At 32.7% G+C, this 115343-nt stretch carries 72 protein-coding genes and 1 tRNA gene (1 of these 73 running past the window's edge); 26 read left to right on the forward strand and 47 right to left on the reverse strand.

The features are described from left to right. The 6 genes from ABD077_RS00005 to ABD077_RS00030 form a co-directional block, all read right to left on the reverse strand. The coding region (locus ABD077_RS00005) for a condensation domain-containing protein (protein ID WP_343909262.1) at nt 1-1592 on the reverse strand (1592 nt) is incomplete at its 3' end. After that, nucleotides 1589-8257, reverse strand: coding sequence for an amino acid adenylation domain-containing protein (locus ABD077_RS00010; RefSeq protein WP_343909264.1), 6669 nt, complete (start codon nt 8255-8257; stop codon nt 1589-1591). The genes ABD077_RS00005 and ABD077_RS00010, both read right to left, overlap by 4 nt. Before the next feature lie 2 nt (nt 8258-8259). Continuing rightward, nucleotides 8260-11658, reverse strand: coding sequence for a non-ribosomal peptide synthetase (locus ABD077_RS00015; RefSeq protein ID WP_343909266.1), 3399 nt, complete (start codon nt 11656-11658; stop codon nt 8260-8262). Between the two features lie 3 nt (nt 11659-11661). Next, nucleotides 11662-21213, reverse strand: a complete 9552-nt coding sequence (locus ABD077_RS00020; protein WP_343909268.1) for an amino acid adenylation domain-containing protein — start codon at nt 21211-21213, stop codon at nt 11662-11664. Nucleotides 21214-21323: 110 nt separating this feature from the next. After that, nucleotides 21324-30656: an amino acid adenylation domain-containing protein gene (locus ABD077_RS00025; protein ID WP_343909270.1), complete on the reverse strand. Its 9333-nt coding sequence runs from the start codon at nt 30654-30656 to the stop codon at nt 21324-21326. Next, nucleotides 30656-31183, reverse strand: coding sequence for a UpxY family transcription antiterminator (locus ABD077_RS00030; protein ID WP_343909272.1), 528 nt, complete (start codon nt 31181-31183; stop codon nt 30656-30658). The genes ABD077_RS00025 and ABD077_RS00030 overlap by 1 nt, the downstream gene beginning before the upstream one ends. 727 nt (nt 31184-31910) lie before the next feature. On the opposite strand from ABD077_RS00030, the gene ABD077_RS00035 reads away from it, so the two are divergent. The 6 genes from ABD077_RS00035 (at nt 31911) to ABD077_RS00060 (ending at nt 40181) form a co-directional block, all read left to right on the forward strand. Then, nucleotides 31911-33662: a helix-turn-helix domain-containing protein gene (locus tag ABD077_RS00035; protein WP_343909274.1), complete on the forward strand. Its 1752-nt coding sequence runs from the start codon at nt 31911-31913 to the stop codon at nt 33660-33662. A 142-nt stretch (nt 33663-33804) separates the two neighbouring features. Then, nucleotides 33805-33969, forward strand: coding sequence for a hypothetical protein (locus ABD077_RS00040; RefSeq protein ID WP_343909276.1), 165 nt, complete (start codon nt 33805-33807; stop codon nt 33967-33969). Between the two features lie 166 nt (nt 33970-34135). Next, nucleotides 34136-36235, forward strand: a complete 2100-nt coding sequence (locus tag ABD077_RS00045; RefSeq protein WP_343909278.1) for a prolyl oligopeptidase family serine peptidase — start codon at nt 34136-34138, stop codon at nt 36233-36235. An 855-nt stretch (nt 36236-37090) separates the two neighbouring features. After that, nucleotides 37091-37273 carry a hypothetical protein gene (locus ABD077_RS00050; RefSeq protein WP_140592049.1) on the forward strand — a complete coding sequence of 61 codons (183 nt, stop codon included), beginning with the start codon at nt 37091-37093 and terminating at the stop codon, nt 37271-37273. 41 nt (nt 37274-37314) lie between these two features. Next, nucleotides 37315-38406, forward strand: a complete 1092-nt coding sequence (locus tag ABD077_RS00055) for an N-acetyltransferase DgcN family protein (protein WP_343909282.1) — start codon at nt 37315-37317, stop codon at nt 38404-38406. Next, nucleotides 38388-40181 (forward strand): alanine racemase, encoded by a 1794-nt coding sequence (locus tag ABD077_RS00060; protein ID WP_343909284.1) that lies wholly within the window; start codon nt 38388-38390, stop codon nt 40179-40181. The genes ABD077_RS00055 and ABD077_RS00060 overlap by 19 nt, the downstream gene beginning before the upstream one ends. A gap of 76 nt (nt 40182-40257) precedes the next feature. On the opposite strand, the gene ABD077_RS00065 is transcribed toward ABD077_RS00060, so the two are convergent. From ABD077_RS00065 to ABD077_RS00100, 8 genes are all read right to left on the reverse strand, one after another. Then, a complete protein-coding gene (locus tag ABD077_RS00065; RefSeq protein WP_299605912.1) occupies nt 40258-40560 on the reverse strand; it encodes a co-chaperone GroES in 303 nt (100 codons plus the stop codon). A gap of 22 nt (nt 40561-40582) precedes the next feature. After that, nucleotides 40583-40768 (reverse strand): hypothetical protein, encoded by a 186-nt coding sequence (locus tag ABD077_RS00070; RefSeq protein ID WP_343909288.1) that lies wholly within the window; start codon nt 40766-40768, stop codon nt 40583-40585. A gap of 17 nt (nt 40769-40785) precedes the next feature. Beyond that, a complete protein-coding gene (locus ABD077_RS00075) occupies nt 40786-41823 on the reverse strand; it encodes a beta-1,6-N-acetylglucosaminyltransferase (RefSeq protein WP_343909290.1) in 1038 nt (345 codons plus the stop codon). 234 nt (nt 41824-42057) lie between these two features. Further along, complete coding sequence (locus ABD077_RS00080; RefSeq protein WP_343909292.1) at nt 42058-42408, reverse strand: cupin domain-containing protein; 351 nt, start codon at nt 42406-42408, stop codon at nt 42058-42060. A 366-nt stretch (nt 42409-42774) separates the two neighbouring features. Further along, a complete protein-coding gene (locus tag ABD077_RS00085) occupies nt 42775-43314 on the reverse strand; it encodes a helix-turn-helix domain-containing protein (protein WP_299606361.1) in 540 nt (179 codons plus the stop codon). An 85-nt stretch (nt 43315-43399) separates the two neighbouring features. Beyond that, entirely contained in the window at nt 43400-43747 is a 348-nt protein-coding gene (locus ABD077_RS00090) for a hypothetical protein (protein WP_343909294.1), read from the reverse strand. A 195-nt stretch (nt 43748-43942) separates the two neighbouring features. After that, nucleotides 43943-44191, reverse strand: coding sequence for a cold-shock protein (locus tag ABD077_RS00095; protein ID WP_343909296.1), 249 nt, complete (start codon nt 44189-44191; stop codon nt 43943-43945). A 1467-nt stretch (nt 44192-45658) separates the two neighbouring features. After that, nucleotides 45659-45731: transfer RNA gene (locus ABD077_RS00100), tRNA-Met, on the reverse strand. Between the two features lie 322 nt (nt 45732-46053). Here ABD077_RS00100 and leuC point away from each other — a divergent pair. The 4 genes from leuC (at nt 46054) to leuB (ending at nt 50947) form a co-directional block, all read left to right on the forward strand. Further along, complete coding sequence (leuC, locus tag ABD077_RS00105) at nt 46054-47466, forward strand: 3-isopropylmalate dehydratase large subunit (protein WP_343909298.1); 1413 nt, start codon at nt 46054-46056, stop codon at nt 47464-47466. Between the two features lie 41 nt (nt 47467-47507). Next, nucleotides 47508-48104 carry a 3-isopropylmalate dehydratase small subunit gene (gene leuD / locus ABD077_RS00110; protein WP_343909300.1) on the forward strand — a complete coding sequence of 199 codons (597 nt, stop codon included), beginning with the start codon at nt 47508-47510 and terminating at the stop codon, nt 48102-48104. 138 nt (nt 48105-48242) lie between these two features. Continuing rightward, nucleotides 48243-49766 (forward strand): alpha-isopropylmalate synthase regulatory domain-containing protein, encoded by a 1524-nt coding sequence (locus ABD077_RS00115; protein ID WP_343909302.1) that lies wholly within the window; start codon nt 48243-48245, stop codon nt 49764-49766. A gap of 122 nt (nt 49767-49888) precedes the next feature. Next, the gene (leuB, locus tag ABD077_RS00120) at nt 49889-50947 is read left to right on the forward strand and encodes a 3-isopropylmalate dehydrogenase (RefSeq protein ID WP_343909304.1); all 1059 of its coding nucleotides are present in this window, start codon (nt 49889-49891) and stop codon (nt 50945-50947) included. Nucleotides 50948-51166: 219 nt separating this feature from the next. Here leuB and ABD077_RS00125 read toward each other — a convergent pair whose 3' ends face one another. Continuing rightward, on the reverse strand, nt 51167-51985 hold the full coding sequence (locus ABD077_RS00125) for a dolichyl-phosphate beta-glucosyltransferase (protein ID WP_343909306.1): 819 nt from the start codon (nt 51983-51985) through the stop codon (nt 51167-51169). Nucleotides 51986-52188: 203 nt separating this feature from the next. Between ABD077_RS00125 and ABD077_RS00130 the strand changes: the two genes are divergently transcribed. The 3 genes from ABD077_RS00130 to ABD077_RS00140 are packed head-to-tail and all read left to right on the forward strand — an operon-like array spanning nt 52189 to nt 58048. Continuing rightward, entirely contained in the window at nt 52189-55275 is a 3087-nt protein-coding gene (locus tag ABD077_RS00130) for a hypothetical protein (RefSeq protein WP_343909308.1), read from the forward strand. Continuing rightward, nucleotides 55275-56507: an Ig-like domain-containing protein gene (locus ABD077_RS00135; RefSeq protein ID WP_343909310.1), complete on the forward strand. Its 1233-nt coding sequence runs from the start codon at nt 55275-55277 to the stop codon at nt 56505-56507. The genes ABD077_RS00130 and ABD077_RS00135 overlap by 1 nt, the downstream gene beginning before the upstream one ends. Before the next feature lie 14 nt (nt 56508-56521). Further along, entirely contained in the window at nt 56522-58048 is a 1527-nt protein-coding gene (locus tag ABD077_RS00140; RefSeq protein WP_343909312.1) for a glycoside hydrolase family 2 TIM barrel-domain containing protein, read from the forward strand. A 77-nt stretch (nt 58049-58125) separates the two neighbouring features. Here the strand turns inward: ABD077_RS00140 and ABD077_RS00145 are convergent, their stop codons facing one another. The 4 genes from ABD077_RS00145 to ABD077_RS00160 form a co-directional block, all read right to left on the reverse strand. After that, nucleotides 58126-59349, reverse strand: coding sequence for a glycosyltransferase (locus ABD077_RS00145; protein ID WP_343909314.1), 1224 nt, complete (start codon nt 59347-59349; stop codon nt 58126-58128). Between the two features lie 121 nt (nt 59350-59470). Continuing rightward, nucleotides 59471-60700 (reverse strand): MATE family efflux transporter, encoded by a 1230-nt coding sequence (locus ABD077_RS00150; RefSeq protein ID WP_343909316.1) that lies wholly within the window; start codon nt 60698-60700, stop codon nt 59471-59473. Then, the gene (locus ABD077_RS00155; RefSeq protein ID WP_299605881.1) at nt 60690-60989 is read right to left on the reverse strand and encodes an STAS domain-containing protein; all 300 of its coding nucleotides are present in this window, start codon (nt 60987-60989) and stop codon (nt 60690-60692) included. Before ABD077_RS00155 ends, ABD077_RS00150 begins: the two co-directional genes overlap by 11 nt. 28 nt (nt 60990-61017) lie before the next feature. Continuing rightward, nucleotides 61018-61314: an STAS domain-containing protein gene (locus tag ABD077_RS00160; protein WP_299898335.1), complete on the reverse strand. Its 297-nt coding sequence runs from the start codon at nt 61312-61314 to the stop codon at nt 61018-61020. A gap of 870 nt (nt 61315-62184) precedes the next feature. Between ABD077_RS00160 and ABD077_RS00165 the strand changes: the two genes are divergently transcribed. Then, nucleotides 62185-64257, forward strand: a complete 2073-nt coding sequence (locus ABD077_RS00165) for a tetratricopeptide repeat protein (protein ID WP_343909321.1) — start codon at nt 62185-62187, stop codon at nt 64255-64257. A gap of 127 nt (nt 64258-64384) precedes the next feature. Here the strand turns inward: ABD077_RS00165 and ABD077_RS00170 are convergent, their stop codons facing one another. The 18 genes from ABD077_RS00170 to abc-f all read right to left on the reverse strand — a co-directional run bounded on the left by ABD077_RS00170 (nt 64385) and on the right by abc-f (nt 87167). Next, nucleotides 64385-68344, reverse strand: a complete 3960-nt coding sequence (locus ABD077_RS00170) for a DUF6923 family protein (protein ID WP_343909323.1) — start codon at nt 68342-68344, stop codon at nt 64385-64387. Nucleotides 68345-68604: 260 nt separating this feature from the next. Beyond that, a complete protein-coding gene (locus ABD077_RS00175) occupies nt 68605-69210 on the reverse strand; it encodes a matrixin family metalloprotease (RefSeq protein WP_343909325.1) in 606 nt (201 codons plus the stop codon). Nucleotides 69211-69670: 460 nt separating this feature from the next. Next, nucleotides 69671-70393, reverse strand: coding sequence for a LytR/AlgR family response regulator transcription factor (locus tag ABD077_RS00180; protein WP_343909327.1), 723 nt, complete (start codon nt 70391-70393; stop codon nt 69671-69673). A gap of 5 nt (nt 70394-70398) precedes the next feature. Next, a complete protein-coding gene (locus tag ABD077_RS00185) occupies nt 70399-70719 on the reverse strand; it encodes an Hpt domain-containing protein (protein ID WP_299605864.1) in 321 nt (106 codons plus the stop codon). 3 nt (nt 70720-70722) lie between these two features. After that, nucleotides 70723-71892 (reverse strand): sensor histidine kinase, encoded by a 1170-nt coding sequence (locus ABD077_RS00190; RefSeq protein WP_343909330.1) that lies wholly within the window; start codon nt 71890-71892, stop codon nt 70723-70725. Beyond that, on the reverse strand, nt 71889-72989 hold the full coding sequence (locus ABD077_RS00195) for an FIST signal transduction protein (protein WP_343909332.1): 1101 nt from the start codon (nt 72987-72989) through the stop codon (nt 71889-71891). Before ABD077_RS00195 ends, ABD077_RS00190 begins: the two co-directional genes overlap by 4 nt. Before the next feature lie 7 nt (nt 72990-72996). After that, entirely contained in the window at nt 72997-74040 is a 1044-nt protein-coding gene (locus ABD077_RS00200; RefSeq protein WP_343909334.1) for a sensor histidine kinase, read from the reverse strand. Between the two features lie 2 nt (nt 74041-74042). Continuing rightward, nucleotides 74043-75176 (reverse strand): FIST signal transduction protein, encoded by a 1134-nt coding sequence (locus tag ABD077_RS00205; protein WP_343909336.1) that lies wholly within the window; start codon nt 75174-75176, stop codon nt 74043-74045. Continuing rightward, the gene (locus ABD077_RS00210; protein ID WP_343909338.1) at nt 75173-76396 is read right to left on the reverse strand and encodes a sensor histidine kinase; all 1224 of its coding nucleotides are present in this window, start codon (nt 76394-76396) and stop codon (nt 75173-75175) included. Before ABD077_RS00210 ends, ABD077_RS00205 begins: the two co-directional genes overlap by 4 nt. After that, nucleotides 76389-76934, reverse strand: a complete 546-nt coding sequence (locus ABD077_RS00215) for a heme NO-binding domain-containing protein (protein WP_299605846.1) — start codon at nt 76932-76934, stop codon at nt 76389-76391. Before ABD077_RS00215 ends, ABD077_RS00210 begins: the two co-directional genes overlap by 8 nt. A gap of 45 nt (nt 76935-76979) precedes the next feature. Further along, a complete protein-coding gene (locus tag ABD077_RS00220; protein ID WP_343909340.1) occupies nt 76980-77390 on the reverse strand; it encodes a response regulator in 411 nt (136 codons plus the stop codon). A gap of 318 nt (nt 77391-77708) precedes the next feature. Continuing rightward, nucleotides 77709-78215, reverse strand: a complete 507-nt coding sequence (locus tag ABD077_RS00225; RefSeq protein ID WP_343909342.1) for a DUF3124 domain-containing protein — start codon at nt 78213-78215, stop codon at nt 77709-77711. A 193-nt stretch (nt 78216-78408) separates the two neighbouring features. After that, entirely contained in the window at nt 78409-78591 is a 183-nt protein-coding gene (locus tag ABD077_RS00230; protein WP_299605840.1) for a CPXCG motif-containing cysteine-rich protein, read from the reverse strand. Between the two features lie 55 nt (nt 78592-78646). Further along, nucleotides 78647-80038 (reverse strand): TolC family protein, encoded by a 1392-nt coding sequence (locus ABD077_RS00235; RefSeq protein WP_343909344.1) that lies wholly within the window; start codon nt 80036-80038, stop codon nt 78647-78649. Next, a complete protein-coding gene (locus tag ABD077_RS00240; protein WP_343909346.1) occupies nt 80010-83234 on the reverse strand; it encodes an efflux RND transporter permease subunit in 3225 nt (1074 codons plus the stop codon). Before ABD077_RS00240 ends, ABD077_RS00235 begins: the two co-directional genes overlap by 29 nt. 2 nt (nt 83235-83236) lie before the next feature. After that, nucleotides 83237-84403: an efflux RND transporter periplasmic adaptor subunit gene (locus ABD077_RS00245; protein WP_343909348.1), complete on the reverse strand. Its 1167-nt coding sequence runs from the start codon at nt 84401-84403 to the stop codon at nt 83237-83239. Between the two features lie 167 nt (nt 84404-84570). Beyond that, nucleotides 84571-85026 (reverse strand): MarR family winged helix-turn-helix transcriptional regulator, encoded by a 456-nt coding sequence (locus tag ABD077_RS00250; RefSeq protein ID WP_343909350.1) that lies wholly within the window; start codon nt 85024-85026, stop codon nt 84571-84573. A 224-nt stretch (nt 85027-85250) separates the two neighbouring features. Then, entirely contained in the window at nt 85251-87167 is a 1917-nt protein-coding gene (gene abc-f / locus ABD077_RS00255) for a ribosomal protection-like ABC-F family protein (protein WP_343909352.1), read from the reverse strand. 56 nt (nt 87168-87223) lie between these two features. Between abc-f and ABD077_RS00260 the strand changes: the two genes are divergently transcribed. Then, the gene (locus ABD077_RS00260; protein WP_299605826.1) at nt 87224-87610 is read left to right on the forward strand and encodes a DUF983 domain-containing protein; all 387 of its coding nucleotides are present in this window, start codon (nt 87224-87226) and stop codon (nt 87608-87610) included. Here ABD077_RS00260 and ABD077_RS00265 read toward each other — a convergent pair. The 8 genes from ABD077_RS00265 to ABD077_RS00300 form a co-directional block, all read right to left on the reverse strand. Next, entirely contained in the window at nt 87607-88644 is a 1038-nt protein-coding gene (locus tag ABD077_RS00265) for an NAD(P)/FAD-dependent oxidoreductase (RefSeq protein ID WP_343909356.1), read from the reverse strand. The two genes, ABD077_RS00260 and ABD077_RS00265, sit on opposite strands and share 4 nt — an antisense overlap. Before the next feature lie 67 nt (nt 88645-88711). Further along, nucleotides 88712-89602, reverse strand: coding sequence for a type IX secretion system ring subunit PorN/GldN (gene porN / locus ABD077_RS00270; RefSeq protein ID WP_299605820.1), 891 nt, complete (start codon nt 89600-89602; stop codon nt 88712-88714). 16 nt (nt 89603-89618) lie between these two features. After that, the gene (gene porM, locus ABD077_RS00275; RefSeq protein ID WP_343909358.1) at nt 89619-91166 is read right to left on the reverse strand and encodes a type IX secretion system motor protein PorM/GldM; all 1548 of its coding nucleotides are present in this window, start codon (nt 91164-91166) and stop codon (nt 89619-89621) included. A 43-nt stretch (nt 91167-91209) separates the two neighbouring features. Continuing rightward, nucleotides 91210-91836, reverse strand: a complete 627-nt coding sequence (gene porL, locus ABD077_RS00280) for a type IX secretion system motor protein PorL/GldL (protein WP_343909360.1) — start codon at nt 91834-91836, stop codon at nt 91210-91212. A 93-nt stretch (nt 91837-91929) separates the two neighbouring features. After that, nucleotides 91930-93297 carry a T9SS ring complex lipoprotein PorK/GldK gene (porK, locus tag ABD077_RS00285; protein WP_343909362.1) on the reverse strand — a complete coding sequence of 456 codons (1368 nt, stop codon included), beginning with the start codon at nt 93295-93297 and terminating at the stop codon, nt 91930-91932. 110 nt (nt 93298-93407) lie between these two features. Then, on the reverse strand, nt 93408-94571 hold the full coding sequence (locus tag ABD077_RS00290) for a formimidoylglutamase (RefSeq protein ID WP_299898303.1): 1164 nt from the start codon (nt 94569-94571) through the stop codon (nt 93408-93410). An 8-nt stretch (nt 94572-94579) separates the two neighbouring features. Continuing rightward, entirely contained in the window at nt 94580-97078 is a 2499-nt protein-coding gene (gene topA / locus ABD077_RS00295; protein ID WP_343909365.1) for a type I DNA topoisomerase, read from the reverse strand. Nucleotides 97079-97274: 196 nt separating this feature from the next. After that, a complete protein-coding gene (locus ABD077_RS00300; RefSeq protein WP_299898300.1) occupies nt 97275-98057 on the reverse strand; it encodes a hypothetical protein in 783 nt (260 codons plus the stop codon). A gap of 139 nt (nt 98058-98196) precedes the next feature. Here ABD077_RS00300 and miaB point away from each other — a divergent pair, with 139 nt between their 5' ends. The 8 genes from miaB (at nt 98197) to ABD077_RS00340 (ending at nt 105890) form a co-directional block, all read left to right on the forward strand. Next, nucleotides 98197-99642, forward strand: coding sequence for a tRNA (N6-isopentenyl adenosine(37)-C2)-methylthiotransferase MiaB (gene miaB / locus ABD077_RS00305; RefSeq protein ID WP_343909367.1), 1446 nt, complete (start codon nt 98197-98199; stop codon nt 99640-99642). A gap of 32 nt (nt 99643-99674) precedes the next feature. Next, a complete protein-coding gene (locus ABD077_RS00310) occupies nt 99675-100943 on the forward strand; it encodes a sigma-54 interaction domain-containing protein (RefSeq protein WP_343909369.1) in 1269 nt (422 codons plus the stop codon). Nucleotides 100944-100992: 49 nt separating this feature from the next. After that, nucleotides 100993-101499, forward strand: coding sequence for an LptE family protein (locus tag ABD077_RS00315; RefSeq protein ID WP_425545856.1), 507 nt, complete (start codon nt 100993-100995; stop codon nt 101497-101499). An 18-nt stretch (nt 101500-101517) separates the two neighbouring features. Then, complete coding sequence (locus ABD077_RS00320; RefSeq protein ID WP_343909373.1) at nt 101518-102465, forward strand: hypothetical protein; 948 nt, start codon at nt 101518-101520, stop codon at nt 102463-102465. Nucleotides 102466-102474: 9 nt separating this feature from the next. Continuing rightward, nucleotides 102475-102807: a preprotein translocase subunit SecG gene (secG, locus tag ABD077_RS00325; protein ID WP_343909375.1), complete on the forward strand. Its 333-nt coding sequence runs from the start codon at nt 102475-102477 to the stop codon at nt 102805-102807. Between the two features lie 148 nt (nt 102808-102955). Next, complete coding sequence (locus ABD077_RS00330) at nt 102956-103231, forward strand: co-chaperone GroES (RefSeq protein ID WP_219007873.1); 276 nt, start codon at nt 102956-102958, stop codon at nt 103229-103231. An 81-nt stretch (nt 103232-103312) separates the two neighbouring features. Beyond that, complete coding sequence (groL, locus tag ABD077_RS00335) at nt 103313-104950, forward strand: chaperonin GroEL (RefSeq protein ID WP_299605790.1); 1638 nt, start codon at nt 103313-103315, stop codon at nt 104948-104950. A 166-nt stretch (nt 104951-105116) separates the two neighbouring features. Beyond that, entirely contained in the window at nt 105117-105890 is a 774-nt protein-coding gene (locus ABD077_RS00340) for a hypothetical protein (protein WP_343909378.1), read from the forward strand. A gap of 12 nt (nt 105891-105902) precedes the next feature. Here the strand turns inward: ABD077_RS00340 and ABD077_RS00345 are convergent, their stop codons facing one another. Beyond that, nucleotides 105903-106766, reverse strand: a complete 864-nt coding sequence (locus tag ABD077_RS00345; RefSeq protein WP_343909380.1) for an alpha/beta fold hydrolase — start codon at nt 106764-106766, stop codon at nt 105903-105905. A gap of 164 nt (nt 106767-106930) precedes the next feature. Between ABD077_RS00345 and ABD077_RS00350 the strand changes: the two genes are divergently transcribed. The 3 genes from ABD077_RS00350 to ABD077_RS00360 all read left to right on the forward strand — a co-directional run bounded on the left by ABD077_RS00350 (nt 106931) and on the right by ABD077_RS00360 (nt 114737). Next, complete coding sequence (locus tag ABD077_RS00350; protein ID WP_343909382.1) at nt 106931-109336, forward strand: hypothetical protein; 2406 nt, start codon at nt 106931-106933, stop codon at nt 109334-109336. Nucleotides 109337-109726: 390 nt separating this feature from the next. After that, nucleotides 109727-112111 (forward strand): hypothetical protein, encoded by a 2385-nt coding sequence (locus tag ABD077_RS00355; protein WP_343909384.1) that lies wholly within the window; start codon nt 109727-109729, stop codon nt 112109-112111. A 223-nt stretch (nt 112112-112334) separates the two neighbouring features. Beyond that, nucleotides 112335-114737, forward strand: coding sequence for a hypothetical protein (locus ABD077_RS00360; protein ID WP_343909386.1), 2403 nt, complete (start codon nt 112335-112337; stop codon nt 114735-114737). On the opposite strand, the gene ABD077_RS00365 is transcribed toward ABD077_RS00360, so the two are convergent. After that, nucleotides 114734-115343, reverse strand: partial view of a helix-turn-helix domain-containing protein gene (locus ABD077_RS00365; protein ID WP_343911956.1) — the 3' portion only. Its footprint extends 872 nt past the window's final position; only the last 610 of its 1482 coding nucleotides appear in the window; its start codon lies beyond the right edge, outside the window — the gene reads right to left on this strand; its stop codon occupies nt 114734-114736. The genes ABD077_RS00360 and ABD077_RS00365 overlap by 4 nt on opposite strands.

Genomic DNA, 115343 nt, shown 5'->3' on the forward strand with positions numbered 1-115343 from the left:
TAAGCAACATCGGTAGCATTAAATCCTGATAATAACTCTAATCGCTCTGCAGATGGAAGATATTCGACATCTTTTAATGGCTTCTCAAAGGAACTCATCAAAGAAACTAACAACTCTTTATAATGAACCATCAATCCCTCAACCATAACACTATCGTAAACATCTGTGTTATAGTTCACTTTTACATATAGATGATCATTTACTTCCTGAAAAAAAACTTCTAAATCAAACTTGGAAGTAACAGGACCCGATAAAGATATAGTATCAATTTCTTCTTCTGATATCTCGATACCATTGATCTTTTCTCCTGTATTTTGAAGAGCTAAAACAACATCAAAAATGGCACTTCTACTCCTATCATTCGTTACATCTAACTCCTCTACTAATCTATCAAAGGGATAATCCTGATGCTTGTATGAACGTAAGGTATTATCCTTTACTTGGCCGTAAAATGTATCGAAACTATCCTCGGGATTTATTTGGTTTCTTAATGCTAATGTATTGACATAAAAACCTATCTGATCTTCTAATGAGGAATGATTCCTCCCTGCAACTGGAGTCCCTATGATCATATCGCGCTGAGAGGTATACTTATAACATAGAATATTCCAAACTGCCAATAATCCCATAAACAAACTACCGCCACGCTCTTGACAATAGTTAGTAAGTCCCTCTGTAGCTTCTGATGAAATATAGGTCGATAAACTACGACCATTATAAGTCTTCATTTTTGGACGCGGCTGATAACTCGGAAAATTTAATACTGGTAAATCCCCTGATAAATTATCAAGCCAATACTCTCTATGCTCCTTATATGATGCTGTATCCAATTGACCAACCTGCCAAGAAGCATAATCCTTATACTGAATCTTTAAAGGTGGTAAATCAGGCATAGAACCCGATACATAAGCTTCGTAAGAAGAAAGAATGTCTTTGGATAATACATTTTTAGACCAACCATCACTTATAATATGATGCATATTATAATAAAAAACATAACTATTATCACCTGTCTGTAGTAAACTTGCTCGTAACAATGGACCCTTTTCTAAATCAAAAGGTATATTTGAATCTTCATTGATAAATGCTAAAACATCTTCTTTCGGATTTTCTTTCCCTCTGTAATCTTTATAGTTTACTTTAAAGTTTAGCTCTTCAATAGTAAGGATCTTCTGCTTTACTTCATCATTGTCATCTTTTACAAAGACTGTTCTTAAAATCTCATGTCGCTCAATTACATGGATAATTGCTTTTTCAAAACTAATTAAATCATAACTTCCATTTAGCTCAATGTTATTTGGCATATTATAAGCAACAGAACTTTCTTCAAATTGACTTAATATCCATAATCTTTTTTGAGCATCGGAAAGAGCATAATTATCATCTAATTTTACAGTTGGAATCTCTTCATTCTTACTTGAGTTAAATCCTCTGTTTTCTTTTAAAAATGAGGTAATCTCTACTTTCTTTTCTTTTATCTCTTGCAGAAGTTTTTTATCTATATTTTCATTTTCAGAAAATAATTTTAATTCCCCATCAATGATATCTAAATAAATATCGTTTTCTGATATTTTTTTCAAAAAATTGATCATAACTCTATCTCTTTTAGTTTTTTGCCTGTATTAATGATTGATTCTTGTTTCTTTGCTATATTTATCTGAATAGCTATATATTCTATTGTTGGATAATTAAATAAGCTTCCAATATTTATATTCGTTTTGAATTCTTGATTTACTCTATGAAGTATTTTAATAGCCTTTATGCTATTCCCACCTAAATCGAAGAAACTATCTCTAATGCTTATTTTATCCCTCCCTAAAACATCCTTCCATATTTTAAGGATAATTACTTCTTCTTTATTTGTCGGCAAAACATATTCCTCGATTCCAGACAACTTCATTCCAGTAAAAGAAGAAATTCTTTTTTTATCTACTTTCCCATTTGCAGTTAAGGGGATTTCATCTAATTGTATGTAATGATCTGGCATCATGAACCCAGGAAGTTTCTTAGATAAATACCTTCTTATGTCTGTAACATTTTGTTTTTGTTTTGAAACAATGTACGCTGTTAGTTCTTTATCATCATTTACAAGGACTACTGCGTTATTGATATCTTCCTTATTCTCTAACTGCCTCTCTATTTCTCCTAATTCAATTCTATAACCACGAATTTTTACTTGATCATCTTTTCTTCCAATAAATTCTATTGTGCCGTTTGGAAGTCTTCTTCCTAAATCTCCTGTTTTATAAACATAGGTTCCTTTCTTATATGGGTTTTCAATAAATTTCTCATTTGTTAAGTCTAAACGGTTTATATACCCCTTGGACAACCCAGCACCTGCTATACATATTTCCCCGATTACCCCTAAAGGCTGTAACAATTTATTATTGCTAAGTATGTATATTTCTGTATTAAATATTGGATACCCAATAACAGGATTTGACAAGTAGTCGTTCAAATTGTTTTTTGTGATTTGATAAGTACATACACCAATAGTACCTTCGGATGGACCATAGTGATTAACTATATTTATATCACTACCTGTCACGAGATTTTTTATATCTTCTAAATTTTGACGTTCTCCTCCAGTTAAAATTAGCCTTAATGATTTACTATTAACAATTGAATGCTTCTCTATGTTATCTAATAAAAGGTTTAAATAGGTAGGCGTTAGTTTTAAAAATGAGATATTTTTTTCTTCAATATATTCACTTACTTTAACAGGATTCTTTACATCTAAGCTATTTAAGAAGTGTATTTCACATCCATTTAACAGCCCTCCGTATAGACTAGTATAAATTAAATCAAATGCAATACTTGATGTGATAACAGTACTATCATTTGATGTGATCTGATGTTTTTCAGAAAACCAGTTAACATAATTAACTATTGATTGGTGTTTAATCTGAACTCCTTTTGGAACACCCGTAGTTCCTGAAGTATATATAATATATGCTAAACTCGATCCTTTTACATCTAATCTCGGGTTATTTAGAGCATAAGAATTTGGGGTTTCGATTAGCTCTTTTAAATTATCGTTTTTAAGAAAAGTTATACACTTGCTATCATCTAAAATGAAATCAATTCGACTTTGAGGAAGCGTAGAATCAACAAGGATATATGCTCTACCAGATTTAAGAACCCCTAAAATACCTATAAGCGTTATGTCGGGCCTATTACTCAACTCTATAGCTACGACTTCTTTTTCTATTACTCCATGTTCTTCTAATAGATAAGTAGCAATCACATTACTTAATTCATTAAGTCTTTGGTAACTGATTTCCCAATGATTATCAAAGACAAGGGCTATATTATCCGGATATTTTTCTGCTTGTTCTTCGAAAAGGTTAACTATTGTTTTTTCATTAGGGAAAGCAACTTGAGTTTGGTTATATTCATTTAATAATACATTCTCTTCTTCATTTTTTATATAGCTAACATCATCTATTAATACTGTTGGATTTAATAAAAGCTCTGATATCAATGTTTCAAAATGCTTCATTAAACCCTCAATCATCGAATAGCCATAAACATCCGTATTATAGATAAGTGTAAACTTGAGCTTATCTTCGATTTCTTGAAAATGAATATTAATATCTAATTTAGAAGTACATTTACCATTATCTTCTATCTTAACCTGATCATTGGATTTCGGCTTTTTATTCTTAGATGACTCATCTGTATTGTGTAATACCAACATTACATCAAAAAGTGTCCCTCGCCCGGCATCTTGCGATAACTCCAACTCCTCTACTAATCTGTCAAAGGGATAATCCTGATGCTTGTATGAACGTAAGGTATTATCCTTTACTTGGCCGTAAAATGTATCGAAACTATCCTCGGGATTTATCTGGTTTCTTAATGCTAATGTATTGACATAAAAACCTATCTGATCTTCTAACGAGGAATGATTCCTCCCCGCAACTGGAGTCCCTATGATCATATCGCGCTGAGAGGTATACTTATAACATAGAATATTCCAAACTGCCAATAATCCCATAAACAAACTACCGCCACGCTCTTGACAATAGTTAGTAAGTCCCTCTGTAGCTTCTGATGAAATATAGGTCGATAAACTACGACCATTATAAGTCTTCATTTTTGGACGCGGCTGATAACTCGGAAAATTTAATACTGGTAAATCCCCTGATAAATTATCAAGCCAATACTCTCGATGTTCTTTATATGATGCTGTATCCAATTGATCAACCTGCCAAGAGGCATAATCCTTATACTGAATCTTTAAAGGTGGTAAATCAGGCATAGAACCAGACACATAAGCTTCATAACAGATCGTAATCTCATTGATCAACACATCCATAGACCAACCATCACTTATGATATGATGCATGTTATAATAAAAAACATAACTATTATCACCTGTCTGTAGTAAACTTGCTCGTAACAATGGCCCTTTTTCTAAATCAAAAGATGTATGACTATCTTTTGTGATATAATCCTGTAATGCTTCTTCTCCTGATCTTCTAAAATCTATATAACCGATATCAAAATTGAGCTCCTCAACACCTAGAACCTTTTGATACGGCTCTCCTTCTTTATCTACAACAAAAACTGTTCTTAATGACTCGTGCCTAGCTATAACAGTCATAATGGACTTCTTAAACAACTCCACATCACATGCCCTATCTAACTCTGTATATCGAGGCATGTTATAAGCTATAGAAGCCTCCTCTAACTGACTCAACACCCATATACGATATTGAGATGGAGATAACACATAACTATCACTTTCAGGTACTACCGCTATCTCTTCATAAATCGATTCTCCTGAAGAACTTATCAATGAGGCCTGTAGCTCTAACACACTATGAACAAATAAATCCTCGATACTTAAGGAAACACCAAAAACCTTGTTGATCCTTGACTTCAAACGAATTAACTTGATGCTATTACCGCCAAGCAATAGAAAGTTATCTTTGATACCAACCTTATCTATGCCTAATACCTCTTCCCATAAATCGATTAACTGTTGTTCCGTATCATTGGTCGCTCCTTGATATTCAATCTCTTTTAGCATCAAATCTTTAATCATACCTTCTAATACTCGGGTATCGACTTTGCCATTTGCATTGACAGGAAAATGATCCAAATGAAAATAAAACGAAGGAACCTCATAACCTGATAAACATCGTAAACAATGTGCCTGTAATACATCATCAATACAAGTTGTAGCTGTATAAAAACAACATAATGTAGCCTCATGGCCTTCGATCTGATTAACTATACATTTTACTGAATCTATCCCTTCTAAAGATAAGATCGTACTCTCTATAGAATTCATATCGATCCGAACACCATTTAGCTTAACAACGCCATCTTCTCTTCCTAAAACGACAACATTGCGATCCGAATCATATTTACCATAATCACCCGTCTTATAAATAATATCTCGAGAACTACTTAATGGGTTTTGAACAAACTTTGCCTCGGTTAACGCTGGTGAATTATAATACCCTTTGGATAAAAAAGGAGTCTTTATATAAATATCTCCAACCTCGTTAATCTTACATAAATCACCCTCGGAATTTAAGAGGATCAAAGCTGTATTAGAAATTGGCTGACCAACACATAAAACATCAGATGGAGAACCCTGTAGATCAGCTCCTACTCGATAAAAGGTTTTTACCAACGTAGATTCTGTAGCTCCATAAAGATTGATCAACGTAGTACCATCACCATAACTAGAACGCCAGTTCAAAATATCCTTAACATAAAGCTTCTCTCCGGCTAATAGTAAATACCTAAGTGAACTAAATTTATCTGAAGGCTCTCCTTCTCCTAAGGAAATTAGCAATCTAAAAAGTGTAGGAACAGTATGTAAAATCGTAATCCTTTGATCACTCAACCAATCACTAAACAAGGAAATATCTTCCTTAATCTCCTTTGATGGCAAACAAATCGTACCCCCATTGATTAGAGGAACAAAAATATCTCGCAAGGATGCATCAAAAGAAAATGTAGTAAGTTGACCTAATCTATCTGTATCACAAATTCCTAACTCTTTTGACTCCCAATGAATAAAATGACTTAAACTCTTATGACGTCCTAAAACTGCCTTAGGCTTACCTGTTGAACCTGATGTGAAAAATATGTAACTCGATGATTCTCCATCTAATACAATATTTGGATTCGTATCAGCAAAAGTCTTATCTATTAAACTATACTCATATAAATCATTTATACTTTCATAAACACTAAATCCTAAAACTCCTGATGCATCAATATCTACAACCAAAACCGTAGGAACGGTATAATCATATAAATCATTATAATGAAAAATAGTATCTAAATTACCTCGGGTAGTTAGTAAAATTTTAGGCTGCAAATTCGTATACAACTCAGACCAGTGATTCTCCTTATACTTAGTATCTATCGGTACATAAACCCCTCCAGATTTAAAAGCGCCTATCAATGATATTATTTGTAATAAATCATCATCCATGAAAACTCCACAAATATCTTCTAAACCCAAACCGTAAGCTAACATAGCATGCGATAACTGATTTGAATAGCTATTCAAAGAAGTGTAACTTAAACTAAAATCACCATACTCAATACTAGTATGCGAACCGTAAGTATTTACAGATTCTTCAAAATATGTGATTATAGAATCATAAGCTATATCTTGAATGTTTTCAGAATTTTTTAATTCTTTCTCAAATTTATCATGTTCCTTTCTTTCCTTATCTCCTGTAAGATCATTACAAAATTCTTCTATGGTCTTATTGCTATTAGTAACCACATTTTCTAATAACAGAGTAAATTGTTTAGATAATTCTTGGATGACATGTTCTTCAAAAAGATCTCTATTATACGTGATATTATAATTTATTTCTTCTTTGTCTAGACTAAAAAAGAAAGTAATATCAAATTTACTTTTTATAGTATTACTAGTGTTATTTTGAGTTGAAACCGAAGTATTAAAATATTGATCTTCATCATTAATTCTATCATTGACTACTAAAGATACATCAAACAACGGGCTTCTAGATAAATCTTTTCCCAGAGCCAGTTCTTCAACTAAACTGTCAAAAGGGTAATTCTCATGCTCTTGTGCTTCAAGAACATTTTGTTTTACTTTATCTAAAAGGTCAATATAGCGTTCTTTATTCTGAATATCGATTTGAACTGCCAAAGTGTTGATATAGCATCCAATCTGATTTTTTAAATCCGGATGAACTCTTCCTGCTACCGGGCTTCCGATGACAAGATTTTTTTGATAAGAATAGCGATATAACAAAATACCTACTACACTTAACAAATTCATATAAATAGAGGTATTTGTATTTTGAACAATACCTGTTAGTTTTTTGGATACACTCGAATCTATTTGTCCAAATATTCGAGAACCGTTATATGTTTTTATTGCTGGGCGTTTGTTTGCTATCAATAAATCTAATTTTGGAACTTCCTTTTCAAATTTATTTGCCCAAAATGATTTATGAACATTTAGTTTATTGTCTAGCAGTTGATCTTTTTGCCAAACGCAATAATCTTTGTATTGTATTTCTAATTCAGGAAGTTTGGGTTCTGTACCAGACTTAAACCCATCATATAATGTAAATACTTCATTCGCTAATAGCTCAATTGACCATCCATCACTAATGATATGATGCATGTTGTAATAAAATACATATTTTTTTTCTGATAGGCGTAACACACTGACCCTTAAAAGAGGACCGTTCTCCAGATCAAATACTTCTTGTAAATCGTTATGAATATATTTTTCTAACTGTGCTTCTTTATTTTTTTCCTTTTGAAAGTCTATATAGGTAATTTCAAAATTAAATTCTTCGTTAGGTTGAATATATTGTCTTATTTCACCCGACTCATCTTCTTTAAAAACAGTTCTTAAAATTTCATGCCTATTAATTATAGCTTTAATTGCTTTTTTGAAGCTTTTTAAATCACAATCTTCGCTTAGCTCCAAAGTACAAGGCATATTATAAGCTATAGACGATTCTTTTATTTGACTAGAAAGCCATAATCTTTTTTGAGTATGAGATAATGGATATGAAGTTGAAAAAGGTGCTTTTTCAATTTTATTATAATTTTCATTAGATGAAAATGACATCAAATAATCCTTTATGTCACTCTTGTATTTTCTAAGGACCTCAACAATATCTTCATCAATATTATCATCATCGTATAAGAAAATTTCCAGATCATCTCCAGCTATACCTAACCCGATTCCTTTTTCCTTTAATTTTTTAACTAAAGAACCTATATTTTCCATAATTAGATAAGTATTTTTTTCTTTTCCGATTTGTTTTTATTTTGTTCTAGCCACATAAAATTTTCAATTTCCATTGATAAAAACTCAATCGTTGGATTTGAAAAGATTTTCTTCATGTTAATTTTCGCATTAAATTCTTCATGAATTATTGACAAGACTTTAATAGCTTTAATACTATGTCCTCCTAGTTCGAAGAAATTATCCGTTATTCCGATGGGAGCAACTCCTAGTACATCTTCCCATATTTCAACTAACTTTTCTTCTATACTTGTTTTAGGTTTTATATATTCCCTTTTCACCAAATCATCATTGGTTACTTTTGGTAACATTTTTTTGTTGATCTTTCCATTTGAAGTCAATGGAATATTATCCAGAATTATGTAATGAGTAGGCACCATATAATCTGGCAAATTTTTCCCTAGAATGGTACGCAGTGATTTTTTGTCGATCGGATTATTTGAAACAATATATGCAACAATGACCTTGTCTCCATGTATTTCATGAATATCAACAAACGATTCTGTAATTGTCTCTACGGATAATAGTACATTTTTAATTTCCCCTAATTCTACTCTATATCCTCTTATTTTTACTTGGTCATCATTTCTTCTAAGATAAATTATATTTCCATCCTCTTTCCAATACCCAATATCTCCTGTTTTGTAGAGAAGTTTATCATTACGTATAGGATCTGTAATAAATCGTTCTTTGGTTTGCTTTGGCAAATTCAAATAACCCTGCGCTAAATTATCTCCTCCAATGTAAATCTCTCCTTTAACATGTATTGGCACAGGCATTAAGGCTGCATCTAAGATGTAAATATTTGTATTTGAAATAGGCTTGCCAATTGGAGAATAACATTCTATATCTCCTTTTTCTTTGCACATTGTATGACTTGTAACCACATGGGTTTCTGAAGGGCCATAATGATTATGAAGCTTAATCTTTGGATTTGTATTTAAAAAGTCAAGTAATGATTGATTTACTGTTAATTGTTCTCCAGATGATATAATATGTTTCACCTGATGATTCTGCCTAAAATTCTCTTGACAATTACTGAAAAAATTCGTCAACGCCGAAAACGGGAAACATATTACTTCAATATTATTATCAACTATATAATTGGATAGTTCTAAAAAGTTTAATTTTAATTCTTTATTTGTAATAAAAAGAGTACCTCCACTACCTAGCACAAACCAGCAATCTTGTAAGGATACGTCAAAACTAAAGGAAGTATATTGTAAATGATTTAAACCTGTATCAATACCGGATTCATTAATATTCCAATGAATCAGATTGCTCAACATACGATGAGTTTGAACAACTCCTTTAGGATTTCCTGTTGATCCGGATGTATAAATGATAAAGGAGGCATCATCTAGAGTATTGACAATTTCTGGATTTTTATCTGACCATTCGGAAAAATTAAATTCATTTAAATCTATACTTTTTCTTTCTTCCAGAAAGTCATGATCTAACAAATCTCCTGTTGATATTACTAAATCTATCGATGCATCATTTAATATATATTTTATGCGGTCATCTTGATAATTACTATCCACCGGAACATAACACGCGCCAGATTTCATAACTGCAAACATTGCTAAAACACTTTTAAAAGAGCGTTCTAAAATCACTCCTACTTTTGTACCTGGAGAAACTTCATGTTTTTCTCTTAAACAATGTGCCAATTGGTTAGCATATATATTCAATTGATGATATGTGATAGCATTTTTTTCAAAAACTACTGCAGTTTTGTCAGGGGTTTTTTGGACTTGATTTTCAAATAACTCCAATACCGAAATATTACCATAATTAATTGTGGTTGTATTAAAAGTATTTGTTACCAGATGCAGATCCTCTTTGGATAGATAATCAATATTTTTTACAGCTTTTGTAGGCTGTTGAAGTAGTTGATCTAGCATATTCTTGTAATGCTTACAAAATTGCTTTATAACATTCTCTTCATATATATCGGTATTATATTCTGCACTAAATACTAGATAATCACCTTTCTCTTCAATGTTAAATAACAAATCAAACTTGCTTGTTCTATTTTCTTCACTGTAAAATTTATCTAAATCGCTGGTATCTATACCCTCAAGATTTTCTCCTTTACCGTTATTTTGCATAGCTACCATAACATCAAAAATTGGGTTACGGGATAAGTCTCTTTTTAAATTTAGATCCTCTACTAGGTTCTCAAAAGGGTATTGTTGATTCGCATATGCAGACAAAGTAGATTTCTTAATTCTTAAAAATACATCGTCGAAACTATCTCCGTCAACTATTTGGTTTCGTAATGCTAATGTATTTACATAAAACCCTATTTGATTGGTTAAATCAACGTGCTCTCTGGCAGCAATTGGACTTCCTACTATAATATCTTTTTGTCCTGTATAACGGCTTAGCATTATCTTTAAAGAAGATAAAATCCCCATAAACAAAGAGCCTCCTTTTTCATTTACATATTTTTTTAAGCCTAATGAAGTCTCTTTTGAAATATAAGTAGTAATCGTTTTTCCGTTATACGTTTTTATGGGAGGACGCTTTTTATTTGAAGGGAATTCTAATACAGGCAACTCTCCTTGTAATTGCTCTAACCAATAGTCTTTATTTTTTTGAAAAGATTTTTTCTTAGATTGACCCAAATGCCAAACAGCATAATCTTTATATTGAATCCTTAGTCTTGGTAATAATGGTTCTTCATCCTTTATATAAGCTTCGTAAGAAGTGAGAACATCTTTTGCCAATACTTGAACAGACCAACCATCACTAATGATATGATGCATGTTATAATAAAAAATATATTTATCATCCTGCAACTGTAATATTGATGCTCTAATGAGTGGGCCTTTTACCAAATCAAATTGTTTAAGAGCCTCTTGAAAGATGTATTTTTTAGCTAAAGACTCTGCGTCTTCATTATTTCGAAAATCAACATAATCCACATAAAAACCTAGTTCCTCTCTACACTTGATCCATTGCCTAGTTTCTCCATTATCTCCCTTATAAAAAACAGTACGTAAGATTTCATGTCTATCAATTACAAAATTGATTGCTCTTTTAAAATAATCAATATGATAAGTTCCATCCAAATGCACTTGAAATGGCATATTGTATGATATTGATGCTTCTTCTATTTGAGACTGTATCCATAATCTATTTTGAGCATTAGACATTGGATACGATTCTGAAATGGGAGCTTTGGGAATTTGTACAAATTTCTTTTTAGAAATAGAAACCAGATATTCCTTTATTTTTTCCTTATTCTTTTTTACCAGTTCTATGGTATCTGGTGCTATATCTTCCTTTAAGATAATCAATTCTAAATCATCTCCAGAAAGTTTTACACCAATTCCGTTTTCTCTTAAATCTTTTATAAATGAAACAATTTCCATAGCTTAAATGATAATTTTCTTAGTCTGTTGATTATACTCGGACTCCAGCATCCATTGAGAATTCTCAATATTCATTGCCAGATATTCAATCGTAGGGTTTGTAAAAATTTGCTGAATGTCTATCGATACGTCGTATTCATTATGAACTGTAGATAGTAATTTAGTAGCCTTTAGGCTGTGTCCGCCTAGCTCAAAAAAATTGTCTGTAACTCCGACTTTTTCCAAGTCCAACACCTCTTGCCAAATTTGAGTAAGTCTTTCTTCAATTTTTGTTCTTGGAGCTATATATTCTATTCCACTAGAAAGTTTTAATTCTTTAGTAGTAGCTAATACTTTTTTATCGACTTTTCCATTAGCTGTCAATGGTAGTTCTTCAATTTTTACGAAATATGAAGGAAGCATATATTCCGGTAATCGATTAGATAAATATTTCCTAAGAATTGAGGCATTTTGTTCTTCCTCAAAAACAATATAAGCGACTAATTCTTTATCCTCCTTAATTTCGTTATTATCTTTAACAAGCACTATAGCTTCTTTGATACATTCATTTGTTTGTAATTGATTTTCTATTTCACCTAATTCGATTCTGTGTCCTCTTATTTTTACTTGATTATCTGATCTCCCCAAGTATTCTAGCTCTCCATTGGGTAAATATCTCACCAGATCTCCTGTTCTATACATTTTTGTATTTTCTACGAAAGGATTTTCAATAAATCGTTCATTAGTTAATCCGGAACGATTTAAATATCCTCGAGCAAGACCACTTCCTGAAACATATAATTCCCCTGGCATACCGTATGGAACTAACCGTTGCTGGTTATCAAGAACATAGCACTTAGCAAATGATAAAGGTTGACCAATATTACTAGTTGCTTTATCAAGGGTATTGTTGGTGATTTTTTTAAAAGTTACGTGTACAGTAGTTTCCGTAATTCCATACATATTAATTAAATCCACATTAGGGTTTTCATCACTCCAACCTTTTATTTTATTCGGATTTAATGATTCTCCACCAAAAATTACATACTTAAGTGAAGGTATATTAAGTCCAGAATCAATAAGGTTATAAAATGACGATGGAGTTTGACTAAATACGGTAACATTATTATCCCGCATAAGTTTCGAAAGAGAAACGGGATTACGAGCATCATACTCTGTAGTAATCAATAAACGACCTCCACTTAGCAAACATCCAAAAATTTCCCAAACAGAAAAATCAAAACAATAAGAATGAAAAAGACTCCATGTATCCTTCTCAGAAAAACTATAATGTTCATTACAGGATCCTAATAAGCTCGTCACATTACCATGTTCGATCATTACCCCTTTGGGTTTACCCGTTGTTCCTGAGGTATAGATAATATAAGCTAAATTTGAAGATAAAATCTCTACTTCAGGAAGTGTTGCAGAATATTCTTTTTCTTTAAAAAGATCAATAGTCTTCTGATCTATTATCTTCTTGCATTTACTATCCTCTTCTATATAATCAATTCTTTCTTGAGGATAATTTGGATCTATTGGCACATAACCTACTCCTGTTTTTAATACAGCGAACAATGCTATGATGAGCCATTCGTTACGCTCTAAGCTTACACCAATCAGGTCTTCATTTTTTATATCATAATTTGCTATTAAAAAATGAGCAAACTTATTTGACAAATCATTAAGTTCTTTATATGTAAGGCTTTTATCCTTAAACAAGACTGCAGTTTCTTCTGGCATCTCCCTGACCCTATCCAAAAATAAGTCTACTAGAGTTTTTTCTTCAGAGTAAACCTTTTCCTGATTATTACTCTTGTTTAATAATTTATCAATTTCATTGGTTGGTAAATATTGTATTTCAGAAATTTTCTTGCTTGGATCTTCGATTACCTCTGATAAAAACAATTCTAAATGAACCGGGATTGAACTTATAAAATCTTCATCATAGATATCTGTGTTATACTCTAAATTCAATTCTAAACACTCATCAACTTCTAAAAACACAAAACTTAGGTCAAACTGACTTACATTCCTATAATTCTCTTCATATCGTGTCAATTCGATGCCATCTAACTCTAATTTTTCAGAATTAAACATTTCTTGTTGATTTTGAAATACTACCAATACATCAAATAATGCCGAACGACTTGTATCTCTCTTTAAATTAAGGTTATCTATTAATGAATCTAATGGATAATCTTGATTTGAATATGCTTCTAATAAAAGTTTTTTCTGATTTGAAAGTAATGTATTAAAATCATCCTCTATATTAAACTGTGTACGAATAGCAAGTGTATTGAGATATAATCCAACTTGATTTTCTAAATCGGTATGACTTCTACCTGCCACAGGTGTACCCAAGATTATATCATTACTTCCAGTATATCTAGAAAGCAGACCATTCAAACCTGCCATTAAACCCATAAATAAAGTAGCTTTACTGGACTCTTGAAATTTTCTTATCTTCTTATTAAAGCGTGACGAGAATTTGTAACTTATTTTGTTTCCGTTATAAGTTTTGATTCTTGGTCTACCTTTATAAGTAGGTAAATCTAATACGGGCAAATCTCCTTTAAATTTTGACAACCAATATTCTTCTTGTTTTTTAAATACGTTTTGTTCAAATGAATTAAACAACCATCCCACATAGTCTTTATATTGTATTGGCAGCTCTGGTAATTGAATATCATGACCTGAAATCAAACTATTATAAGAGGTAACAACTTCTTTATTTAAAACCTCCATGGACCATCCATCTCCGATAATATGGTGCATATTAAATAGTAAAAGGTTATGTAAAGGAGCCAATTTAATCACAGTGCACCTTAATAGTGGAGCTTGACTTAAATCAAAACTATATGATAAAGTTTCATCTATTACATCTTTTAAAAAGACATTGTTATTAATATTCTTTACCTCTAAATTAAAACTCACATTTTCTGTTGGAATAATTTGCTGTTTAACTTCTTCCGCTGATTCTTTTATGAATATTGTTCTTAAGATTTCATGCCTGTTTATTACAACTTTTATTGCTTTTGATAATATTTCTACATTTAAATCACCTTGTAATTCGAAGACTCCGGGAATGTTATATGCCTTACTACCTTCTTTAAACTGACTCAAAACCCAAATCCTACGCTGAGATGGGGTTAAAGGATAACTCGATTGTTCTAACACTTGCGGAATATCAACTGAATTAATTTGGTCTAAGCCCGAAATAACCGATATCAATCCTCGAATCGTTGGACAATTAAAAACATCCTGAACCTGAATCTCATAGCTTAGCTCTCGCTTGATCTTATTAACTAACAATGTAACCTTTAGACTATGTCCCCCTAACTCAAAAAAGTTATCCGTTACACCAATCTTATCTACTCCTAAAACTTCTTGCCAAATCTCAACTAGTTGTTTTTCTATCTGGGTGGTTGCCTCTACATACTCTCGATGAACTAAATCTTTAGAATCAACAACTGGTAAAGCTTTCTTATCAACCTTGCCATTGGGCGTTAATGGTATCGATTCCAACTCTACATAATAGCTAGGAATCATATAATTCGGTAACTCCTTCATCAAAGATGCACGTAGCGACTGCTTATCTAACTCTCCATCAACAACCAAATAACTTACCAAAACATCACTGCCTTCTATATGATCCATCAAAACAACACTCTGAACAATACCATCCTGAGATTGTAAGACATGCTCTATCTCGCCTAACTCTATTCGATACCCTCGAATCTTTACTTGATCGTCCTTGCGTCCTAGAAACTCAATGCTACCATCCGGTAACCACCTAGCTAAATCACCGGTCTTATACATACGCTCTCCTTCTATAAAAGGATGAGCTATAAACTTCTCATTTGTTAATGCTTCTCTATGTAAATATCCTCTAGACAATCCCGCTCCTGAAATACATAATTCTCCTACAACTCCTACTGGTTGTAGTAATGCATCTTCTGATATGATATAAATCTGAGTATTGGAAATAGGAAAACCGATAGGAAGCCTCTCTGATGTGCGATATCTTAGGTCAAAACTTGTAGTAACAACCGTATTCTCTGAAGGCCCATAATTATTGTAAATCGTTAATCCTTCATCATCTGTATGAGGTAAATTTAGAGCCTCTCCTCCTGTTAAAATCTTAACTCCTTCTAATCTATAGCCTTCGTGGTACAAACCTTCACAAACCTTTGTTGGTAAATAACAATGTGTAATCTTATGATCTCGAATAAAAGAAACTAGATTTGAAACATCATAGCGAACCTCTTGTCTTGAAATAGGATACAAACTACCTCCTGATAGTAAATATGGATACACCTCCCATACTGAAGCATCAAAACCTACTCCTGCATACAAGGTCCCACGACTAGTAGCATCCAAACCATAATAATCTATATGCCAAAAACATAAATTCACTAAACTTCTATGCTCAATCATCACTCCCTTAGGTTTACCTGTAGATCCAGAGGTATAAATCACATAAGCTAAATCGTTAGGTGATAGATCAATTATAGGAAGTGTAACAGGAAAATCCTGTCCTTCTCTAAAAGAAACAAATAAATCCGAGTCTATAGTAACTTTACAATTACTATCCTTTTCAATGTAAGCAATACGTTGATCTGGGTAACTCGGATCTATTGGCACATAAGCAGCTCCACTCTTTAAAGCTGCTAACAATGAAATCACAAAACAATCATTTCTCTCTAATTTTATTCCTACTAAATCTTCGCTGTCAATACTATACTCCTCTATTAAATAATGTGCTAATTGATTCGATAACTTATCTAATTCACGATATGTAAGCTCCTTGTCTTCATAAACCAAAGCCGTAGCCTCAGGAGTTTTCGCTACTTGTCTTCTAAATAAATCGATAATTGTATTATCTAATGGATAATCCTCTACGGTGGTATTGAAATCATGCAATAACTCCCGCTTTTCTTGATCATCTAGATAATCTATATCGGTAATTCTTTTTTGAGGGCTAACCAAACTACGCTCTAAAAAGTTTATCAAATGAAAAACTAGGCGTTCTATATCAGAAAAATTATATATATCCGTATTATATTCTAGAGTTAACTCCAACGTTTCTGAGTTATGCGAGAAAATAAAACTCATATCGAATTGACTTACTTTTCTGGACAATTCCTTGTATGGAGTTACCTCTAATCCCTCAAAATAAGTGGTGGAATCAGTGAATAAACCCTGTTGATTCTGTAACACTACCATAACATCAAACAAAGCCGATCGACTTGTTTCATGGTGTATATCAAGCTGTTCAATTAAATTATCAAAGGGATAGTCTTGATGAGAATAACCATCTAATAAGGTCTGCTTTTGTAATTCCAACAACTTCTCAAAACTCGCTGAAGGATCAAACTCTGTGCGAATTGCCAATGTATTTAAATACAATCCTACTTGATGTTCTAAATCAGAATGATTTCTACCTGCTATAGGAGTCCCCAAAATAATATCTCCGGTATTCGTGTATCTTGAAAACAAGCCATTAACTCCAGCCATCAATACCATAAACAAACTTGCTCCATATTGATCTGAAAAATGTTGCAAACCTTTACTTAAATCCTTTGAAAAAGTATACTTCAATGAATCTCCATGATAACTCTTAACCTTTGGTCGAGGTTTGCTAATGGGTAACTCCAATACTGGTACATTACTACTAAAACGATCCAACCAGTACTGCTGAGAGATCATTATTCCTTCTTTTGAAGCCTCTTTATGTTGCCAAACTGCATAATCTTTATATTGAATCGACAAACTAGGAAGATCTATTGATTTATCTTGTAATAACGCATTATACGTACTAAACAATTCCCTGATTAAAACCTCTATCGACCAGCCATCACTTATGATATGGTGTAAATTAAATACTAACAAATGATTATGATTGGCTACCTTAATCAACCCTAAACGCACTAATGGAGCTACTGCTAGATCAAAACAGTAATTGTATACGGATTCTACAAGATCAACAAGTTTACCTTTATCTGAATCTAAGTTGTTATCATCATAATAATCAATCTCAAAATCTAACGAAGTCGTATCAACTATATATTGCCCTACTTCTCCTTTATCATCCACTTTGAAAATTGTTCGTAAACTCTCATGGCGTTTTATTAAATAAGCAAAGGCTGATCTAAACTTTGCTATATCCAAAAAGCCTTTTAACTCAAAAGCTCCAGGAATGTTATAGGCCTTACTACCTTCTTCAAACTGACTCAAAACCCAAATCCTACGTTGCGATGAGGTTAAAGGATAACTCGCCTTTTCTAACGTTTTTGGGATGTCAATTGAATGAATTCGATTTACGCCAGAAATCACAGATACCAAACTTTGAATTGTTGGATTATTAAAAATATCCTGAACCTGAAGCTCATAACCCAACACTCGTTTGATCTTATTAACCAACAAAGTAACTTTTAAACTATGACCTCCTAATTCAAAAAAGTTGTCTGTTACTCCAATCCTATCTATACCTAAAACTTCTTTCCAAATGGATACCAAATCTTTTTCAAGAGATGTCTCTGCAGCTACATATTCCTGCTGAATCAAATCCTTTGACTCAACTCTTGGCAAAGCCTTCTTATCAACCTTACCATTGGGAGTTAATGGAATTTCTTTTAGTTCTACATAATAACTAGGAATCATATAATCCGGTAACTCCTCCAGTAAAGAAGCTCGTAACGACTGCTTATCCAATTGCCCCTCTACTACCAAATAACTCACCAAAACATCGCTACCTTCTATATGATCTACCAAAACAACATTTTGAACAATACCTTTCTGCGACTGCAAAACATATTCAATCTCGCCTAACTCAATGCGATAACCTCTCAATTTAACCTGATCGTCCTTACGCCCGAAAAACTCAATATTCCCATCTGGCAACCATCTCGCTAAATCCCCTGTCTTATACATGCGCTTTCCTTCTTTAAAAGGATGAGCTATAAACTTCTCATTTGTTAATTCTTTTTTGTGTAAATACCCTCTCGATAATCCAGATCCTGAAATACATAATTCCCCTACAACTCCTACTGGCTGTAACTCTAAACCTTCTGATAATATATAAATCTGAGTATTATCCAAAGGCTTACCTATAGGAACAGAACTCTTGTATGATCCTTCTACTTCTTGATATGTACTATACGTTGTGTCTTCAGAAGGACCATATAAATTACGTACCTCAATACCTGAATCTTTAAAATAATCTGCAATAAATAATGGAAATGGCTCTCCTGCTAAATTGATTCCTACAACATTTTTAAAAGACACTTTCTTATCAATTAAAGCTTGGGCAACAGAGGGCACAGTATTGAGTAATACCTTTTCATCCTTGACCAAGTGATCTCTAATAGATAGACCATTATTTAAAAGCCTTATCTTTCTCCCTACGCTTAATGGATAAAATATTTCGTAAACTGATAAATCAAAACAGTGTGAAGTGACTGCGTAAAGAACATCAAAATCAGTATTACCAAACTCTCGTATTGACCAAGACAACATGGCTACTGCATTTCTATGCTCAATCATCACTCCTTTCGGATTACCTGTCGAACCAGAGGTATAAATTATGTAAGCCAGATTAGAAGCTGAAATATGAATATTAGGAAGTGTACTAAAAAACTTCTCTTCCTTCTTAAAAGAAACCAATAAATCTGAGTCTATAATGACTTTGCAGTTACTGTCCTTTTCAATATACTCAATACGCTGTTTAGGGTAACTTGGATCTATGGGTACATAGGCAGCTCCACTTTTTAAAACTGCCAACAATGAAATCACCAACCATTCATTCCTCTCTAATTTTATTCCTATTAAATCTTCTGTACCAACATTATGTTTTTGTATTAAATAAAGTGCTAATTGATTAGATAACTCATCCAATTCCCGATAACTAAACTCGTTGTCTTCATAAATCAAAGCCGTAGCTTCCGGAGTTGTTTTTACCTGATCCACAAACAAATCAACAATTGTCTTTTCTACTGGATAATCCTTAGTAGTGGCATTAAAATCATGCAATAATTGTCGTTTTTCTTCTACATTTAGATAATCTATGGTAGTAATCCTTTTGTTAGGATTATTAAGACAACATCCTAAGAAGTTTGCTAAATGTAAAACCAGACGTTCTATAATTTCCTCATCATAAAGGTCTGTATTATATTCTAGTTCTAAATGAAGTTCATCATTCCTTTCTGTAAAAAGAAAACTAATATCAAACTTACTATGAGAATTTTGTATCCCCCTGAAAGGAAACAACTTAATATTGTTTAAAGTTATATCTTCTGAAGCATGCAACTGTTGTTGATTTTGCAACACTACCATTACATCAAACAATGCAGATCTACTCGTATCTCGCTGTAAGTTAAGTTTGTCTAATAACGAATCAAAGTGATAGCTTTGGTTAGAATATGCTTCTAATAAAGTTGCTTTTTGAATTTCTAATAACTCAAAAAAAGATGTTGATTCCTTAACCTCTGTACGAATTGCCAAAGTATTTAAATATAATCCGACCTGATTTTCTAAATCTTGATGTTCTCTCCCTGCTACAGGAGTTCCTAAAATAAAATCTTTATTATTTGTATATCTTGAAAATAACCCGTTAATACCAGCCATTAAAACCATAAACAAGGTAGCTTCATTCTTTTGAGCGTATGAATTAAGTTTTGAGGTAAGTTCTGATGAAAAAGTATATTCAAAACCTGAGCCGTTAAAAGTTTTAATTTTTGGTCTAACTCTACTAAAAGGTATTTCAAGAATAGGTAAATCTCCATTAAATTTATCTAGCCAGTAAGCCTCTGACTTTTCTACTTTTTCCTGTTGATTCTCTTGTAATAACCATTCTGTATAGTCCTTATATTGAATGGATAATTCTGGTAAAGAAAATGTTGGATTATCTTCAAGGCCATTATAGATAAGCATGAATTCTTTGCTTAACACCTCCATAGACCAACCATCACCAATAATATGATGCATGTTGAACATCAAAACATGTCGAGTCGAGGAAATTTTTAAGATTTCACCCACAAACAATGGTCCCTTTTCCAAATCAAAATTGTAATTCTTTTTCTTATTAATAAGATGAATTAGTTGATCCTGATCTGAATTAGACTTGATCTTAGAAAATTTTAAAACCTCAGAACATTTTTCAATAGGAACTATATATTGACCTAAATCTCCGTATTCATTTTCTTTAAATATAGTTCGTAAACTTTCATGTCTTTTTACAATGGAGTTAAAGGCAACGGATAATCTGTTTTCATCCAATATGCCATGAAGCTCGTAAGCACCAAAGATATTGTAAGCAGTGTTACCATTATCCATTTGACTTAGCACCCATAAACGTTGTTGAGAAGGAGTAAGTGGATAATACTCTTTCTTTTCGGCTTTTGGTATTCCTGCCGATGAAGACAATAATGTAATTAGTTGATCCTTGTTTACTTTAATATCATCAACAATATCTTTTGTTAACACTCCTTTTGGAGCATTAATTTTAAGATTTCCGTCTTCTACTTTTATCCCTATGTTTAAAGACTGAAGATTATTTAATAAATTCTCTATCACGGTATATTTTTTTCTAGTTAGATACTATAAACCTGCTCTTTAACGATGAAGCCAAGAGAATGATTTATAATTAAAATATTGAAGTGTTCTAGTGTCTAAAATGAAGAAAGTTAGAGGATAACTTCATCCAAATCATCAATTGTATTTGATTCTAGTTGATTTTGAAAAGTGATGAATTTTATCTTTGTAGCAACCCCTTGTATATTTTGAGTTTCGTACAGGTCCTGAATCGAAAAATTTGTCGAAAAAACCGCATTTATTTTGTTGATTAAAACGGTTGCTTTTAAACTATGTCCGCCTAATTCAAAAAAGTTATTTGTAACTCCAATCTTATCTACACCTAAAGTATCTTGCCAGATATTTACGAGTTGTTCTTCAATTGGATTATTAGGGGCAACGTATTCTCGTTTTATGACATCGTTCGCATTAACTCCTGGTAAATTATTCTTATCTACTTTACCGTTAGGAGTTAACGGAATCGCATCTAACTCAACATAATAGCTAGGAACCATATAATCTGGTAACCTATCCTTTAAACTAGCGCATAACTGTGAGGTATCTACAACTCCTTCGGTAACTATATAACTAACCAAAACATCCTCACCTTCTAAACGGTCAACGATAACAATACTATTTACTATACCTTCTTGAGATTGGATAACATGAGAAATCTCGCCTAACTCTATACGGTATCCGCGGATTTTTACTTGGTCATCTTTGCGACCTAAAAACTCAATACTACCATCCGATAACCATCTAGCCAAATCGCCCGTCTTATACATTCGCTCTTCTTGCTTAAATGGATTCGTTATAAACTTCTCATTTGTTAATGTTTCTTTATTCAAATACCCTCTGGATAATCCTGCTCCCGAAATACATAACTCCCCAACTACTCCTATAGGTTGTAACTCTAGACCATCGGATAATATATAGACCTGAGTATTTGCTAATGGTTTACCAATTGGAACTGAGCTCTTGTATGACCCTTCTACTTTTTGAATAGTACTATATGTTGTGTCTTCAGAAGGACCATATAAATTACGAACTACGATACCAGAATCCTTAAAATAATCTGCAATAACTAATGGAAAAGGTTCTCCCGCTAAATTGATCCCAACCACATTTTCAAAAGATACCTTCTTATCCATCAAAGTTTGGGCTACAGAAGGTACTGTATTAAGTAACACCTTATCATCATTAACCAAATGATCTCCTATAGATAAACCATTCTCTAATAGTCTAATTCTTTTCCCTATGCTCAAAGGATAAAATATCTCATAAACTGATAAATCAAAACAATGTGACGTAACCGCGTACAAAACATCAAAATCTGTGTCCATAAATTCATCAATAGACCAATTTAATAATGCTACTGCATTCCTATGTTCTATCATTACTCCCTTAGGTTTACCTGTAGATCCTGATGTATAGATCACATATGCTAAATTGGATGAGGACAACCCTACTTTCGGAGGTGTAACTGGAAGTTCTTTTTCTTCTTTGAATAATCCGATAATATCTTTATCAATTGTAACACTGCAATCACTATCCTTTTCTATATATGCTATACGTTGTTTAGGATATGTAGGATCTATAGGGACATAAGCTCCTCCAGTCTTTAAAACGGCAAGAAGTGAAATCACCAACCACTCATTTCTTTCTAACTTAACTCCTACTAAATCCTCGACACCAACATGATATTCTCGTATTAAATAATGTGCCAATTGATTCGACAACTGATCTAATTCGCTATAACTAAGCTTCTTTTCTCCATAAACCAAAGCCACAGCTTCTGGGGTTCTTTGTACTTGATCCCTAAATAGGTCTACTATTGTGTCATCTTTAATATAAGTATCAGAGGTCATATTAAAATCACATAACAACCGCTGTCTTTCCTTCTTATCTATGAAATCTATAGTGGTAATGTTCTGAGTAGGATGTTCCAAGCAACCTAAAAGGAAGTTTTCTAAATGTAACACAAAACGCTCTATTACTGAACGATCATACAAATCTGTGTTGTATTCTAAAGTTAAACCTAAGCCATCTGAGCCTTCAAAAAAAATAAAACTCATATCAAACTGACTTACCTTTCTGGTCGATCCTTTATAAGTAGTAACCTCTAATCCCCCTAAATGCGTTGTCGAATCATTGAATAACCCTTGTTGGTTCTGTAACACAACCATCACATCAAATAAAGCTGAGCGACTTGTATCATGATGTAATCCTAGTTCATCTACCAAAAGATCAAATGGATAATCCTGATGAGAATAGGCTGATAACAACGTTTGCTTTTGTATATCTAATAACTTATCAAAACTTACAGATGTATCAAAAAGTGTACGAATCGCCAACGTATTCAAATACAATCCTACTTGATGCTCTAAATCAGGGTGGCTTCTGCCCGCTATTGGAGTACCCAAAATAATATCCCCACTATCCGTGTATCTCGACAACAAGCCATTAACACCCGCCATCAATACCATAAACAAACTTGCTCCGTATTGCTCTGAAAAACGCTCTAGACCTAAACTCAAATCCTTTGAAAATCCATAACTATAAGAATCCCCCTGATATGTCTTAATATTAGGTCGAGATTTACTAATAGGTAACTCTAATACAGGTAGATTACCCTTAAAATTTTCTAACCAATACTTCTGTGAAGACAGCATACCCTCTTCTGAAGTTGCTCTATTTTGCCATACTGCATAATCCTTATATTGAATCGACAATTCTGGTAACTTAATTTCCTCTTCCAATAACAAATTATTGTAAACTGTGATGAGCTCTCTGTGCAAAACCTCCATAGACCAACCGTCACTAATGATATGGTGCATCGTAAGTGCCAACAGATGACGATCTGATGCTAATTTTATCAAACCTACGTGGATCAATGGACCAACTCCTAAATCAAAACGATAATTATAACTATCGGAAAGAATATTACAAACCTCAATAGATCCTAAATCATAAGCGCACATATCGTGATAATCAATCTCAAAAGATAATGAAGCGGTATCTACTATATATTGACCTACCTCTCCACAATCATCTACTCTAAAAACCGTACGTAAACTCTCATGACGATCCAGTAAATAAGTAAAAGCTTGACCAAACTTATCCTCATCCAAATCTCCATCTATCTCTAAAATGGTTGGTATATTATATGCCTTACTACCCTCTTCAAATTGACTCAATACCCAAATCCTACGCTGGGATGAAGTCAAAGGATAACTCGATCTTTCTAACGCTTTTGGAATATCAACCGAATGAATTTGATCTAAACCTGAAATCACGGATACCAAACCTCGAATCGTTGGACTATTAAAAACATCCTGAACCTGAATCTCATAACTTAGCTCTCGCTTTATCTTATTAACCAATAAAGTAACCTTTAAACTATGACCACCTAACTCAAAAAAGTTATCTGTTACTCCTAGATTATCTATTCCCAAAACTTCTTGCCAAATCGATACTAAATCTTTTTCAAGGGATGTCTCTGCAGCTACATATTTCTGCTGAATCAAATCCTTAGAATCAACCTTTGGTAAAGCCTTCTTATCAACCTTGCCATTTGCAGTTAATGGAATCTCATCTAATGTTACGTAGTAACTAGGAATCATGTAATCCGGTAAATCCTCCATTAAAGAAGCCCGTAGCGATTGCTTATCCAATTCGCCATCTAAAATCATATAACTGACTAAAACATCATCTCCTTCTATACTATCAACAATAACAATACTCTGAACAATACCATCCTGAGACTGTAAAACATGCTCGATTTCCCCTAACTCTATACGATAACCTCGGATCTTTACTTGATCATCCTTACGACCTAAAAACTCTATAGTACCATCTGGTAACCATCTGGCCAAATCTCCTGTCTTATACATACGCTCACCTTCAACAAAAGGATGAATTATAAACTTTTCGCTTGTTAACTCTTCATTATTCAAATAACCCCTAGACAATCCAGATCCAGAAATACATAACTCCCCAACTACTCCTACAGGCTGTAACTCTAAATCCTCTGATAATATATAAATCTGAGTGTTAGAAATTGGAGATCCAATAGGAAGGATATCCGAATTACGATGCTCTAAATTAAAACTCGCAGTAACAACCGTATTCTCTGAAGGACCATAATTATTGTAAATATCTAAACCTTTACGATCCGTATTCGGCAGCTGTAAAGCCTCTCCTCCCGTTAAAATCTTAACTCCTTCTAAACTATAGCCTTCACGGTACAAACCTTCGCAAACTTTGGTTGGCAAATAACAATGTGTAATATTATGTTCTTGTATAAAAGAAACTAGATTCGAAATGTTATAGCGAATCTCCTGTCTTGAAATAGGATACAAACTACCTCCGGATAGTAAATATGGATAAACCTCCCATACCGAAGCATCAAAACCTACTCCTGCATATAAGGTCCCACGACTGGTAGCATCCAAGCCATAATAACCTATATGCCAAGAACATAAATTCACCAAACTTTTATGCTCGATCATTACTCCTTTAGGTTTACCAGTAGATCCAGATGTGTAAATCACATAGGCCAAATTTGATGATGATAATCCTACATCCAAATCTGTAACTGGAAGTGTCTTTTCTTCCCTAAATGAATCTATAATGTCATTGTCTATAGTAACTCTACAATTACTATCCTTTTCTATGTAGGAAATACGTTGTTCTGGATAACTCGGATCTATAGGCACATAAGCAGCTCCACTCTTTAAGACTCCTAACAAGGAAACAACCAACCATTCTGTTCTCTCTAATTTTACTCCTACTAAATCCTCTAATCCAACGCCGTACTCCTCTATTAAATAATGTGCTAATTGATTCGATAACTCATCCAATTCACGATAACTAAACTCATTGCCTTCATAAACCAAAGCCGTAGCATTTGGACTAATCGCTACCTGATCCTTAAACAAGTCTACAATCGTCTTATCCATTGGATACGCTACTGTGGTTGCATTAAAATCATAAAGGAGAACATTTTTTTCAGCTTCTGACAAATAATTCAAAGATTTTAATGATTTTGTTGGATTGGTAACAAGTTCTGAAAGAACATTTAAGTACATCGACAGCATTCGCTGCATAGTTGTATGATCAAAAATATCAGAATTATAATCCCATTCGATCGAAATCCTTCTATCTATATTATTGGTAGTAACAAAATCCGCTTGTTCATATACCGTATTAACAACAACACTAATATCAAACTTGGAAAATTCATTATGCCCCTTTATTATCTCAATCTCAGCATCTAACAAAGACATATTCTTCACAGGAACGTTCACAAAACTAAACATATGTTGAAATAACGGCTGAAGATTTAGACTCCTTTTAGGTTTTAGTCTTTCTACTACTTTCCCAAAAGGTGTATTTTCATATGCATATGCGTCCAAACAAGTATCTTTAACTTGATTTAAAATTGATACCAAGTCTTGTTTATCATCAAAAATTGTTCTGAGAGCGATCGTATTTACGATCATCCCCAAGACTTCTTCAAATTCTTTATAGTGCCTGTTTGCTACAGCAGTACCTACGCATATATCATTTTGATTACTGTATTTGCTTAAAACAATTTTGAACGCTGTAATCATTGTTATAAATAGAGAAACACTTTGACTTTCTGAAAATTGTCGTAATTTTTCAGAAAACTCTAAGGTGAATATATGTTCTATAACTTGACCTTTTTGCGTCGCCTTTTTCGGTCTAGGACGGTCTAACAAAATTGGTAATTCACTAGAAACGCCTTGTAGCTTTTCTTCCCAATAATCCAACCGGTTATTAAGTACTTCATCATTTAAATTAGATTTTTCCCAATAAGCATAATCCTTAAAACTAAGTTCTGGTTTCTTAATATTGTAGTCTGGATTTTTTTTCAGTTCATTATAAATATCAACAAAATCTCTAAACAATATTCCTTGTGTCCATCCATCCAATATTAGATGATGTTCGCAAAAAATAAGCACGCTCTCCTTTGGTGAGAATTTAAGTAGCTCTACTCTAAAAAGAGGACCTTTCTCAATTTCAAAAGATACCTTTCCTACTTTTTCTAAACTTTTTTGTATTTCTTTGTCAATCTCTTTATTAGTTAAACCTTTATAATTCGTAACTGGAATAATGAAATCATACGGAGAGAGAATTTTTTGATAAGGTTCTCCTTCTATATTTACAAAAATGGTTCTTAATATTTCATGTTTTTCAATTAGCTTGGTAAACGTTTTTTCTAAGACATAGACATCGACCTCTCCTTTTAATTTTATTGCTCTAGATACATTATATGAAGTATTTGAATTATCTAGCTGATTTAAAAACCAAAGCCTATCTTGTGAGTAGGATAATGGATAAAACTCCTGATCTGGAGTAATTATTTTCTGGATTGTATTTTTCTTTAAAGAAGGAACCAGTAGACCTAATTCTTTAATTGTGGGAGATTTATAGAAATCATTTAAAGATAACTCTATCCCTCTTGTATTTCTAATATTACTAATAAATTGATTTGCTAACAACGAATGCCCTCCTAATTCAAAAAAACTTACGTTTACATCAACTTGATCAAGGTTTAAAAGTTCTTTCCAAATAGCAGCGATCTCTTTCTCTTCTTCTGTTGTCGGTAACTCTACAACATCTTTTATATCTGACACCTTTGGCTGTGGTAGATTTTTAATGTCAATTTTTCCATTTGGCAATAAAGGCATGGCATCGATTACTACAAAATGTGTAGGTATCATATAAGCAGGAAGATATTCCTTGAGTTTTATTGCGAGTGAAGAGATCTTTACAAATGATTCATTTGCTACCAAATAGGCAATTAAAATTGGCATTTTATCAACTTCATCGATACATACATAACTATCAATAATGTATATGTTAGCCTTTTGTATTGCACTTTCTATTTCCTCAACTTCTATCCGATATCCTTTATAACTTAATTGTTTATCTTTTCTTCCATAAAAGATCAAATTGTTATTATTATCCCATTTTCCAAGATCTCCCGTTTTATATATTCTATCTCCATCTATCTTGATAAATGCGTTTTCTGTTAAATCTTTTTGATTCAAATATTCAATGGCTAATCCCACTCCCGAAAGTCCTATTTCACCAATGGCTCCCTTAGGCAACATGTTCTGATTATCCAACACATACACCCCTCGATTTGGAATTGGTTTTCCTATGGGAATAACTCCATTTTTGTTTTCTACCTGATGGTATGTTGCACAGACTGTACTTTCTGTTGGACCATAGGTATTATATACTTCATATTTACTAATTAGGTTGTTTACATGCTGAAACTTTAAAGTATCTCCACCACTAATCAAAACTCTAAAATTATGGTCGTAGTTCGACACATTTTCATTTAAATACTGTAAAACAAAAGGATTTGTACTAAGTATTGAAATTTTGTACTGCTCACATTCTTGAAATAACTTATGAAAATCCTTAGTGTCATTTGCAATAACTAAATTACCTCCTACTGCCAGTATGGGAAATATTTCTTCAACAGAGGTATCAAATGAAGGAGAAGCTTGTTGTAATACTTTATCATTATTCGTGAGTTTGAAATAATTTTTAAATGTAATGATGTAATCGTATAGTGATTCGTGACTTATAACCACTCCTTTTGGATTTCCTGTAGACCCTGATGTATAAATAATATAGGCAACATCATCTTTTGTAATGGATAAATTTGTTATTTCATTGTCTTTTTGTCCTTCTAGAATTTCATCAATATTATATTCATTTTTTGCGTTCATCGATTGTGAAAAAGAATCCACTAAAACAAGTTTTATATTACTATCATTATAGATAAATTCTTTTCTCTCATCGGGATAATTATTATCTATCGGAACATACACTCCACCCGCTTTAAGTACCCCTAAAATTGATACGATACTTTTTTCTGATCGAGACAACATAACTCCTATTCTATCTCCTTTACAAACACCATTATTCTGAAGAAAACCTGCTATATTATTTGCTTGTTTGTCGAGATCAGTATATGTTAAATTTTTGTGAGCATGTGTAACGGCTATAAATTGATTATAGCTACTTAATTTTCTATTCCATAGATCTAGAAATGTTTCATTAGCTCTTTGAATATTAAGTCCATTAGAAATTTCTTGAACTTCTTTAAGTTGTTCCTCATTTGCGATATTAATTTTATCTATAGATTGAGATAATAGACTTTCTAAATGAGTTAAAACATATTTAAATGATTTTATGAGTTGTTCTACCTCTGACTTTGGAACATATTTTTCATTAATATCAAATCTGAATTTTAAATGACCTTTTTCATATTCAAAGACATGAATAGATATCGGATCATCCTCACTACTATTTGATAAAGGATGTACCGAAGCGCTATTTCCTGAAAATTCACTTTCATATTGCATCTTTTCATAAGATAATCTTACGTCATACAATTTGTTAATTTCTTTAGGTAAATCCTTTAAAATATCAGCTTGTTGGAAACTTTGGTGTCTATAACAAGCAAACAATTCTTTTTTGATATATGTTATAAAGTCAAAAAATGTCGTTTCTGGCAATACCTTTAGCTTAAGAGGCAATAAACTTATAAATGGTCCTAAAGTTCTTTTCTCCTGTCTATTTTTTCTGTTAAGAATCGGCATTCCTAAATTAATCTCATCCTTATAATAATATTTTGAAAGAATGATAGAAAAACACCCAAGAAACAAATGAAATACACTCAATTTATTTTCTTTAATAATATTCCAGAAATGAATACTTTCTTTCTCAGAAAGCGAAAACTCTATACTACAATGCCCTTGTTGGTCATTTTGTCCCGAATAAACAAATGATGGTGTTTCATTATATCTTTGATTCCAAAAATTTCTATCTTCAGAAAACCTTTTTGATTTTCTATACGATGATTCTGAAATTATAAAGTCATGATAAGAAGTTGTATTTGTTTCAATATCTTCTTGTAAATAACCTTCTTTAGAATCTAATTTTTCATAAATTCTATTTACTTCATTAAAAAGTAACTGAAAAGAAAATCCATCGGAAATGATGTGATGTAGTTTAGAGTACCATACGTATCTATCAGAAGAAACTTTAATCAACCACATTTTAAAAAGTTGCTCTTCGTTATTAAGATTAAATGGAATGGAAAAATCATATTGGATTTTATCTATTACCTCATCCATATTCTCAATTTCTAGATACTCTACCTTTTTAATGGTTTCCGAATTTAGGTTATAAAATATGGGCATACCATGATTCTCTTCAAAAACAAAAGAAAAAATATCATTTTCCTTTAATAAAATATCCATAGCATTAATAAATTGCTTAGGATTAACTTTACCATTAATGATAACATATCCTCCAATATTATGTTTTGGAGAATTTGGAGACAATACCTGATCTAACCAGATATATTTCTGAATATTTGATACATTATTCTTCATTATACTGCACTTGGTATTTTAGATAGATAATAAGATGGTAGCGTTGCGGTTATGCTCTGATTGATAGAACTCAGTCTTACGATAATCTTATTTTCGTTATTAATATTGATAATTTCGCACTCTAAACCTGATAATGACCCTTTTTCTATCATTCGCATTTCACCTACTAAAAGCCGTCTATTATCTGTTTGTATATTTTGGACATCTTTAGAATTGATCAAAAATTTTATTTGTTCTATTTCTTGATCTGTAGCTAAAGAATACTCTTTACCACAAGTAATAAATGAACAAGCACCCTCCACGGACATTGCATCATGAAGATCTCTGTTATTATTAATCCTCACGAACACATAAGAAGAAAAAAGAGGGACTGAAATTATTTTTTTTCTATCACTCCATTTTCTTAAGGTTTCAATCATAGGAACAAAAGACTCCAAACCTTTTTCTTTCAATCTTTTTCCTACTGTATTTTCTTGACGTGATCTAACATAGAGCACATACCATCCTGTTTTTAAAAGTGTTCTCATAGTTTTAATTGAAAAAACGTTTTTAGATTGATTGTCAACTAGATACAGCTTCGCTTCCCTGAGTCACATCAGGTTCATACTTAAAAAATTATTTATTAAAACGATCTTAGAGTTAGAATTTAAAATGAAACATTATATATGTTTCAATACTCTCAAAAAGAAAAGATCAACTCAATAGCTGTATCAACTATCGATTACAAACATAATGGATAAACATATGTACAAACAAACAATGTGATCCCGTTTTCAGGAATAAAGACCCGTGATTCATTGAATTCCTATTAGTATCTAAATAGTTAAAAAATGCCCATTCTCAGTCCAAAAGACGATAATAACAGGAAAAACCATTTTTAAACACAAAAAAACATAAATCCTTGAAAAACAAACACCTATATTAACTCATTACTTAATAACCCACCATTAATTCCGGAATACCGACTATCAAAAAAATAAAAATTTTGATTTCTAAAAAAAAAATCTATGTCCTATAAAATATTATCTTTGCGTTATAACCTTTTATAAATCTTAAAACTGAATGTATTGATAAATTGAATTCCGGGAAAAGCAGCAACTGTAATCATCTTTCTTGCCTCCAAAAGAGTTTCTAGTTGTGTTTATAATCACTTATAATTGATCAAGAAAGCAATATATTAAGGAATCTCGGTACAATTATTGCTTTTATGCTCAAACGTAAATTTCACAAATCGTCTAATCGAAGTTCTCCTAAATGTTTAAAATCAATACATTAATTTTTACATTATTTGCACTATTCTGCTGTAATCATATCTTATCACAAAACGTTATTTCCGATTATACTCAAAATTCTGATTACACGGAACTTAGTCAAGATTTTTTGATCAACAAAAAAGACCCTGAAAGGGCTAAAATAATTGCTAAAAACTTTCTTAATAAAGCAAAGGAAGAAAATGACATCATAAAAATTTCTGATGGCTTATATATGTTAGCAGAAATTTCAGATAAGGATATTGCGGTTAAATATCTTGATTCTATTATAAAACTGACGGTTAACGCTAATGACTTTACTTATCCAGGCAAGGCTTATCTTCTTAAGGCTACGATTTTAGGATCTCAAGGACGATTTAATGAATCCATGGATGAACTAATTAAGGTTAATTCCCTCGCAATTGCTAGTAACAATGTAGAACAGCAATTTAAAACCAAATATTATATTGCCCTGCTAAAAAATGAATTAGGAGATTTTGAAGAAAGTAGAAAAATTTTAGAAACAGTAGTCTCCTTTAATAAAATGAAATTTAATGAAGACAAGCATTATGAATATGATTATATTCTTTCACTTTATGCTTATGGCAACTCGTTAAACTTAAATGATGATTTCGACTTAGCCTATCAGGTCAACAAAGATGCAATTAAACTTAGTTTAAAATCAAAAGACAGTATATTATATGAAAGACTATTATTAACCTCTTCCATATCTGAGTATTACAGAGAAAAATATGATTCTAGTTTAGATAGTATTAATAAACTTTTAAAAATAAGTAATTATTCTAATCTAAGTACTGGAACAAAAATCCGGATAGATCTCCACCTAGGAAAAATTTTCAACAAGAAAAAGAATTACGATAAGTGCATAGGCTATCTTAAAAAATCTGATTCTTTGGCTTTTAAAGAAGACTACTTCTTTCCAGGAATAAGAGAGTCCTATGAATTATTGATTGATAATTTCAAAAAAAAGGGAAATAAAGATGAACAATTATTCTATATCAATAGGCTTTTGTATGTAGATAGCATACTTGATAAAAACTATAGATATTTATCAAAACAGATAAATAACGAATATTCCAAAAAGAATCTTATACTTGAAAAAGAAGAAATTATAGATTCTCTAAAGAAAAACAACAAATCACAATTTATTCTTCTTACCATACTTTTTGTTATATCCGCTACATTAATTGTCTTATTAATTTATAACAATAAGAAGAAGAAAATATACAAACAAAGGTTTTTAAATCTAATAGAAGAGAATCAAGAAGAGCAAATTCCATCTGAAAAAACTATTTCAGATAACAATGATGCAAGTAATTCTTCAAATTCAGTAGAATTAGGAATTTCAGAAATAATTATTAATGATATTTTGAAGAACCTTGAAAAGTTTGAAGAAGATAGAGACTTTTTGAAACCCAATATTACCGTTAGTAGTCTATCCAAAGATTTTAATACCAATTCTAAGTATTTGTCTAAGGTAATTAACAGTTATAAACACAAAACTTTTAGCAATTATGTTAATGAGCTAAGGATACGTTATATTATTGAAGAATTGAAAAAAAATAAAAGAATTAGACAATACACAATTAAAGCAATCGCAAACGAGATAGGTTTTAATACTAGCGAAGCTTTTTCTAAATCTTTCTATAAGACTTCAGGAATTCATCCTTCATTTTTCTTAAAAGAACTTAAAAAGCAAAATGAAAAATCAAATATGCCTGTTGAGAGTAATTAGCCAGTGTTTTTAGGCCTTTTTCCGGAAAACAGTGACCTGAATTCCTGAATACAGTCCATAAAGAGAGTTTTTGCAATGTTAAATTATCTTCTTTCAATTAGTTTTGCTGAGCATTTAATTTAATAATCACAATTCATCAAACATGAAAAACTTAAACAAAAAATTAGAACTTTCTTTAAAGAAAACAAGCATTGCAAAATTAAACAACCTTAACTCTATAAAAGGAGGAGCAGCACACTTTAATTTTGACGACGATGATGACCCATCAGGAACAGACACTTGGCCTGTATCAAGGCAGGTTTGTTAAGAATAGTTTCCTAAAAGAAGAATCAATAAAGGAAAGCTTTTGGGCTTTCCTTTATATCTATGTTATTTAAAACAAACAATACCTTAGCCTACCTCATATGAAATCCGTTTATTATTACCTTATTTTTATTGTAATGACATTTATATCATGTAATACTAATGAAAGCATGAAGCTAAAACCAAAGGTTGTTGTGGACACCATTCATGGACAACTTATTCAAGATCCATATAGATATTTAGAAAATTCAAATTCAGAAGAAGTAAAAAATTGGATTTTCGAGCAAAATGACATAGCAAATTCTTTTCTAAATAGTATTACTAAAAAGGATTATCTCATCAAAAAACAAATTGAGCTAGATAAGCTAGACCAATTCGAAATCTCAAGTATCAAACTTACTTCTAACAATCAATTATTTTACCTAAAAAGACTACCTGAAGAAAACACCTCAAAACTATTTTATAAAAAAGACATTAATGCAGAAGAACAGTTATTATTGGATCCTTCTGAACTTAATCTAAATGGGAAAAATATTATAAGCTATATACAACCTGATTGGATTGGAAGTAAAGTTGTAGTAGCGGTAACAGAAAAAGGAAGAGAAGTTTCTGATATTTTAATAATCAACGTTACCACCAAAAAAATTCATAACGAAATTATCAGTAATACATGGCCTTCAAATTCCGGAGGAGTTGAATGGCTGCCTGATAACTCCGGGTTTTTATATTTACATTATCCAACTATTGATATCAAATCAAAGGAGTTTTTAAAAAACACAAAATCCGTACTTTACAAAATTGGTGAAGGTGTAGAAAACAACAAAGAAGTTTTTTCTAAAAATGTAGCTACTTATTTAGATTTAGACGAAAATGACTTTCCAATAGTTTCTTTATTAAATAAAAATGACAAATATCTCATTGGAAAAACTCCTGGTGCAGGAAGTTATTATAATGCATACTACACCAATATGGAGGAAATAAATAATCCTAAATGGAAACCTTTATTCAATAAGGAGAACGAAATTAAAAGTTATCTAATTATTGGAGATTCTTTGATTTATAAAACTTCAAAAAATTCATCAAATTATAAAATTTGTAAAACCTCTATTGAAAATCCAAATTTTGAAAATCCGAAAGTTTTAATTCCAGAACATGAAGAATATATAATCAATGATTTTGAGGTAAATAAAGATGGTGTTTTTTTCGTACGAACTAAAAATGGAGTCTCTGCTAAACTCTTTAATTACAGCTTTCAAACTAAAAAAGAGACTGAAATAGAATTACCTAAAAAATACGGAAACTTATCATTAAAATCTTCAGGTTTAGAAAGTGATCGATTATGGATAGAGGCTTCGGGATGGACCACAAAAAATGATACTTATTTATTTCAAAAAAACACCTTAACAACACAAAATATAAACCAAAAAACAGGACCTAACACAAACGATTTACTCAAAGATATTGTAGTAGAAGAAATTGAAGTCGATGGACATGATGGATCAAAAATACCATTATCCATATTTTATAAAAAGGATATTTTTAAAAACAAACCGGCTCCATTGTTAATGGATGGTTATGGTGCTTATGGTATTTCTATGAAACCACAAATGTCAAGTCGTAGGACTTTATGGGTTTTAGAAGGTGGTATATATGCTGTGGCACACGTGAGAGGTGGTGGAGAAAAGGGAGTAAAATGGCATACTGGAGGAAATAAACGTAATAAAGCGAATACCTGGAAGGATTTTATTTCTTGCGCAGAATACCTAGTTGATCAGAAGTATACGAGTAAAGAACAGTTAGCTATTTTGAGCGGAAGCGCAGGAGGTATAATGATAGGAAGAGCTATAACAGAAAAACCAGAATTATTTAAAGCTGCTATCATTGAATTTGGTTCCTTAAATATGATGCGTTCAGAAATGAGACCTAATGGTGTAAATAATACAAAAGAATTTGGAACCATTAAGAATAAAGATGATTTTGAAGCTTTAAAAGAAATGGACGCATATCATCATATCAAAAAAAATACAAGCTACCCATCGTTGTTTCTTACTGCAGGTCTAAATGATCCTAGAGTACCTTCTTGGTTTACGTTAAAATTTATGGCTAAAATGAAATTATATGATATCTCTAAAAATCCAAAACTTGTATTAATAGATTCTACTACCGGACATGGTAAGGATGTTGGTAAAATGAAACAATATCAGAGATATGCCAACCTACTTTTGTTTGCATTTAATCAAACTGGTCATGAGAATTATATCCAAAAATAAGATGATAATAAATGATAGGACAAACTTTTAATACCGACAGCGAATACCATAACGTTCAATTATAAAGTTTTTTATTAAAAACTATCTAATAAATGATTTCGGTCAGATTTTTTAATAAAACATAACAATTCGTCTTGATTTCTTCTAGTCCTATGAAAACAGACTGAATTCCAGAAATAAAAAAAAGCTTTACACTAATGTAAAGCTTTCTTAGTAGCGGGAGCAGGACTCGAACCTGCGACCTTCGGGTTATGAGGACAGATCAAAAAAACCACAACACTTTGTATCAGAGTTTTTTATATTTTTTGGAGCATGCAAACCGATACATTTAACAACAATTCCGTACTAAAAAACCATGCTCCAAAACGGAGCATGGTTTATATTTCTTTCTAGAAGCAAAAAACGCAGTACTGAAATGCTTATAATTCTAAATATTATGTTAATAAATCAATAGTTTTTAAACATTTTAGACAAAAACGTAGTAAATAAAACATATAAGTGATTATAAACCATGTTCTGAAATCTTAAATTTTATTACTTTTCCTATAATAATATCAAATAGTACTAAAACTGTGATTTATGTAACATTCAACTCTTATTATACAACCTTTAATTAATTAATTATAAAGATATTTACATTTTGAATTATGATTCTTTTTTAAAGAAAGACTATTCTCTTACAACCATTTTTCTGTTTCTTTTTATTAGTAATTTACTAATAAAACTTTAGGTTCCGGCGATTATGATCCTCCAAGTATGATCTCCGGAATTTAAAGAAACTTAACAACTCCAAGAATAAGATTAGAAGGATCAAATTTTATTAAAGAGGTATTAAAAAATTATAATATAGTAGATATGAAACTTGATAATAAGGTAATTGGTAAATACAAAATAGGAGATACCGTATTCACTAAAATCAATCCCAATATTTCCCTTATCGTTCGAAGATATATTAATGGAGTTTATTACTGTGGATTTCAAAATGACCCCGATAGATGGGAATTAGGTTTGACCGCCAGAGCATTGGTGGGAAGTTAAACTATTCCAAGATCTATTTTTTATCTTAAATCGCACAAATTATGAAAACATCAGCAATTGTCTATTGCGAAAATGAATTTGGCAAATTAGATGGTAAAGTCGCAAATGGTCTTGTCAGGCATTCTGGAAAGTATAAAATCGTTGGGATTATAGATAGCACTAAATCAGGTCTTGATGCCGGAGAGTATTTGGATGGAATTAAAAATGAGATACCAATATTCCAAAATTTTAATAAAGCGATTGAGATATTAGATAGCGTTCCAAAATACTTTATCTATGGGATTGCTCCACTCGCACCATTACTTAATAATGAAGAGAAAAAAGTTATTTACACAGCCATTAAATCTGGAATGCATATTGTAAATGGACTACCAGAGTTTCTTTCGGATGATCCAGTTTGTATAGAGCTTGCAAATAAATACAATGTATCTATTTTTGATGTAAGAAAACCACCTTCAAAAGAAAACCTTCATAATTTTACAGGGCAAATCAGAGACGTTCAAACTCCTGTCATAACAGTATTTGGTACAGATTGTGCGGTTGGTAAGCGAACTACAGCACTTAAGCTAGTAGAAGCCCTAAAGAAAATAGGTTTAAATGCGATCTTCATAACTACAGGTCAGACAGGAATACTTCAAGGTTCCAAATATGGTATTGCCATAGATGTACTAAGCTCTGGTTTTGCAACCGGAGAAGTTGAAAATGCTGTTCTGGAAGCAATCAAGGAACAACCCGATATTATTGTAGTGGAAGGACAAGGAGCACTGAGCCATCCGGCATTTACCTCTTCAAGTGCAATCCTAAGAGGTGCTATGCCTAAGGCTATTATCCTTCAACATCCACCAAAAAGACGTACTAGATGTGATTTTCCCAAAATTCCAATGCCAACACTTGAGAGTGAAATAAAAATGTTAGAAACCTTCACTGGGTCTAAGGTAATTGCAATCACAATTAATCACGAAGATATGAATGACGAAGAAGTTGAAAATATAATAAAGGCTTATGAAGTAAAATATCAATTACCTGTTACTGATGTCCTAAAAAACGACTGTGGTAAGTTGGTAGAAAAACTTCAAGAAATATTTCCTGATTTAAATCGTGTCAATCCACTACTATGCCAACCCCAAGAATAGATATTAATCTTAACAAAATTGCTCATAACGCTAAGGGTTTAAGTTCCCTTTTTCGGTCAAAAGGTATAGATATCATTGCTGTTACTAAAGGAGTTTGTGCGGATCCTCATATTGCTAATATTTTGGTAAAGAGCGGGATTAAAATTCTTGCTGACTCCAGAATATCAAATATCAAAAAAATGCGTATTGCTGGAGTCAAAGCAAATTTCCTGTTGATTAGAACTCCAATGATCAGTCAAACAGAATCAGTAGTATTAGATACTGATATGAGTTTAAACTCGGAATTATCTGTAATAAAAAAACTTTCAGAATATGCTATCCTACACCGTAAGATCCATAAAATTATACTAATGGTAGAATTAGGAGATTTACGTGAAGGAATATTACCATCACAATTGGAAAACACTATCAAAAAGGTACTGACTCTAAAAGGTATTAAACTTGAAGGTATAGGTACAAATCTTGCCTGCTTTTCTGGAGTTAAACCCACCGCGGAAAAAATGGACATACTATCCTCTATTGCTAATAGTATTGAGAAGAAGTTCAACATAAAGCTATCTATAATCTCAGGAGGGAACTCAGCTAATTATAATTGGTTTAATACTACAAAAGATTTAGGCAAGATTAATAATTTGAGACTCGGAGAGTCTATATTTTTAGGTTATGAACCTTTAACCGGAAAGCCGATTCCAAAACTTTATCAAGACGCCTTTATGTTGACAGCCGAGGTTATCGAACTGAAAAACAAATCATCAGTACCAGATGGCGAAATTGGTCTTAACGCTTTTGGTAACAAACCAAATTTTAAAGACCAAGGTATGATAAGGCGAGCTATTTTAGCAATAGGTGTTCAGGATGTAATGGTGACTGGATTAACCCCAAAATTAAATATTGAAATCCTAGGAGCGGGTGGGGATCACATTATAATCAATGCCAAAAAAGAAGACTTAAAAGTTGGAGACGAGGTGTCATTTACATTAAAATATGGAGCATTAGTTACCGCTATGAATTCACCCTATATTTTTAAAAACATCAAGACTCCAATAAGCGCAAAAGATTATTGTCTTGTAGTCGAAGAGAAAAATAGGTCGCACAAAAAGAAAGCAGCCATTATGACTATCAAAGATGATCTAAGCCCATTGATAAGTCTTCAGGATTCTAATTTTAATTTAATATTCGAAAAGTCCATTCAAAAAAACTATCGTTATTTAGTTAGAAAAGAGGTCTACGAAAAAATAGGTCGAATAAGTAAGCTTCTGGATGATCAGGACAAAAGGTTAATTATTAGATCTGCATGGAGATCATTTGAGCATCAGCAGAAACTATGGGAGCAAAAAGCAAGTTTTATGAAAAAGAAATATCCAAAAAAAAACGCAGAAGAAATTAATGAGCTAGTATCAAGGTTTATCGCCCCAAGAAAACAATCTACCCATTCAACTGGAGGCGCGGTTGATGCTTTGATTTATGATTTGCGAAAGAAATGTGTCCTGGATTTCGGAACTAACGATGGCCTACATATAGATTTAAATGAAAAATGTTACCCCAAACATCCTAGCATTAGTGAGGAAGCAAGGAAAAACCGTAAGCTACTTATGAAACTTTTCGAGAATGAAGATTTTGTGTGTGATCATAAAGAATATTGGCATTTTGACTATGGCAATATTGGTTGGGCAGTAGAAAAAAATAAAAAATATGCTCACTATGCCATTTTAGAAGAGTCTTATGTGCAATCAACTGTTTTTAAATACCCTGACAAAACTCCCTTTTATCTTTAGGATATACTGATTTGTTAATCTTCATATCTATACATAACTCATCATCTTAGTTTCAACATATATTTGTTAAATCTTTTTATATGAGTTCTAATCTGACTGGCCGAATAATGCCAAAGATATCTGACTCTTTCATAATAAGTGCATCAATTCCTTCAACCGTAATTTCTGTGCCCGAATATTTATCATATAATACGGCATCACCAATTTTTACGGTCATGGGTTCATCTTTCTTTCCCTTTCCGACGGCTAGTACGATACCTTTTTGAGATTTCTCCTTAGCAGTATCAGGTATAATGATACCTCCTTTTGATTTTTCTTCTGCGATGTCTGCTTTTACAAGCACCCTATCAGAAAGAGGTTGTATTTTAAATTTATGCATGATTATTTTTGTTAAGTATAATTCAATAGGTTTGTAATTCAGCAAAAAGTACTTCTAGCTCTGTTCTTGTTTTTTTAAGTTTAACAGCAAGATTATCATGCATTGCTTCTTTTTGTCCATCTTTAAAATCAAAATCCCCGTCCGATAGAAAAGAAAACCTTCGTTTTAGTATCACCTTTTGCTCCCTCCAACTTCTCGTAATATTCATTTTAGCCATTTTACTATTTATTTATTGCCATTAAGTTTTCTTAATTGAGTAGGCGGATTTATAATTGTTTCTGGGCTTAATACGACACTTTTTTTTGTATCCATATTAAGAGTTGGAATAAGGTTAAAATCTATATTAATAGAATTATTTAGTATTGGATCTGTTTTTATAGATTCTTCCAAAAAATCCAATACCAACACATCAATATTCTCATCAAATTCTCGGGCGAATAAGTTGTCTCCTTGCATCAAAAAGTCAATATCTGATCCAGTCAAAGTTTTAGGTTTCAATTTCATCCCTTCGTCAGACATCCATATAATAGCTCTTTTATCATCATTTACGATTGTTTCTTTGAATGAAGTATTCATTAGTACTGTTTGAAAAAATGATTCATCTGCCAACCATATATTGTGATAGAAATCTTCAAATTTTTTTACTTCAGGGTTATAGCAGATAAATTCACAGCAAGTCCTAGTCAAGATCATCCATTGCCCTCCTATATATGGGGTTACATTTTTCATGAAGGATCTTTGATAAGGTATGCCCGAAAAACCAATATCAGTTTCGTGAAAATAGTTTTCAATTCGATTCATCGTATCTGGGCGATCTCTAATCTGATTAGCAATCTTCATGAAGTTTTTACCGATGTTCTTGCCCAAAAAATCAAATATAAAATTGTTAGATTTCAAAGGAAAATCCTGATCGCTTAGATTAATAAAAAAATCCCATTTGAGGCAACGTTTTAAGAGATACTTCATTCCATTAATTTCAGACTGTACTCGACTGTATCCTCCACACACTACATTCTCACTTCTTAAAATATAAGCATTAGAATAATCTTCTAAAAAAGCTTTAATACCCTTTTTAGTAGAAGCATCGGATTCTTGATCAATATGGATTAAGTAGTGATTTCCTGGGTGATAAATTGTCTTAAATAATCGTCTGAATTGTTTAGGGAAACGATGTGCCAATATGAAGTAAGCAATCTTCGGTTTACTTTTCGGGATATTGAAATGAAAACTTTGCTTTTTTGCTATGTGTAATTTTTTTGTCATTTATATGTATGTCATTTAATTCTTAATTTTTATTATTTTTAACATTCATTGAACAAGCTCTCTTTCAAAAAATACTACTTCCTTTTTCTTAGGATCTTCAGCAAACGTACAATAGTATATTCGCCGGTAATATAACCGTACGACCAATTTGACTTCAGGGTTTACTTTGGCATAAACGGTATCGCCCGGTTTGAATTTACTTTCTTGCCTTTCCATATACCTTATTTTCAAATTTTAGATACTTACATCTTCATAACCACTTTTAATGATAATCGATATCATTTTAAATCGTTTATTTGCCATCACTATATTTATTGCATGAGCAGGGATAATAATTGCGTGACCTGTTTCAACAATTTTTGATTCTTCATTAATAATAATCTCAGCTTCCCCATCAATAATTTGAATAAAATTGTCAAAAGGAGAAGTTTTAAAAGTCAAGGCTTCTCCCTTATCAAATGATGATATGGCTACTATTCCCGTGTTTTTCTTTAGAATTGTTTTCATCACCACAGATCCAGGCACATAATCAATGGTATCAACCAATTTATACTTATAGGATTTTTCTAATTCTTTATTCTTCATAAAAGATATTATGGATGATTAATGTTAAATTAGAATACGTCAGCAACGATTTGTATTTACTAATTATTCCTCGCTCCGTTTCTCCTTTCTTTTTGCAGCTTTTGCAGCTCTCTTTTCTTTCAAACTTTTTACAGGTGCTTTTTTACCTAACTTAGATTTACCTTCTTTTCCTTTTGCCATGGTTTTTGTTTTTAGATAATGAATACCTCTTCATCTATAAAAAAGAGTTCGTTATGGATACGAAATTCAGTTAATTAATACTTTAATGTGTTACACTAGTTTAAGCCTACATTACATATATCACACTTTTCTGCAGTATCAAACATTTTGAACATCGAACAAGCTATATGAATTTATGTTTATTTATCATAAATCCTCTAGACTTTGTTTACGTTTTTCCTTCAGTTTTTTATAAAAAGTGGGTGTTAAACCTGTGATTTTTTTAAATTGATTAGATAAGTGAGCAACACTGCTATAATGAAGTTTATAAGCTATTTCTGTAAGATTTAGTTCATCATAAATAAGTAATTCTTTAACTTTTTCTATTTTGTGGATAATGATGAATTGCTGAATAGTAATTCCCTTCACTTCTGAAAATATATTTGCTAGATATGTGTAATTATAACCAACTTTTTCACTTATATAATCAGAATAATTAACTTTGGGAATTTCATTTGTATAATGAATCATTTCAACAATAACATTTCTTATCTTTTCAATTAGAATGCTTTTTTTATTTTCCATCAGTTCTAAGCCAGATTTACTTAGATTTTTCTTCAGTTCAAGGCGTTGGTCTTTAGTTATATCTTCCAAGAGCTCAACAACACCTAATTCTAAAACCAAATAATGCAATCCAAGTTTTTTTAACTCTTCTTTGACCATCAGTTTGCATCGTAAACTAACCATGTATTTTATGAATAGTTTTGTACTCATATTTGTAATCGTTTATATGTAAGGTATTTATTTATACGTTAGGAATTAGGATTTTATATCATTCTCGAAGATATTGTCCAGGTACAAGCTTTTGTAAGCGTAATATGGTTGACACTTCTCTACTCTTTTTTTTCTCAATAATTATATCCTTAGTAAACGAGATGATAAAATTTTCTCCAATATTTTTATCCGTATGCAATGGATATTTTTCAAGTATAACAGACAAAATTTCATTAAAAACCAATATCTCATCAAATCCAGATACGGTTTTATAACAAAACGAATAACCTCCTTTAATACGTCCTTGATACACTCCCTCTAGTTGTTCTATTCGATTTATTTCTTGGGAATAGCCAATGGTAAAAAAAATCAGTGCTATTAAGGAAAGTTTTATCTGTATTGTCATTTTTTTGTTTTTTGTACGGAGTTTTACTTTAGGAACATATTTTTAAGCATTCTCATACGATCACAACACCTCTATTATATTTGAGATTAGATATTAGATACTCAACATTTAAGTGTATTGTCAGTATAGGATATAAGACATAAAAAGCCATCTTCAATAGATGGCTTTTCAACATTTTTAGAGAGGTAGGACTTGTTATTTAATCAATTCAACATTGACTGCGTTCATTCCCTTTTGACCTCTTTCCATCGTAAATTTTACGTTATCGTTCTCACGAATTTCATCTATAATACCGCTTTGGTGTACAAAAATATCTTCATCAGAATCTTTGAGTTTAATAAAGCCAAATCCTTTGGCAGTATTGAAAAATTTTACTGTTCCTTCTTTCATTACTTTGTAATTATTATTTATTATTCTATTTAATGTTTGTTTTATAATATTCATTGTTCTTTAATTTATTATCTTAAAATTGTATCTGGATTCTATGTATGACTTGCATTTTTCCCAACTTTCGCAAAATTCTAATATGTCCATAATGGCTGAAAAAAATGTTCTTTTTGTATGATAGGGTATTTCATATTCATTAGCTGTATCGGAAGCAATACCAATATTAATGCTAAAAAAACCGCAAGTATTACGATATTTTTAAAGATCATGCTGTTATTTGTATGCTTGTCGATTTAATCTGTTTTGAAATAATTGTTCACCTTGTTTCTCAATGTTTTTGAAAACTCAGAGTTTGTTCTTTTTGAAAATTTTAGATTTTTGATACTATCAACTTTTTGTTTTGAGCCTATCCCCTTATAATTCGGAGATAACATATTAACGTAATATGGATGGAGAAACAAACAGGAATATTCAATTATGAAAACTTGTTCTACGTTGGAAACAATGCTAAAATCTACGTTGTTATCCTCAAAATTGTTTTTTGCACTATTGCCGAGAAAAAAAGAGAGCAATAAAAAAATAGTGAATCTGAAAAAACAAGATTAATTTGAAGCTTTACGAATTTTATCACCCTAAAGATACTTTTAATTTAGGTATTATCTACAAATCATATGTTAAATATTGATACTTTAAAAAGTGGTATCATATTGTAAGACATTATAAATGCATCCCAATATATCTGTTGACTTATCAAATTTCAGTTATATAATTTGATCATTTAAACTCAAAACCTTACTTCATATAAAGTTAAAAAAAATAATCTAAGTTTATCTGTAGAAGAAGAATTCCAAAAATAAGAATAGTGAAATATTAAACATGTAAAGTTCAAACACTCTTGAGACACCTATTAATTTACACTGCTTATTTTCCTGTACAATATTCAAATTACTCCTTTTCCAAATTGAAAAAACAGACATCAATCGGTTTTAACCATTTTTCAGAAACATCATCTTAGATTTTTATTCCAATATTATTTAAGCAAACCGAATACTAAATTATTAGAGTAAAAACTAATCTTTGCAAAATTTTATATCTCATAAAAAGTATAAAGTTCTCACATTTCGATTAACAAGAATATTTATGCTGTATTCAACTTTTGACCTTGATCCTTCTTGACCTTACAAACCATAATTTCAAACAATTTACATATTCTCAAGCAGTACTCTAATGAATACCTCCCCGAAGTTCGCAAAAAAACCATGTCCTATTCAAAAACAAAAATCTTAATCAGGAATAAAGAAACAGAACAACAAAACAAACTGATAAACAACAACTTAAATCATCAACTGAAAAAGCACATAAAATAAATCAACAGTACCCCACTTTAAAATGAGATCAATTTTAGATCTAAAAAGTAACACAAACCATGCTCCAAAACCATGCTCTATTGTTAAAAAATAGTTTTTACAACTCAAAAAAAGTCTAAAAATAAAAATAACCACTTCAAAATGAAGTGGTTACTAGTAGCGGGAGCAGGACTCGAACCTGCGACCTTCGGGTTATGAGCCCGACGAGCTGCCTACTGCTCTATCCCGCGCTATTGGACGGCAAATATACAACCTTTTTTAGCTTTACAAAGGATAATTAACAAAAAGTAACATTTTTTTTATCCTATCATTTCTTATAACCTGATTTTAAATCAAATACCAAAACAAAAAATATTGGTTTTTCCCAAAATCTCTATGTTTTTTATCAAATCATCTAAAATTTAAGCGAATTTTGAGATATGCTTAAAACTACTCCTTACTTTACCATTTTATTAGCTGATATCTTCCATAACTCGTAAATTTACCTCCTTTTTAACATTTTAATAACAAGATGCTAAATGCATCAATTGTATTGCAGAAAAGATCGTAAAAATGAGTAAGACATTATTTGATAAGGTATGGGATTCCCATGTAGTTCGTAAAATAGAAAATGGCCCCGATGTATTTTTTATTGATCGTCATTTCATTCATGAAGTAACTAGCCCAGTAGCATTTTTAGGATTAAAAAGTAGAGGAAACACAGTTTTATATCCAGAACGCACATTTGCAACCGCAGATCATAACACTCCAACTATTAATCAACATTTACCCGTAGAAGATCCGCTTTCTGCTAATCAACTAAAAGCTTTAGAAGAAAATGCTGCCGAATGGGGTATTTCACATTGGGGATTAGGACATAAAAAAAACGGAATTGTTCATGTAGTAGGTCCTGAAAACGGAATTACACTCCCAGGTGCTACTATTGTATGTGGAGATTCACACACCTCAACACACGGAGCTTTCGGAGCTATTGCCTTTGGAATAGGAACATCAGAGGTTGAAATGGTGCTATCTACACAATGTATCATGCAACCTAAACCTAAAAAAATGAGGATCAATATAAATGGTGATCTTGGTTTTGGGGTAACACCAAAAGATGTTGCTTTATATATAATTTCTCAGCTAACCACTTCTGGTGCCACAGGTTATTTTGTAGAATATGCGGGAGATGTTTTTAGAAATATGACCATGGAAGGTCGTATGACGGTTTGTAATCTTAGTATAGAAATGGGAGCAAGAGGTGGAATGGTAGCTCCTGATGACAAAACATTTGAATATATAAAGGACAAGCCACTAACTCCTAAAGGTGAAGCTTGGGATACTGCTATGGAATATTGGAAAACACTTCATACAGATGAGGATGCAGTCTTTGATAAAGAACTAACTTTTAATGGTGCGGATATAGAACCTATGATTACCTATGGTACTAATCCAGGAATGGGAATCGGAATTACCAATCATATTCCGGATGCATCTGCTGTAGAAGGAGGTGTTGCCACCTATAAAAAATCTTTAGGATATATGGATTTTAACGAGGGTGACGCTATGATTGGCAAACCTGTAGACTATGTATTCTTAGGAAGTTGTACCAACGGTAGAATCGAAGATTTTAGAGCCTTTGCTTCTATTGTAAAAGGAAAAAAGAAAGCAGAAAACATTACAGCCTGGTTAGTTCCAGGATCCCACGAAGTAGAAGACCTAATTAAAGAAGAAGGTTTACTAGATATTATAACAGAAGCTGGATTTACACTTAGAGAACCTGGATGTTCAGCTTGTTTAGCAATGAATGCGGATAAAATCCCTGCAGGAAAACTTGCTGTTAGCACCTCCAACAGAAATTTTGAAGGAAGACAAGGACCAGGATCCAGAACGTTATTAGCAAGTCCATTAGTGGCTGCTGCCACTGCAGTAACCGGAGTAGTAACAGATCCAAGAACACTTTTAAAAGAACAAGCATTAGCATAAACCGAATTCGAAATTCTTAATCGATATAATTCGCAATTAAAATGGCATACGATAAATTCAACATACTAACATCTACAGCGGTTCCATTACCAATAGAAAATGTAGATACAGATCAGATCATACCAGCTCGTTTCCTAAAAGCTACCGAACGTAAAGGTTTTGGAGATAACTTATTTAGAGACTGGAGATACCATAATGATGATACCCCTAAAGAAGATTTTGTATTAAATAATCCTACCTATAGTGGTAAAATACTAGTGGGTGGTAAAAACTTCGGTTCAGGGTCTTCCAGAGAACATGCTGCTTGGGCAGTTTATGACTATGGTTTTAGATGTGTAGTCTCTAGTTTCTTTGCAGATATTTTTAGAGGTAATTGTTTAAATATCGGAGTGTTACCCGTTCAGGTAAGTCCAGATTTTTTAGAACAAATCTTCAGTGCCATCGAAGCAGATCCTAAAACTGAAATAGAAGTAAGTTTACCAGAACAAACCATTACTATCAAAGCTACTGGAGCGTCAGAATCCTTTGAGATTAATAGTTACAAGAAAGAGAATATGCTTAATGGATATGATGATATTGACTATCTCACAAAAATGAAATCAGAGATTCAAGAATTTGCTGCTGCACGTCCTTTTTAATTAGAGTTTGGGCGTTCGAGCGGGCTATACGCTATATCTTTTTTTCTTATTGTGGAAACGTCTGAATACAAAATTAGATTTTTAGACCAGATGTAAAAAAGGATGCCGCTACTATCCCTAACGCAAAAGATGCTGAATATGAGTACACGATCGATCGAAATTATGGATACTACCCTCAGGGATGGAGAACAAACCTCTGGGATATCCTTTTCTGCTTCAGAAAAACTAACTATTGCGCGACTTTTGATAGAAGAATTAGGAGTGGATCGTATCGAAGTCGCTTCTGCTCGGGTATCAAAAGGCGAATTTGATGCGGTAAAAAATATCATCGATTGGGCAACTAACAACGGATACATTGATCAGGTAGAGATACTAACTTTTGTGGATGGTGGTAAATCTATCCAATGGATGAAAGATACTGGAGCTAAAGTTCAAAACCTATTGACCAAAGGATCTTTAAATCACCTTACGTATCAGTTAAAAAAAACTCCTGATGAACATTTTAAAGATATCGCAGAAGTTTTCAAAAAATCCAAAGAAGAAGGGATTACTACTAATGTATATCTAGAAGATTGGAGTAATGGAATGCGCAACTCTCCAGAATATGTATACAAATTTTTAGACTTTTTAGCTACACAACCTATAAAAAGAGTTTTATTACCGGATACATTGGGAGTCTTGATTCCTTCTGAAACAAACACTTATTTGTCGGCCTTAAGAAATAAATATCCTGATTTGCACTTTGATTTTCATGCCCACAATGATTATGATTTAGGGGTAGCCAATGCAATAGAAGGTGTAAAAGCTGGTGTTAATGGATTACACCTTACTATGAATGGTATGGGTGAACGAGCAGGAAATGCTCCATTAGCAAGTGTCGTTGCAGTGATTAACGATTATCTTCCTGAAGTGCATATTAACGTAAACGAATTAGCTTTATATAAGGTAAGTAAATTGGTAGAAACCTTTTCAGGATTTAAAATTCCAGCCAATAAACCTGTAGTTGGAGATAACGTGTTTACCCAAACAGCTGGAATCCATGCTGATGGCGATAATAAACATAATCTCTATTTTAATGATCTCATGCCAGAGCGTTTTGGACGAAAACGAAAATACGCCCTTGGTAAGACTTCTGGAAAAGCGAATATTGAAAAAAACCTTCAGGAACTTGGACTAAAACTAAGTCCAGAGGACATCAAGAAAGTAACACAGAGAATCATTAAACTAGGAGATAAAAAAGAGGTAGTGACTCAAGAGGATTTACCTTATATTATTTCCGATGTACTAGATAGTAACCTATACACGAAAAAGGTAAAAATCAAATCTTATGTTCTCAATCATGCAAAAGGCTTAAACCCTTCTGCTACATTAGCTATTAAATTGGAGGATGAGGTAATCGAAGAACATGCTCAGGGTGATGGTCAGTACGATGCTTTCATGAATGCTTTAGCTAAAGTATATCAACGAAAAAATAAAAAGCTTCCTAAATTGATTGATTATGCAGTAAGAATACCACCAGGAAGTAATTCTGATGCCTTATGTGAAACAGTAATTACCTGGAAAACCGAAAGCAAAGAATTTGCCACCAGAGGATTAGATTCAGATCAAACGGTTTCCGCAATAAAAGCAACAGAAAAAATGCTGAACATTATTGAATTATAATAATATATAAAACCAAATTGTCAGTCTGAGCTTGTCGAAGACGATTTGGAATCAGAATATAATACTTCGACAAGCTCAGTATGACATAGCTAGTAAATCACTATAAATTAGAATTAACAAAAATGGAATTAAATATCGCGCTACTTGCCGGAGATGGTATTGGACCCGAAGTAATCGATCAAGCTGTAAAAGTATGTGATGCCGTTGCAAAGAAATACGACCACAAAATTAACTGGACATCCGCATTAACGGGTGCAGCTGCTATTGATGCCGTAGGAGAACCTTATCCTAATGAAACCCATGAAATATGTACCAACGCAGATGCTGTACTGTTTGGAGCTATTGGTCATCCTAGATTTGATAATGATCCTTCAGCAAAAGTCCGCCCAGAACAAGGATTACTAAAAATGCGTCAAAAACTTGGATTATTCGCTAATGTACGTCCTACATTTACATTTCCGTCATTAATAGATAAATCTCCCTTAAAACAAGAACGTATAGAAGGAACTGATTTAGTTTTCTTACGTGAATTAACTAGCGGTATCTATTTTGGAAAAAGAGGAAGAGAAGACAATGGCGAGACAGCTTATGATACTTGTACGTATACCCGTGAAGAAGTAAAGCGATTAGCCAAAAAAGGGTTTGAAATGGCAATGGCTCGTAACAAAAAATTATGTTGTGTGGACAAGGCTAATGTATTAGAATCCTCTCGTTTGTGGAGAGAAACGGTACAAGCCATGGAAAAAGACTATCCAGAAGTGGAGGTTAGCTACGAGTTTGTAGATGCTGTAGCTATGAGATTAGTTCAATGGCCGAATTCTTATGATGTATTAATTACTGAAAATCTATTTGGAGATATTCTTACCGATGAAGCTTCTGTAATATCTGGATCTATGGGGTTAATGCCCTCTGCATCCCTTGGAGAAAAAACATCTTTATTCGAACCAATTCACGGATCTTATCCACAGGCCGCAGGAAAAGATATCGCCAATCCATTGGCTACCGTATTATCTGCTGCTATGATGTTTGAAACTGCTTTTGGGCTTCAGGAAGAAGCACAAGCTATTAAAAATGTTGTAGATAAGTCTCTAGAGGAAGGGATTGTTACCGAAGATTTAGCTGGTGATGCTAAAGCCTACAAAACTAGTGAAGTTGGAGATTGGTTGGTGAAACACATATAAATTACAAAACCAGCTAACCCGTTCCAAAAGTTAGCTGGTTTTCACTTTAACTATGCTTGCGGTAAAACTCTATTTCTTATTTACTTAACCCATTATTTACTAATATTCTACAAACAGTACCTTACCGCAACCTCAACTTATGTAATTTTCTATTTCATATATTGTAATTTTGTATTAGATAATTATTTCTCTTTTTTTATTCTTGATTATTGAAGAATACTATGCTGCAATTCGCTGCGTTGTATTTCCATATATTTCCAACAAAGGCTCATAAGTAATAGAAGGATTAATGGTAAATGTTGATATCACATTATAATTAAACCAAATCAAGATTAACCGATATGGAATTTCTAAAGAATCCTTCAACCCTAATTTAGAATCTTCCATATGCACCCATCTTTTTAGAGGCTGTTCATATATCGCTTTGGTTATTTTGGATTTTCCAAAATACCGTTTCATTCTAATAAACATTTCTACATCAAAAAGCCATTTACTCAAAAAGCTCTCGGTAAATAGAATAGGTACCAATTCTGCCTTGTAAACTTTTGCTCCACATTGTGTGTCGCTAATGGACAAACCCACGATCAAAACAATTAATATATTTATTACTTTAGAGATCAGCGCTCGTATCTTATCTTTTTCTATGGCTTTAGATGCATTTTTAGCTCTAGAACCAAATACAAAATTTAATTCATTATTTATTTCCAAAGTTTTTACTAAGTCACCAAAATCCTCAAAATCAGTAGAGAGATCAGCATCAATAAATCCTATATAATCTATATGATGATTGCTGTAAAAATATCTAGATCCTGATCTTACAGCGGCGGCTTTACCTCCGTTTTTTTTCATATCTATAATACTCACCTTAGATGGATTTGCTTCTTGTATTTCCTTTAACACATGGATGGTGTTGTCCTTACTTCCATCATTCACAAAACATAAATAATATTCATTCTCCTGTTGTACAAATTTGATAAACGCATTTTTATTTAATCTTTTTTCCTCGTTATAACATGGTATAATAATTCCAGTTTTCATGATACATTCTTTTGGGTTTTGATTCAAAAGTATGTTGAAGCGGCACCGAATATTGCACTATTTCGATCACTGAAAAAAAGCTATCGACGAATGGTTTTTGTCTAAAGACATACCACTCGTCGAATCCAAAAGCTTTATTGTATATTTAGTTTTAGCAAACTTTAGTTTATATTTAAAGGGAAGTTTCCGCTTACGGTTATTGGATGGATAAAAAAAACACAAACAAATATTTAATTAGTGCAATACTTATTGGAATCTTATTCCATGGATCTAGTATCTTCTTTACCATAGAAACTACTTATGATGCCTTAATCCATCTTTTCTTTGCCGATCACTATGCCAATAGCTGGTTCGATCCATGGAGTTATAGTTGGTATACAGGGTTTACAGTTCAGGGATATCCTCCGCTTGTACATCAAAGCATTGGACTGTTTTCATTAATCGGCGGACTTAAGTTTGGTCTATTTTCTGTGGCTTTCATTGCTATTTTACTTTTTATAACCGGAATATATCGATATTCTCTTCTAATAACTGGTAAAAGAAATGTGGCGGGTTATGCTGCCCTTGTTGCAGTATTTTCATCTTCTTTTGTAGAAACGCTTCATATCTTCGGACAACTGCCAAGTATTGTAGGTGTTTCCGTTTTAATGCATGCATTACCAGAAATATATTTATGGATCAAAACCGGTAAGTATACCTATTTAATTAGAGCATTTAGTTTATTAGCAGTTACTGTTACCTCGCATCATGTTACTCCTATTTTTGGAATGGTATTTTTTATCTTTCCGTTAATCGGTATGGTAATCATGGATAGTGCAAAAGACAAGGTTGATTCCTATCGAGCAGTACGATTTAAACATTTTCTACAAACTTTCTTTAAGCTGTTTTGGAGAATTGTAAGTTTTGGTTTCGGTTCTTTATTCCTTATTATTTTTTGTATCCTACCCTACTGGATTAATACCAAGAATAACCCTATCACTCAGGTCCCTATTCCTCATGGTTCAAGAGATAATTTCTTAGAAGTTACTTCTTCTGGATTGGTGTTTTTCACAATTCCTTGGGGTATTATTTTATTTATTTTCCCCTATTTATTTTATAGATATTATAGTAAACGATACTTGTTTTTTGGCCTTTCACTTACCTTATTAAGTATTCTAGGAACTGGTGGCACCACTCCCATCCCGAAAATGATGTTGGGGGATAATGCCTTTAATATTCTTACGTTGGATAGATTTACCCTTTGGGGTTCTATTATGGCACTTCCTATATTCGGTGAATTTTGTTATCGATTTATCGAAGGTGATATAAAAAATAAAATTCAGCAAAAATTTGGAAGTGTGTATCACCGAATCCTTGGAGGAGCTTTTGCTGGAGCTTATATTTTTGTCTGCATTTTTACGATGAGTTTAGGTTATTTTAGGCCTTCGCAGCCACAGAAGATTAAAATGCTTCCGATCTTAAATTTCCTAAAACAAGATCAACACGATCACTGGCGGTATCTTCCGTTGGGATTTGGTGATCAAATGGCATGGTTATCTGCTCAAACGAATGCTATGACTGTAGATGGTAACTACCACTCTGCAAGAAGACTTCCCGAACTAACATCAAGAGCCGTAGAACGCTTAGAGAATTCTAAATTTAGAGGTGTAGAAGGTATCGGTTCTTTACAACAATTCTTAACTGTACCAGAGAAATACAATCTCAAATACGTATTCTCTAATGATAAGTTCTATGATCCAGTCCTCTTTTTTTGTGGTTGGCAGCGTCTGAGACAACTAGAAAATGGAATTATGGTATGGGAAAAACTAAATGTTCCACCCATTCCTAATATCATCCCTAAAGACGATGTGGCATTACCTCTAAAATTAATGTGGGGACTTATTCCGGTAACTACTGTACTTATTGCCTTTATCATCAACATACAATTCATTTGGATAAGAGCTTTAAAAACAAAAGAACGAAGTCTCCTTGACTTTTATAATTATCGTATTCAATATGGTGATTTCAAAAATTATATGATCCGTCTACAACATATTTGGGTTGTTTTTCTTTTAGGTGTGATAGCTTTTGGATTTTATATTTTCTATCTCAAAAATGCCACACAAATTAGTCCAGAAAACATAGTCAAATCCTATTATGACGCGCTGGATTTTAAAGAATTTAAACGAGCTTACAGTTATATAGATCCCGAAAGTGATAAAAAGGAAGAACAATATATGCTAGAAATAGCAGTAACGGATGGTTTATTAAGTTCTTATGCCAAAATGGATGAGATTACTGTTGATATTTTGGAACAAACAGATAGTACGGCAAAAGCCAAAGCTACTACCTACTGGATTACTCCATTGGAACGTATTGATAAAGTATTTTATCATGAATTAGTGAAGCATAAAGGAAAGTGGTTTGTAAAACCTCCTAATTATGATCTGGATATTCCACCGGATCAATTGTTTTCGCAAAACAAAACACAATTCTATAACCACGGAAGAAGACGAATCTCTTCTGAACAGACTTTCCATGAAGATGTATTGAAACAACCAGTGCTGGAGGTTCTGAAAGCCAATCTAATTCAGAATGACACTACCTATACAATTGTAGGTGAGATACAAAATGTTGACAATGTGCCTGCAGACGTAGTTATAAAAGCAACTTTATACAATAAGGAAAATGAAGAATTAGCTATTTATAATGCTAAAGATCAAATAAAACACAAACTTGTACCCAAAGAGATTACGAGTTTTAGAGTTAATTTTGAGGGAATTGCCTGGATGAATTCTGATAAACCCAAAACTTTTAATCCAGATGAATTTACAGCTATAGAACTCGCTGATATACCGACCACTTTTAATTTGCAATGCGCAGGAAATGTTGCTACCACTGATTTGTACAAAGGATTATCGATCTCTGAAATTAAAATAAGTGACAAGAAAGTTAGAGGTATTTTATTCAATTCTGGTTTACAAGAAGTTACTATACCTCAATTAATTATTTCTTATTACAATAGCAATAAAGAACTCATTTGGGTTGATCATTCTTATGTAAGAGAAGGTATCCGACCTCAACGTAAAAAAGTGTTCGAATTTGAATTAAAAGAGTTAGAATGTATCAATTCCTTAAGTCAGGATATGGAAAATATTTATATAAATGGATTACCTAATAAAGCAATCAGTCATAAAGTAACACCTAATAGACGAATTGAACAAGATGATTATATCCTCATCCCTATCGAAGGCAAAGGATATGATTATATAAAAGTAGAAATAAACAATTATATCGGAGCTCCTTATTAATGAAATTAAATATTTATCCATATCTGTTAGTTGCAATTGTATTGGTTTTTGGATTTACTATCCACACAACCCATACGCATACTGTTATGGATAAGGAAATTGTTCTATTCGATGCAAAAGATGAATATACCGCCGGAGAAGAAATCGTTTTAAAATTTAAATACGATACCATAGAAAATTTGGTATTAGCAATCCAAAGTTCTTATGGCACTACATTACTTACACCAGAAAAACAACATGATTTTGTAGTTTTTAAAATCCCAGAATTTGTATCTAAAAAGAGAGGAATACTTAATTATGATCTCGTTAAAAACAAAAAAAACATATATACTGGAGAATGCTACATTACTGCGATGACTGATATAAAAGAACCATTAGAATCCTACTTAGGTCCTCCAAGCATTACTGCAGGAGGTACTGATTACAGTATGCTTTCCATCATTGCTTCAGATCGCTATGATAATCCTGTGAAGGATAGCACTCTAATCGTCGTCAAACATCAATTCTTAGACAAAGAAATTGACGATGATATTTACAGTAAAGATTTTATCGTTTGGAAAAACATATTTTCCTATGAAAAATCTGGAAGAATACTAGTAAGTGCAAATTTGGATAGCATCCCTTCTAAAGAGTTTTCATTAGATGTATTTCCTTCTCAAGGACAGGATTTTGAATTATTTGTGAACACAAAACATAATTATGCTGATGGCAATCAAATTGCAGAATTTTTTACCTCAACAATAAAAGATGAATTTGGGAACATTATTAGTGATGGTCGTATTGTAGAATTTAGTATTCTAAAGGACAATAAAGAAAGGTTACGCACCTCAGGAACTACCATAGATGGTGTAGCAAGAGGCTTTATGGTGCATCCTGATCAAAAATCCATCTGGAATGCTCAGGCTTTTATTCCTGAAATGGCAGAAAGCAATAGTATCGAACTAGATTTTGAAGCTGCCGTTTCTGATTATAAGGTCATTTTTAAAGAACAAAATAGAACTATAGAAATTGGTCCTATTGTAAGTTTCATGGATCAAATCATACCAGATGGAGCTCTAATCACTTTGGATATCTATCAGAATGATCAATTAATTGAAAAGTTAACTGAATTTTCATCCAAAGGATTTGTGAATTTTCACCTATCTGAGGATTTCTTTCCAAAGGGAATTTATACCTTAGAGATCAAGGGAATGGGAGTACATAAAAAATATGATCGCATCGAATTAGAATGAAGAAAAAGAATAAAATGATATACAGGTCTTTCATCATCGCATCATTTATTGCTATAAATGCCTTAATCCTTTTTGGAATAAGTCAAACGTTATCATTTCTTAGTACTGGTGCAGATCGTTCTATGATGCTACATATCGGTGTGAAAAATAAGCAAGCGTATATTCCCAAAGTCGAATGGAAAGACACTATAAATCCTGCACGACCGATCGAAAAACAAACCATGTATGATATCCAAAAAGATTATGTGAATTCGTGGTACGTTAGAAACGTAGGATATGCTACTTATGACTCCTTAGGTATTTTTGATTTTTATACCGAAAGTGCCCGAAAGAACTTAGTTGATGGAATTCATTTTAATAAGACAAATGACGTGCAAATTTTGAGTACTACATTAGATCATCATCTTGCTCTGGACTTTTATAGCGCAGATGGGCAGCTAGTAGTATTTGAAGATCAAAACGTAAGATCTTACACCCAAAGTTTTAAAGAAAACAACTTGCAATATGAAACTACTTCTATATCGAGTTACAAAATTGCAATGCTTCTTGAGGATGGGTTTTGGAGAGTACGACATATTGTAAAACAACCTAATATCACTGTTATTGACACCAATACACAAAAAGAATCTCCATATATTCGAGGAAACCAAATCATTGTAGACAATACGCCTTATCAAATAAAAGGTATCAATTATTATCCGCAAGATACTCCATGGAATATGTTTGGTGAAGAATTTGATATTGATATTATCCAAAAGGATTTTAAAATTATCAACGATGCTGGATTAAATACCATCAGAATATTTGTTCCCTACGAAGATTTTGGAAAAGAATATGTACTAGCGGACAAACTCATAAAGCTAAAAGAAGTGATGGATCTGGCAGAAAAGAATAGTCTAAAAGTCGTACTTACGCTCTTCGATTTCTATGGTAATTATGATATAAACGATTGGACCTTTACGCATAGACATGCTGAGCAAATCGTAAGTAGTATCAAAGAGCACCCAGCGCTTCTTATGTGGGATATAAAAAACGAACCTAATCTTGATTTTGAAAGCAGAACAAAAGAAACCGTTCTTGCCTGGTTAAAAGAAATGATTCATCAAATACGCACTATAGATACAGAACATCCCATAACTATTGGTTGGTCTTCTATAGAAACTGCAGATATTCTGAGTGAAGATGTGGATATTGTATCTTTTCATTATTATAAAGATTTGACTCGGTTTCAGGATATCTTTAAAACTATATCTTCTTTAAAAAAACCTTTAGTATTACAAGAATTTGGGTTGTCTTCTGACAAAGGGTTGTGGGCTCCTTTCGGGAATAATGAAGAAGATCAGGCAGCGTACCATGAAGCATTTTTAAAAATCATCCAACAACATGAATTACACTATTTATCTTGGACATTGTATGATTTTAATAAAATCCCAACAGATGTAGTTGGAAGATTGCCTTGGAGAAAAAATGCACAAAAGCATTTTGGATTTATTGATGCAGATGGAAATAAAAAAGATGCTTTCCAATTTATAAGTTATTGAAAAACATCTTTTTGAAAAAAACATCAAAACACTTAATTATTATGGCTTAAGTCATTCTATTAAGACAATGACAGTACTTAAACCGATATTCCTTGTAATTCTTTTTCCTCTTTCTTTTTCTTACTTTTTCCGTTTTTAATACTTTTAAATGAGTCGATATACATTTTAGTTATCCTACTCATTGGAAATGCGGTAGCTGCTTGATAATTAGCTTTTGCCAATTGATTTCTATATGCTTTGTCTACCACGATCTTTTGTATTGCTGTAGCCAAACTATCCGTACTTTGAGGATCAAAAAACTCACCTCTATATCCTTCTTCTTTTACTAATATGCTCAGATCTCCTAAATCCGGCATTACCACTGCTTTTCCATAGCTTCCTGCCTGATGTAATACTCCAGAACTTCCAGTAGTCGATGTATATGGAAAGACTACCATAGCACTTTCTCCAAAAATTACCGGCACATCTTCTTCTTCTACATAGCCTGTAAACGTTAGCTGTGGTGTATCCTGATATTGTTTTTGTACATTTTCTAAATATCCCGGTGTATTCGGGTTATCGGTTCCCGCGATGACCACTTCCAGATCCGCTCCGGTTTCTTTTCTCACTTTTTTAACAGCATCGATTAAGATTTCTACTTTTTTATAAGTCCCAAACTTTCCGAAAGTCATAATTTTCAATGGTCCTTCTGGTAATTCGTACGAAGGTTCTCTGGGAATTTCGAAAGTTCCATGAGGAATCAAAACCACATTCTTCGCGTTATATTTTTTCTCTAATATTTCCACATATTTACTAATCGTTACTGCAACACGATCGGAAGCTAAAACAAACCTTGTTAAGACTGTTCCAATAAAATTGAAAATTGCTTTTAAGAAAACATTGTTTGTAAAACCAGCTTTCCCTAGATCTACCTGTTCCATGATATTATGTAATAAGACAATCGTTGGTATCTTTTTCATTTTGCATAAGAACGGTAATAGCAGTCCTAGTGCCGCAACTATCTTTTTATCTCCGAACTTCATAAACTGAAGATTGAATAAAATAGCTTCAGGTTTTGTCTCTTTAACTGCTTTCATGACAGTTCTAATACTCTTATAACTATTAAATTTCCAACATTGTTTTACAGTAACGCTGCAACCTTCTGTTTCAAAATCTAAATTTGCTTCTTCTTCGGTAATATCAGTTAATAAAACCAATTCTGTAATTTCTGCTTGCTGTCTAAAATGTTTTACTAAATGAAATGCATATTCATTTAGAGTCACCTTACTTGGTGGATATGCTGTTACGATTGCTAATTTCATGTGTTTTGATTGTATGTTGATGTAAATTTCTTTTTTATTTATCTATTTGTCTTTTAATATTCGTTGGGTTACCGTTTTACTTCGATCAATAACATTTTTACTTCTTTCATCTATTTCATTACTACTTCTTAAAAAAGAAGTATATCAACTGAATTACTAATAAAACAGCCATCGCAATTATCTGCACAACCACCACTTCTAATAAAGAACTATGAAAAAATACGATGAGTAAAATCTGTGAAATTCCTAATAAACCAGAAACGACTACAGGCATATATTGATCCAATGACAAAAAATAGTACGCGAATATATTAGACACCGCAAATAATGCTGTTGCTACGGCGTATTTCCATAATAAAGGAGCCATAGATAGGTATGCATCACCAAATAATAAATGAATCGCTAATTCTGGAAATAGATAACATCCTAAAACAACGACAGATGCCAGACCCACTACATAACCAACATATTTAACCAAAATTGGTGCAGTAGCTTCTCCTAGTTTTTTCTTTTCTATAACCGCTGGTAGTAATAGCATTACAAACATCCAGGTAACAAAGTAGACCACACGTCCGATTAATGCTAAAGAGGCGTATAATCCTGCATCATATTCAGGAAAATAATGCTTCACTAATAGGATATCACTATTATTGATAATGATCTGAGTCAACTCGTAAAATGCAGTAAGCACAAAAAATTTACTGATCTGACTAGACTGCTCTTTACTTAGTACATTCTTTACCTTAAGCACAAAGTGTTCTTTCTTAAATGGTAATAACCCAAAAAAGAAGGATGCAAAGATTCCTATGACTACTAAAATTGATGAGCTTACGGTAGTGATGGTAAAAATCAATAAAAGTGTAATAGCTAATCTACTAAACATCTCTCCCTGATAGGTCCAGGCAAGTTTTTCGAATCGTTTGGTACCTTGATAAAAACCACGATTTACACTCATGATAAAATACACAGGCACTCCCAATCCAAAAATGGTAAACATCAAAGAAGATTTAGTATTAAATAATTGCTGTAACTCTCCAGAAAATACAACCATGGCAGCTCCAATGACAGTACCAGTAATACCTGCATATTTATAAATAAGAGCAATGAAACTTTTAAAAGTAGCATTCTCAAATAGTACTGAAAATTTAGCTGTAGCTAATTGAAAAGTCATAGCAACAAAGGATAACACTAACAAAAAAGTGATCAACAACGCTGCATCTGCAAACATTTCTGGACCAAGAATTCTTCCTAACAATAGGTTATACAGATAATTCCCAGCATTCACTACGATAACACTAAGCATAAATTTTTGCTCTGATGTTAGTTTTGGAACCAATGTGCTAATAGTCATTTCTAAAAATATGGTTGAGTTTATTTGATTTTAAGGTCATAAACACCTTCTTATTTTTCTTTCCTAATACAAATAATACTTTCTTTCTGCGCTGCGCTTTGGCATAAATGCCTTGTAACACCTGTAAAGCTTTTTTATCTATCTTCTTTACTTTTTTTAGACACATCACTACTTCTTCATAGTGATCTAATAAGTAATTAAAATGATCTTTTACCTTATGGACATTCTCGGAAGTAAAATCTCCTACTACTTCCATGCGTCCTCTTACATTATTTATTTCTAATTCCATTTGGGGCTAATTTTGGGATTAGTAATAATTACAGAGACTCCTTTCTTATAACATAATTTACTTTACCAAAGGCCTTTTTTATAATGGCATTCTCTGCTCCAATCAAATAAAATATCTTATTGTTTTTAACTGCTCTTCTGTATAAATTGCTAAGAACTTGGATTCCTTGCGTATCAATTCTCTTTACCTTATCCAAGGATAATACAATTTGCTCTGACGAAAGCATTAATTGTTCGAAATGATTCTTTACAGATAAAGCGTTTTTACCTACTACATTTCCTTCTAGTTCAAAAATTCCGTATCGGTGTGTTATTTTTAGGGCCATAATAATTTAGTTTTTGATTACTCTAAATATCTTTATTCTTTTCTACAATATTCTCTTGTTTTAGACCAGATACTTTTTATGATCGACGAATGACAAGTATCGTTAGATGAAGCATTTACCATCAGCGCCATTTTAAAACAAACATCTATGGTATTGTGCAATAGAACTATACACTATCATAGATTGGTCTAAAAGTTTTTTAAAGAATACATAACATATATTTTTAAATCAGATAAGTTCTTCAAAAGCACTTTAGTAAAGGATTTCTTCATTCCAAAACTTTTGCTAGATCCTATAAAACTATGTGTCGCGAAAAGGAATAATGATGTGGATTGTATTCATTGTTGTTTAAGATTTTGGGGCCTTGCTTTTATTTGTTGTAAAAAACAAGGTAAAAGTGTTGTTGTTGTTATAAATTAATCATTTTAATTTCTACTTTCTTCGAAGGGCAACCGAAGATTTATTCTTTTAATTTATGACGACTAAGTTGGATATAAATAACTATGAATCAACTTACTGTAAAGTTAAATGTATTATCTTTTAAACAAATACTGTAAAACCGTAATTTTAGTAAGGTCTTGACAAGAAATCATGTATTACAACGGTTTTAAATGCCTTTAATCGATAAAATTAACATTTAATTAACTTTTTAAAGCATAAAAAACCTCTTTTTACCTCTTTTTTTAACATTTAAAACTGAATCTTTTTTTACTAAAAGGGAGAATTCCGTCTTATAAAGTTGAATATTCCCTCAAAAAAAGTACGTTTATATTTTTAATATTAACTCAAAAACCTAACTTACAAGTATTATATTCTATGGAGAATTTATCTTCAAAAAATATTAGTAACTTGTTATTCCAAATACGGTATATGAACAAAAAAATACTTTTGGTTTTCCTTCTTTTTGTAATAACCTTGACCAATGGTCAAGACATGAAAGAAGGGTTTGGTTATCTAGAAAATGGTCGCTACCAAGAAGCCAAGTCCTTTTTTGAAGGTATCCTTAAAAATTATCCCGATAACAGAACTGCAAAATTATGCTATGGGCGTGCAATAGGACTATTAGGAGAATCGGAAAAAGCAGTTGCTCTTTTTACAGAACTAAAAAGTATATATCCAAATGACTATGAAATAAAACTAAACTATGCAGAGTCTTTATTATGGAATAAGAATTATGAAAAAGCGGAAACCTACTATCAAACTATAGTGGAAGAAAACAGTACTAGTTTTGCAGCGGTACTAGGATATGCAAATACCCTTTCTAACCTAAAAAAATATCCCCAAGCGCTGGAGACTGTTAATAAAGCATTATCGATACAAGCAGGAAATCCAAATGCTCTGATTTCTAGAAAATACATTAGACTAGGATATGCTTTCACACTATCCCAGAATAAAGAATACGAAGAAGCATTAAATCTATTAGAGCAAAATCTAAATGATTTCCCTGAAGATAAAGACACCTTGCTAAATCAAGCTAATATCTATATCATTCTAGAACAGTATGATAATGCAGAAAAAGCTTACCGTACGATTGCTACAAACCCTAAAGATAGTATTACCTCTTTACAAGGACTATCGTTAGTATCTCACAAAAGATTTAAAGAAAAGAAAGCATTAGAACAGGCAAGTGAAGCACTTCGTAAAGCGAAAAAATTATCTCCGTCAGACGAGAATCTTCTGATATCATCCTACGAACGCTATATCCAGGCCTTATTCTGGAATAAAAAGTTTAAAGAAGCTAAAAGCACATTATTAGAATTTGAAAAACAATATCCAGAAAGTACTAACCTTTTAAGTTTACGAGCTACTTTAGGAATGTATACTAGTGATTTTGGACTGAGTCTGGATCAATATCAAAAAATTCTTGCTAAAAGTGAAAGCTCATTCGATGGTAATTTGGGAATCGCTAATGCATATAGAGCATCTGGTTTAGACATGAAGTCTTATGAATTTGCCTTTAAAACTTTATTCTTTTATCCAAAACAACCCGATGCAGAAAAACTAATCGCTACCTTAAAAAAATCTCATACTCCTTTTATAGAAAATAGGACGGCATATACTTTTGATAATGGCAATAATGAAGCCATAAGTACCAATTTTAATACTGAAATACCACTATCTCCAAAACTAAAAATAAGAGGCAGTTATTCTTTTAGAACCACAGAAAATACTGAAACAGGTAGTAAAGCCGAGTCCCAAGAAGCTCTAATTGGGTTGGATTATAAATTTGGAGGTAGAATAGGACTAAAAGGAAATCTTGGATTTAATGCATCTGATGCAAATACAACCAGTTATACAGGTGTCATTGGCGAAGTGATTATTAGCACCAAACCTTTCAGACTTCAGAGTTTAGATTTTGGTTACAAAAGAGAATTACAAAATTTTAATGCAGATCTTATTGATAGAGAAATTATCATGAATAATTACTCCATAAATTATAACCTTGGCACCAATATTAATTTAGGATGGTATACCCAAGCTATATACACAACTCAATCCGATGACAATACCAGAAATTTATTGTTCACTTCATTATACTATAATATTTTAAACAGACCTGTTCTAAAAACCGGTATTAATTATCAGTATATTTCTTTTAAAGATCAAGTACCAACCATTTATTTCAGTCCATCATCATTTCATTTAGTAGAAGTTTTTGCTGAATTGTTGAATGACCAGAATAATGATTGGATTTATAGTTTAAGTGCAGCTGCAGGACGCCAGTTTGTAGAAGAAGATCCTGCTTCTACTACCTTTAGAGCAGAAGGGAAAATTGGTCATCATTTTTCTGAAAGATTTATGGCTCACATTTATGGAAAGTATAGTAATATAGCTTCTGCAACTGCTGCAGGATTTGAGTTTACTGAAATTGGTTTTAAACTAAAATGGTACTTCTTAGAAAAACCGCTTTTTAATAAAAAGATTGAAAAATTAAGATTGTAATTTGATTACCATTACGAATAAAAAATTAAAGGTTTCTATAGAGAATAAAGCATAAAAAAATAGCGAGGAAACAACACCATCCTCGCTATTCTTAGTAGACCCCAAAAACCCAACCGAAATCAATACTCTATTTTTTCATAAAACTTCCTTGGTAACTTTTCTTATAATCATCTGATACGATATACTTATATACTCCTGCTGTTAACTCTTTTCCGTCGAATCTAGCTACATTAGGAGTTACCATTTCTAGTTGTTCATTTCGTACTACTCTTCCTAGCATATCAACCACTGTAATTTGAATACTTCCTTGCATTGTTTCAGGCACTCTAATAGAAGTAGTCATCTGAAATGGATTTGGATAATTCATTACTTTGGTAAGCTTATCCTCAATCTCATACTCATCTACACTCAGTACAGAGCTGTTCGTAAATGCTACTTCTGTAATAGCGACATCAAACAGTTCGAAGTTTTGATAGTCTCCTTGTACAGAGAATACGATACTTCTTACATCTATAACTTCTGTACTTGCTCCTTGTCCATTCACAAAATCAGAGAAAGCTATTGTATGCATTTTACTTTTAGCACCTGCTTTTACAGTATATCTTAATCTGTTATTCCAATCTACAAGATCTTTTGTTACTAAGATTACTTCAATGTCTCTGTCTGTATTCATTTGGAATTGTAATGCATCATAAGCTTCTACATTCAATGTACCTTCTCCTGCTACAATATTTCTGAAGATATTCATTGTTTCTTTTACTTCTCCGCTTACTGTAATGCCTCTTTCTATCGTTTGGTTCTCTTCTGTAGCTCCTTCTATTTGCTCTAACACTTCGAATGTTTCTATAATCACTCCTTCTTCTGTATAATCAATTCCCCAAGGACCATCTGCAAGGTATAATGCATCTAGTTGTGTAGATTCTGCTCCGTTTACTGAGAATCCGATATCGAATAAGAATCCAGTTGCTACTTTGATTTCTTCTCTATACTCGCCAGACAATGCTATTGCTTGGTTCAATTGTACTTCTGCTGATAATTCAGTTCTTCTAATATTTCCATTAAAGTCCATCGAAGAAGCTCCTGTTGTATTTACTATACTTAATGTAAGTTCTCCATTTGTATAGTTTCCTTTTTCTACATACACTGTCGGAATTCTATCAGCTACTTCGTGACTTCTCATTGGCTTTTCTGCTATAAAAGTATTTAAGATATGATTCGCAATATTAGCTACTTGTGCTACAGAACCGCCCCACACCTGGAAATTGGTATAATCTCCTTCTGGATAGCTATCTATATTCCAAAGGCTATAAATTTCATTTTCTGATTCTCCTTCTTTGATAGAGAATGTAAGTGCGTACTCAATCTCACCAGAAGCTCTCTCAATTCGCGTACTAATGATCGTATGGTTTCTGATAGCTACAGTTCTTAAATCTAACAATTTAGATCCGTTAAGACGATCACAGATTGTTTTAGAATGATCATATATCTTACCTGTAGTAGAAGTTGCTAAAGCAGCTGCCACTCTTTTTTCGTTATTATAATAATCAACTGAAAATACTGTATTTGCATTTGTAATTTCTAATAAATCTTCTGGACTAGACACATATGCTGACTCAGATCCTAACACTCCTGTTGCAGGGAAATATGTACTTAAGTTTCCATTATTTTTTGAATTATAAGAAACAAGTCCTGGCTGAAAGCTTCTCTGCGATTTTTTAGTATTAAAAATCGAATTAGATTTTGTTCTATTAAAGTTACGCTTAGCAATTAAGCTAGCTAAATCTCCGTTACTTTCTAATCCTCCATCATTTGCCGATGTAACATCTGTAGCACTATTAATATCTGCATAATTATCTGTTTTTATTGCTGTAATAGGACTTGCAGTAATATAGAATAATGCATCATTAAAATCCTGATCGCAAGACGCATAATCTCTTCTAATATCTTCGAATCCAAGGATTATTCTTTCAGAATCCGGATCGTTTAGCAATACGTTATGGTATCGTAAAGTTTCATCACTTTCTGGGTTGTAATCAGGATTAGAGTATAATTGCCAGTTTCCTGTATCTACACATCCACCTTTCCATGCATCTGCTAATAATACCCATCCTATACCTGTATTAGGAGGAAAACTTCCAATTTTTACTCTATCACCCACTTCTAACTCACCTCCACTACCTACTGCAGATACATTCGGAAAAATTACTGTAATATCTTCTGGCTGCGGAACCGTAGCATATGGATTATCTGCATCGTAGGTATAAAATCCAAGTGTATTTTTATATCCAGCTCCTTCTCCTACGAAAGTTACCCAAATCTCAGCGTTCTCTTGTACTACCACGTCCGTATCATACCCTGATGAGATATAATGTGGATTAAAATCAGGAACTGGATATCCTTCTGGCAATGCATTATTTATCATATCTACTGTTTCCTGAGAAACCACATCTTGTCCATCTAAATACAATGGTTTTCCATTGGAATTAAATTCACCTAAGTAGTTATATCTATCGCAAATTGCTGGTATTGGAAAATTGGCTGGTGTTTGACCTCCATTTTCAGAATCAAAACCTGTTTTTCTTTGATCATAGTGATCATCTAATCCATCATTATCAGAATCTACTCCAGAAGCTTCTGTTTCTGCTACACCATCACCGTCACTATCATAAGCTTCTATATGATCAGAAATACCATCGTTATCAGAATCCGTATCTAAGTGATCATACGCATCGGTATTATCTGTATTTACCGTTCCATTTGTAGTTCCACCAAAATCAGGATCGAAGTTATCATCCATTCCGTCAGCATCTTCATCGTTACCCGAAAGTCCTAAAAAGGAGTTCTCTTCCTGACCTTCTATTAGATCTATAATTCCATCGTTATCAGAATCGATATCATAACAATCATATACCTGATCATTATCTGTATCTAAAGGAATAAATTCTGTACCTAACTGATCTACATCATACGTATCAGCGATTCCATCATTATCTGTATCCTGATAGTTTGTATCTTGATTATTAAACACACCATCATTATTAGTATCATTAGCTCCTCCACCTGCTTCTACGATATCATAGATACCATCATTATCAGAATCGATATCTAAGAAATCTGGATTTCCATCACTATCTCTATCAAATGCATCTTGTACTACATTATCTCCATTACCGCTGATATCATTATCTAGATAGTTAAACATTCCATCATCATCTATATCCCCGTATGGATCTGTACCATTACACTCAAATATGTTGGATAAACCATCTCCATCTACATCCGCATCCATAGAATCCAAAATACCATCTGCATCTTTATCTAAAGGAGAAATACCGCTTGCACATTTAAAACCATCGTTGGAATTGGTAGTTTCTGTTAAGTTTAAAAGGGTTGCCGAAGGATTAGCTCCTTCATAATCATTGATTAAATATAAACCTCCGTTGTTGTCTGAAAAATATAATCTATTATCCGTGTCTGCATAAGCAGCTCCAAACGTACTGAATGGTAAATTGGCTACTGATTTACTCGAAAATACAGGAGTTCCTGAAGATAGATCCCACTTAAAAATCTTACCTCTGCTACCTCCGTAAAAAGCTCCATTTACATAAACGATGTCTGCACATGTACTAGGCGCAGTAACATCTGCCTCTACAATCTCGAATTGTGGCGAATAACTACCATCGTAATCTTTAAGATTTGTTATTTTATGAAAAGTTCTTTTTGTATTATTTTGGAACACCCACAAGTTACCATCTGGATCTACATCAGCTGCATATCCACCTCCAAAAACCGTAGTACCATTTGGAGCAACTGCTCCTAAATCTATCACCATATCTTTTGCAATACGCAATAAATGTTTATCACTTTTCTTGATTGCATATAAATAGTTATCCACCGGATTGTAACCACCAGCGTTATAAGTATCATAAGAATGTAAAGCTTCAGAATAAGATCCTGTAATAGGATCGTAGGCTTTCATCGATCCAGAGATTACCTGGTAAAAAGTTCCATCGTTACATTCGAACGTTTGTTGGGCATTTGCTGCGAAGCAAATTAAGACTAATAAAAGGGTAATAGTATTTTTCACGGCTTTAAATATTTGGTTTCTATATTTCAAAAGTATTGAAGATGAAGCCTCTAAAAAGAATTACTCGATGAATGGTATTGTTGATTAGGTGAGTGGTTTTCTGACCTCGATAAAGGTAAAATGTGCTTAAAAACGATTTAAAAAACGGTAGGAAGAGATCAAAATCCTACCGTTTTAGGTAAACATAAAAATCGAAACACATTATTTTATTATACTCTTTATATTAATTACTAGGTTTATTAGTAATAATATCTATTTGCTTAGTTGATACTTAAGATCTTATTATACATCGTATCTACTTGATCACTATCAAATTCTTTACGTAAGTAAGGTTTTACTCTGCACATGATGTTTCCTTCTACCTCTCTGTGAGAAAGTCCTAATGCGTGCCCTATTTCATGTGGAGTAGTCGTAGTGAATAAAAATTCATCTGTTATCAATGCTCTTTGCTTTAGTCCAATTCCTGCAATAGCAACCGTATTTGTTCTTGGAATGATATATATGTTCATTCTATCTTGTCTGTAAGAATCCTGAGTTTCTGTATTGAATACTGATGACTCTTGATCCCTGTTATCCTTAAGATCGTATAATTCGCTATTGATAAGAACTCTAGATTCTCCCATCTCGAAACCAATGTTATGTCTGTTAAAAAAACAACCGTTGATAAAATCCATAAATCTAGTTTCATCCATTGCGTACTTGGATTGATTATAGTTTTTTGAAGGTACTACATAGATAATATCAACGAGTAATTTTGCTGATGGATTATCCATAAATATTGGTTCTATAGATGTTGGAACATAATCATCTTCGACAGCACATGAAGGTAATAAGAACAGTAGGAATATAAATAGTAAATATCTCATAGCAAATGTCTTTTTAGGGTTATTAGTAAATAAGAAATAGAACGTGGAATCATAAAGTGCGCATACTTTGTTTTTCCTACAATGAAATTACTTAGATAACCGATTAACGGTAATAATTTTCGACGAATAGCAAATATCTATCGACGAAAGGTAAGTTTTTGTGTACGAAAATTTTCGTCGAAACTCGATTTTTGGTAGTAATCGACTGTTTAACAGTAGTTAACTTTCGGTAAATGGTATTCGTCTTGTTTAACCATCGATTTTATAAATTCGACAAACTGTTTTTATATACAAGTAATTCTAGTAAACGATCTTCGAATAGCAGAATAATTTCGACGATTTAGAAGGGTATATTTTTAAACAAATTAAACCTACATCTCTTAAATAAGGTTAGTATTAGGCATAAAAAAAAGATCGTATAAAACACGATCTAAATAAAAAAATATATTTTTTGATACTGTTATAGAAGATTTAATCGTCTCATTAATTCAGGACGCTTAGATCTGCTCACAGGAATCACATCTTTGGCAATTAATACACTGTTGTCCTCTATATCAATAATTTTCTTGAAATTAATTACATAAGATCGATGTACTTTTAAAAAAACATCTTCAGGAAGTTTTTCTTCGATCTTTTTTAAAGTAGAATGCACCGTATAATTTTGCTTTTCTGTTTTGATAAGAATATAGTCCCCTTTTGCTTCTATCACATTAATAGTAGGGATATCTATTTTAATTAATCTACGATCAATATTAATATATAGATCATTTTCTTCAGAACTTGTGCCTTTAACTTCTCCTGTACTCGATGGAGATGCAGAAACATCTAAAGCAGGAGTACTTTCTGCTTTTTGAATGGCTTTTAAGAATCTGGGTAAGGTTACAGGCTTGATTAGATAATCTACAATACACTCATATTCAAAAGCTTCTAAAGCAAAGTTCTTGTCTGAAGTAGTAAGAATGATCTTAGGCGGATTCTTAAGGGTTTGAATAAAATCAAACCCTGTAAAATCAGGCATATGAATATCCAAAAATATAAGATCTATAGACTCTTTATTCAAGAATTTGATAGCTTGAATGGCGTTGGGAAACTCTTCAATTACATCCAGATCATCTACCTGAGTGCATAATTGACCAATAATTAACCTCGCTGCTTCTTCATCGTCTATAATAATACAATTCATTCTCCTTATAAATTTTTAAGAAATTCATCAATGGAGTCTAAAATAAGCATAAATTTTGAAAATAAGGAATATTCTCCCTTAAGTAAGCCTTCTTCAAAGGCGATCGTAGTCTGGTATCCGTCTTCAAAACCAAGCATTCCGATCTTATGCTTTAGTTTGTGAACATTTTCTGCTGCTGCTTTAAATACACTACTGTTATAATTATTCAGAAACTCATTTTTTTCCTCAGGAAATTCTCTTTTGAGCAATCCGATTATTTTTTCTTCAAATTCTTCTGATCCGGCTGATAATTCTTTAATGTACGACAAATTTGGGGCTTCGTTCATAGTTCATTCTTTTTTTAAAGAGAAACTAAATGTGGTTCCTTTACCTTCTTCTGATTCTAATAGCAGATCACCATCGTAATAATCGATAATTTTTTTAATGATTGGTAATCCAATTCCAACGCATTCCTTTTTAGAATCTATGCTTTCGAATAGCTCAAAAACCCGTTCTTGATATTTTTCTGGTATTCCCTTTCCATTATCCTGAACGCTACATTTTAGTTGTGTTTCTTCTCCTTTTATGTTAATACTAATTTTTCCTTTTTTATTTTCCTCGTCAATGCTATTGACCGCATTACTTATTAAATGTTGAAACAGGTTTTGAAAGAGTGTTGGGTGTATCGATAAGGTAGAGATATTACTATCTACCATGATTTCTATATTCTCGGGAACCTCTAAAGATTCTATAATTCCGTCCAAAAATGGTGCAACCTCAATCTCTTTATCATTTTCTTCGAACTTATCGATCGTAGAATATGCATGTAATCCCTTTATAAGGTTATCCATTTTTTCGATGTTATCCTCAATACTTTCTAAGTTTTGCATAACATCATCCTGAAGGTTTTCTCCATCTTCTTTGGTCCAGGCAATTAAGGTAACAATATTTCTTAGCGGAGATTTTAAATCATGCGAAATCACCTGTGTATATTCTCTTAACTCTTTATTTTGTTTTGTTAATCTCTTTAGTAAATTATCTCTTCTCATAAAAGACTCACAGGCTTTTAGAGAAATCGAGAACTTCTCCATAATCGGCGTTAGCTGATTAATCTCTACCTGATTAAATGGGGTTCCTTTATGATTCATGAGCATCAATCCTTTGTCATTTTGTAAATTAAAAAACAACCAAGAACCTTGTGTTCTACAAGAAGAAACCATTTCTTTTTTATCATCTTCAAACATACCGGTTTTTATAGTATCATCCTTGAAACAATCTGTAAGGAATCCACTATGCTCTATCATGCTATCATCTACCAATCCCTCGGGATATGCATAAGATCTAGTAAAATCATCTCCTTCTTTGGAGATTACACAGCATCCGCTTAGGTTTTTTCTGGCTAACAATAGTTTTAGAAAGTTATCACAATTCTTCTGAAAATCTAACGTCTTTCCTATGGCCATAGAAAACTCATAGAGCTGAAGAATGTCTGCAATATGTTTGTTGATATTTACACTCATTTTTTACCAAATAATCCGACTACGATTGTCTTATTAAAAAGTTCTAAATACCCATTAAAAGAAGATATTTCTCCTAATGTTAATGCTCCACCAATGAACATTTGATCATTTTCCTTTTTCAACAAATCTACTACGGTATCTAATTCGTTTTGAAACTCGTCTTCCAAAAACAAAGCACGAGATATACAATCGATGATCACTCCAGACTTGGGATTCGAAAAGTTCTCAATGGCCATTTTTGCTGCCTTTTCGGCTGACTTTACTAGGCTACATCGATTTCCTTTTAATACATCCACAACGGTGTTATTAAATACCTCTCCTACACATATTAACTCTCCTTTTTCATTTGTAGCAATAGGGTCTCTTACGATACATTCCGAGTTATCTTTTACAACACCAAAGGGATATGATTTTGCAATATCAAAGAAATTTTCTTCACCTATTTCTTTATTGCTATCTGCTTCTACGATTTCTTTATATACCTCGAAAGCATTTCTCCAATTCAGTTCTTGTATTACATTTTTATCGGTTTTTGTAGCGATAATAGGACCTTCAATTTTTTCCCATCCGTGTTGCACACCTAGACTACCGGAACCTTCATAAACTACGGTTATGGCTGCATTCATAAAAAAACCTTCATTACTAAAAACACAAGGTTTTTGTTCCAAAGTAAGGCTTCCGGCACCTCCGCCTAGATAGAGGCAATTATTACCAAGCACTCGATATACTTCTGATAAATAATGAGATATATTACCAGTTAAACCATCTAGCATGGTAAAAGCGCAATAATCTTTTTCTTTTTCAAATGGAATGTGAGGAACAGTAAAATCTTTCTCTCTAATGTTTTCTATCACAAACTGAGTTACTACGTGGTCTAAAAAATTAGCAACCACACCTTCATCCAATACCATATTTTGATAAATGATTTTGGGAACAATTCCTCCCATGAACTGCACATCGAGCTTATTTAATTCTTCGATAAGCATTTCGACATCTACCGGATAATTATCTGGTATTGATAGTACAACGTTTCGACCTTTTGATTTTTCTTTAATTGTTTTTGCTACATTATGGGGGTCTGTAGAATTTATTAACATACTTTTTTCATTTTTTTATCGTAAAGTAGAAGGTAGTTCCTTCACCGACGACAGATTCCAACCAAATTTTTCCTTCATAGTAATCTATGATCTTTTTAACAATAGATAATCCAATTCCAGTAGACTCTTTTGTGGAGTCGATACTCTGAAACATTTTAAAAATCTTTGTGTGATACTTTTCCGGAATCCCCTTTCCGTTGTCTTTTATGTAAAATTCCCAATACTCTTCTTCTTCCTTTGATCCAATATAGATATACCCTTCTTCCTTATCCATTCCCTTAATCGCATTGCTTATCAAGTTTTGAAAAAGCTGCTTTATTCGATAAGGATCCTTTTTCATTGTTGGAAGCCTATTATCTATACTAAATTCTATAAAATCTGGAGCGTGTAGTGACTCAATTGTTTGATATATCAATACATTTAAATCTACCAGATTTACAATTTTATCCTTTTTGTCGACCAGCGAATATTCCAAAATTCCTCCGATCATATTATCCATCTTACTTATATTCTTTTCGATATGAGCAAGATGACTTAATGCAGTTCCTCCCATTTGCTCTGCATCTTCCTTTATCCAAGAAATCAGGGCACTTACATTGCGCAAAGGCGATTTTAAATCATGCGATACTACTTGTGCATAGCTTGTAAGCTCTTCATTACTTTTTTCTAAATCCCTGAGCATCTTTGCTCTTTGCTTTTCAAAGGCAGAAATCTTAGCCGCTTGTTCTTCGATTAATGTGGCTAACTCAATTCCTGTAAGATCTTTGATTTCTTTGGTTACTTCTTTGTTACCTATAGATTGAAGTGTTTTTATAACATCATTCAATCTTTTTATCACCATTCGCTGTTGTTTGGCTTCTTCTGTTAGTCTTTTATTAGCGTCAAACAACTCTTGTGAACTTATCGACATCGCCCTTTGCAGCATCGAAAATTGCTCTTCGTAGGTGTTATATGAACCTTCGATTGCGGCTAAAAAGCTTTGTATCTCAGGATTATTTTTTAATTCTTCAGATAAGTGTTTTCTTATCTGTCGCTTCAATAATGAATTCATTGTTATTCACTCAATAAGGTTAAGGTCATTGTTTGATTATGGAGTTCGCATCTTGTACTATTACTAAAAGGTGCTAACTCTCCATAAGAATAAAAACCTGTAATCGCTGCATTTTTACCTACTTCTTCAATGACTTCCTCAATCTCTTCTTCTACTCGTTGATCCATTACCAATTTTCTTCCGATACAACTTACCAACAGCGCTAATTGTGGATCTTTATCACGAGACTCCATAGCAATTTCTGCTGCTTTCGAAGCTCCTTCTGCAATTTTATCGATATTAGCCATCATCAACTGCACCACAGATCCTTCTGGTACATCACCCGCTAAAATCATGGCATTTTTTTCTTCGTCGATAGTTAGTATCGTTCTTACGATTGCTTCTTTACGTCCTTCCGTTTTCACACTTAGTGGATATAAAAGAGCGGACTGTGGCAATTCTGATGCTTTATCTCCTAAGTATTTTTTGTACAAATCCAGCGCTGGTTGATTGTCTAACTCGTATAAAATATTATCTACTGATTTTGTAATAATTCTTTCTGGACCAAATGGATTCCATCCTCCATATTGAGCACTCGTAATCTGTAAGGTATCTCCATAAAATCCAACTGCAACAATTTCTCCTTCTTTGGGTTTTTCGTTATATCCGACTAGTGTTTTTTCGAACCTTGCATCATCACCACACAGTCCTCCTGTGCATGGAATGTCTTTATATACTTCTTCGATACCATCAATTAGGGCAGAACCATTTACAAAACTTCCTTCACTAACAATAAAAATATGTTTCAGGTTATCGGCTGGTAATCCAGCTGCTAATTTTTTTCCTGTTTCAAAGGTATTCTTATCATTATCCAGAATATTTTGACGACTTAATTTTATGGCACTTCTTTCGAATTCTATAGCTGTTAGCGAAATTGTATTGTCAGAAACATTGCCTCCTAAAATTTCTCCAGCAGAAGAACCAATAATTATTTCACTAGTTCCAAAAAGTTCCGATACCTCTTCTAAAATCGGTTCTTTTTCTAAAATGAATCGATTTCCAAATACTAAAACCAACGGGTTCTGTAACTTTTCGGTATAGGATTGGGTAGCTACCCATTCACCTTGTCCGTTTCTTTCGTATTGTTGAATTTTCATTTAGAGGTTTTTTTAAGAGTGAATAAAAATGTTGTGCCTTTATTTTCTTCGGATGAAACTTGTACTTCTCCGCCATACATATTAACGATCTTTTTTACGATCGATAATCCAATACCGGTAGACTTAGTTTTATCCTGTGCTGTTTGAAAAATCTCAAAAATTTTGCGGTGGTATGCCTTTGGAATTCCTGGTCCATTATCTGCAAGCGTAAACTCCCAAAAACCACCAATCTCTCTACATTTGATATCTAAAACACCTTTTTCTTTATCATTATATTTTATTGCATTACTAATAATATTCTGAAACAATTGTTGAAATCTAAACTTATCTCCCATTACAACTGGTAACATATCATGGATATTTACGCTAAATGTTTCTGGGATGAAAATCATTTCTAATATATCGGATACAATTTTATTAAGATTGACTTTCTGCTTCTCCTTCTCGTTTTTATCAATACTCGAATAGCTTAAAATCCCGTCGATCATATGATCCATTTTTTCAATTTTATTGAGTAATGAATCGAATGATTTCATAGCTCCTTCGTCTAGTTTATCTTCATAGTCTTCTTTAAGCCACGTAATCAGAGCATTCATACTACGAAGTGGTGATTTTAAATCATGTGACACCACGTGTGCAAAATCATTTAGCTCTTTATTACTTTGTTCGAGATTTCTAAGTAATTCTTCTTTTAGTTGCTGTGCTTCTATCTGGCTTGTAATATCTCTTACAATACCTTGAGCCGCAATTACTTCATTATTTTTATCTTTGATTACACTACCATTAATATGCACGATACGCACACCATTGTCTTTTGTTACTGCTCTAGCCACATAATCTGTAAAAAATCCTTCGGTAACAAGCTCCTGAAAAGAATTCATCGCATAATTGATGTCCTCTTTATGAATCAGAGAAATCACATTTAGTTTTTCATTCTTAGGATCATATCCGAATAGTTCTTTAGCTGCATCGTTCATTTCCAAAATATCTCCATTTACCTTCATGAGCACGTAGGCATCAACAAGATTATGAAACATTCCTTGAAGCTCTGAACTTTTCTTTGCTAAGACCGATTCTAATTGCTCATTAACTGTTTTTAACTCTTGAGCAACATTGTATAACTCTCTGGACTTATCCTCTAAAATTCCTTCTGCTTGTTTCCGAGCTGCTTTTTCTCTTTGTAGCGCTCGCTGTAATATGTCTGGTTTAATTTCACCCATTAGTCATTTGAATCATAAATTTAACTTCTGTTCCATCATCTTTTAATTTATCGCAAGTAATGACAGCCTTTTTGTTAAAATGTTCAAATGTTTTGTGCATGAGTCCTAGTCCAAAACTATACATAGCTCTACTAGATTTATAAATCATCGCTAATGAGTCTGGAGTTCTTTCCAATACCTCAAAAGTAGGGAGCTCTGCACTAGGGTATATTTTTCTTACCTCTACATGAATGTGATTTTCAATGGATTCTAATAAATCTAGAGGGTCTGTATATCTTTCTATAAGTTGAGGATAACCACCAGCCAGTACTCCAAAAAAATGTTCGGCATAGGTAAGTAGCAAATCATCTGTTTTTATGTTTGTGTTCTTACTAAGGTTGGTAATCAGACTAAGCATTTCTGAAAACTCATAAGTTCCTATGGCAGTATACACTCCATTAGATGGTAAGTTGGATTCCTCAATAATTTGGTCTACCATTTCCAGACCAAATTTATCTTCGACTAATTGTAAAAACTCTGTAAATACGATTCCTTTCATAATATGTTGTTTAGAGATTAGTTAATTTACGAGTTTTCTGGTACTTTAAACAGAAATTAACTCATTTTTTCCCCAATATTCTATCAAAGCTTTTATCTTTTCTACGTAATCTTCGTACTTTAATGGTTTTACTAAATATCCTGCGATCCCTTCTTCGTAGCACCTTTTCAGATCCTGATGATTATTTGATGTACTTAAAATGATTACTGGAACGTATTTTAATTGACTGTTAGATTTTAGACTTTTTAGGAACTCGATACCATTCATTTTTGGCATGTTCAGATCTAGTAAAATTAGGTCTGGAGTTTTGGTTTCGTCTTCTAAAATTTCTACAGCTTCTTCGCCGTTTGTAGCTTCTTCCAATTTACAAGCGTAGTTATTTTTTTGTAATACTCTTGTAAATTTCATTCTTTCGATCTCGTCGTCTTCTATTAATAAAATTTTTAAATTTCTCATCAGGTTTTAATTTTACACTTACGGGAATTCGCTCCTGTTTAGTAAAATTCAATAATTTTAACGAGGTAATCCCTTACATGTCGTTAGAATCATTTTAACTGTAGACGAATGGTAATTTACTGTCGACGAATGGAAATTCGGTGGATTATTGCTCAATTTTCAATGTTTCGAAGGGAATTTATACCTGTTCTTCGAAACCTGGATACATCTCAAAATGGTTGCAACATTCTTCTCAGTCTTCTACATATTTTTAGTGAAGATCAATAAATAGAAATATTTAGGCTATTATAAAAAAAAGATGTTCTAGATAAGTGTGTGTTATTTTATTCTTTTAGCCTGCGTGGTAAAAGACAATCCTTGCTGTCCTAATGTAGAAGTCATCACCCCTTCAAAAAGTGGTTCTGGGCAGTCTTCGGGTATTTTCCATTCAAAAATAAAATTAGAGCCTGTTCCTCCGGATATATCGATTTCATCGATTACGATTTCCGTGGTTTCCATTGGAACCAAATAGATTGGATGATCAAAATATTTCCTCACGGATTTACCATTTGTATCATAATATTCTGCTCTTAAAATATAAATTGTATCCAAATCACTGGTATTTCTTAAACTAACCATTGAGGTAAGATTATGGATCTTATGTTCGTTAATACTGTAAATCTGAGAATAGATTGACAAATATGATTTTCCATAGTTTAAAGAATCACTTAATTGTGATGTTACATTTCTTTTAGCCCAGTTTTCGGGATTTAAAGATCTATTTTCTTTATTCTCATCACAACTTAAAAAAGCAAAAACTATGATTAATGTGTATAAAATTCTCATTTTATTATTTACTATTTTTTTGATTAGAAGAACACATAAAAAATTTGAAAAACTGTTTTTATGTTACTCTTCAGAATGATATTACCGTAGTTCTTAAAGATAAACTTTTGTTGTGATTTTAATATCATAAATTAAAGGAATGTGTAATGAAATAACAAGAGCTAATTTTCACTGTTTGGTAAACAAAAGGCATTTATTGCTCAATATTCAACGCTTCGAAGGCTATTAATACCTGTTCTTCGAAACGCGGATGTATCTCTATAGGATTACAGCATACTTCGCAATCTTCTACATATACCTGATATGTAATAGAAGGATCTAATAACATTGATATTTCTTCCCAGCAGTAGGGACATTGAAAAAAATGTTCGAACATACTATTATATATTGTTATTTTTTGATCTTTTACTATCCAAAAGACTTCGTATTCCTTAAAATTCAATATTTAGCAATTGACCTGTAAGTTGCAATAATTGTAATTCTGCTAACTTAGCATCATATTTAGCCAAGTTTTTATTTGTTTTTGCATTTATGAGATTAATCTGTGCTTGTCGAAACTCTATAGAGGTAATCTGCCCCAGCTTGAAACGTTCTTTCGAACGCTCAAAATTATTCTGATTCGTAACTACGTTTTGCTGTTGTATTTCATACACTTTCAGTCGGTTTTCGTAGTTCCCTAAAGCGTTGGCAATATCCCTTTTAACTTGCTGTTCTACTTGTAACTTGGCTAATTCCTGATTATCTAGTGCTATTTTAGCATTTTTTACTCTTGTAATCGTTCCTCCTCCATCAAATAGATTCCAACTTAAACTTACTCCAGCAGCTAAGGTATATGTATCTCCTATGTTCCCTGGGAAAAATGCAGATGGTGGATTCCTATTTTCATTCCAGCCATAAGATCCATTAAGGCCAATTGTTGGTAAATACCCAGATTTACTTACCTTAATATCGTAATCACTGATACGAATATTACTTTCATTCTGTAATAAGGTAACGTTGTTTTCTATAGACTTTTCTATGTAACTATCCATTTCTAATCTAGAGATAAACTTCACTATCGTATCTACAGAGAATTGTTTTTCTAACTCATTATCTACAATTACATTTAGGTCTCTCTTGGTATTGACCAACTGTTGTCTGGTAGTTATCAAATTAATACTATCATTAGCGACATCTACTTCGGCATTTAATACATTAAGTTTTGTATTTTGTCCATACTCGAACTGATAATTCGATCGGGTTACTCGCTCTTTTGAAATACGTAGTGTTTCTTCCAAAATCTGCTCATTCTCTGTAAGTCTAGCCACTTCATAGTACACCGTAAATAATTGTAATAAAGTATTTTCTATGGTTTCTCTTGCTTGTAGCTCTGTAAGATTGTATTGCTCTTTTAATCTCTTATAATTATAATATCTTCCTAAACCATCAAACAATGTATAGTTGAGGTTTAAAGATGCGTTATAACGTTGCGTCTCTGCGCCAAGAATTTCAATGTCTGGTCTTGGTCTTGTAATTGAGTCCATAGTTCCCTCTACAGGAACTCTTATGGTTGCTCCTGGAAATGAGGTCGTTGTTGATGTTTCTTGATAATTTGCACCAGCATTGGCTGTTAATGTTGGGAGGTATCCCGAATTTAGAATCCCTTTATTATTTTTAGCAGTTTCAATAGTGTTGGTTGCTATTAGAATTCCATAATTGTTTTCTAATGTTAACCGAATTGCTTCTTGTTTCGTTAGTTTTTGGGCAGCAACACTACCAGCAACTACCACCAACAAGATAAATGTAATCAGTGATTTATGGTTGTAATTCATATTGCTCTTCATGTTCCTCTTTTTGTTCTTTGATAGCTCTTTCTACTTCTTCTTTCGTTATTTTATTACCAGTAGCTAACCACTTCGTTCCTACTTTAATAGTATTACTAAACGACAGGAATAATGGTAAAACTAATAAAGTAAGTACAGTGGCAAATCCAATCCCGTACGCTATTGAAATTGCCATTGGTATCAAGAATTTAGCTTGTCTACTTTCTTCAAAAATTAATGGTGCTAATCCTGCTATGGTAGTTAAGGATGTTAGAAAAATTGCTCTAAATCTTGATTTACCAGCTTCATAGATGGCATTATCAAAAGTCATTCCTGCTCTTAAATTACTATTAAACTTACCTATAAGTACCAACCCGTCATTAACCATAATACCTATAAGAGCAATGATCCCTAATAGGGATAATATATTAATTGGAAATCCGTGTATCCAATGTCCAAATGCTACAGCTGGTAGGCTTAATGGAATCAACAGAAGTAATAATAAAGGTTGACTATAACTTCTAAAAGTAAAAGCGATGGTGATATAAATTAAGGCTAATGCTGTTAAACCAACTGGACCTAGAGATCCTAAAAACTTACCTGCCTCTCGATTTTGTCCTTCATACGATGGAGTAACTGTAGGGTATTTTGCAATAATATCTGGCATGATTTCGGATCTTATTTCTTCTAATACATCCGTAGAACTTGTTGTTTCTGGATCTTTTAAATCTGCCGAAATTTGTACTTCTCTTCTCCCATCTAAATGATTAACTGCAACATCGCCTCTTTCTATAGAATAATTTACAATTTCGTTTAATGGAATTCTTGCTCCAGTTGGTGTCGAAATTCGCATATTATCAAGATCTAAAATAGAAGATCGATTTTCTCTATCATATCGCACCCAAACTCGTATTTCGTCCTGACCTCTTTGGAATCGTTGTGCTTGTATTCCAAAAAAACCACCTCTTACCTGAGCCATCACATCTCTAAGATTAAGTCCTAAAGCATATGCATTCTCTTTAAGTTCTATTTTTATTTCTTTAATACCGGCTGGGTCATTATCTGCTACATCTTTTAATCGAGAATCATTTTCTAATATCGTCTTAAACTCCTGCTTTGCTGCTTTTAATTCTTTGATATTACTTCCTAAAAGAGAAACAGAAACTGGACTTCCTCCAAAATTTCCACCCGATCCAAAAATTAATCGTTCGGTTCCAAAAACCGGACCCACTTTTTCACGAATACGATTAGCTACTAATCCAGAATTTAGCTCATTAGGCCGCTCTTCTCCTGGTAGCATATTAATTCTTAATGATGCATTCGAAGATGACGAAATACTTCTAATGATATTTTCGAAAAGTTGTTTCCCTTCATAATCTTCTCCTCCCAAATATTCTTCGCTAAGTTCTTTATTTACGATCCAAGCTTTCTCTTCGATCATAGAGATGATAGAATCTGTAATTTTCTCATTGGTTCCGTTAGGCATTCCTAAATCCACTGAGATTACATCACTAGCAATACGTGGAAAAAATGCTGTTCTTACAATTCCTCCTCCAATACTTCCTCCTGTAAGGATTAGAATCACTAGAAAGATAGAAAAGGTAAAAATCTTATTCTTTAAAGAAAAACTGAGCATTGGGCTATAAATATTATCTCTAAGCCATCTCATAATTCTATCTCCAAACTTATTAATATCTCTTAGCTTAGAGAAAAGTTTAGCGATCCCCTTCTTTGGTTTATTATCTTCTGCTTTTAGTGCTTTTGAATGCGCTAAATGCGCAGGTAAAATTATCAGTGCTTCTACCAAAGAAACAGTAAGAGTAAGTACTACAATTACGGAAACTTCGCCAAAGAAATCTCCAATACGACCATCGAGAAACAAAAAGATTCCAAACGCTAATATTGTAGTAATAATGGCAGAAACGATCGGTGGTATCACTTCCATAGTTCCATCTATCGCGGCCTGAATAGGACTTTTGCCTTTTTCATAATGTTGATAGATATTTTCTGCTATAACGATACCATCATCAACCAAAATACCAATTACAATAATCATCCCAAAAAGAGATAATACATTGATTGTTACATCAAAATAACCTGCAAACACAAACATTCCTAAGAATGCTATTGGCAGTCCAAAAGCGACCCAAAATGCCAATCGTGTATTTAGGAACAATGATAAAAATATTAATACCAATATCATTCCGATAATGGCGTTTTCGGTAAGCAATTTAGTTCTTTGTACCAATGTGATCGAACGGTCGCTAATTACGTTTAACTGAACATTGGTATACTTCTCATTAAATTCGGTAATGTACTCTTTTGTTTTTTCTGCAGAAGAAATTAGGTCTTCGGTATTGGTACTTGTGATTTGAATATTAACCGCTAAATCTCCATTAAAATAAGATGCGTTCGGTGATTCTGAAAAACGATCTCTTATCTCAGCAACGTCTTTTAGTCTAATAGTTCTACCAGATGCTTCTGCTCTGATCACCAAATTAGAAAGTTCACTAGCATAATAAGACCTGTTATTCGCTCTTATCAGATACTCTTCTGCATTCGTTTTAATGGTACCACCAGTAGTTAAAATATTAGCTTGACTTACTGCCTGAGCTACTTCGTTAAAACTCAACTGATATGCCAGAAGACTTGTTTCATTAACTGCTATCTCTATTTCTTCATCAGGATATCCAGTAATACCGATTTGAGAAATTCCTTCAATTCCTCTTAGATCGTTCTCAATCTGTCTGGCAATTTGTTTTAGTGTGCTTAAAGGTATTTCATCTCCACTTACCGCAAAATTAATGGTTTGTCTAATGGCTTCTTGCTTCGACACCACGATCGGTTCCATTCCTGTCGGAAATGTAGGTACTCTATCTACAGCATTTTTAACTTCGAGTAGCATAAAATCGATATCCTTTCCTTTCTCAATTTCTACGTTAATACTACCACTATTTTCTCGAGATGTAGAAGTTACCCTTTCCACTCCTGCTAATCCTTTAAGATTATCTTCGATCTTAAGAATAATTCCTTCTTCAACTTCTAATGGCGAAGCTCCTGGATATACCACACTAATACTGACATTCTTGGAATCCGTTAGCGGAAAGAAAGAAGACTTAAGAGAAAGCGCTCCAAAAATCCCAAATACTATAAACGCAATTACGATGACATCTACAGCAACATGGTATCTAATAAAATAAGAAATAATCTTACGCATAGTTACTGTTTTGAATTTGTACTAATGATATTGTTACCTTTTGCCCCTTGCTTGTTTTTCTTTGATTGATATATCTTAACTAACATTCCAGCGTAAGCTCCTGGAACAGGTTTATTTAATATCACATCACCATTTGGAACTCCTGTAAGGATCACTTTTTTATCCGAAAAATATACAGGCTGAACATCTATTACATCTAAAATGCTATCTCTAACTACAAAGATTTTACTATTTTGTTGTAACAAATTCCTATCAATCTCTATTGCATTTTCAGCTTTTCTTGCATTTAAATTTGCTTCTAAATACATTCCTTCTTTTAATGAAGGATCTTTTACTTCTATAAAGGTGGTTATGGTTTGAGTAGCCTGATTTACACTTCCATTAATTCTAGTGACAACACCTTGATATTCTTTGGATTTATCTAAGTTAGAAAGCTCAACAGTTTCTCCAATTTTTAATAAATCTGAATATTCTTTACTAATTGCCACTTCTATTTCATAAGCACTTGTATCTATAAACTCTCCAAGTTTCTGCCCCTGTCTGATTAATGTTCCTTCTGTAACCAATGCCTCTGTTAAAATACCGGAGAATGGCGCAGAAATGGTATATTTAGATAACCGCTGCTCTAGGTTTTTTACATTGTAATAAGTACTGTAAATATTACGCCCAGTGATAAAATATTTTTCCTTTTCTGAAGTGGTTTCCGGAAGTTCTGGAGTTACTTTATTAATATCAAAATTTGTTAAATACGCTTGCCATTTATCATAGATATCTGGGTAGTCTAAACGCAAATCTGGCATTATTGACGTAATTAAGTTGTATAAATTACTCTTGGCAGATTGTACTGAAGCGTAATATTCTGAAGCATCAATTCTTATTAATTTTTGTCCTTTTTGATAAGGCTGTCCGGTTTTAAAAAGCTTCGTACCTCCTCTAAAAACACCTTGTACTTCCGAAAAAAGCTCTAATCTTCTTTTTGCGGTAAGATTACCATTTGCAGATATCTTTATAGGCACAGTTCCATTTTGTACGGTATCTACAAAAACTGTTTTTATCACTTTTGCAGCTTTTGGTTTTATTTTGGTCTTATTATCGACTATCTTCTTTGCTGCAAATACTGCAACAACTATCAATAATATACCAAGAATAGAAAGTATTATATTTCTCATACACACTTAATTGTTTAAACTTTCAATATGACAAGCTGCACAAAACTATATACTACTAACTTGGGTTCCAGTTAAAGAACTCATAAAATAAATTTCCTAGATAAAAACAAAAAAGACATCTAGATTTTAGATGCCTTTTTTAATTTATTTTTAAGATTACCTATATGCTAATCTGCTATTTCTGCTATTTTAGCTTTCACTTTTTTCAAAGTGTTGATTAGATTTTCAATCTCCTCTTCTGTCAAGCTTTCTTGTACTGCAGGAATAAGATCATACATAATAGGCGTCACTTTTTCAATAACTTCTTTACCATAATCGGTAAGAAAAATTCGGTTAACTCGTCTATCATTTTCATCACTTTTTCTAACTACAAGATCCTTACTCTCCATCGTATTTACCAATCTGGTCATAGATGTTTTATCTCGATGTGTAATAAAAGCTAAATCATTTTGTGATTGACCATCATTTACATTAAGGCGTTTCAGGACACTCCATTGTTCCTTTGATAAATCCAATCCGTTTTCACCAAACGCTTTTTGAACTAAAAATCCAAAGTCGTAGTGAATCTTTCCAATCCAGGACAAAGCGTGCGCATTTAAATCAATTGCTAAGGTATCATTCATACACTGTATAATTTAATTTACGGTACAAAAATATCCATAAATATCCATTTGTACCCGATACTAACGATAAAAATTACACCGCAGTATATCGGTTATTTAGCCTTAACATTAAGGTAACATACTCAAATTCAAGGATGTTTAATAAAACCTTAATTACGATATAAGAATGACAAATTAGGATTCTATTTTTTAACTTTTTTTGAAATTTATACAGAAAGTTAATTCTATGCTAAAGCATCAATTTCTTCTTGTATTAACTCCCAGCTATCCATTAAAGAAGCTAATTCTTCTTTTTTTGCTTGATATTTATCAAAAAAATCAGGTTCTGCTATTGTTTGATCATAGTTAATAGCTAATTCTACATCTATTTCCTTGATTTCTTTTTCTATCTTATTGATCTTAGATTCAATATTACTCAATCGATTATTGAGTGATTTTAGTTTTTTCTGATTTTCATAAGATTGTTTCGCACTTTCTTTGGTGTCAGAAACGGTTTTAGACTCTTTATCCTTCTTTTCGATATCTCTGAGATCGTCCACTCTTCTTTGCTCTAAGTAGTAATCGATATCCCCCAAATACTCCTTAATCTGTTTGTTTTTGAACTCATATACCGTATTAGTCAATCCTTGTAAAAAATCTCTATCGTGAGATACCAGAATTAAAGTTCCCTCGAAATTTTTTAATGCTTCTTTTAATATGTTTTTAGATTTAATATCCAAGTGATTTGTTGGCTCATCCATTACCAACACATTAAAAGGTTCTAGTAGCATTTTACACAATGCTAATCTATTTCGCTCTCCACCAGAAAGTACCTTTACCTTTTTTTCTACGTCATCACCTCTGAACAAAAACGCCCCTAGCATATCTCGTACCTTACTACGAGTTTTTTCATTGGCAGCATTGATCATCGTATCGTGAATGGTTATCTCTCCATCCAAATACTCTGATTGGTTTTGGGCAAAATATCCAATTTGCACATTATGCCCAAGCTTCAGATGACCTGTATGAGATATTTCATCAATAATAATTTTGGCTAAAGTGGATTTTCCTTGACCATTCTGACCTACAAAAGCCGTTTTGGAACCACGTTCTACTAGTAAATCTATATCTTTTAAAATTTCTTTCTCTCCATAGTTTTTACCTACACTTTCAGCTTCAATAACCACCTTACCAGGTTGCACGCTTACAGGAAAACTAATGTTCATAACGGCATTATCATCTTCGTCTACCTCTATTCTCTCTACTTTATCTAATTTTTTGATTAAAGACTGCGCCATAGAGGCTTTGGTAGCTTTTGCCCTAAACTTTTCGATTAATTTTTCAGTTTGTTCGATCTGTTTAGATTGGTTTTTTTGTGCAGCAAGTTGTTGCTCCCTGATTTCTTTTCTTAACACTAAATATTTAGAGTAAGGCTTATTATAATCATAAATTCGTCCAAGAGAAATCTCAATAGTTCTATTGGTCACATTATCAAGGAACATTTTATCATGAGAAACGATTACCACAACTCCCGCATAATTTTTTAAAAAATTCTCTAACCAAATAATTGATTCTATATCTAAATGGTTAGTAGGCTCATCGAGCAACAGGATATCATTGTTTTGCAATAGTAATTTCGCTAACTCTATTCGCATACGCCAACCTCCAGAAAAGGTGTCGGTAAGCTTATCAAAATCTTCTCGAAGAAATCCTAAACCTTGTAAAACTCTTTCTGTCTCTCCCTGATAGTTATAACCTCCTAAAATCTCATATTGCTGTGTAAAATCACTAAGATCTGTAATTAATTGGTTATAACTTTCACTTTCATAATCTGTACGTTCTGCTAGCTGAGCATTGATCTTATCAATGTCTCTTTCTATTTTCTTTATTTCTGTAAAAGCCTCATACGATTCCTCTAGAACCGTTCTACCTAAAACAAAATCTATATCTTGTTTTAAAAACCCTATTTTCACGTCTTTATCCATAGCAATTTGCCCTGAATCTGGCTCCTGCTCTTTGGATAAGATTTTAAGCATTGTGGATTTTCCCGCGCCATTTTTTCCAACAAGTCCTACTCGGTCTCCTGCATTTAATCTAAATGCTATTTCTTCGAAAAGGTATTCTCCTCCAAATGAAATAGAAAGGTTGTGTATGTTTAACATCTGCTTTAGAATATTTTGTGCAAAGATGATTAATTTTGTAATAGAATAAAAGTACTATGAGCTTCTTAAAAGGAACTAAAATATATAGCATCTTCACTGGCACTTGTCCTGTTTGCCAAAATGAAAGTATGTATAAAGAACAAAATCCTTATAAATTAGGAAGGATTTTTCAGATGCATGAACGTTGTAGCCACTGTAATACAAAGTATAAAATAGAGCCTTCTTTTTTTTATGGAGCCATGTATGTTAGTTATGGAGTAGGAATTGCATTTGCGGTAGCCGCTTTTGTTATAGGAAATCTTATTCTAAAATTTAATTTACTACAAAGCTTTTTTATCATCGTCGGTACGTTAATCGTATTTTTTCCTGTTATCCTTAGATTATCCCGTAATATCTGGATTAATCTATTTATGCACTACGGAAAAAAGAAAACAGCATCTTAGTCAAACCTTTTGATGTCTATTTCAGTATGCAATGGAGTACTCTTCGTAATATAATCGTATAACCCTTTTGCGGCATACGGACCAATTAATATACCTCTACTTCCTAATCCATTAATTATATGCAAGTTTAGGTGTTCTCTATGAGTCCCCACAAACGGCCTTCTATCTTTTGTTGTTGGTCTAATACCAGCTACTTGATCAACTATTTCGTAATCCACATTTAGAAAACGATCTAATTTCATACGTAATTCTTCTTTAGCCAACTCAGTAACAACAGAGGTTTTATCATCTCGATTATATGTAGCTCCCACCTTATAAAGATCACCTCCCAAAGGAATAATAAATATAGAAGACTTTACTGCTTCCTGTAATTGCAAATCTTTGGACTTAATAATAATATATTCTCCTTTATTTCCTTGCAGTGGCAAGTAATTAAAAAATGGATTGTTTCGTAATCCATAACCTTCACAAAAAATGATATTCTTAGCTCTTATCCCTTTATAACTAACATAGTCTTCTTGAACATCTAAGGCAGTATGCTCAAAAGATTCTTTAAACAATAGTTGTCTAGTCTCTATATAACTTAGATAAGAACACAACATTTTTTTTACCTCAATTCTTCCTGTATGTTTTACTTGACCAAATTGGAAAGGGATATCTAAAGCTACATTTTCATTTTTAACTAAATCCGAAGAAAGAAATTCATTCAATATGGGCTTGTCGCAAGCTGTAAACCATAAATTCTGTTCTTCTACAGTATTAAATCTTCTCAATACCGGTAGTTCTGTGATAAAAGATTCATTAAGTTGTTTTTCTACATTTTTATATACAGATAATGCCAAAGCCAATTGCTCCGAAGCCATCCATGCAGGTGTAAATCTCTTCAAAATTACTGGATTATATAATCCTCCAGCTACTCTTGAAGATAGCTCTGAATTATTCTCAAAAACCACATAAGACTTTTGATTTCTATCCAGTATTTCTGCAAAAGACAATCCTGCTAATCCAAAACCTACGATTATAAAATCCTTCATATATTAAAAATAACAAAACGCCCAACAAGAGTTGGGCGTTTCAATATTATATTAGAAACATTAGAGTTTAATAACTCCACATATCCATTTCGAAATTTCTGATACTTTCTTTAATTCGTTCACTTTCTAACAACTGCATTAAAGCATTGTCTATAATATATTCATTCACCTCTCGGTCACCCTGAATATTATCTTCTTTATATATGACCGAACTAAATCGTCTTGCATTTAAAATATGATCATAAGTAAAAGGCATAGAAGTATTTTTCCTATTAAATGCTTTCGCTTTATGTAAAATCTCTCTTACATCAGGATACCACACCCAAAATAATGGAACCATATCTGGCTCATCATCATTAAGGAAGTTAACATCCGGAGCTACTGGGGCGATACCTAATAGTCGATATCTTAATTCTCCTTGACGCTTGTCAAAATACCAATATCCTCTAATTTTATACTCTGATATATCCGCAGCACCAATTGTAGTTGTCTCAATATACTGAGGATCTACCGGCTCACCTGCATTATACTGCTCATATCCTAAATCTAACGTATCTATTTTAGATAATGTACCATCTAAATCACTTAGCGTACGTGTTTCTGTAAAATATGAATCTGCGTAAATCTTTTTAATTTTCCCGTTTTTAACATTAGCTAATAAGATATCGTATAATGCTCTTCTATCAGAACCAATGTTAACGGTATCAATTGGGTAATACAAAGGGAAATTAATACGCTCATCTAAGTCTATAGTTTCCCAAGTAGTCTTTGCCCACAATACATCACGCTCATCAACATAACCATACTCTAACGGAAGGTCATTATCTAACTGAATTTGTTCGATTGTCTTCTTCCCAATATCTTCTGGGCTTCCAGCATTCAAAATGTTAGCCTGACCAAACGAGAACATTGTCACGAATAGGCTAAAAACGGTTAATAATAAATTTTTCAAATTCATAATTATTAGTTTACTTTTAGTTCGTTAGCTCAACGATCACCGGAGATATTTTCTTTAACTTATATCCTTTATTCGTTTTAAGCTGAGCTTTGATATCCATTACCTGAACTGTAGATCCTCTTTTCGCTTTTTTCAATGCTGATTTTGCTCTAGAATCTAATCTACGACCTCTTACATTAATCGTTGGTTGTCCACTTACTTTAAACTTAAAGCTTGTAACATCTAACTTAATGTCGAAATCAAAGTCTGGAAGAATCGCACCAATAGATGCTTTATCTAAACCACTTTTAGACATTTTGATACTTCCGTCTTCTCCTCTAACAGTTCCAACAGGTCTTGGAATATCTTTAATTCTAAATTTCTTACTATCACTTACAGAGCTACCATTAGGTAATTTTCCACTTACTTTAATAGCAACTTCTCTAGCTTTTATAGCTGTAACGTTCATTACATACTTACCAGCTCCACCCACTTTCTTAAGTCCTGGTGCAGTAGCATTTACTGAAGGAACTCCTGGGATAGAGATTGTCATTGGGTTTTGCACTCCTCTATATACCACATTCATTTTATCTGCAGAAATTACAGCTGAATTTGGCTTAGGAATTACAGCATAAGAACTTTTAATAGGAATAGTTACTGTTGAATCTCCTTCTTTAAATTGTAATTCACCTTTTACTTCTCTTTCTCCTACGTTTCCAGCTGGAAAATCAAGCATAATCTGTCCATTTTGAACTTCTGATTGCTCTTTTCCGTTAACCATTACTTTAGTAGGCTTTAATGTAGCATCAAAACGCCCTAAAACGATACGTCCTTTAAATTTCTCACCACTAAAAAAAGCAGTCTTATCTGGAACAACTATTGCTTCGTAGTTACTAAAAGAAAGTTCTGAAGCTTGCTGACCTGCTAATAACGCAGAAAGCACTTTACTCTCTGTAGTCTTAACATCAGCCTGCATTTGAGTAAGTTTGGTAATTGAAGCTACTAATGGAAATCCTTCAAAATTGTAATTTAACCAATCTTTAGAAACTCCAGCTCTATCTTTTACTTTTTCAGTATTAAAAGTATTTTCTACATCTGTAGCTACCTGACCATCAACCTCCTTTACAGAGCGGATAGCAGTAACAACTCCTTCTCTATAAGTTTTAATCTTTTCTAAGAACTCTGTTGCAGCTGCAGTAGTCTTACCTCCTTCAAAGAATTTAGTATCTAATGCATCTGGCTTATCCATTGTTTCATAATCTGTTGGATCATCAGCTGTCTCTAATAACTCAGACTTTAATTGTTCTACATAAGTATTAAAGTCATTAGAAAAGCTACTAATTTGATCTGCTTTTTCTTTTAATGGAGTGTACTTCTCTGGTTGTTCCGAAACTTTTTCAGCTAGACCAGTCATAAATGCCGAATTACGCTCAGTAGCAATAGTATTAGCCGTAGTTAGTTTCTCATTCATTAAACCGAATGCAGACAATACTTCTTTTGACATATTTAATGCCATCATCGCTATAAATACCAAGTACATAAGATTAATCATCTTCTGCCTTGGTGATAATTTTCCTCCTGCCATATTTCTATATTTTGGTAGTTATAATTTTAATTAATGTTAAATACTAGCTTCTGTTCATAGCACTTAACATACCACCATATACTCCATTAAGAGAAGAAAGGTTACTTGACAAGCTCTTCATTTGCTCTTCTAAAGCTTTTGCGTTGTCTGCGATAGCCTGATTAGCTTCAGCTTGTTTAGCAGAAGATTCTAACTGTACTTTATATAAGCTATTTAATGACTCTAAGTGAGTAGCTGCAGCAGCCATTTCTTCACTATATTTTTTAGTTCCTTGAATAGCATCTACACTAGGAGCGATTCCTTTTGCAGCACCTTCGAAATTACGAATACTTTCACCAAGACTGTTCATTAAACTAGTATCTAATCTAGCTTCTTTCAACATTTCATCTAATTTCTTAGATAATAATCCTTCTGGAGTTTCTTTTTCTTTCTTGTCTCTTTTAGATCCACCAGCTAATTCTGGATAAACCAAAGACCAATCTAGCTCGTCATCTACAGGTTCAAATGCAGAAACTGTAAATACTAATGCTTCTGTAATAAGACCGATGATTAACATCTCGTTACCAAAAGGCCAGTGCATAATTTTAAATAAAGCTCCAAGGATTACTACAGCCGCTCCGAGACCGTATACCATGTTCATTAACTTCTTGCTTGATTTTGAATTTGCCATAATAAATGTGTTTAGTTTTTTTAAATTTTTTAAATATTAAATTAAAAAAAAGGGTTAGTAATTAGGGTTGATAGATAAATTTTGGGACTTATTCTAATTTCGGGTATTATCTTCTCCAGTAACGTCAGTACCCATATAATCCTGTACCGTTCTGAAACCGATATAACTTCTAGCTGAATCCGCGTATTCATAATCTCGAGTACTTACCTGTAGGAAATAAGCAACATCTTTCCAAGATCCACCACGTACAACTTTTCGTTTGTTCTGATCATCATTAACATTTGGGTTCATTGATGATACATATTCGTAGGCTGCAGGATCATAAGATGACTGCACCCACTCAGAAACATTTCCTGCCATATTATATAAATTATAATCATTTGGCTCAAATGTTTTTGCTTCTACTGTATAAAGGAAATTATCTGCAGCGTAATTACCTCTAAGAGGTTTAAAGTTCGCTAAGAAACATCCTCTATCATTTAGGGCGTAAGGACCACCCCAAGGATATGTACCTGACTCTAGACCACCTCTAGCCGCATATTCCCATTCAGCCTCGGTAGGTAATCTAAAATAATTTACAAACTCCTTATTACGTTTTTTCTGATATGAATTCTTTTCTATAGTTCTCCAAGTACAAAAAGCTTTTGCCTGCTCCCAAGAAACTCCTACTACTGGATAATCATCATAAGAACTATGCCAAAAATAATCATTGTGCATTGGCTCATTATAGGAATAATTAAAGTCTTTTATCCAAACTGTTGTATCAGGATACACTTCTATTACAGTTTCTTTTACGAAATCTTTTCTTCTACCTTTTTTCGCACGAGCGGCTGCTTGGATGTCCATCCAGGTAAATCTGAATTTGAAGTTTTGAACATCGAAAGTACGTCTTCCATTATAAGATTCTTCTAATGGTATATATAATGAATCCATAACCTCAGTATAGAATTCATCTGGATAATCTTCTGTATCCCATTCGATGTCTATATCTTTATTAAGTTTACGGCCTTCGTATCCTGTTTCTCCAGTACCACTATAGTTATCATAAACATACTTTTCGTACACAGACATATCTTCAGTATTTGCATCTAGAAACGCATATTCTCCAATCCCATCGTCTCCTGGAGTTTTACCCATGTCGTCTGCCATGATAGCTAATTTCATTCTTACGGTAGAGTCACGAACCCAGCGAACGAATTGTCTATACTCACTGTTGGTAACTTCAGTTTCGTCCATGTAGAAAGATCGAACGGTAACTGTCTTTGTTGGCGCATTAGCAAGTGCCGCCTTATCATCGTCTGATTTACCCATAATAAATGATCCTCCGGGGATGAGGGCCATTCCATAAGGTTTCTCTGGATGCCATTTTTTACCCTTTACTCCAACTAGTTCTCCGCGGTTTCCGCCACCACAACTATATAGCATTGCTACAATAGCAAAGAGTGATACAAATTTCTTCATAACGTGTTTTAGGTTAAGATCTTCGAGATTTAAGGTGGTAAACCTATTTATTTATTTTCAGAAAAACAATTTTTTTCTAAAAAAAACCTTAATTCTCCCTAATAAAAATGTTAAACTTCGTTTTTTCGTTTTGCCTTATACCATCTTTCAGGTATTTCTTGATTACAAGCACGCTCATAATCGTTGTATGTGCAAGGTAATAACGTATGTCTTTTTAATTTATTATTCCCAGATGAAATAAATGGTATTTCTATCCACCATCTTTCTGTTTTTGGGCTTTTATAAAACGACAAAACTTCATCCTCAACAGGAACATTATAATGTAACGTACTTGTTTTATTCTTAATATTCAATTCATTGGACCTATAATTCACCCCTTCTATAAAATACCAAAGTATTTGAGCAATTAGTAAAGCTGCAGTCTCTTCATGCTTAAAATTTTTAAATTCATACACTCCAAAACTTTTCACCTTATCACTGATACCAGCATATCTTGCGATTGCACATATTTCTCTTCCATTAAAACCATTTGGAGAAGCGTATTTATAATCCAAACATGTAGAACTCATTGCCCCAAGATCCACAGCAACAATATCCGCGTCTCTCATGATTGGTTCCACAATCGTAACATCAGATATCACCTCTCCTAATCGATATGCATCAAAATATAGTTTTTCTATCAGATCAATCTCTTCTTGCGAATTAAAATATGTTTGATATCCTATATTACTGTAATTAAAAAGATTATAAGGTTGTTCTACTATGATTTTTCCAACAAAAGAATTGTTTTTTATGGGTTGCGAAGTATTTCCTAAATCAAATCTACTATCGACATTCACAAGGTTCACCATTCTCTCCAGGATATCAAAAGATCTATATTGACCATAAACAAGATCTTGACTTCCACCAATAATTAAGGGGATTACATTTTTCTGAAGAAGCATTCCAAGAATATCCTTCATTAAAAAATACGTGTCACTTACCTCCTCTCCTGGCTGAATATCCCCAAGATCAACAATAGATGTATCCCAATTACCAGGAAAAAGCTCATACAAAGAAGTTCTAATGGTATCAAAATGCAATCCTTCTCCTAGATAATTAATGTCATTCCTATTTTCTCTGACACCTATTATTGCAATATCAACTTTATCTAGATCAGGAACACCATCTGCTATCGTATGAATATTAATTTGCTTACCTAAAGATTGATCTGGAAGCAATGCAACATGTGCTGCCACTATTTCACTAACTGGCGAAAGAAATTCTAAGGACATAAAATTTATTATTTCTTTTTAGCAGTCTTCTTTGTTGTTTTCTTTTTAGCAGTCTTTTTCTTGGGCGCATTTTTCTCGATAAGATCTTTCACCTTTTCTAGAGTAAGCTTAGTAGCATCTACTGTTTTAGGCAATTCAATCTTAGTCTTACCTTTTATGATATTACTACGCCCCCATCTTGCTTTCTCAACTCGAATACCTTCTTCTTCCCAATTATGAATTACCTTATCAATCTCTTTCTGTTTTTTCTCTTCTATAAGCTGAATGATATCTTGATCAGAAAGATTATCGAAATCGTACTTTTTATTTACATTGATAAACATCCCATTCCATTTTATGAATGGCCCGAATCTACCTGTTCCTTTTTGCACAGGTAAATTTTCATATGTATATATTGGAGCATCTGCTTTTTCTTTAGCATCTATCAATTCGATTGCTCTTTCTAAAGATGTACTTAATGGATCTTCTCCTTTATCCAAAGAAACGAATTTGGCTCCAAATTTTACATACGGTCCAAAACGTCCATTATTCACACTTACTGCTTCTCCTTTATAATTACCTAATTCTTTTGGCAACTGAAATAAATCCATTGCCTCTTCAAAAGTTATATTACTTAATGTTTGTCCAGGCGCTAAACTTGCAAATCTTGGTTTTTCTTCATCTTCAGCAGTACCAATCTGAACCATAGGCCCAAATTTTCCAAGGCGAACACTTACCGGTTTTCCAGATTCAGGGTCCTCTCCAAGAATTCTTTCCCCTACTTCACGCTCTGCATTTTGTGCAACATCTTCTACTCTAGGATGAAACTCTTCATAAAACTCTTTCATTACTTGAGTCCAATCTTCCTGACCTTCGGCGATTTCATCGAAGTCTTGCTCCACTTTTGCTGTAAAATTATAATCTAAGATAGAAGAGAAATGATTTACCAAAAAGTCATTCACTACCATCCCAACATCGGTAGGAATTAATTTTCCTTTATCACTTCCTACTTTTTCCTTAAGATTTTTTTCTTTTATAGAATCACCAGAAAGCGTAATCTGTATATACCCTCTCTCTTCTCCATCCTTAGAACCTTTTTCTATATACTTCCTATTCTGTATTGTAGAAATTGTAGGCGCATATGTAGATGGACGACCAATCCCTAACTCCTCTAGTTTTTTAACTAAAGCAGCTTCAGAATATCTACTTGGTGGCCTTGTAAATCTTTCAGTAGCAGTGATGTAATTATTAAACAAACTCTCTCCCACTTTCATTGCAGGAAGAATACCACTTTGTTCTTCATCCTCATCATCATTACCTTCCAAATACACTTTTAGAAAGCCTTCAAATTTTATTACTTCTCCATTAGCAGTAAATTGTTCTGAATGAGAGTTTGTCCCAATTTTTACATTTGTTCGCTCTAGTTTCGCATCACTCATTTGCGAAGCTATTGCTCTTTTCCAAATAAGCTCATATAATCGTTGTTGATCAGAATCAACAGGAACAGTATGTCTAGAAAAGTCCGTAGGTCTTATCGCTTCGTGAGCTTCCTGAGCACCTTTAGACTTTCCTTTATATTGTTTTGGATTACTATATTCATTTCCATAAGCCGAAACTATTTCTGCTTTGGCACTATTCTGAGCTTCAGTCGACAAGTTTACACTATCTGTTCTCATATAAGTAATAAGTCCAGCTTCGTATAATCGCTGTGCCATGGTCATGGTCTTGCTTACAGAAAAATACAATTTCCTGGAAGCCTCTTGTTGTAATGTAGAAGTGGTGAATGGTGGTGCAGGAGATTTTTTAGCTGGTTTTGTAGTTAAATCCGCCACCTTAAATCCAGCACCTAAATTTTTCTGTAAGAAAGCCTCAGCTTCAGCTTTTGTTGCGAAATTCTTAGGAAGCTTTGCTTTAAAAGATTTCCCTTTCTCATTAGAAAATTCTGCATCAATGCGATAAGAAGGAGTAGGTTTAAAATCTAATATCTCACGTTCTCTTTCTACAATTAACCGCACTGAAACGGACTGAACTCTACCAGCAGACAACCCTCCTTTTACTTTTCTCCATAAAACTGGAGATAACTCGTAACCCACCAACCTATCTAACACTCTTCGAGCTTGTTGCGCGTTTACTAGATTATAATCAATAGTCCTAGGATTTTCTATTGCTTTTAGAATCGCCTTTTTGGTGATCTCATGAAAAACAATTCTACGGGTCCTCTTTTTATCTAATTTTAATTCCTCTGCCAAATGCCAAGCGATTGCCTCTCCTTCTCGATCCTCATCACTAGCCAGCCAAACCATTTCTGCTTTTTTAGAAAGATCCTTTAATTTTTTCACTACATCTTTCTTATCCTTAGAAACGATATATTTCGGCTTAAAACCTTCCTCTACATCTACTCCTAGTTCTTTTGCTGGCAAGTCCGCAATATGCCCAAAGCTCGAAGCTACGGTATAATCTTTTCCAAGAAATTTCTCTATTGTCTTTGCCTTAGCTGGTGACTCTACAATCACTAAATTCTTAGCCATAATCCTCTTTTTTCATCTGTTGATAATTGACATTTATTAGTTGACAGATGGAACTTCTAATAAACATTTTTAGTTGGTGGTTACCTTATAATAAGGGATTTTCTGAGAACAAAAGTATATGAATTTTTTGAGATCAAAATTTTTTCACAAAAAATTATATTAAAAAAACCTGCAGAACTGCAGGTTTTATTTTCTATTATTCAACGATTACATTCCAGCTTTCGGATTTATTTTCCTCTTCAAAACCTATAGTATCTTTATACATATAATACATCACTACATAGGAAAAAAACAATGTTGCTATGACACCTATATAACACAATATGATTCCAAGTGCAGAAAGTAATCCAGAGATAAAGATTAATCCAAAAAAAGTAAACCAATATTTATTTCCTAATTTAAAGGCTGCTTTTATAATATTTTCCACACTCATTTCAGGATTAAAAATAAATATCAGAATTACTAACTGTAAGGGTACCATGACGTAGAAAAGAGGGAAGTAACAAGCTAACATAGCTACTATTGATATTCCCATATTAGCAAGGGAAATTAAAATGATTTTACCAAAATATTTCTTTGCAATCGTAAAATAACCTCCTGTTTCTTCCGTCAAACCAAGATCTTCATTCTTAACAACCTTAAGAAAATGACCATATATAGATATATTTAAAACTTGCATAACAAATGACAATGCAAATATCACTATCACCCAAACAATAATCATAACAACAGAGAAACCTTCTAAAAATGTTGGTTGATAGTATGGATCACCTGCGTTTTGAAGCATATCTATATAGAAAGGTAAAAGAGGAATATAAACAGCAAGTATAAAAGGAATTGCTAACGCAAACATTATCAATGCATGTATGATACCTTTAGAAAACACTTTCTTATATAATTCAAAACTTTTAGATAAAATATCACCAAATTCTGGTTTTTTGGAGTTTTCTATTCTTTCGAAGAGTTGATTGGAATTCATATATAATGATGGATTTAGTTTATTAGTTCTCTCAAATATAAATATTTAAACAAATATTACCCTGCCACTTTGTCATATATTGTTTTAAAAAGTATCTTTGCACACTATTTGAATTGAACTAGCAAGGATATTATAACGCATGGAGAAGATTATTGATGAAAACATACAAGGGCAGGCATTGTCACTTGATAAAAAAGAAGGAAACACCAGAAAGCTTTTTATAGAAAGTTATGGATGTCAGATGAATTTTAGTGATAGTGAAATTGTAGCCTCCATCCTAGCTAAAGAAGGATTTAACACCACACAAAATCTAGAAGATGCAGATTTAGTGTTGGTAAACACTTGTTCGATCCGAGAAAAAGCAGAACTAACCGTTAGAAAACGTTTAGAAAAGTACAATGCTGTTAAAAGAATCAATCCTGGAATGAAAGTAGGCGTTCTGGGTTGTATGGCGGAGCGACTTAAAAGCAAGTTTTTGGAAGAAGAGAAAATTGTAGATCTTGTTGTAGGACCAGATGCTTACAAAGACCTTCCGAATCTTATTGAAGAAGTTGATGCAGGGCGCAATGCTGTGAATGTTATTTTATCTAAAGAAGAAACCTACGGTGATATTTCTCCGGTTCGTTTACAAAGCAATGGAGTATCTGCCTTCGTATCCATAACCAGAGGATGTGATAATATGTGTACTTTCTGTGTTGTTCCTTTTACAAGAGGAAGAGAGCGTAGCCGTGATCCACAGAGTATTATAGAAGAAATAGACGATCTTGTTGCTAAAAACTTCAAAGAAATCACCTTATTGGGTCAAAATGTAGATAGTTACTTATGGTATGGTGGTGGTCTGAAAAAAGACTTTGAAAAAGCAAGTGATTTTCAAAAAGCAACAGCAGTGAATTTTGCTAAATTACTGGATATGGTCGCTGAAAAGCATCCTAAAATAAGACTTCGTTTCACTACTTCGAATCCACAAGACATGACGATGGATGTTATCGAAGTAATGGCGAAACATAAGAATATTTGTAAATACATTCATTTACCTATACAAAGTGGAAGCGATCGTATTCTGAAAGAAATGAATCGTTTACACACGCGACAAGAGTATTTTGAACTAATAGACAATATTAAACGTTTGATTCCTGACTGCGCTATTTCTCAGGATATTATCACAGGTTTCCCTACAGAAACAGAAGAAGACCATAAAGACACATTATCCTTAATGGAATATGTAAAATATGAATATGGTTTTATGTTCGCTTATTCCGAACGCCCTGGAACACTTGCTGCCAGAAAACTGGAAGACGATATCCCGGAAGAAGTTAAGAAAAGACGATTAGCAGAAATTATCGAATTACAAAGAACTCATAGTGAGTATCGCCATCAAGCTTTTATCGGACAAACTGTAGAAGTTCTGATCGAAAAAGCCTCTAAGAAATCTGATGCGCATTGGAGTGGAAGGACTACACAAAACACTGTCGCCGTTTTCCCAAAAGGAGACTATAAAGTTGGTGACTTTGTGATGGTAAGAATTGATGAATGCACGAGTGCAACGCTGATTGGAGAAGCCGTAGGATATTCGGACAATAATTAAATAAACAACAACCAACTAATATAATTGTATTAATGGAATCAGTTCAAGCCACAAAACAACGATTCGGAATCATAGGAAATGATCCTAAACTAAATCGATCTATAGAAAAAGCTATTCAGGTAGCTCCTACGGATATTTCTGTTTTAGTTACTGGAGAAAGTGGTGTTGGAAAAGAAAGTATTCCTAAAATTATACACTCTCTATCTCATAGAAAACACGGCAAATATATAGCCGTAAACTGTGGAGCCATTCCAGAGGGAACTATAGATAGTGAATTGTTTGGTCATGAAAAAGGAGCTTTCACAGGAGCAACCTCTACTAGAAGCGGTTATTTTGAAGTTGCTGATGGAGGAACTATTTTTTTGGATGAAGTTGGAGAATTACCACTAACTACTCAGGTTAGATTATTAAGAGTTTTAGAAAATGGAGAGTTTATCAAAGTAGGGTCTTCTAAAGTACAAAAAACAGATGTCCGTATCGTTGCAGCTACCAATGTAAACATGTTCGAAGCGATCAAAAAGGAAAAATTTCGTGAAGATTTATACTATCGTTTAAGTACGGTTGAAATTCTACTTCCACCTTTGCGAGATCGAGAAAATGATATTCATTTACTATTTAGAAAATTTGCCTCCGATTTTGCAACCAAATATAAAATGCCTACCATACGATTAGAAGATGGTGCGGTGCAGCTTTTAGAAAAGTATCATTGGAGTGGTAATATTAGGCAGTTACGCAACATTGCAGAGCAAATATCAGTCCTTGAACAAAACAGAACTATATCTTCGAATACATTACGAGGATATTTACCTGACATCGGAAGTAATTTACCAGCGGTTGTTTCTTCCAACAAGAAAGAGAGTGATTTTAGCAATGAAAGAGAAATTTTGTACAAAGTGCTTTTTGATATGAAAAATGATCTTAATGATCTCAAAAAGTTGACTATGGAGTTAATGCAAAGTGGCAATTCACAACAAGTACAAAAGGAACATGAAGGACTTATCCGAAAAATTTATAGAGATGACAAAGCAGAAACCGAAATACCTTTTGAAGAGCCAATTACGGAACATACTACGGAAGTCTTACAAATAACACCTGCTGAAACATCATCTATAAAAGAAGATGACAAGTATCATTTTGCAGAAGAAATTGAAGAAGAAGAAACCCTTTCTTTACATGATAAAGAACTAGAACTCATTAAAAAATCACTAGAACGCCATCGCGGAAAACGAAAAGCAGCTGCCGAAGAACTAGGAATTAGCGAAAGAACATTATATAGAAAAATCAAACAATACGACCTCTAAACAATACTAATACATATTTAGAATTCGTAAACTAAAAAATTTCACCTTGATACAAAAAATCAAATATACAATCATAGCACTCGTTGGATTTTTTATTATCCAAGGATGTGGAGCTTATTCTTTTACAGGAACTAACATCTCTCCGGATACTAAAACATTTCAAGTAGGTTTTTTCCAAAATCAAGCTTCCATTATAATTCCTGGTATTGATCAAACCTTTACCAATCAATTACAAGATATAATTCTTAACCAAACCAATCTAGATTTAGTAACATCAAATGGTGATCTGGCTTATGAAGGGGAAATTGTTCAGTATTATGTAGCACCTACTAATGCTACTTCTGCCAATACTGCAGCACAGAACAGATTAACAATTGCAGTTAATGTTCGTTTCTATGACACCAAAAATCCTAAAGAAGATGTAGAAAAACGTTTTTCTTTCTTTTTTGATTACCCTGCATCGCAAGCTGAAACAGCGGTTAGAGATGAAGCTATTCAGGTGATTTATGAACGAATTACCCAAGACATTCTAAACGCTACCTTAGCCAAATGGTAACTTTATAAATCATCATTTTTGAACGCCAAAGAGCTCACATATTTGTTTCAAAACCCCTCTTTAATTACCAAAGAGCACACAGAAAATCTGGAAAAGATAATTCAGGAGTTTCCTTATTTCCAACCTGTAAGAGCTCTGATACTAAAAGGATTAAAACAAAATGAAGATTTTAGATATAATCAGGAATTAAAGACCACCGCAGCTTACACTACTGACAGAGCTGTATTATTTGATTTCATTACTTCTAAGCTTTTTGATAGTACTTCACAAGATACGGTACAAAAGAAAAACAAAAATGATATAGATGTAGTGGGCGCTCAGGAAATCAAGGCGCTTTCAAGAATATCTATGGATGATGCTGTCGACATGAATATCGAAGAAGCAGAAGAGGTTTTAGATCCTTCCTTATTTTCATCAAAAGATACTCCTATTGATAACAATGTAACTATGACAGAAATGATCATAGAACAATCGGAAAAAGATGAAATTCATGAAGTACCCGAAGAGGGTAGAAAAGCTTTTGAAACAGTATTAGAAATTGATAAACCTCTTAATTTTGATAAAAAGGAATCTCATTCTTTTGCAGAATGGTTAAAGCTTACATCAACACTACCTATAGATCGTACAAACGAAACGACAATAAATTCTGAAGATCAGTATCAACAAACTGAAAATGAAAAACCAAATGAACAGGAACATAAATTCCATTTGATCGATGAATTTATAGCTAACAATCCTAAAATCAAACCTGCTGAAAAGAATGCCCCATCTCGTAATTTGGCAAATGAACATATGGTCGCTCCAGATGAGTTAATGACAGAAACTTTAGCACGTGTTTATTTAGCTCAGAAAAAGTACAAAAAAGCAATTCAGGCCTATAAAATATTAATTTTGAAAAATCCCGAAAAAAGTGGTTTCTTTGCAGACCAAATTCGAGCGATCAAAAAATTACAAGAAAATAAATAACAATATATAATGACAACGTTTTCAATATTTTTAATACTAATCATCATCGTTTCTTTTTTATTGGTGGTAGTAATTATGGTACAAAATCCTAAAGGAGGAGGTCTTTCTTCTTCTTTTGGTGGAGGTGGAACTCAGCAGTTAGGTGGAGTAAAGAAAACCACAGATTTCTTAGACAAAAGTACATGGGCATTAGCTACTTTATTATTAGCACTTATCCTTTTATCTAATGTAGACTTAATGGGAGGTAATGCTGGCCAGGATCCAACTGTTGATACTAATGATGTAGAGGTAATTCAGGACACACCTGACACACCTGCTATAGATGACACACCTGAAGAATAATAAGGTTAATGAAACTATAAAAAATGCCGACTTGTCATACAGTCGGCATTTTTTATTTCAATTTGTCAGTATCAAGTAGCTGGCATAATTTCTGAATTATACAGCTTCGAATAATTCGTTTAAATTTTAAAATACAAAACTAATCATAATGGGAGTAAATATTAAACCTCTTTCAGATCGTGTGGTAATTGAGCCACTTCCAGCGGAAACGCAAACGGCATCAGGATTATACATCCCTGATTCAGCACAAGAAAAGCAACAAAAAGGTAAAGTCGCTGCTGTAGGTAGCGGTAAAAAAGATCACGAAATGACTGTGAAAGTTGGTGATACTGTACTTTACGGAAAGTATTCTGGTACTGAGTTAAAATTAGATGGCAAGGACTATTTAATTATGCGTGAGGACGATATCCTAGCAATCGTTTAATAATTCAATCAAAACACAACTCAAAATTTCAATATTTCCTATATAAAATTTTAATAGGATGAAATTAAAAATTAAAATATTATGGCAAAAGACATAAAATTTGACATAGAAGCACGTGACGGTATTAAACGCGGTGTGGATGCATTAGCCAATGCAGTAAAAGTAACGTTAGGACCTAAAGGTCGTAATGTAATTATCAGCAAATCTTTTGGAGCTCCAACAGTAACTAAAGATGGAGTTTCTGTTGCTAAAGAAGTAGAATTAGAAGATGCTCTTGAAAACATGGGAGCACAAATGGTAAAGGAAGTAGCTTCTAAAACGAATGATCTTGCTGGTGATGGTACTACTACTGCTACTGTTTTAGCACAAGCTATTGTAAAAGAAGGATTAAAAAATGTTGCAGCTGGTGCAAATCCAATGGATCTTAAAAGAGGAATTGATAAAGCTGTTGAAGCTATCACTTCTGATTTAGAGAAACAAATGAAAGAAGTAGGAAGTTCTTCTGACAAAATCAAACAAGTTGCAGCAATATCAGCTAATAACGATGAGACTATTGGAGATCTTATTGCACAGGCTTTTGGTAAAGTAGGAAAAGAAGGAGTAATTACTGTAGAAGAGGCTAAAGGTACTGATACATACGTAGATGTAGTTGAAGGAATGCAGTTTGATAGAGGATACCTTTCTCCGTATTTCGTTACCAATAGCGAAAAAATGACTACCGAATTAGAAAGTCCATATATCCTATTATTTGACAAGAAAATTTCTGCAATGAAAGATTTATTACCAATTCTTGAGCCCGTAGCTCAGACAGGTAAACCTCTTCTAATTATTGCAGAAGATGTAGATGGTGAAGCACTTGCTACATTAGTAGTAAACAAGCTTCGTGGAGCGTTAAAAATTGCTGCTGTAAAAGCTCCAGGATTTGGAGACAGACGTAAAGCAATGCTAGAAGATATCGCAATTCTAACTGGAGGAACTGTAATTTCTGAAGAGCGTGGATTCACTTTAGAAAACACTACAATTGAGCATTTAGGTACTGCAGAAAAAGTAGCTATCGATAAAGACAACACTACCGTTGTAAATGGTGCTGGTGCAGAAGACTTAATCAAGAATAGAGTAAATCAGATCAAATCTCAGATCGAAACTACTACTTCTGATTATGATAGAGAAAAATTACAGGAGCGTTTAGCTAAACTAGCTGGTGGTGTTGCTGTATTGTACGTTGGTGCTGCTTCTGAAGTAGAAATGAAGGAAAAGAAAGATCGTGTAGATGATGCACTTCATGCAACTCGTGCTGCAGTAGAAGAAGGTATTGTTGCTGGTGGTGGTGTTGCATTAGTAAGAGCTAAATCAGTTCTTGACAGTGTAAAAACTGAAAATGCTGATGAAGCAACTGGAGTACAAATCGTAAACCGTGCTATCGAAGCGCCATTAAGAACAATTGTAGAAAATGCTGGTGGAGAAGGTTCTGTTGTGATTTCTAAGGTTCTCGAAGGAAAAGATGATTTCGGATATGATGCAAAATCTGAAGAGTATGTAGATATGCTAAAAGCTGGAATTATTGACCCTAAGAAAGTAACTCGTGTAGCATTAGAAAATGCAGCTTCTGTTTCTGGAATGATCCTTACTACAGAATGTGCTTTAACTGATATTAAAGAAGATGCTCCAGCTGGAGGAGGAATGCCTCCAATGGGTGGTGGAATGCCAGGAATGATGTAGATCGTAAGACGAAATCGAAAATAATTTAGTGATTTTGGTAGCATTTACCAATCACTAAAAATATAAAATCCCTGTTTCAAGAGTTTTTGAAACAGGGATTGTTTTTATAAAACAGTATCTTTGATATTTACAACAAAAATTAACCAATAGCAACTTTCAATATTCTATGTCGAGCTTATATGATGATTTGTTTGAAGAAGACGGAAAGAACAACAAACCCAAACCTAATAAACCGCAACCTTCTCCTATAGATGATGACAAGTTTCAGGCGTCTACCACAGAATCTCTGGATGAAATTTTAGCATTAACCAAAAGATTCAATTTAAAAGCAGAACCTTTTTCGCAATTACTCACCAAAACCAGAGCTATTGACTATGAGGTTGAGAAAGGAGTATTGGATTTTTTCTTAGTTGCCAACGATCCACATGACCAAGGAAGCCTTGCTAGAGAACGTAAATACTACAGTATGCTTCAATCAAAATTTGAAGCAGTAATCGTTGAGATGCGGATACTAGCAACTATTCACTTAGAAACCATTAAACAGTTTAACCAAGATATCGACAAAGATTATTATTCGGTAGAAAAAACTGACAAACAAATACAATCTGATAAAGAGATTGCTATCGATCAGATCAACATCCAGCGAAAGATCCTTGCGGATGCTGCTACAAGCTTGTCAATTCTAGAAGATGCGTTAATCGCTACAGAAAAAAGACTACGCAATTATATTGATGCAGGAGGAGTTAATAATATTTCGAGGTCTGAATGCGAAATATTAACGCAAAAACGTCTGGATTTAACGAGTGGAACATCCCATCATTTTGATTATACATTCTTTAAAATAAATTTATTGGACAAAGCTGCTATTGCCATGGGTATTTACCTTAAAGAAACAACAGCTCAATATTTGGATAAATTAAGTACTACTTTTATAAAATAAATGCATCAGTATTTATTGCTGTACCAACTCTAACAGTTTAGCGGCTATTACCTCCGAACAGTCTTCTTGTAAAAAATGCGAACCCTCTGTTTTTGTTATTTTTTCAATTTCTAAAACTTCTTTAATCGGAACACCATACTTTTCATAAGTAAGTCCCTTATCATTCATCCCCCAAATTAATTGTTTAGGAACATTAAGATTTTTTATGGATGATATATACAACTTTTCCTTTTCTGCTGTTGGTTCAAAACCTCTCATTATTTTCAGAAAAGACTTTGCTTGATCTTTCCCTTTTAAGAATTGTAGATATGTCTTAGCTACTTCAATTCCAAAAACTTCTTTTCTATAAATCCCTCTGAGATGCATCAACTTTTTCAATAAAAAGGGTGTCGTAGTAGCTATAAACAACTCACCAATTCCTGGTATCGGAAAAAATCCCATCGGAAACGGTTTTCTAAATTGTGGTAAATTGACTAAAAGAGTATTTAAAATAGTTACAGATAAAATTCGATCTTGCATTTTAGAAATCACTTCACTACCTACAGGCCCGCCAATATCATGAAGCACTACATGAAATTTCTTTAATTCTAATTTTTCAATAACCTCTACCGACCAATTCCCAAGACCCGTCCAACTATAATTATAATCCGCTGGTCTATCAGACAATCCCAGTCCTAACAAATCAAAAGAAATCCCTCTCACCCCATTTTTAGCAATAGTATTGATAATTTTTCTATACAAAAACGATGATGCCGGAACACCATGAAAGAAAACCACAGGAATCCCTTCTCCTTTATCAAAAATAAAAGCTTTTGTAGAAGAAAGATGTATAAACTTACCTTGATTTAGGTGTTCATCAAAAAAAGAATTATTCATGATTATTACTTTATTTTTAAGATTTCAAAAATAACTTATTGTAACATTAATGTATGTATTGACATAAACTAACAAAAGTGTTTATCAAAATAAAAAAACATATAATTTCATACAGATAATTTAAATTAATTATCTAGATTTCAAATTTTAAGGGAAAATTCATCATGCACAAATCAAAAAACATCCTTTTAGTCATTTTTTGCTTGTATTATACGATAGGTACAGGGCAAATAAAAATTGATTCTATCAACCAAGTATTGATTAAAAAAAATGAATATTTTACCCTAGAACGTGAGATCATTCATCTTCATACTAACAAAACTACTTATATTACCAATGAAGAAATTTGGTTTAAAGCATATATCCAAGATCATCGCACACACAAACCTTTTGCAATTACTAAAAACCTATATATAACACTCTACAATGACTTAGGAGAAAAAATAGCTCATAAATTATACCTGGTTAATAATGGTTTTGCAGATGGTAATTTTACAATACCAAAAACTCTTAGTACTGGAGATTATGTTTTAATGGCTTCTACAGCACATCAAGAAAACTTTACAGAGGACCAACGCTATTACCAACAAATCAAAATCAAGAACTTATCGCAACAGCCTGCAGAGAAGACCGAGAACGAAATAAAAAAATCATATGACATTCAGGTACTCCCCGAAGGAGGAAATTTGTTAGAAGGCGTACTTAACATTTGCGGAATCAAAGTCATAAATCAAAAAGGCCTAGGGGTAAAAAAAGTAGTTTCTGAGTTGTTTGAACAGGGGTCTGATATGCCAATATCAACATTCAATCTCAATAAATTTGGCATGGGTAAATTTACCTTTACGCCTTTACCTAACAAAAACTATTATATCGTTTCTAATATCGACGATACTAGAATCAAAACTCAAATCCCAAAACCACAATCTAAAGGTGTTTTACTGCAATGCTCTTTACATCCTATAAAACCGATGTTAATTGTAGAACTTAAAACCAATGAGGCTACACTTTCTTCTATTAAAGAAAAACAATTTCATATTCTTATACATCAATATCAAAAAACCAAAGGGTTAACAGCTTCTTTTAAAGAGAATACTACTGCAATAAAATTAGCAATCCCTCTTAAAGACCTGCCTTTTGGAACTAATACAATTTCATTATTCGATCATAATAACAATCCAATCGCTGAGAGATTAATTTTCAATGATTTTCATGATAAAATAATAGCTTCCGAAAACATCAAAACTACTATAAAAGAGGATAGTATTGTAACTTCCTTTAACATAAAATCTAAGAACCTACTTGTAGAAAACGCATCTGTAAGTGTATCCATTCTACCCGTTGAAACCATTTCCAATACCAATCACAGATCCATAATTAACTCTACATATCTACAACCCTTCATAAATAGCTACATAGAAAATCCTGCATATTATTTCCAGAATGTAACCAAAAGAAAAAAATATGATCTTGACATATTATTATTAACCCAAGGTTGGAGTAAATACAATTGGAATAATATTTTTAGAGACAATATAGCATATACAACTGAACATGAACAAGGAATGACTTTAAAAGGAGCTATTAACAGAATCATGTCTGAGAAAAATAACCTTTTAATTACATCCCCTGAAAATGAATTTACCGACCTTCTACTACCAGAAAATGGAAAGCCCTTAAGAAATTTTGAATATCGAAATCTTTTCTTGAAGGATTCTACTAATTTACAATTTGTAGTTAATGATAAAAACAGTAAAGCTTCAGATGCTAGGGTTAAAGCAAATATTATAACATTTCAACCTATAGATAACAATCAAAGAGCGAAACAACTTGCAGACAAAGCTTTCTCCGCCGGTTCAGTGAACGATATTATCTCTAACATTGATTCTATCAATAGAACTCGACTTTTTAAAACTGATGAGAAATTAGAAGAAGTTCTTATTATTGGAAATAAACGAATAAAACGAAAAACTGCCTCGGGCAGAATTCTTCCAAAAGTTTACCAACAATACCTAGATAAGGAAGTAAAAGCATCATTAAAAAACTTAAAAAACTATTTAGTTACAAAATCCTTCGTGCTTAAAACGAATAGATTTGGCCAAATTACAATATGGAGACGTTTAAATGGTAACCTAATTCCTTTTCAACTTTTTGTAAATGAACAACCTGTTCAAAACATCACATCATTGTTAGGTATTAAGTTAGATATTGTTGATGATATTTTTATAGTCGAAAAAGATATAGTAACACCAAATTCTATACAACTTTACACCTCACAAAAAAATTATTTAAACAATAATGATAAGCCGCTAGATTTATTTTTAGTCACCAACGGTTTTCAATCCAAAAAAACTTTCTACATCCCCAAATATCAATCATACGATAATCTTTTCTTCAACCAATATGGCATCTTAGGATGGATTCCTACTATTAAAAAGAATAAGAATAATGAGTATGAATTTTCATTTTTGAACACACTAAGTAAAGAGGCGAAAATATTTATCGAAGGTATTGATCAAAATGGAAATCTCATTTCGGAAGCTAAAATTATTCAAATACCTAGTAACCTCTAAGAATAGTTCTTATAACGTTCTTATCGACAAAACAGTTTTGATTCATTTAGTGAAGCCTGTTAATTGTGCAAAGTGATTCAAATGAAGAAAAGTTTAAATTGATAGAACCATTAGACAAATAATACCAACTTATTTAGCTAGTTTAAATAAGGTTATCGACTCAAAAAAAAATCTGTCGTAACCTATAGATTTGACCATTAGCAGTAAATGAATCAATCGATTCATTTTTGTATACTTATAAAGGCACAATATTAACAAAAAGTTAAAATTACGCATCAATACACTGAAAAACCGAAAAGTATGGTAACATTTCATTAGGTTATGATACGTGTATTAAAAGCTATTTGTAATCAAGGCTTTTTCATTTTGGTTCACTAATAAACTTTCATCATGCACAAATCAAAGAACACTCTTTTACTATTCTTTTGTTTATACGTTACCATAAGTTTAGGACAAGTAAGACCTGATGCTGTTAAACAGGTATTAACCAAAAAAAGCGAATATTTTACCTTAGAACGTGAGATCATTCATCTACACACTAACAAAACCACCTATATTACCAATGAAGAAATTTGGTTTAAAGCCTATGTATTGGATCATATAAATCATAAACCTTTTCCTACTACAAAAAATTTATACTTAACACTCTATAATGAGCTTGGTGACAAAATACAGCATAAACTATATCTAACAGAAAAAGGGCTGGCTAATGGTGCTTTTAACATACCGAAAGATCTTACCACAGGAGAATATACCCTAATGGCTTCAACAGCACATCAGGACAACTTTAAAGAAGATGAACGGTATTATAAAAAAATAACAATCCAAAACTTATCCCAACCAGAGATCAATGAAACATCTGATGAATTAACAGCATCCTATGATATTCAAGTACTACCCGAAGGAGGAAATCTATTAGAAGGAATTATAAATACCTGTGGGATTAAAATAATCGATCAACAAGGTCATAGTGTAAAAGAAGTAAACTCTAAACTATATCAAAAGGGAAATCAAAAACCAATAACACAGGTATATCTTAATAAATTTGGAATGGGAAAATTCTCATTCACGCCTTTACCTAATGAAAAATACTATGTAATCTCTACTATTGGAAATACTGAAATCAAAACAGATCTTCCTATTGTCCAAAAAAGAGGAATTACTCTAAAAACATCTTTCCACCCTTCAAAACCATTACTTATTGTAGACTTAAGCACTAATCAAACAACACTGCCTTCTATTAGAAACAAAGAATTTCATATCATCATTCATCAATATCAGAAAAATACTGGCTTTTCCATGTCATTTACTGATACAGAAAAAACAATGAAATTAGCAATACCATTAGAAAAACTGCCTTACGGTACAAATACTATATCAGTCTTTGATGAAAATTACAATCCAATTGCTGAAAGACTTGTTTTTAACAATATTCATAATAAATCTTTTTCCTCTAAAATTGTAAGAACCAATCTTAAAAAAGACAGTATTATTACCACTCTAAAATTAACATCAAAAAACAAAAATATCGATAATGCTTCTATTAGCGTATCCATACTACCCGTGGAAACTATCTCTAATAATGATAACGGCTCTATTATCAATTCAATATATCTACAACCCTTTGTAAAAGGATATGTAGAAAATGCAGAATATTACTTTAAAAATTCTACAAACCGAAAAAAACAGGATCTAGATGTTTTATTATTAACCCAAGGATGGAGCAAATATGACTGGAAAAACATTTTTAGCGATATCAAACTACCTGTTGTGCCACATGAAAACGGAATCACCTTAACAGGAGCTATCAATATAACGAATACACCAGAAAGCAAACTCCTAGTAAACTCACGTAAAAATAAATTTACCGAAATTATTGGTTCTGAAAATGACAAACCACTTCGACACTTTATTTTTGAAAACCTAATCTTTCAGGATTCTAGCAAAATACATTTCGCACTTATTAACAACAAAAACAAAGTCACCAATGCCAATGTAAAAGCTAGTATAAAATCTTTTAACCCTGCTAACTCTAATGAAAAAGCGTTTTTGATAGCCTCTACTCCTAATCAAAATTATTTTAGTGAAACCAATAAAACAAGCTTAGATCTCGATCAGGATTTCTTTAAAACCGAACAACAATTAGAACAAGTTTTTATTACGAAAAAAAAGTATAGAAGTAGAGGAGCATATTGGTTTAATCGACATAAAGCATACATTCCGGAAGATATGAAGCGAACCTCAAATCTAATGAGTTATTTGCGTACGAGGTATTTTCAAATAACAAGAACAAACCCTAAAACAGGAGATTATTCTACTCCCATTTTCGCACGAGAATATAGAGGTAAATTTAAAAGCTATCCTTTTATTGTAAACGGAATTTCAAAAAATCCTGATTTTGCAAGTCAAATTCGTCTCAAGGATGTATACAAGCTATATATTAGAGATGAAGTAAATTTACCTCCTTTAATATTAGTCTTATGGTATCCTAATTTATATGACCAAACAAGAGTTGAATCATTATTGGTAACCAATGGCTTTCAATCTAAAAAGGCGTTCTACACTCCCAAATACAAATCGTATGACAACTTATTTTTTCAACAATATGGTGTCTTAGGGTGGATCCCAAATGTTCAAAAAAATCAAAATAACGAATATGAATTTTCTTTTAAAGACACTGCTATTAAGGAAGCAAAGGTTTTTATAGAAGGAATCGATCAAGAAGGGAACCTTATTTCGGAAGCTAAAATTATTCAAATACCTAGTAACCTATAAAACAGTTTTGACAACACATGATTATCAACTTAAATGTTCTCTTATATCATTTTTAAGATAACAATTGATTCCAGAGTATTTTCAGTGCTTTTAAGTTTATATCGACAAAAATATTAATGATAATAACGCCCCATATTTTTAGTACTACAAAATTACTTAAAAACTAAGTCATTCATAATGAGTGTTTTCTGATGTTTTTTGTATTTTAAGGGAAAAATTCATCATGCACAAATCAAAAAACATCCTTTTAGTCATTTTTTGCTTGTATTATACGATAGGTACAGGGCAAATAAAAATTGATTCTATCAACCAAGTATTGATTAAAAAAAATGAATATTTTACCCTAGAACGTGAGATCATTCATCTTCATACTAACAAAACCACTTATATTACCAATGAAGAAATTTGGTTTAAAGCATATATCCAAGATCATCGCACACACAAACCTTTTGCAATTACTAAAAACCTATATATAACACTCTACAATGACTTAGGAGAAAAAATAGCTCATAAATTATTCCTGGTTAATTATGGTTTTGCAGATGGTAATTTTACAATACCAAAAACTCTTAGTACTGGAGATTATGTGTTAATGGCTTCTACAGCACATCAAGAAAACTTTACAGAGGACCAACGCTATTACCAACAAATCAAAATCAAGAACTTATCGCAACAGCCTGCAGAGAAGACTGAGAACGAAATAAAAAAATCATATGACATTCAGGTACTCCCCGAAGGAGGAAATTTGTTAGAAGGCGTACTTAACATTTGCGGAATCAAAGTCATAAATCAAAAAGGCCTAGGGGTAAAAAAAGTAGTTTCTGAGTTGTTTGAACAGGGGTCTGATATGCCAATATCAACATTCAATCTCAATAAATTTGGCATGGGTAAATTTACCTTTACGCCTTTACCTAACAAAAACTATTATATCGTTTCTAATATCGACGATACTAGAATCAAAACTCAAATCCCAAAACCACAATCTAAAGGTGTTTTACTGCAATGCTCTTTACATCCTATAAAACCGATGTTAATTGTAGAACTTAAAACCAATGAGGCTACACTTTCTTCTATTAAAGAAAAACAATTTCATATTCTTATACATCAATATCAAAAAACCAAAGGGTTAACAGCTTCTTTTAAAGAGAATACTACTGCAATAAAATTAGCAATCCCTCTTAAAGACCTGCCTTTTGGAACTAATACAATTTCATTATTCGATCATAATAACAATCCAATCGCTGAGAGATTAATTTTCAATGATTTTCATGATAAAATAATAGCTTCCGAAAACATCAAAACTACTATAAAAGAGGATAGTATTGTAACTTCCTTTAACATAAAATCTAAGAACCTACTTGTAGAAAACGCATCTGTAAGTGTATCCATTCTACCCGTTGAAACCATTTCCAATTCCAATCACAAATCCATAATTAACTCTACATATCTACAACCCTTCATAAATAGCTACATAGAAAATCCTGCATATTATTTCCAGAATGTAACCAAAAGAAAAAAATATGATCTTGACATATTATTATTAACCCAAGGTTGGAGTAAATACAATTGGAATAATATTTTTAGAGACAATATAGCATATACAACTGAACATGAACAAGGAATGACCCTAAAAGGAGCTATTAACAGAATCATGTCTGAGAAAAATAACCTTTTAATTACATCTCCTGAAAATGAATTTACCGACCTTTTACTACCAGAAAATGGAAAGCCCTTAAGAAATTTTGAATATCGAAATCTTTTCTTGAAGGATTCTACTAGTTTACAATTCTTAATCAATGACAACAAAAACAAACCAACAAATTCGAACATTAAAGCACGTATTACTTCTTTTATACCTCCAGAATTTAGCGAGAAAGTCTCAGCTATAAACAAGTCATATTTCTTTGACGAAAAACAAAAAACAAATACTAATACAGATATGGCAAAAGAACAGCTATTTCAATCTGCAGAACAATTGGATGAAGTTTTGTTATTTGCAAAAAAAACACCTAAACGAAAAAGTAATACGGGCGCTGTTATTTCTGGAAGGCATAAATCCTATTTGGATGATGGAGAAAGAAAAGCGCAAGTTCACCTAAGAAGATATCTTACTACAAGAGGTTTTGCAATTGTGCCAGATGTCGGTCTTTTCCCTTTTAAGGTTATTAAAAAAACAAATAATGATACAGTTTCATTTAAATTTTTTGTTAATGGGATTCAAACAACACCTTTTATTGGGAAACTAAATGGAATAAATCTGGAAAACGTAGAAGAAATTTTTATAATTACTAATGACTTAGCTCACGAAAATTCTATTTCTGTTTATGGTGCCAATATAAATTCAATACCTACGGAACAACATGTGAGTAAAATCACAGTAATCAATGGTTTCCAATCTAAAAAGGCATTCTATACCCCAAAATATAAATCTTACGATAGCCTATTTTTTAAACAATATGGTGTATTAGGATGGATTCCTAATACCAAAAAGAACAAGAATAATGAGTATGAATTTTCATTTTTGAACACGCTTAATAAAGAAGTAAAAATATTTATCGAAGGTATTGACCAAAATGGAAACCTTATTTCGGAAGTTAAAATTATTCAAATACCTAACACCCTCTAAGAATACTCCTTTACAATATCTGCTACTAACTGAGATGTTCTTCTAAACCTTTCTTTTGACAACAAACGTTTTGGAGGTGCTTTTCTTACTTCGCAATCTGCAATAGAACACGATTCGCAGGTAACCCCTACTTTTACTTTTGGTATTTTAGCATCGTTTACAAAGCTGATCTTTTTTTCTAAGGCATTAGAGATTAGAAAACCTATTCCTATGCTACGATAGTAGTCTTTTCTAAACGGATCTTTGGTTGCCGAAGTAAACACTAAATATTGCTGATCTGTATCTGCATAATCTGATATCTGTATATCAAAGGAATACGGCAAATCATTATTAGCCGTCCTCTGTAATGTTTTAATTGCCATCCACCTTCTACAATAATGCTCATTGATCTCATTAGCATGTGGTTGTTGTTGATGCGTAATATGCAATTCTTTTACTAAATTAAATCGTTCAATTCCTTTCTTATGTGTAAATCTTAAAAAGAACACATTTTGCATTCCGAAATCCTTTGGCAAGACATTGGTTAAACGCTGATAAAACGATTCTGGCGAAGCATTATACAACTTCATTATCTTATGAAATGCATCTTCAGAAAATTTCTTTTCA

The sequence above is a fragment of the Aquimarina litoralis genome (assembly GCF_039523995.1).
Lineage (GTDB): Bacteria > Bacteroidota > Bacteroidia > Flavobacteriales > Flavobacteriaceae > Aquimarina > Aquimarina litoralis.

What these genes read in the sequence shown, in the direction of transcription:
- ABD077_RS00060 (WP_343909284.1), top strand. Translation starts at nt 38,388, where the DNA reads ATGCCAACCCCAAGAATAGATATTAATCTTAACAAAATTGCTCATAAC.
- ABD077_RS00035 (WP_343909274.1), top strand. Translation starts at nt 31,911, where the DNA reads ATGTTTAAAATCAATACATTAATTTTTACATTATTTGCACTATTCTGC.
- ABD077_RS00155 (WP_299605881.1), bottom strand. Translation starts at nt 60,989, where the DNA reads ATGGAATTAGAAATAAATAATGTAAGAGGACGCATGGAAGTAGTAGGA.
- ABD077_RS00130 (WP_343909308.1), top strand. Translation starts at nt 52,189, where the DNA reads ATGGATAAAAAAAACACAAACAAATATTTAATTAGTGCAATACTTATT.
- ABD077_RS00150 (WP_343909316.1), bottom strand. Translation starts at nt 60,700, where the DNA reads ATGACTATTAGCACATTGGTTCCAAAACTAACATCAGAGCAAAAATTT.
- ABD077_RS00050 (WP_140592049.1), top strand. Translation starts at nt 37,091, where the DNA reads ATGAAACTTGATAATAAGGTAATTGGTAAATACAAAATAGGAGATACC.
- ABD077_RS00330 (WP_219007873.1), top strand. Translation starts at nt 102,956, where the DNA reads ATGGGAGTAAATATTAAACCTCTTTCAGATCGTGTGGTAATTGAGCCA.
- ABD077_RS00065 (WP_299605912.1), bottom strand. Translation starts at nt 40,560, where the DNA reads ATGCATAAATTTAAAATACAACCTCTTTCTGATAGGGTGCTTGTAAAA.
- ABD077_RS00245 (WP_343909348.1), bottom strand. Translation starts at nt 84,403, where the DNA reads ATGAGAAATATAATACTTTCTATTCTTGGTATATTATTGATAGTTGTT.
- ABD077_RS00235 (WP_343909344.1), bottom strand. Translation starts at nt 80,038, where the DNA reads ATGAAGAGCAATATGAATTACAACCATAAATCACTGATTACATTTATC.
- ABD077_RS00340 (WP_343909378.1), top strand. Translation starts at nt 105,117, where the DNA reads ATGTCGAGCTTATATGATGATTTGTTTGAAGAAGACGGAAAGAACAAC.
- ABD077_RS00200 (WP_343909334.1), bottom strand. Translation starts at nt 74,040, where the DNA reads ATGAATTCATTATTGAAGCGACAGATAAGAAAACACTTATCTGAAGAA.
- ABD077_RS00345 (WP_343909380.1), bottom strand. Translation starts at nt 106,766, where the DNA reads ATGAATAATTCTTTTTTTGATGAACACCTAAATCAAGGTAAGTTTATA.
- ABD077_RS00045 (WP_343909278.1), top strand. Translation starts at nt 34,136, where the DNA reads ATGAAGCTAAAACCAAAGGTTGTTGTGGACACCATTCATGGACAACTT.
- ABD077_RS00025 (WP_343909270.1), bottom strand. Translation starts at nt 30,656, where the DNA reads ATGAAGAATAATGTATCAAATATTCAGAAATATATCTGGTTAGATCAG.
- ABD077_RS00260 (WP_299605826.1), top strand. Translation starts at nt 87,224, where the DNA reads ATGAGCTTCTTAAAAGGAACTAAAATATATAGCATCTTCACTGGCACT.
- ABD077_RS00225 (WP_343909342.1), bottom strand. Translation starts at nt 78,215, where the DNA reads ATGAGAATTTTATACACATTAATCATAGTTTTTGCTTTTTTAAGTTGT.
- ABD077_RS00095 (WP_343909296.1), bottom strand. Translation starts at nt 44,191, where the DNA reads ATGAATATTATAAAACAAACATTAAATAGAATAATAAATAATAATTAC.
- ABD077_RS00145 (WP_343909314.1), bottom strand. Translation starts at nt 59,349, where the DNA reads ATGAAATTAGCAATCGTAACAGCATATCCACCAAGTAAGGTGACTCTA.
- ABD077_RS00055 (WP_343909282.1), top strand. Translation starts at nt 37,315, where the DNA reads ATGAAAACATCAGCAATTGTCTATTGCGAAAATGAATTTGGCAAATTA.
- porL (WP_343909360.1), bottom strand. Translation starts at nt 91,836, where the DNA reads ATGGCAAATTCAAAATCAAGCAAGAAGTTAATGAACATGGTATACGGT.
- secG (WP_343909375.1), top strand. Translation starts at nt 102,475, where the DNA reads ATGACAACGTTTTCAATATTTTTAATACTAATCATCATCGTTTCTTTT.
- ABD077_RS00220 (WP_343909340.1), bottom strand. Translation starts at nt 77,390, where the DNA reads ATGAGAAATTTAAAAATTTTATTAATAGAAGACGACGAGATCGAAAGA.
- ABD077_RS00300 (WP_299898300.1), bottom strand. Translation starts at nt 98,057, where the DNA reads ATGAATTCCAATCAACTCTTCGAAAGAATAGAAAACTCCAAAAAACCA.
- ABD077_RS00350 (WP_343909382.1), top strand. Translation starts at nt 106,931, where the DNA reads ATGCACAAATCAAAAAACATCCTTTTAGTCATTTTTTGCTTGTATTAT.
- ABD077_RS00085 (WP_299606361.1), bottom strand. Translation starts at nt 43,314, where the DNA reads ATGGTTAGTTTACGATGCAAACTGATGGTCAAAGAAGAGTTAAAAAAA.
- ABD077_RS00290 (WP_299898303.1), bottom strand. Translation starts at nt 94,571, where the DNA reads ATGTCCTTAGAATTTCTTTCGCCAGTTAGTGAAATAGTGGCAGCACAT.
- ABD077_RS00010 (WP_343909264.1), bottom strand. Translation starts at nt 8,257, where the DNA reads ATGGAAAATATAGGTTCTTTAGTTAAAAAATTAAAGGAAAAAGGAATC.
- ABD077_RS00310 (WP_343909369.1), top strand. Translation starts at nt 99,675, where the DNA reads ATGGAATCAGTTCAAGCCACAAAACAACGATTCGGAATCATAGGAAAT.
- miaB (WP_343909367.1), top strand. Translation starts at nt 98,197, where the DNA reads ATGGAGAAGATTATTGATGAAAACATACAAGGGCAGGCATTGTCACTT.
- ABD077_RS00015 (WP_343909266.1), bottom strand. Translation starts at nt 11,658, where the DNA reads ATGGAAATTGTTTCATTTATAAAAGATTTAAGAGAAAACGGAATTGGT.
- ABD077_RS00360 (WP_343909386.1), top strand. Translation starts at nt 112,335, where the DNA reads ATGCACAAATCAAAAAACATCCTTTTAGTCATTTTTTGCTTGTATTAT.
- ABD077_RS00265 (WP_343909356.1), bottom strand. Translation starts at nt 88,644, where the DNA reads ATGAAGGATTTTATAATCGTAGGTTTTGGATTAGCAGGATTGTCTTTT.
- ABD077_RS00040 (WP_343909276.1), top strand. Translation starts at nt 33,805, where the DNA reads ATGAAAAACTTAAACAAAAAATTAGAACTTTCTTTAAAGAAAACAAGC.
- ABD077_RS00135 (WP_343909310.1), top strand. Translation starts at nt 55,275, where the DNA reads ATGAAATTAAATATTTATCCATATCTGTTAGTTGCAATTGTATTGGTT.
- ABD077_RS00160 (WP_299898335.1), bottom strand. Translation starts at nt 61,314, where the DNA reads ATGGCCCTAAAAATAACACACCGATACGGAATTTTTGAACTAGAAGGA.
- ABD077_RS00030 (WP_343909272.1), bottom strand. Translation starts at nt 31,183, where the DNA reads ATGAGAACACTTTTAAAAACAGGATGGTATGTGCTCTATGTTAGATCA.
- ABD077_RS00175 (WP_343909325.1), bottom strand. Translation starts at nt 69,210, where the DNA reads ATGAGATATTTACTATTTATATTCCTACTGTTCTTATTACCTTCATGT.
- ABD077_RS00205 (WP_343909336.1), bottom strand. Translation starts at nt 75,176, where the DNA reads ATGAAAATTCAACAATACGAAAGAAACGGACAAGGTGAATGGGTAGCT.
- ABD077_RS00165 (WP_343909321.1), top strand. Translation starts at nt 62,185, where the DNA reads ATGAACAAAAAAATACTTTTGGTTTTCCTTCTTTTTGTAATAACCTTG.
- abc-f (WP_343909352.1), bottom strand. Translation starts at nt 87,167, where the DNA reads ATGTTAAACATACACAACCTTTCTATTTCATTTGGAGGAGAATACCTT.
- ABD077_RS00215 (WP_299605846.1), bottom strand. Translation starts at nt 76,934, where the DNA reads ATGAAAGGAATCGTATTTACAGAGTTTTTACAATTAGTCGAAGATAAA.
- ABD077_RS00185 (WP_299605864.1), bottom strand. Translation starts at nt 70,719, where the DNA reads ATGAACGAAGCCCCAAATTTGTCGTACATTAAAGAATTATCAGCCGGA.
- ABD077_RS00090 (WP_343909294.1), bottom strand. Translation starts at nt 43,747, where the DNA reads ATGACAATACAGATAAAACTTTCCTTAATAGCACTGATTTTTTTTACC.
- ABD077_RS00190 (WP_343909330.1), bottom strand. Translation starts at nt 71,892, where the DNA reads ATGAGTGTAAATATCAACAAACATATTGCAGACATTCTTCAGCTCTAT.
- porN (WP_299605820.1), bottom strand. Translation starts at nt 89,602, where the DNA reads ATGAATTTGAAAAATTTATTATTAACCGTTTTTAGCCTATTCGTGACA.
- ABD077_RS00210 (WP_343909338.1), bottom strand. Translation starts at nt 76,396, where the DNA reads ATGGGTGAAATTAAACCAGACATATTACAGCGAGCGCTACAAAGAGAA.
- ABD077_RS00125 (WP_343909306.1), bottom strand. Translation starts at nt 51,985, where the DNA reads ATGAAAACTGGAATTATTATACCATGTTATAACGAGGAAAAAAGATTA.
- porK (WP_343909362.1), bottom strand. Translation starts at nt 93,297, where the DNA reads ATGAAGAAATTTGTATCACTCTTTGCTATTGTAGCAATGCTATATAGT.
- ABD077_RS00195 (WP_343909332.1), bottom strand. Translation starts at nt 72,989, where the DNA reads ATGTTAATAAATTCTACAGACCCCCATAATGTAGCAAAAACAATTAAA.
- ABD077_RS00075 (WP_343909290.1), bottom strand. Translation starts at nt 41,823, where the DNA reads ATGACAAAAAAATTACACATAGCAAAAAAGCAAAGTTTTCATTTCAAT.
- leuD (WP_343909300.1), top strand. Translation starts at nt 47,508, where the DNA reads ATGGCATACGATAAATTCAACATACTAACATCTACAGCGGTTCCATTA.
- ABD077_RS00230 (WP_299605840.1), bottom strand. Translation starts at nt 78,591, where the DNA reads ATGTTCGAACATTTTTTTCAATGTCCCTACTGCTGGGAAGAAATATCA.
- ABD077_RS00080 (WP_343909292.1), bottom strand. Translation starts at nt 42,408, where the DNA reads ATGAAGAATAAAGAATTAGAAAAATCCTATAAGTATAAATTGGTTGAT.
- leuC (WP_343909298.1), top strand. Translation starts at nt 46,054, where the DNA reads ATGAGTAAGACATTATTTGATAAGGTATGGGATTCCCATGTAGTTCGT.
- ABD077_RS00180 (WP_343909327.1), bottom strand. Translation starts at nt 70,393, where the DNA reads ATGAATTGTATTATTATAGACGATGAAGAAGCAGCGAGGTTAATTATT.
- ABD077_RS00070 (WP_343909288.1), bottom strand. Translation starts at nt 40,768, where the DNA reads ATGAATATTACGAGAAGTTGGAGGGAGCAAAAGGTGATACTAAAACGA.
- ABD077_RS00240 (WP_343909346.1), bottom strand. Translation starts at nt 83,234, where the DNA reads ATGCGTAAGATTATTTCTTATTTTATTAGATACCATGTTGCTGTAGAT.
- leuB (WP_343909304.1), top strand. Translation starts at nt 49,889, where the DNA reads ATGGAATTAAATATCGCGCTACTTGCCGGAGATGGTATTGGACCCGAA.
- groL (WP_299605790.1), top strand. Translation starts at nt 103,313, where the DNA reads ATGGCAAAAGACATAAAATTTGACATAGAAGCACGTGACGGTATTAAA.
- ABD077_RS00115 (WP_343909302.1), top strand. Translation starts at nt 48,243, where the DNA reads ATGAGTACACGATCGATCGAAATTATGGATACTACCCTCAGGGATGGA.
- ABD077_RS00355 (WP_343909384.1), top strand. Translation starts at nt 109,727, where the DNA reads ATGCACAAATCAAAGAACACTCTTTTACTATTCTTTTGTTTATACGTT.
- porM (WP_343909358.1), bottom strand. Translation starts at nt 91,166, where the DNA reads ATGGCAGGAGGAAAATTATCACCAAGGCAGAAGATGATTAATCTTATG.
- ABD077_RS00140 (WP_343909312.1), top strand. Translation starts at nt 56,522, where the DNA reads ATGATATACAGGTCTTTCATCATCGCATCATTTATTGCTATAAATGCC.
- ABD077_RS00250 (WP_343909350.1), bottom strand. Translation starts at nt 85,026, where the DNA reads ATGAATGATACCTTAGCAATTGATTTAAATGCGCACGCTTTGTCCTGG.
- topA (WP_343909365.1), bottom strand. Translation starts at nt 97,078, where the DNA reads ATGGCTAAGAATTTAGTGATTGTAGAGTCACCAGCTAAGGCAAAGACA.